Here is a 111,944-nt window from a genome sequence, read left to right as displayed (position 1 = left end):
GGCAGGCAGCAGCGATGAAGCTGCGGTTCGGGCTTGAGTTCCTCGCCGATTCCGCCATCCGCTTTTCGCAGAATTTCTGGAAATCGCGATCGGTCAGCTTCAGCTTGCGCTGGTAGTAATAGGCGTAGGTTTCCAAATTGACGAACTGGCGCTGTCCGGGCGCATGGTCCATCAGCGACGCCAGCCTGACGCGCTCGTCGCCGTCGAAATTGGCGAAGGCCGTGAGGCAGTCCGGCGCCGAAACCTCGCAGCGCAGATGGAGGAAATGGTCGGCCCTGAGCCGGTCCTGCTGTACGCTATCTTCGATCGCGTCGGCCAGCTTGCGTATGTCGGCGGCCGTCAGGTCGGCATCCTCGTCCATGCCGACACGCAAGGCGTCGAGCACGGTGGTGATGCCGGCCGTCGCCACCTGCGCGTCATGCGCCAGCACAGCTGCGATCGGGTTCCAGCGCACTTTCGGACGCGGCGCGTAATGGCCTTCGAGATGGTCGGTGTGGAGTTCGACCAGGCCAGGGATGATGAAGTCGCCGCCCATGTCCTCGCCGCTGCGGCCAGCGCCGGGATCAATGTCGGCGATCACGCCATCGCGCAGCACGATCGACCCTTCGACGATCTGGTCGGCCAGTACAATGCGGGCATTGTCAAGAACGGTCTCGGCGGTCATTTCAGGCAGTCCTCGGAGCATTTTGCAGCCCAATTGAAAATGAATTGGCGACGCACCATGGGGTTGAAGCAAATAGTCACTTAGGCAGTTCTTCTGGTCAGGCAGTTCTTCTGGCCGGGCGGCGCCCGAGCGCGTGATGCGACAGCACCATGAACGGCGCACCCGGTTCAGTTTCCACAAACAGCGTCAGCGCGTCCACCGCCACCGGCCGTTGCAGCACGCCCGCAAACAGGCTGTCGATTGCTAGGCGAAGACGAGGGCTTTCCTGTGACGAGACCCGGCCGGACAGCGTCATATGGAAGCGAAAGGTCTCGAAGACATAGGGGTAGCCCCACTGGCAGAGATTGCGGAACTCGTCGGGCTTCAGCGAATCGGGGCTGCGCCGTTCGATCTCGGCTTCCGTCAACGGCGCGCGAAAGCGGTCGAAGTCGCGCACCACATCATCGGCGAAGCGGTTGAGCGCCGCCAGCGGCGCTTCCGGCACCAGCGCGAAAAAGCCGTCGATCTGGCTGACGATCAGGCGCGGGATCGTCACCACGGGCGTCGCCTCGGCAAAATCGTCGAGCGCTGCGCGAAGCGAGGCTTCCGTCGCGTTGGAAGCCAGTCGGAAAGGCGCCTTCAGCGTCGCATGAAAGCCATAGCGGCGCGCCGAGGCGGTATGGAAGGCAACTTCTGCCGCCGACAGTTCGCCCACAGCCTCGACCGGCTTTGTGGCGGCGCCGAACGGGTCGCGGCCGAGCCAGTTGGCGGCGATCCGTGCCAGCGGTTCGTCCTGTCGGGGGGTGAAATAGATAGCGTAGCGCATCGAAAGTCCTCGTCAGCCCCGCTGCCATAGGCGATTTGCATGACGAAATGACGAAGCTGGTGATCGCTCCTGATAACAAAGTTGTCCAGGCGGGTCATTAGCCGACGATTTTTTCGCCTTGGACCAGCGGATGAAGGCGAAGCGAAACCTGTCAGGCCTTCATCAGCCATTCGTGCTCAGGCGCGTTGTGGAATTTCCACGTCCGCTTCGGTCCGGCCATCACGTTGAGATAATAGAGATCATAGCCGTGGCAGGCGGCGCAGGGGTGATAACCCCTGGGGACCAGCACGACGTCGCCGTCCTCGATCGCCATCGCCTCGTCGAGCGAACGAGCACCGCTCTCGTCCGCATCGGTGTAGACGCGCTGGAAAGCAAAGCCCTGCGGCGGGTTGAGGCGGTGGTAATAGGTTTCCTCGAGATAGGATTCAGCCGGCAGATTGTCCTGGTCGTGCTTGTGCGGCGGATAGCTCGATGTGTGGCCGCCGGGCGTGATGACCTCGACCACCAGCAAGGAATCGGCCGGCTTGCCCTCCGGCAGGATGTTGGTGACATAGCGCGTGTTGGTGCTTTTGCCGCGAACCTCCTGGCCGAGATCGTCGGGCCCGATGACACGGACCGGCAGACCGCCGCCCAGTCCTGGCGCCGAACAGACGGCAAGTTCGAGATCGGTATCGGCGCTCACCGACCACTCCGACCCCTGCGGCACATAGACCGACCACGGCTTGCCTTCGAAGGGCGACATGCGTTCGCCGAGTAGGCCGAGTTCTTTGCCGCCGGCCTTGGCCTTACCCTTGCCGGTGACGAACACCAGGCAAACCTCACGATCCGCGGTTTGCCCGGAAGCGCTCTCGCCGGGCCTCAGCCGATGCAGATCGAAGCCGACATAGGTCCAGCCGGCGTTTTGCGGCGTCACATGGGCGATGCGGCCGTGGCCCTTATTGGCTTTGATGAGCAGCTTCGACATGGTCATTCCTTCGGTTTGGCGTCTGCCGATGGCTTGTCCTCATCAGCCGGCTTGTAGAGATAGAAGAATTGCCAGACGGCATAGCCGGCGAAGCCAAGCGCGATCACGCCCCAGAACGGTGTGCCCGTAGCGAATTCGATCACCGACCAGACCAGGCAGACCGCGACAACGGCAACGCGCCGCCACAGCGGCCGGAAAAACGGGTGCTCGGAGTCTTTCATCGGATCAACACGTCTCCTCGCGAGCCTCAAACATTTGGAAAGCCCTGTGTCTCCACCGTGTAGCCGGCCGCCGTCATCACCCGCATCAATTCCTTGTAGCCGACCTGCGCCATCTTGAGCGGCGGGTTCTTCTTCGGATCCTGCTCGGCCTCGACCACGAACCAGCCTTCATAGCCATGGTCGGCGAGCCTCTGGACGATGGCGCCAAAGTCCAGCGAGCCATCTCCTGGCACGGTGAAGGCACCAAGCGCCACCGCATCGAGGAAGGATTGCCTGCTACGATCCAGCTTATTGATCACCTCCATGCGCACGTCTTTCACATGCACGTGGTTGATGCGCCGGTGGTGGTTATCAATAGCGCGCAGCACGTCGCCGCCGGCAAAGGCCAGGTGACCCGCGTCGAGCAGCAATGGAATGCCTTCTCCCGAATAGCGCATGAAGGCGTCGAGCTCTGGCTCGGTCTCGACCACCGCCGCCATATGATGGTGATAGGAGAGTGGCATGCCTTGCTCGGCACACCATTCGCCGAACTGCGTGAGCCGCTTCGCGTAGGCTTTCATCTCATCGTCCGAAAGCCTCGGCTTGGTGGCGAGTGGTTTGGAGCGGTCGCCCTGGATGGAGCGGCCGACTTCACCATAGACGATGCAAGGCGCATTCACCGCCTTGAACAGATCGATCATCGGCTGGATACGATCCTTGTTTTTCGCCATGTCTTCGTCGACCAGCGTTCCCGAAAACCAGCCACCGCAAAGCGTCACGTCGGCCTGCCTGAGGATCGGCAGCATGATTTTCGGATCGTTGGGAAAGCGGCGGCCCATTTCCATGCCGGTGAAACCAGCCGAACGCGATTGGCGCAAGCACTCCTCCAGCGACACATCATCGCTGAGTTCCGCAAGATCGTCGTTCCACCATGCAATAGGGGACATGCCCAGTTTGGCTTTCAAGTCGTCACTCCGATTTCTGACATTCGAGGCGTTGGCGGGCGCTAAAATCGCCGCCCGCTCAGCGCTTCCTCATATTTCTTGCGCGCCGCATTCACTTGCGGCCGTGCCGAGACTTCCGGCACTGCGACATCCCACCAGCTTCCACCGGCCTCGGTCGAAACCAGCGGGTCGGTGTCGATGACCAGCACGGTCGTTCGCGTATTCTTCTTCGCTTGCGCCAGCGCCGTTTCGAGCCCGGCGATCGACTGCACTTTTTCGGCAATCGCACCCATGCTCGCAGCATGCGCGGCGAAGTCGATCTCGGGCAAGGTCTCGTGACGAGCGTCCTTCAGCAGATTGTTGAAGTTGGCGCCGCCGGTCGCCATCTGCAGCCGGTTGATGCAGCCATAGCCGCGGTTGTCGAGCAGCACGATGGTCAGCTTGAGGCCGAGCATCACCGACGTCGCGATCTCGGAATTGAGCATCAGGTAGGAGCCGTCGCCGATCATCACCACGACCTCTTCGTCCGGCTTGGCCATTTTGACGCCAAGCCCGCCGGCGATTTCATAGCCCATGGTCGAGAAGCCGTATTCGGCGTGATAGGAGCCGGGCGCACCCGCCTGCCATAGCTTGTGCAATTCGCCGGGCAAGCCGCCGGCGGCATGGAGCAGTACCACGCCGGTGCCCATGGCACGCTGTACTGCGCCGATCACCTGCGCGTCGGACGGATAGGCGGCATTGGTCGACGCCGTCACCTTGCCGGCATCCGCTTGCCAGTCCTCCTTGCCCGTGATCGCATTGTCGGTCCAGCCTGATGGGGCCTTCCAGCCTTTCAGCGCGGCAGCCAATTCGGCGAGCCCTTCCGCCGCATCGGCGACCAGCGGCAGCGCCTGGTGCTTTCCGGCGTCAAAAGGTTGCACGTTGAGCCCGATGATGGTCCTGCCGGCATGCTTGAACAGCGCCCAGGAGCCGGTGGTGAAATCCTGCAGTCTGGTGCCGACGGCAAGCACGACGTCGGCCTCTTCGGCCAGCCTGTTGGCCGCCGAAGTGCCGGTGACGCCGACCGCGCCCATGTTCAAGGGATGATCGTCCGGAAGCGAGGATTTGCCGCCTTGCGTCTCACAAATCGGAATGCCGGCGCCTTGCACCAGCTTTGCCAGTTCCTCGGACGCCTGCGAATAGAGTACGCCACCGCCGGCAATCACCAATGGCTTCTTCGCGCTCGTCAGCGCCGCCACTGCAGCTGCTAGCTCTTGGCGGTCCGGCCGCAGCCGGCGCTGGGTCCAGAGCCGCTCGGCAAAGAAACTGTCGGGGTAGTCATAAGCCTCGGCCTGCACGTCCTGGCACAGCGCCAGCGTCACCGGGCCGCATTCGGCGGGGTCGGTCAGCACCTGCATGGCGCGGTTGAGCGCCGGCATGATCTGCTCCGGCCGGGTGATACGGTCGAAATAGCGCGACACCGGCCGAAGGCAGTCATTGACGGTCGCCGTGCCGTCGGAAAAATCCTCGGCCTGCTGCAGGACGGGATCGGGAATGCGATTGGCGAAGACGTCGCCGGGCAGAAACAGGATAGGCAACCTGTTTACATGCGCAAGTGCCGCAGCGGTCACCATGTTGAGCGCGCCGGGGCCGATCGAACTGGTCGCAGCCATGAAGCGGCGGCGGAAATTGGCCTTGGCGTAGGCGATCGCCGCGTGCGCCATTGCCTGCTCGTTATGGGCGCGGAAGGTCGGCAGCTCGTCGCGCACCTGGTAAAGCGCCTCGCCGACGCCGGCTACGTTGCCGTGGCCGAAGATCGCCCAGACGCCGCCGAAGATCGGCACTTTCTTCCCGTCCATCTCGGTCATCTGCCGGGCAAGAAAGCGGGTCAGCGCCTGCGCCATCGTCAGGCGGATTGTCTTGGTCATGTCGGTTCCTCCGCAGTCCTTATGCCGCGCCTTCTTATGCTGCTTTGCGGTCGCGCGCCGCAAGCCATGCCTCGGTCAGTCGCTCGAAGCGAGCTGCCATGTCGGCAACCGCTTCACCGTCCGACATCTTGCCGGCAAGCCATTGTTCGGCCGCGTTGATGAAGATGGTGCGGCCGACTGCAAAGCCCTTGACGATGGGCGCCTTGGCGGTGGCGGCGAAGGCCGCTTCCAGCTCGTCCTGCGGCGCTTCCAAACCGAGCAGCACAATCCCGCGGCACCACGGATCGTTCTTCAGGATCACCGCCTCGATCTTTGCCCACGCGCCGGCCGATGCCTGCGGTTCGAGCTTCCACCAATCGGGCTTGATGCCGAGTGCGTAGAGTTCCTCGAGCGCGCGCGGGATGGTCATGTCGTCGAGCTTGCCGTGCTTGCCGGCGATGATCTCGACCAGAAGTTCTCTGCCCACTTTCCGCGCGGCCTCGAACAAAGCGCGCAGCTTCTGCTGCTGTTCGCTCTTCAGCGCCGCGGGATCGTCGGGATGATAGAAGCACAGGCATTTGATGCAGTGGTCGACCGGCCATTCGGTCAGTTGTGAACCTATGTCTTGCGAGAACTCGAAGCGAAGCGGCCGCGAACCCGGCAACTCGACCGGCCGGCCGAGCCAGGCGAAGGAATGGTGGGCGAATTCGAACATCGCCTCGCGTCCGTATTTTTCGTCGAGCAGCATGCCGTAGCCGGCGCGGCCAGCTGCGACCTTGGCCGCGGCCTTGACCGTCAGCACCTTGAAAGCTGGGATTCGCGACGGATCGGCGCCGGCTTTTGCCGCGACATCCTCCAACTGGACGCGGTGGTCGCAGGCGAACGCCATCAGCGAGGGGATGTCGCGCCGGCGCGTGGTCGCCCAATGGATGTGGTTGATCGCCTCGTCCTTGCGCAGCGCCAGATGCTTGCTGCCGTTTTTCAGGAAGAACTGCAATTCCTCGAAAGTCGGGTATTCAGGTGCGCAGAGCAGCCGCGATACGGCAAATGCGCCGCAGGCATTGGCCCAGGTCGCCGCCGTCGCCAGGCTTTCCTCGCCGAGCCAGCCGCGCAGGAAGCCCGACATGAAGGCGTCGCCGGCGCCGAGCACGTTGTAGACCTCGATTGGAAACCCCTTGCCGACGATACCGTCCTCGAGGTCGTCGCTGATCGGCCCGTCATAGACAATGCAGCCCATGGCACCGCGTTTCAGCACGATGGTTGCCGCCGACAGCGAGCGGATGGTTTTCAGCGCACTCAGGCAATCGTCTGCGCCCGAGGCGATCATGATTTCCTCTTCGGTGCCGACGATGAGATCGCAATCGGGCAGCACCGTCTTCAGCTGCGCCGAGACGCGGTCGGATTTCACATAGCGCTCGAAGCCTTCGGCGTGGCCGGCGAGGCCCCACAGGTTAGGGCGGTAGTCGATGTCGAACACCACCTTGCCGCCCTTGGCTTTCATGACACGGATCGCCTTGCGCTGGGCGGCGTCGCTGTTGGGCCGTGAAAAATGCGTGCCGGTGACGACGACCGCGCGTGCCGAAGCGATAAACGCCTCATCGATATCGTCTTCCGAAAGCGCCATGTCGGCGCAATCGCTGCGATAGAAGATCATCGGCGAGACGCCCTCATCCTCGACCGACAGCAGCACCAGGGCGGTCAGCCGCTCCGGATCGGTCTTGAGGCCTTGGACCGAAACGCCCTCGCGGGTCAGCTGCTCGCGGATGAAGCGGCCCATCTGCTCATTGCCGACGCGGGTGAGCAGCGCCGAGCGCAGGCCGAGCCTGGCCGTACCGACCGCGATGTTGGCCGGACAGCCGCCGACCGACTTGGCAAAGGAAGTAATGTCCTCGAGGCGCGAGCCGATCTGCTGGCCATAGAGATCGACGGAAGCGCGGCCGATCGTGATGATGTCGAGCGGCGCATGTCTCGCTTCCACGGCTTCGCCCATTCGAACCTCCCATCGGCTTTGTTGTCTTGGGTAACACGCGCGAGCGGCAGCGTGGCGCCGGCAATATGAAATAATAATTCCAATCCATAGTCAATATGGAACGAGCATTCCCAAGGCCGAAAAGTGCTGTGCAAGGCTCGCGCGTTCAGAAACTTTGAAGTCAGACGAACGTCAAGTGTCTACCACTGAAACCAGCTGATTTACCAAGGAAGCGGCCCATCATCGTTGAAGTACCCGGCGGTCGGGCCATCGGCGTCCAGGGTCGCCAGGTGAATGACGATCTCGGCCGCCTGCTGCACCGTGCGGTGACCTTTATACCCGTTGAGATCGGTGGCGGTGTAGCCGGGCGCCGCGGCGTTGACCTTGATGCCTTGGGGCGCGAGCTCCCTGGCGAAGGCCACGGCGATGGCGTTCAAGGCTGTCTTGGAGCTGCCGTAGCCCATCAAATTGACGGCGTGGTTGGCGGTGGCGGGATCGAGCGCCCGGCCGATGGACCCGGTGGAGCTGCTCACCATCACGATCCGGGCAGCAGGCGCTGCCAGCAGCAACGGCAGGAATGCCTGGGTTACGCGGATCGGGCCGAAGACATTGACGTCGTAGGTGGCCTGGATGTCGGCGATCCGCTGCTGGCTCGGCGGCAAGTCGTAATTGATGGCGACGCCGGCGTTGTTCACCAGCACGTCGAGGCAGGAGCTGGCCTCGCTGACGGCTTTAGCTGCCGCCGCCACTGTCATCCTGCGTGACGTCCAGCTCAAGCCACTCTGCGTCGAGCCCTTCGGCACGCAAGGCTTGCACAGCCGCCATGCCGCGTTCGGCGTTCCTGGCGCCGAGCCAGACCTTGAAGCCCATCGTCGCCAGTCGCCGGGCGATTTCGCGGCCTATACCCTTGTTGGCGCCGGTCACCAGCGCGCTTTTCGATGTTCTCATATCAGCGTCTCCATGCTTCCTGTGGAAGACCCACAAATGGCGCGACGCAGCGGGTGCCGCGCGCCGGAAACTCTCCAGCTCTTGCCTAATCCTCTCACGCTGTTGCGCGGCCGGTACGAATGCGCGATGCTGGCGCAATGAGCGAGGCGCTGCAGGAGTTGATCGAGATCGCCGGCCGCCATGCGTACGGGCGGCGAACAAGAACGGCGCTTCCCCGTGTTTCGATCGGCCGCAGCGAAGTTGCCACGACGCCATCACCGGGCGTATGGGGATCGGGGATCTTATTCGTATTGCAGGGCGCAAAGACGGTTCTGATCGGCGACCGGGCTCTTCGTTACAATCCGGCCAGCTATTTCATCTACACTGTCGAGACGCCGACCATCAGCCAGATAGTCGAAGCGAGCGCGGCGCGTCCTTACCTGGCCATTGGCTTGACCCTTGACCTGCAGGCCGTCGCCGCGCTTCTCGTCGAGCACGCGCCGGCCCTCAGTGGCGACAGTTTCTCCACCTCTCCCGCTGATGACGATCTGCTCGACGCGTTGCGTCGAATGATGCGGCTGCTTGACCGGCCAGCGGAGATTGCCGTGCTCGCGACCATGATCGAGCGGGAGATGCTGTTTCGGCTCCTGCAAGGCCCCCAGGGCGGAAAACTTCGTGAACTTGCGCGCGCCGATAGCCATCTGTCCCGGATTGGCCGGGCGATCGCCTGGATCCGTTCGCATCCCCATCAGCCGGTCCGGGTCGGCGATCTGGCCGAGATCGCCCGTATGAGCAGTGCCGCATTTTATCGTCACTTCAAGGCGGCGACGGCCATGAGCCCAATCCAGTATCAAAAGCAAATCCGCTTGCTGGAAGCCCGCCATCTGCTGATTGCCCAGCCGGGCAACGTGGCGCGTGTCGCCTTCGCTGTCGGCTATGAGAGTGCTTCCCAGTTCAGCCGGGAGTATGCCCGCCAGTTTGGCTCGCCGCCTGCCCGCGACGCAGCGCGGCATTTGGCAGAAGGCGAAACGGCAATAGAGGTGATCTAAGGCTTGCGCTTCTTGCCAGTATCGCGCCGCTTCTCGCCGACCGCGACGGTCAGCGCCATAGCCAAAGCCATCGTCGCCGACAGCGAGCGGAAGCCGGCGAAATCGGCCTCGGCGACCTCGAACCAGACCCTGGCGAATTGGGCGAGCGGCGAAAAGGAGCTGTCGGTAATCGCCACGATCGGCACGCCTTGCTCCGAAATGACGCGCGCCTCCTCAATGGTGGCCGGGGCATAGGGCGAAAAGCTGATGGCGATCACGGCGTCCCTTGGAGAGGCAAAGCCGATCATCTCTGCATTGAGCCCGGCGGCCGATTCGATCAGCTGGTTGCGGATCTTGAGCTTGCCCAATGCATAGGCGATATAGGAGGCGACCGGGTAGGAGCGCCGCTTGGCCAGCACATAAATGGTTTCCGCCTTGGCCAGCACGGCGATCGCATCTTCGAAATGGTCTTCATTCAGCGTGCGCGAAATGTCGTTGAGCGAGGTGCTGGCCGCGGCGACAAAACCGTCGAAGATCGCGCGGTGGCCGGCGCCTTCCTCGGCCTTGGCGCGCAATGCCGCCAGCCTTTCATCATAGGATGAGTTGCGCTCGCGCAGGCGCTCCCGAAACACCAGCTGCAGGCTGGTGAAACCGTCAAAGCCAAGCTGCTGCGCAAAGCGGATCAGGGTCGAAGGCTGGACACCGGCGGAGGCGGCGATGCTGGCAGCGGTGCCGAAGGCTATATCGTCCGGGTTGTCGAGCGCATAGGCGGCGATCTGGGCGATACGTTTCGGCAGGCTCTGGCGCCGCTCCAGGATCGTCGCCCGCAGCGTCTCGAAATCGCGCGGCACCCGTTCGTCCATCGTCGCTCCGCCCAGGCTCATCGTCTGGTTCCCTCTGTGCCCCATCATAGCGGGCCTGTGCAAGAACACCATAAAAAATGAGACAAGCGTTCCATCTGCAAACAAAATGGACTAATTCATCCACACCAATTTTGCACACAGGGAGGCAAGCGGATGGTCGGGGTAGGTCTTATCGGCACGGGCTTCATGGGCAAGTGCCACGCCATTGCCTGGAACGCGGTCGGCACCGTCTTTCCCGATGTCGACAAGCCAAGGCTGGTCCATCTGGGCGAGGTCAACGAGGACCTTGCCAAACGCCGTGCCAGCGAATTCGGCTTCGCCAAGGCGTCCGGTGATTGGCGCGCCGTCGTCGACGATCCCGATGTCGATGTCGTTTCGCTGACCACGCCAAACCAGTTCCACCCGGAAATGGCCATCGCCATCCTCGAAGCCGGCAAGCATCTGTGGTGTGAAAAACCGATGGCGCCGAGTTTTGCGGAGGCGCAAGCGATGGCTGCGGCCGCGCAGAAATCCGGCAAGGTTGCGGCGCTGGGCTATAACTACATCCAGAACCCGGCGATCCGCCATATCGGCGCTCTGCTCGACGAGAAGATCATCGGCGAGGTCAACCATCTGCGTGTCGAGATGGACGAGGACTTCATGGCCGATCCGGAGGCGCTGTTCTTCTGGAAGCACGAGGCGGCGTCCGGTTACGGCGCGCTCGACGATTTCGCCGTGCATCCGCTGTCGCTCGTCGCCGTACTGTTCGGCCGCGTTGCCCGCGTCATGTGCGACATGGCCAGACCCTATGCCGACCGCCGCGTCGCCTCGGGCGGGCGCCGCGCGGTCGAGACCTATGACATCGCCAGCATCCTGATGCATCTCGAAAACGGCATCGCGGGCACGCTGCTGGTCAACCGTTCGGCCTGGGGCCGCAAAGGCCGGATCGCCATCCAGATTTTTGGTTCGAAGGGCTCAATCCTGTACGACCAGGAGCGGATGAATGAGTTCCAGCTCTATCTGACAGCCGACCGGCCGACCGAGCAAGGCTATCGCACCATCCTGGTGGCGCCGCACCATACGCCTTATGACGCCTTCCTGCCGGCGCCCGGCCACGGCCTCGGCTTCAACGACCTGAAGATCATCGAATGCCGGGAACTTTTGACGCGGCTTGCCGGCAAGCCGGCGCGGATCATCGACTTCGACGAAGGCCTGGAGATCGAGCGCACCGTGCACGCGATGGCGCGCTCGTTCGCGGAACAGCGCTGGATGGAGGTGCGGTAGTCTCCCGCTTGATAGGTTCTGGCATCCGCTTTTCGCGATGGTTGCTTCAATCGCCGGCAGCAGGGGCGTTCGTCTCCCAGCCGTTTACCCAGATCTGCCGCAACCGATCGCCTTCGCCCTTGAACCGTACCCCTGTTGCCCGGCAGTCCCTGATCCGGTCGCTGCGGAAATTGCGGATCGCCTGGCGCAACTCGCACCAGGCGACGATGTTGGCGGTTTCTGCGTAATAGATCAGGGCGATCGGGCGGATGAGGCGCTCGGAGGCGCGGCCAAGTTCGTCGCGATAGGATAGGTCCAGCTTCTCCTCGTCGCGGATGGCGCGCCGTACCAGCGCCAGATCGACCGCGCCGGCCGAAGGCGCGGCGAACCCCCATGCATGCAGCGCATTGGCATCGAATGTCTGGCGCAAAGGAGGCGGCACCGCGCCGGCGATCTTGTCGCTGACGCGTTTGGCCGCCTGCTTGAGCTCGGTGTCGCCCGTGCGCTCCAGCAGTGCGAGCGACAGAACGATCGCCTCCATTTCTTCGATCGAAAACATCAGCGGCGGCAGATCGAATCCGGGGCGCAGGACATAGCCGATGCCTCGCCCGCCCTCAATCGGCACGCGCATTGCCTGCAGCGCGGCAATGTCGCGATAGACGGAGCGCACCGTCACTTCCAGCCGCTCGGCCATCATGGCTGCCGTCACCAGTTGCCTGGCCAGCCGCACGATCTGGATGATCTCGAACAGACGCGACGCCTTGCGCATTTCCTCGCCCGCTTCGATCACAACTGACACTACATCGTCAGTTGAGCTGACCTATACCACTGCTTATCGAATTGAAAATCACACATTCCTCAGCGGCTTGACCGGTCGAGGCGACAGGCAACTGACATGGGTTATGCGGAAAATCTCTGGCTGTTCTTCCTCCTCCTGTTCGGCATCATCATCGTGCCCGGCATGGACATGCTTTTCGTGCTCGCCAATGCGCTGACCGGAGGCGGCAAGAGGGGGCTTGCCGCGACCGGCGGCATCATGCTGGGCGGCATGGCGCATACGCTGAACGGCGCTGTCGGCGTCGGTTTGCTGATGCACTTCGTGCCGATCCTCTACAATCCGCTGCTGATTGCCGGCGCTGCCTACATGGCCTTTATCGGCCTGACGCTGATGCGCAGCTCGATCAAGATCGGCCACGAGCGGCTAGCCGGCAGCCGCTCCACTTGGAAGGCGTTTCGCCAGGGGCTGGTGATCTGCCTGATCAATCCCAAAGCCTATCTCTTCGTCTTTGCGGTCTATCCGCAGTTTCTGAAGCCCGCTTACGGCCCGATCTGGATGCAGGCGTCCATCATGGGATTGATGACGATCGCCCTGCAGTTTGCCGTCTATGGTGCACTTGCCCTTACCGCCGGTCGCAGCCGCAATCTCCTGGTCGCCAATCCCCGGGCGACCGCATTTGCCGGCCGGACGGCCGGACTGCTTCTCGTTGCGGTTTCGGTACTAACCGCCTGGCAAGGTCTGAAGGCGGCGTGAAGTCCTGGCTTGAAATCAGGACCCCCGCCTTGTCCTCGCTGGCATCTTCGGCCTCGTCAGGCGGCTCCAGGACGGTCGGCGATCATGGCGCGGCGCACCGACCGGCGCCGCTCGACGGCGTCGGCAAGGCCGTGAAGCACCGTCTCGGTGGCTGCCCAGTCGATGCAGCCATCGGTGATGCTCTGGCCATAGACGAGCCGCTTGCCGGGCATGACGTCCTGCCGGCCGGCGACGAGATTGCTCTCGATCATGACGCCGATGATGCGCTCGTCGCCTGCCGCGACCTGGCCAGCCACGTCGGCCGCCACCCCTGGCTGGTTTTCCGGCTTCTTCGAGCTGTTGGCGTGGCTGACATCGATCATCAGCCGCGGCGCCACGCCGATCCGGCCGAGTTCCGCGCAGGCAGCAGCAATGCTGGCCGCGTCATAATTCGGCACAATACCGCCGCGCAGGATGACGTGGCAGTCCTCGTTGCCGGTGGTCGTCGCGATGGCGCTGCGCCCGCCCTTCGTCACCGCCATGAAATGATGCGGCTGGGCGGCGGATTTCACGGCTTCGGCGGCGATCCGCAAATTGCCGTCGGTGCCGTTCTTGAAGCCGACCGGGCAGGACAGGCCTGACGCCAGTTCGCGATGGATCTGGCTCTCGGTCGTGCGCGCGCCGATCGCTCCCCAGGCGACGAGGTCGGCAATATATTGCGGGGTGGCCATGTCGAGGAATTCGGTCGCCGCCGGCAGGCCGAGATTGTTCACGGCGGCGAGCACGTTGCGGGCCATCCTCAGGCCCTTGTCGATGTTGAAGCTGCCGTCGAGGTCGGGATCGTTGATCAGGCCCTTCCACCCGACCGTCGTGCGCGGCTTCTCGAAATACACGCGCATCACGATCTCCAGCCGGTCCGACAGGCTTTCACGCAGCGATGCCAAACGGCTGGCATAGTCTACGGCAGCGGCCGGATCGTGGATCGAACAGGGGCCGACGACGACCACCAGTCGGTCGTCGGTGCCGGTCAGCACGGCGTGGATGGCGTTGCGTGACGCGGCAACGGTGCGCGTTGCCGTCAGTGTGCGCGGTATTCCCGCATCACCTCGTCCGGCGTACTCAATTCCCTGATTTCTTTGACCCGAAGATCGTCTGTGGTGGTCAACACGGCTTTCTGCTCCTGATTGGGGAGACCTGCCGGCTGAGACAAAAAAGCCGCCAGATCTGGCGGCTGTTCGGATGTTGTTGCTGCAATCTTCAGATCGAGCGCAATCCTCCCGCCGCCAGCGAGCTCATAAAGTACCAATAGGTGGCGGTCAGGTTGATCATGACGGCTGATATAGTCGAAGCGGTTGCGTTTGTCACGTGCCTGGTGAGGAGGAGGTCTACTCCAGCCCATTCGCGATTGGCTGAAGCCCCCCGAACTTCGTCATCCCAGGGCGAAGCAGGAGCGGAGCTCCGTCGCGGAGACCCGAGGATGAGGAAGTGATGGGCGGCGTTCCGCTAGACTTGCCGGCGTTATTCCGGCGACGCCCCGGCGATATTCTGGTCGTAGTCGACAAGCGACCCGGTCATGACGCCGGACTGCGGGCTGATCATATAGCTGATCAACCGGGCAAGCTGCGCCGGCTTCACCAATTGGCCCATCGGCTGCGCGGCTTCGGCCTTCTCCAACCAGTCCTCCGGCGCGTCGTGCCATTTCTTCTGCACGATCGCCTCGCCTTCGGTGTCCATCCAGCCGGGCAGCACCGCATTGCAGCGGATGCGATTGCCGCGATAGGCGTTGGCGACATTCTTGGTGAGTGTCGCCAGCGCTCCCTTGCTCGACGAATAGGGCGCCAGGAACGACTGGCCGCAATGCGCCGACATCGACAACACGTTGACGATCGAGCCCGGTGCCTGGCGCGCCAGCAAATGCGCCACCACGCCCTGCATCAGGAAAAACGGGCCGCGCACATTGGTCTGGAATATCTGGTCGAAGAGATCCTCGGAGGTCTCGACCAGCGAGCCGCGAGCCGAGGTGGCAGCGGCGTTGACCAGCGCGTTGACGGTGCCGAAATGGCCAATCGCCGTTTCGACCGCACGCTTGCAGTCGGCCACCTTTGAAACGTCGGCGCTGATGAAGATGGCATCGACGCCTGCGCGCTTGAGAGCGGCGACAGCCTTGTCGCCCTTCCCTTGCGAGCGGCCGATCAGCGCCAGCGCCCGGCAGCCCTCATCGGCCAGCGCCTCGGCGACGGCGAAGCCGATGCCTTGTGCGCCGCCGGTAACGATGGCGCGTGTTTCGGGATTGCGACCGGCTGAACCGTTCATCGCCTTGCTCCTGTGCTTGATAGTCAGATTGTTTTATCGAGGCGGACGGTCTTGCCTTCCTTGGCCGATTTCAGCGCCGCATCTGCCAGCCTGAGCGCCACCAGCCCGTCCTTGCCGCTCGGCGCCGCCTTCGTGCCAGACGTCGCTGCCGCGATGAAGGCGGCGATCTCGTTGGCATAGGCGTCGAGATAACGGGTCATGAAGAAATCGTGCAGCGGCGGCCGTGTATAGCCTTTCTCATTGGCCAGTTCGATCGACACCGGCCGCTGGTTCTCGGCCGCAATCATGCCTTTCGAGCCATGCACTTCGATGCGCTGGTCGTAGCCATAGGTGGCGCGGCGCGAATTGGAGATGACGCATTGCTTGCCGGAGGCGGTTTCGAGGATGACGCTGACGCTGTCGAAGTCGCCGGCCTCGCCGATCTTCTTGTCGACCAGCACCGAAGCGTGCGCGCTGACCGCCACCGGCTCTTCGCCGAGAAGGAAGCGCGCCATGTCGAAATCATGAATAGTCATGTCGCGGAAGATGCCGCCCGAGCGGCCGATATAGTCGAGCGGCGGCGGGCCGGGATCGCGCGAGGTGATGGTCACCATTTCGACGGTGCCAATCGCACCGTCGTCGATAGCCTTGCGCACGGCGGCAAAATGCGGATCGAAGCGGCGGTTGAAGCCGACCATCAGGGTCGCGCCGGTCTTGTCGACGATGGCCAGGCATTGTTTCACCCTGCCGGCGTCGAGGTCGATCGGCTTTTCGCAGAAAATCGCTTTACCCGCTTTGGCGAAGCGTTCGATCAGATCGGCATGGGTATCGGTCGGCGTGCAGATGATGACCGCATCGATATCGCCGGCCTGTTCGATGGCATCGATGCTGCGCACTTCGGCGCCATAGGCAGCGGCCAGATCGGTCGCCGCCTTCTCGAAGGCGTCGGCAACTGCAACCAGCCTGGCGTCAGGATTGGAACCGACGGCGCGAGCATGGACCTTGCCGATACGGCCGGCACCGAGAAGAGCAAAGCGAAGAGGCATGAAGAATTTTCCTTTGAGGATGGTTCGGAAGGGAGGGCGTGTCAGCGCCTGTGGCTCGGCGTTGGCACTTAAGCCGCAAGTTCTGCCTGCCCGGTCTTGGCGCCGGTGATGTAGGAGACGATATCGTTGCCGTCGGTGTCCTGCTTGCGCAAATTGGCGACGATGCGGCCGCGCCGGAAAACGACGATGCGGTCGACCAGGTCGAACACCTGGCGCATGTTGTGAGAGATCAGGATCAGCGGCTCGCCATTCTCCTTCAGCGTGCGGATGATGTTTTCGACCTGCATCGTCTCCTGCACGCCGAGTGCCGCCGTCGGCTCATCCATGATGATGAGCTTGGAAGCAAAGGTCGCGGTTCTGGCAATTGCTACGCACTGGCGCTGGCCACCCGACATGTGGCGGATGGTGTTGGAAAGATTGGGGATCTTGACCGCTGTCCGGACCAAGGCTGCCTCGGTCGCCTTGCGCATGAACTTGCGATCGAGGATCGAGAAGGGCCCTAGATTGAACAGCACCCGCTCGCGGCCGAGGAACAGGTTCGACGGCACGTCGAGGTCGTCGGCCAGCGCCAGGTTCTGGAACACCGTCTCGATGCCCTCCTCGCGGGCTTCGATCGGCCCGGCGAAATTCACTTCCTTGCCGTCGAACCACATCCTGCCGCTGGTTCGCTGCTCGACGCCGGTGATCTGGCGCACGAAGGTCGATTTGCCGGCACCGTTGTCGCCCATGATGGCGACATGCTCGCCCTTGCGCAGCTCGAAGTTGGCACCCTCCAGCGCATGGACGCCGCCATAATACTTGGTCAGGTTTTCGGTCTTCAGGACGATGTCCGACATGATCAAGCCCTCATTGCCCGCAGGCGTTGGCGCCACTGGTCGAGAACGACTGCGCCGACGATGATCACGCCTTTGACCATCTCCTGATAATAGGCGTCGAGGCGCAGAAAGGTGAAGCCGGAGATGATGACGCCGAAGATCAGCGAGCCGATCACCGTCCCGATAATCGAACCGCGGCCGCCCGACAGCGACACGCCGCCGATAACCGCCATGGCGATTGCATCGAGCTCGTACATTACACCCATGCCGGCCTGGGCGGTGAGATTTTTCGAGCTCAGTACCACGGCGGCGAGCGCGGCCAGGACGCCGGCGATGACGTAGACGAGGATCTTGTGATTGGCGATGTTGATGCCGGACATGCGCGCGGCGTCCTCATTGGAGCCGATTGCATAGCAGTGCTTGCCATATTTGGTGTAGCTCAGGATCAGCTGGAACAGCACTGCGAGCGATAGGAAAATGATGACGGGCATCAGCCCCTTGCCGATGGCGGCGAAACTCTCGGTCGGAAACGAGATCGGCTGTCCCTTCGACCACCATTTGGCGATGCCGCGCGCGGTGACCATCATGCCGAGGGTGGCGATGAACGGCGGGATGCGCGTGTAGGCGATCAAAGCGCCGTTGACCAAGCCGGCCAGCAGGCCGCAGCCGATCGCGACCAGCACCGGCACGATCACCGGCAGGTCGGTCCAGCCTTGGGCGATGAACATCGCCTTGGGGTTCGGGTTGCCATTGACGGTCGCCACCTGGGCGAAGCTCATGGCTATCATCGCCGTGGCGCCGACGATCGAACCCGAGGAAAGGTCGATGCCGCCGGTAATGATCACCTGCGTCACGCCGATCGCAATGATCCCGACGATCGACACCTGCAGGATGATGATCTGCAGGCGCGCTTCGTTGAAGATCGCATCGATATTGTCGCGGGTATTGAACAGGAAGCTGTCGCCCAGGAAAACCCGGCCGATCAGCTCGAAAGCGCCGACCAGGATGACGAGCGCCAGGAAGACGTTGAATTCGGCCGGCCATGCGCGCCGCTTTGCATCATAGCTGAGCCCGCCGACGCCGTGAGATGTCTGTGCCAATCGTGCTTCCTCCGTCAGCCACGGTTCTCCTCTCGGCGCTGTTCAGGCCGAGAGGGAAAAAGCGGAGCGGCGCTGTCTTACTTTGGCGCGCCGCTCCGTATCGGACAGGTCCGCCTCAGTTCTTCTTCAGGAACTTGTCGATATTTGCCGGCGTGACCAGCTGGAACGGGATGTAGACCTTGTGCTCGACCTTCTCGCCCTTCGCCAGCTTGAGCGCTGCGTCAAGCGCGCCGGCACCCTGGCCGGCCGCGTCCTGGAACACTGTCGCATCGAGGTCGCCCGCCTGCATCGCCGCAAGCGCATCCTGGGTAGCGTCGACGCCGCCGACGACAACCGACTTCATGTCGATGTTGGCGGCCTTCATCGCCTGGATGGCGCCGATGGCGCTTTCGTCATTATTGGCGATGACGCCGTCGAACGGCTTGCCGGTCGACAGCCAGTTGGTCATCAGGTTCTGCGCTTCTTCGCGCTTCCAGTTCGACGTCTGCTTGTCGATGATCTTGATGAAGCTGCACTCCGGCGTGGCGATCACGTCGTCAATGTCCTTGGTGCGCTGCACCGCCGCCTGGTTCGACAGCTCGCCCATGATCACATAGACGTTGGCCTCTTTCTTGCCGGCCTCCTTGAACAGGCGGCAGACCTCCTTGGTCTCAAGCGTGCCGGAATCGGCTTCGTTCGAGGCGACGAAGGCCTGGTTGTCGGGCAGCGTGTCGACGTTGACCGGCTCGCGATTGACATAGACCAGTGGAATCTTGGCAGCGGCGGCTGCATCCGACATCGCCTGGGTGGCCGAGGTGTCGACCGGGTTGACGATGATGGCGTCAACGCCCGACGCGGCGAAGTTCTTGATCTGGTCGAGTTGCTTGGCGACGTCGTTCTGCGCATCCTCCACCTGCAGCTCGACGCCGTCCATGCCCTTGGCCTGCTCAATCATGCCGTTGCGCAGCACGGTGAGAAAATTGTCGTCGAACAATGCCATCGACACGCCGATCTTGGCAGCAAAGGCCGACGAACTCATCAGCGCCGCGAACGCGACGCCCAAAAGCAGTTTTTTCATTTTATTTCTCCTCCACATTGGTGTCCGGCTGCACCGATCTACCCGGAATCCCCGATCTCGCAGGGAATTCTCTCCCGATTGCCATTTTTAGTTCCGGAGGCATTTGCCTGAAACAGATCTTCCGGAACGAAAGAACCAAAATGCTCAGCTGGTGAAATATTTATTCCATTTCGCGTGGGCGTCAAGCGAGATTTCGCCATGAGGAATGGATTTTCGGCATTTCGGGCGCTTTTAGACCGATGCTCAGGCAAGTCAGGCCTGAAAGTGTTCTGATAGATTACATCATGTCTGCCGCCGATGACCGCGACGTCAGATGTTTTCCGGCAGATAAATGTCGAAGGGCAGAAAGGTCTGGCCCGGCGCATTCGCAGCGCCGGTCTCGATGGCATGCGCCATCAGCCCGACAAGCTCGCGGCAAAGCGCTGCCAGTGGCGTCGAGATCACCATCGTCAGGAAATTATCCGCCAGCGCCGCGCGCGAGTCCGGCGTGATCTCGTTGCAGACGACCGCCGGCATCTCAGCCGGCTTTGCCTCCCTCAGCGCCGAGATCGCGCCTTCCATGCCGCCACCGGCGACATAGCAGCCGGCGAGATCGGGGTGGCGGGCCAGAAGCTCGATCATTGCATCATGCGTGATCTGGTTCGCCTCCAGATTGACCAATGTCTCGAGTAGAGTGAATTCCGGCGCCTGCTCGCGAAAGAAGGAGCGAAAACCGATCTCGCGAAGTTCATGGCCGTGGAAGCGATGGCTGCCGACGAACAGGGCGACCTTGCCAGGTTTCTTCGCGGCCTTCGAGATCATCCAGGCAGCGGTGCGGCCGACCTTGCGATTGTCCAGGCCGACATAGCCCTCGCGAATACCGGACGCAAAGTCGGAAAGCAGGGAGAACACCGGTACGCCATTGGCTTTGAGAGCCTCGACGGCGACCGTCAGCGTCGGGTGATCAGGCCCGACCAGGGCGACGGCCCTGGATTTGGCGGCCAGCTTGCGCATCCGCTCGACGATCTCGTCCGGCGCCAGCGAAGCGGCGAAGTCGATGGTCGCCACGCCGCGAAAGCGCGGCGACTGCGACACCGCCAGTTCAAGCTCGCGGGCAAATTCACTGTAGAAGACGTCCTCCCGCCGCAACAGCAGGAACCCGAGCCGGTATTCGGGCAATTCATGGCGCATCCGCTGCTTGATCAATCCGGCTGCGTGATAGCCGATGCTGGTCGCGGCCTCATAGACGCGGCGCGCGGTTTCCTCGCGCACCGGCAAGCGGTTGTTCAGCACCCGGTCGAGGTGGCAACGCTGACCCCCGAAATGCGTGCCAGGTCGGTGATCGTCGGCCGTTTCGCCATCGCTGCCTCACTCTACTGTCAGGCTCCCTTTACACCATTCTGATGGAAAATGATAGAAACTATCTTTGTGATATTGAGCCTATCGGGGCTCGGCGTTATTTTGAACGCTGACAGAATATGATCGAGGCCTCCGCCATGGTGGATATTGGACTCCGAACCGGGAATACGAGCTCCGCAGCAGCGTCCCAACGCGACTACAGCCTGATCGGCCGCGACGCGAAGCTTGCCGTCGAGAGCGGGCTGGCGGCGGCCGAGTGGTATCACACCGACGTGCCGCGCAAGCAAATGAAGGAGCTGATGCAGCGCTCCGACGGCCCGGCGATCCGCGATACCATCATCTGGCTCGGCGCCATGATCCTCAGCGGCGCCGGCGCCGCCTGGTTCTGGGGCAGTTGGTGGTGCGTGCCGTTCTTCTTCGTCTATGGCGTCCTCTACGGCTCCTCCACCGATTCACGCTGGCACGAATGTGGCCACGGCACCGCTTTCAGGACGCAGTGGATGAACGACGCGGTCTATCAGGTCGCCTGCTTCATGATCATGCGCAACCCGGTGACCTGGCGCTGGAGCCATACGCGCCACCACACCGATACCATCATCGTCGGCCGCGATCCGGAGATCTCGGTCATGCGTCCGCCAGATCTGCTGCGCGTCGTGCTCAACTTCGTCGGTATTCTCGATGCCTGGCATGCGATGAGCGACATGCTGCGCAATGCGGCCGGTATCATCAGCCCGGCCGAAAGAACCTTCATTCCCGACCAGGAGCAGCCGAAGGCAATCCGCATTGCTCGCATCTGGACGACAATCTATGCCGCGACCATTGCGCTGGCGCTCTATACCGGCTCGTTCCTGCCACTGATGCTGGTCGGTCTGCCCAGGCTTTACGGTGCCTGGCACCATGTCATGGTCGGCCTGCTGCAGCATGGCGGCCTGGCTGAAAACGTCACCGATCACCGGCTCAACAGCCGCACCGTCTACATGAACCCGATAAGCCGCTTCATCTACTGGAACATGAACTACCACGTCGAGCATCACATGTTTCCCATGGTGCCCTATCACGCGCTGCCCAGGCTACACGAACTGATCAAGCACGATCTGCCGGCGCCGACACCGTCCATCCTGGCCGGCTACCGCGAGATGGTACCCGCCTTCCTGCGCCAGCTGCGCAATGAGGATTATTTCATCATGCGCGAACTGCCGCCGACGGCGAGGCCCTATCGCGAGGATTTCCACAACGATAACGCTGCCGCTGCGGTGGCTGCCGAATGACAAGCCCATGCCGATGCACCAAGAATCGGGGAAAGCGCAAATGAGCGACTGGGTCGAGGCTTGTGACGCGGGGGACATCGACGAAGAGGACGTGATGCGCTTCGACCATGGCGGTCGCACCTTTGCCATTTATCGCAGCCCCGACGACGAGTATTTCGCCACCGACGGGCTTTGCACGCATGAGAAGGTGCATCTGGCGGACGGGCTGGTGATGGACGATATCATCGAATGCCCGAAGCATAATGGCCGCTTCAATTACAAGACTGGGGCTGCCAGGGGCGCGCCGGTCTGCGTCGATCTAAGAACCTATCCGGTCAAAGTCGACGCCGGCAAAGTCCTTGTCCGGATCGGTTGATGATGACGAAGGGAATGGTCATCATTGGCGCCGGCGAATGCGGCGGGCGCGCCGCCCTTGCGCTGCGCGAGCTCGGCTTTAATAGACCGGTGACGCTGGTCGGCGACGAGCCGCATCTGCCCTATGAGCGGCCGCCGCTGTCGAAAGACGCGATGATCGCCGACGCGCCCCTGATCAAGGCGATCGCCAGTGAGGCGGTCCTGGCCGAAAGATCGATCAGGCATGTCCACTCGGTCCAGGCGGTGGCGATCGACCGCGCGGGGCATGTCGTGCGCCTCTCGGACGGTTCCGTCCTGACTTACGACAAGCTCCTGCTGGCGACCGGTTCGGTGCCGCGCAAACTGGCGATGCCGGGCCTTGGCGGGCGCTGCGTCTATCTGCGGACCTTCAACGACGCGCTGGCCATTCGCGCCCATCTCAGCGCCGGAAATCGCGTCGCCATCATTGGCGGCGGCTTTATCGGGCTTGAGCTTGCGGCGGCGGCACGCAGACTGGGTGCGGCGGTCACAGTCATCGAGGCGCAGCCGCGCATTCTGATGCGCGGCGTGCCGGCCGAGATCGCCGAGATCATCCATCAGGCGCATGAAGCCGAAGGCGTGAAAATCCTGTGCGGCGAGGGCATCGCCGCCATTGCCGATAATGGCGCCGAAGTGCACGTCGTGCTTGCCGGTGGACACGACATTGTCGCCGATCTTGCCGTGATTGGCATCGGCGCCGTGCCGGTGACCGGACTTGCCGCGGAGGCAGGGCTGACCATCGACAATGGCATCGCCGTCGACGCCGAGCTTCGCACCAGCGACCGGGATATCTTTGCCGCCGGCGATTGCTGTTCGTTTCCGCTCGCCATCTATGGCGGCCGGCGCGTGCGGCTCGAAGCCTGGCGCAATGCACAGGAGCAGGGCGCGCTCGCCGCTAGGAATATGCTTGGCGCCGGCGAGTCCCATGCGGCGGTGCCGTGGTTCTGGTCGGATCAGTACGGCCTGACCTTACAGATCGCCGGCCTGTCGGACGAAGGCCGCAGCATCGCGCGCCGCGACCTCGGCGACGGCGCCTTCATCCTGTTCCACCTCGCCGAGGACGGCAGGCTGGTTGCGGCAAGCGGCATCGGCCCCGGCAACGCGGTCGCCCGCGACATAAGGCTGGCCGAGATGCTGATTGCAAAGCAGGCAAAGCCGGCGCCGGAAGCGCTAGTCTCGCAGACCGTCAAGTTAAAGTCGCTGCTGGCGGCTTGAGCTGAGGCGCCGCCGTCGGACCTGGTGCCAGCAGTTGCTTTGCCCGTCAGCTATCCTCTTCGTCAAAAATGGCTTCGATATCGCGGGCGCCGTGCAAGATACGCTCGATGCGCACGGCATCGCCTTCAACAGTGTAGAAAATCATGTGCCTGCGGAAAGCAATCGACCGTAAGCCGGGCCAGAGGTCAGGGCGGGGAGCGCCGCCGCGTGGCGCATCGGCAACACGGCCACACCGTTCCCTGAGGGCTACGATGAAGCGCATGGCGGCGGCAGGGTTCTCGGCGTGAATATAATCGCCAATTTGCTCAATGTCTTGTGCGGCGGCAGGCGCGAATATGACCGCCATTTATTTGCGGCTTTTGCCGCTGTACTTGGCTTCCAGCCTGTCAAAAACTTCGTTAGCGGGAATACCGGGGCCGCTTTCGACACCGGCCCGGATGTCCTCGCGAAGCGCCGCAAGCTTGGCTTTCCGCTGCTCCTCGCGCTCCTCTAGCAATCGCAAACTATCACGCAGAACTTCGCTGGCGCTGGCATAGCGGCCGCTCGCGACCAGTTCGCGCACCAGCGTCTCATAGCGAGAGCCGATGTTGTAGCTTGATGGCATGGCCAATCCTTTCTCAACTTATCGGATGATATCAATTTATGATAAGTCGGCCAGCCAAAAATGTGCCAGTTGATATATCGTGCCCCCCGGGCCCGGACGAACTCGAGAGCGTCCTTTGCTCGCCTTAAAACAGCGCCCTCAGCTCCGGCAGCTTGTCGTTGACTAGCCAGCCGTAGTAATTTTCCTCAGGCAGCTTTTCCGGCTCGCCCGCAGCGCGGCGCTTGTCGTTCTCGGCCTTCAGCGCATAGGCGCGCTGTTCGGGATTGCCGACATTGTAGAGCGTCGACGTGATGCCGGGATTGCCTGAGATGTCGAAGCCGGCAATGCTTCTATAGGCGTCGATCGACTTCCTTATCGTCGCCGCGACATAAGGCAGCGTCAGGTCAGGGTCCATGATCGTCTTGTAGACCGCATTGGGGTCGCCGACGTCGAGCTGCGGCAGGCCGGAAACCTTGTGCACGAGGTCGCTCATCTGCAGTGCCGTCAGCGGATTGAGCTGGCCAAGGCCAAAAGTCTGGCCGGCATAATAAGGCTGGAAGAAGGTGGCGCCGAAGCGGTCGTTGGGAAAGCTCTCGCCGTTGACGGTTTTGCCGCGGAACGACCGGTTCCACACCTGTTCGCGGCACTCCCACAAATCGTAGCTGTCGGACTTCCCTGCACATTTGGCAAATTGCGGCCGTTGCACGAAATCGGTGATGTCCTCGCCATCGTAGGCAAAGGAGAGCTTGCTCGACAGATACGAGATCGCCTTGACGTAATAGGTCTGCAGCCGGTCATAGGCATCGACATTATAGGTATGCTCGCCGACGATGGCGCCGACGATATGCATTGGGTCGATGTCATAGGCCGCGGCTGCCTGCTTGATCTTGCCGCGCAGCTCGGCATCGTTCTGGAGCAGCGCAAAGACTTTTCGGTATTTCGCCTGGAACGTGGTGTTGGTCGCCTGGGTGCGCCGGCTCGATGCGCCCGGTATACCGGGCTGCTCGGTGTTGCGGTTGCCCGGCGGCACCATCGTTGCCGCTTGCGCGGCGAACATGGCTGCCGCCAGCGTCAGCCCCAAAATGACGAGGATCAGTTTTTTCATGCGCCGCCGCCCAAATAGTCGCCGGCAAACTAGGTAATGCTCCATCGGGAGTCGAGAGACGCCTGCACCCGACGGGACGAAAGCTTGCCGGATGCTTCCATTTGGCCACACCTCGGGAATGCTGGGCCAAATTGGGGAGGCCGGAGCAATTCCCGACCTCTTCGAGACTGAAGCATCTCCTACAGGATGAAACGCGACAAGTCCGTGTTTCTGGAGAGGTCGCCGACGTGCTTCTCGACATAGGCGGCATCGATGGTCACCGAGGTGCCGTTGCGGTCCGGCGCGTCATAGGAGATATCGTCCAGCACCCGCTCCATCACCGTCTGCAGCCGCCTGGCGCCGATGTTCTCGACGCTGGCGTTGAGGTCCACGGCGATGCCGGCCAACGAATCGATGGCGTCGTCGGTGAAGACCAGGTCGACGCCTTCGGTCTTCATCAGTGCGATATACTGCTTGATCAGGCTGGCTTCGGTCTCGGTGAGGATGCGGACGAAATCGTCCTTCTCCAGCGCCCGCAGCTCGACGCGGATCGGCAGGCGGCCCTGCAATTCCGGCAGCAGGTCGGAGGGCTTGGCGACATGGAACGCGCCCGAGGCGATGAACAGGATGTGGTCGGTCTTCACCGGTCCGTATTTGGTTGCAACCGTGGTGCCTTCGACCAGCGGCAGCAGGTCGCGCTGCACACCTTCACGCGAAACACCGGCACCGATGCCGCCTTCGCGCGAGGCGATCTTGTCGATCTCGTCGAGGAAGACGATGCCGTCGTTCTCGGTCGATTCGAGCGCCCTGCGCACCACTTCGTCCTGATCGAGCAGCTTGTCGGACTCGTCGCTGATCAACAGCCCGTAGGACTCCTTGACCGTCGTCTTGCGCAACTTGGTCTTCTTGCCGCCCATCGCTTTCGACAGCATGTCGTTGATGTTGAGCACGCCGATATTGGCGCCCGGCATGCCGGGGATCTCGAAACCGGGCATGCCGCCATTGCCGGTATCGGCCACTTCGATCTCGATCTCCTTGTCGTCGAGCTCGCCGTCGCGCAGCTTCTTGCGGAAACTGTCACGGGTGGCCGGGCTCGCCGTCTTGCCGACAAGCGCTTCGAGCACCCGTTCCTCGGCGTTGATGTGGGCACGCGCCTTGACATCCTCGCGCATCTTCTCGCGCACCAGCCCGATGGCGATCTCGACCAGATCGCGAATGATCTGCTCGACATCGCGGCCGACATAGCCGACCTCCGTAAACTTGGTGGCTTCGACCTTGACAAAAGGCGCACCGGCAAGGCGTGCCAGGCGGCGTGAAATCTCGGTCTTGCCGACACCGGTCGGGCCGATCATCAGGATGTTTTTCGGCATCACCTCTTCGCGCATCTGGCCTTCGAGCTGCTGGCGGCGCCAGCGATTGCGCAAGGCAATCGCCACGGCGCGCTTGGCGTCTTTCTGGCCGATGATGAAGCGGTCGAGTTCCGAAACGATTTCGCGGGGAGAGAAGGTGCTCATGTTCACTAAATTCCACTTTGCCACTGCCGAATGGACTCGAACGGATGCAGCAGCATGATCACGTTGAGTGTCAGATTGTCCCGGATGAGATAGCCGACACCGAATTCGAAGATGAGGGCGAGGGTTACGATCACCCATATAGGAAGCCTTCGCGCCATGACAAACCCCAGCACCATGGCCAGCGTGTCCGACACCGAATTGATGATGCTGTCGCCACAATAGTCGAGCGAGATCGTGCCGGCACGATAGCGATCGATGATGAAAGGGCTGTTCTCGAGCAGCTCCCAGCCGCCCTCTATAACCACCGCAAAGGCCAGCCTGAGCCCGATCGGCGAGCGCGGGAAAAGGAACCACGCCAGCGAATAGAACAGGAAGCCGTGAATGATGTGCGAGAAGCTGTACCAGTCGGAAATATGCTGGGAATTCTCGGAGCTCTGCACGATGCCGTGCCACAGCTTGACGTAGCCGCAGGTACAGATCGGCGTCCGCCCCATGCCGTAGAGAGCCCCGGCCTGGAAGATGACCAGGCCGAGAACCAGCAGAAGCCCCATTCGCCAGCTGTCTTCGTAGGCCGAAACGGTTTTGTCGCTGGAAACGCTCATGCTGCTATTGCCCCTCTTCTGCGTCACCCTGTTCGGCGTCACCCTGTCCGGCATCACCCTCTGGGGCATCAATCGCCATCAGCACGGCATCGCCATATTCCGACTTCCTGCGATCGATAGCCCTGAAACCGGCCTTTTCATAGGCACGGATAGCCCGTGCATTGGCGGGGTCCGGGTCGATGATCACGCGCGGCGTACCTTCCTCGAAAAGCTGCTCGACGAACTGCCGGACGATCGCCGCGCCGTGGCCGATCCCGACAAGCTCCGGCACGCCGATCGACAGATCGATGCCGAGCGTGCCGAACGGCTGGTCGCTATAGGGATGGCCGTCCTCCAGATGCGGATCGTAGCTCTGCAAATAGCCGATGGGCTTTCCGTCGAGCTCGACAATCAGCGGCTCGACCGAAATGCTGTCGATATGTTCGCGGATCTCCGCAATCTCGGTCTCTGGGTCGTTCCACCATTCGGCGACATGCGGCTCTGCAAGCCAGCCGGCGATCATCGGCAGGTCCCTCTCGGTCACCGGCCGAAAACTATAGCGGAGGCTCCGCTCAGGCGGCATCGAGAGTTTCGACGACGAAGCTGTTGTTGGTGTAGACGCAAATGTCTGACGCGATCTGCATCGCCTTGCGGGCGATCTCCTCGGCGTCCTTGTCGCTATCCATCAAGGCGCGTGCCGCTGCCAGCGCGTAATTGCCGCCCGAGCCGATGGCCATCACGCCAAATTCGGGCTCCAGCACGTCGCCGGTGCCGGTCAGCGCCAGCGACACCGACTTGTCGGCCACCAGCATCATCGCTTCCAGCCGCCGCAAATAGCGGTCGGTGCGCCAGTCCTTGGCGAGCTCGACGCAGGCGCGTGTCAGCTGGTCGGGATATTGTTCGAGCTTGGCTTCGAGCCGCTCGAGCAGCGTGAAGGCATCGGCAGTGGCGCCGGCAAAGCCGGCGATGACGTTGCCGCTTTTGCCGATGCGGCGCACCTTCTTGGCGTTGCCTTTCATGATGGTCTGGCCGAGGCTGACCTGGCCGTCGCCGGCGATCACCACCTTGCCGCCCTTGCGCACGGTGAGGATGGTCGTGGCATGCATGGTCAGTTCATTCGACATTTTCTGCTCCGATCAGCACCGATCCCATCGAGGCGATCGGCGCGTACGAGTGACTTGATCGGCCATATGTATGCATAGGCCCGACGATTGCAAACCGGCCATCCGCCGGGCCGGACTGTGCTTCGCAGCGGTAACTGGCAATCGCCGGATCATGCTGCTAGAAGGCTTTCGTTTTCAGGCATGTGAACGCCTGAATCGTGCAAAATCTGAGACAAGGATGAGGTTATGGCGCCCCGTTCCGCCGAGATAAGCCGCAAGACCAGGGAAACCGACATCTCCGTGTCGGTTCAGGTCGACGGCTCGGGCAAATCCGACATTTCGACGGGCGTCGGCTTCTTCGACCATATGCTGGACCAGTTGTCGCGCCATTCGCTGATCGACATGACCGTGAAGGCCAAGGGCGACCTGCACATAGACGACCACCACACGGTCGAGGATACGGGCATCGCGCTCGGCCAGGCGCTGGCCAAGGCATTGGGCGAGCGGCGCGGCATCATGCGCTACGCCTCGATCGACCTCGCCATGGACGAGACACTGACGCGGGCGGCAATCGATGTCTCCGGCCGGCCTTTTCTGGTCTGGAATGTTTCATTCTCGTCGCCGAAGATCGGTACCTTCGACACCGAGCTGGTGCGCGAATTCTTCCACGCGCTGGCGCAGAATGCCGGCATCACGCTGCATGTCACCAATCATTACGGCGCCAACAACCACCACATCGCCGAGACCTGCTTCAAGGCCGTGGCGCGTTCGCTGCGCTCGGCACTTGAGCGCGACCCGCGCCAGCCGGATGCGATTCCCTCCACCAAGGGATCCCTGAAAGGATAGCGTCATGGCCATCTATGTCGTGATGGAGCCGCCAGGCCGCAGCGAAAGCGTGGACACCACCTTTGTCCGTGACGGCTTTGCCTGGCTCGGCTTCCTGCTGCCGCCTCTGTGGCTGGCCTGGCACCGGCTGTGGGTCGAGGCGGCATTGGCGTTTGTCGCCATGGGCCTGCTCTCGATCCTGGGCGAAAGGGTGGGCCTCGAAACAACCGGCTCGCTTTTATCCCTGCTTGTCATGCTCTTTGTCGGACTGGAAGGGCAGGGCTTGCGGATCGCAGCCCTGCGCCGTCGCGGCTGGCATGAATGGGGCGTGATCGAAGCCGACAGGCTCGACGACGCCGACATCCGCTATGTGGTGGAAGCCGATGCGGATTCGAATGCACAAGCTCCTGCGCAGCGCATCGTCCCCGACGCAGCACATGCCCGGCCGGCGCAGATGGGCCTGGCGCTGGGGCTGAACCATATTCCGGGAAAGCCCTGAGATGAGGGTCGCGATCATCGACTACGGGTCGGGCAATCTGCGCTCGGCCACCAAGGCCTTCGAGCGTGCCGCGCATGAAGCCGGCATTGCCGCCGCGATCGAGCTCACCGCCGATGCCGAGCGGGTCAGGACCGCCGACCGCATCGTCCTGCCCGGCGTCGGCGCCTATGCCGATTGCGCCGCTGGACTGCGCGCGGTCGCCGGCATGTGGGAAGCGGTGGAGGAGGCGGCGATCGCCAAGGCTCGGCCGTTCCTCGGCATCTGCGTCGGCATGCAGCTGATGTCGGAGCGAGGCCTGGAGAAGACCGTCACAAAGGGCTTTGGCTGGATCGCCGGCGACGTCAAGGAGATCACGCCGGCCGATCCGACACTGAAGATTCCGCAGATCGGCTGGAACACGATTGACCTGAAGCGCAAGCATCCGCTGTTTTCCGGCATTGCGACGGGCGGCAAGGGACTGCACGCCTATTTCGTCCACTCCTACCATCTCGATGCACGGAAGGAGGATGAGGTGCTGGCGGTTGCCGACTATGGCGGCCCGGTAACGGCCGCTGTCGCCCGCGACAACCTAGCCGGAACGCAATTCCACCCCGAGAAGAGCCAGGCGCTGGGCCTGGCGCTGATCACCAATTTCCTAGGCTGGAGGCCCTGAATCATGAGCAAGAAGGGCTATTGGATGGCAATGGTCGATGTCCACGATCCCGAGATCTACAAGCAGTACATCGAGGCCAATGCCGCGGCTTTCGCGAAATACGGCGCGACGTTCCCGGTGCGCGCCGGGCGGTATACCAGCCCGGAAGGGCCGACAGGCAATCGCCACGTGCTGGTGGAATTCGAATCCTATGAAAAGGCGATGGAATGCTACGGCTCGCCTGAGTACCAGGAGGCCTTGAAGTACAGGCTCGCCGGCTCGGCCGGCCACTTTGTCATCGTCGAAGGCGCCTGAAGGTGATTCTGTTTCCGGCGATAGACCTCAAGGACGGCAAATGCGTGCGCCTCAAGCACGGCGACATGGCGACCGCGACGATCTACAATGAAGATCCGGCCGCTCAGGCGCGCGCCTTCGAAGAGCAGGGCTTCGAATGGCTGCACGTCGTCGACCTCAACGGCGCCTTCAAGGGCCAGAGCGTCAACAGCGCGGCGGTCGGCGCCATCCTCAAGGCGACGAGTAATCCGGTGCAGCTCGGCGGCGGCATCCGCACCTTGGCGCAGATCGAGGACTGGCTCGACCGTGGGCTGGCCCGCGTCATTCTTGGCACCGTGGCGGTGCGCGATCCGGATCTGGTCAGGCAGGCCTGCAAGGCATTCCCGGGCAAGATCGCCGTCGGCATCGACGCCAAGGGCGGCAAGGTCGCGGTCGAAGGCTGGGCCGAGGCCTCGAGCCTCGGCGTCCTCGAACTGGCGAGGAAATTCGAAGGCGCCGGCGTCGCCGCCATCATCTACACCGACATCGACCGCGACGGTGTGCTGACCGGCATCAACTGGGACGCCACCATCGATCTCGCCGAGGCGGTGTCGATCCCGGTCATCGCCTCGGGCGGGCTCGCCTCGATCGCCGACATCGTGCGCATGACCATGCCCGATGCGCAGAAGCTCGAAGGCGCGATCTCCGGCCGCGCGCTCTACGACGGCCGCATCGATCCGGCCGAGGCACTGGCGATCCTGCGCGGCAAGCCGATGGCAGGGGCGTCATCATGAAAGTCTCGATTATCCTCGCTCCTTACGACAGCGGGCACTATCACGAAGGGTGCGGCGAGGGGCCGGACGCCATCGTCGGCGGTGGGCTCGTCGAAGCCCTGACCGTGGCTGGCCATGACGTCGCCGTCGAAGATATCGGCAAGGTTGGAGACGAGCAGGGGCGCGAAATCGCAACCGGCTTTGCCGTCTGCAACGCCGTCGCGACCAAGGTTAGCCTCGCCCGCGATGGAGGACGCTTCCCCATTATCCTTGCTGGCAATTGCCTGACCGCCGCCGGTGCGGTCGCCGGTGAAGCCGCGGATTCGATAATCTGGATCGATCAGCATGGCGATCTCAACACGCCGGAGACGTCGGCCTACGGCTTTCTCGACGGCATGGCGCTGGCGGCGACGCTCGGGCTCTGCTGGCGTCCGATGGCGGCAGCGATTCCGGGGTTCCGGCCGATAGACCCGGCGCGCTGCATGCTGGTCGATGCCCGCGACCTCGATCCCGACGAAAAGCGCCTGCTGGAAACCTTGCCGATCGTGTGCAGCGAATGTGCCGGTGCACTCGATAGAGTCGGAAAGCTCACAGCGGCAGGGGCGGTTCGGGGACATCTGCATCTCGACCTGGATGTCCTCGATCCGGATGTGTTGCAGGTGAACCGCTACACGCATCCGGGCGGTCCGAGCCCGGAACAGCTACGGCAGCTTGCCTGCGGACTGGCCAGGTCCATCCCGATTGTCGGCGTGACGCTCTCGGCCTACGACCCGGCCTTTGATTCCCAGTCTGAGGTTCCGCCCGTCGTCGGCCTGTTGCTTGTCGATTTTCTTGCGGAGATCGGGAGGATCTGATGCTGAAAGCCCGCGTCATTCCCTGTCTCGACGTCAAGAACGGCCGCGTCGTCAAGGGTGTCAATTTCGTCGACCTGGTCGATGCCGGCGATCCCGTCGAAGCGGCAAAAGCCTATGACGCGGCCGGCGCCGACGAGCTCTGCTTTCTCGACATCACCGCCTCGTCGGAAAACCGCGAGACCATTTTCGATGTCATCGCCCGCACCGCAGAACAGTGTTTCATGCCGCTGACCGTTGGCGGTGGCGTCCGTCAGGTCGCCGACATCAGGAAGCTGCTTCTGGCCGGCGCCGACAAGGTGTCGATCAACACGGCGGCGGTGAAGACCCCCGATTTTGTCGCCGAGGCTGCCGACAAGTTCGGCAACCAGTGCATCGTCGTCGCCATCGATGCCAAGAAAGTGTCCGCTGCGGGCGAGGCCGATCGCTGGGAGATATTCACCCATGGCGGCCGCGAGAAGACCGGCATCGATGCCGTCGAGTTCGCTTGGCGAGTGGTCGATCTCGGCGCCGGCGAGATCCTGCTGACATCAATGGACCGCGACGGCACCAAGGCCGGCTACGACATAGCGCTTACCCGCGCGGTCGCCGACGCCATACGCGTGCCGGTCATCGCTTCCGGTGGCGTCGGCACGCTCGACCACCTAGTCGAAGGCATTCGCGACGGCCACGCCGGCGCGGTGCTGGCGGCGTCGATCTTCCATTTCGGCACCTACAGCATCGCCGAGGCCAAGCTGCATATGGCTCAGGCCGGACTGCCGATGCGGCTGGACTCGCCGGGTAATCGGTCCTAGAGCCTTTCCGGCTAAGAAGAGGCTGTAAATGCCGTCATGACTGAGTTCTCGCTCTCCGATCTGGAGAAGATCATTGGCGAACGCGCACGTTCCGGCGATCCGGATTCGTGGACGGCCAAGCTCTTTCAGCGCGGCATGAGCAAGGCAGCGCAGAAACTCGGCGAAGAGGCGGTCGAAACGGTGATCGCAGCCGTCAGCGCCGATAGGGCCGCGCTTGTTTCGGAAAGCGCCGATCTCATCTATCATTGGCTTGTCGTTCTCGGCATAGCGGACATTCCGCTGAGCGATGTGCTCAACGAGCTTGAACGCCGCACCGGGCGTTCGGGCATCGCCGAAAAGGCGTCTCGGCTGGACCGGGGCTGATCGCTGCGGAGGAACTCGATGGACCAGCTCGCTCCTACCGAGAAGTATTCACCCTATCGTTTCTTCTCGGCCGAGCAATGGTCGCGGTTCCGCGCCGATACGCCGATGACGCTGTCCGCAGACGAGATACATCGTCTGCGGTCGCTGAACGATCCGGTCGATCTCCACGAGGTCGAGCGCATCTACCTTTCGATGTCACGGCTGTTGTCGGCTCATGTCGAAGCCAGTCAACTCCTGTTCAGGCAACGCCAGGCCTTCTTCAACGCGCTGGATGTGGCCAAGACACCGTTCATCATCGGCATTGCCGGTTCCGTGGCGGTCGGCAAATCGACCACGGCGCGCGTGCTAAAGGAGCTGCTGGCGCGCTGGCCGTCGAGTCCCAAGGTCGATCTGGTCACTACCGACGGTTTCCTGCTGCCGAACGAAGTTCTGCGCCGCAACAATCTGATGGAGCGCAAGGGCTTTCCCGACAGCTACGACGTCGGCGCGCTGCTGCGCTTCCTGTCCGGCATTAAATCGGCGCAGCGCAACGTCCGCGCGCCGGTCTATTCGCACCTGACCTATGACGTCATTCCGGGCGAGTTCCAGACCATCGACCGGCCGGACATCCTGATTTTCGAAGGCATCAATGTCCTGCAGCCGGGCAAGCTGCCGAAGGACGGCAAGATCGTGCCTTTCCTGTCGGATTTCTTCGACTTCGCCATCTACATCGATGCCGACGAGGCGCTGATCCACCACTGGTATATTGCCCGCTTCATGCGGCTGCGCGAAACCGCCTTCCGCGACCCGGCCTCCTTCTTTCACCGCTATTCGCAGCTTTCCGAGGATGCGGCCCGCGCCATCGCCGAGGGTCTGTGGACCAACATCAATCTGAAGAATTTGCGCGAGAATATATTGCCGACCCGCGCCCGAGCCGATCTCATCCTGCGCAAGGGCGCCAACCATCTGGTCGAGGAAGTGGCGCTCAGGAAACTGTGAAATCCCGGGACATTCCTTAAAGTCATCTTAACCCAGTCTTTCTATTGTCGGGCCTGATCTGCGGGCTCGGCAAACAAATGAATGCGCCATTCCTAAACATTGATCGGCCGGCAGCTGACCGCATCGCACATCCGGGCAGCGGCGCCGCAACGATTGCCCTGATCGTGCCTGTCCACAATGAAGAAGGCGCAATTGCTCCATTCCTCAAGGCGGTGTGTGAAAGCACTGCTCCGCTGAAGGACAAAGGCGTTGCCCTCGAGATCATCTTCGTCAACGACGGCAGCAGCGATACGACGCTCGAAAAGCTGATCGAAGCCCAACAAACCGATCCACGCATCCACGTAATCGACCTTTCACGCAATTTCGGCAAGGAAGCTGCGATGACCGCGGGTCTCGACAGCTGCGATGCCGATGCAGCGATCCCGATGGATGTCGATATGCAGGATCCGCCGCATGTCATTCCGCTGCTTGTGGAAAAGTGGCGCGAGGGTTTCGAGGTCGTTCTGGCCAAGCGAGCCAACCGGTCGAGCGACAGTTTTCTCAAGCAGCGCTCCGCCTCGATGTTCTACCGCGTTCACAACTGGATCGCGCAGCAGAAGATCCCGCACGATGTCGGCGACTTCCGTTTGATCGACCGCCAGGTCATCCAGGCGTTGCGGTCTTTGCCCGAACGCCGTCGTTTCATGAAGGGCCTGTTCGCCTGGGTCGGGTTCCGCACCGCAAGCGTCGAATATGTCCGCGATCAGCGCATCGCCGGCCAGTCGAAATTCTCCGGCTGGAAGCTGTGGAACTTCGCGCTCGAAGGCATCACCAGCTTCTCCACCGCTCCGCTTGAAATCTGGACCTATGTCGGCGCGACGATTTCCGCGCTGTCGTTCCTCTACGGCGTGCTGATCGTCGCCAAGACAATGATCTTTGGCGTTGATGTGCCCGGCTACGCCTCGCTGCTGGTCAGTGTTCTTTTCCTTGGCGGCATCCAGTTACTCGGCATCGGCATCATCGGACAATACCTCGGCAGGGTCTACGCCGAGATCAAGCAGCGTCCGATCTACATCGTGCGCCGCAAATATGAGGGAATGAGCTGATGGAGATCGACGCCTACCGACAGATGGCCGCCACCGAAGACGAGCATTGGTGGTTCTGCGGGCGTCGCGCCATCACCGAGGCGGTCATTCGCAGCATCGGCCTGCCTGAAAACGGGCGCATCGTCGAGATCGGCGCCGGCACCGGCGGCAACATCCGGATGCTGGAGCAGTTCGGCGCCGTGACGGCAGTCGAGATGAGCGATCTCGCGCGCAGGATTGCCTGGGAAAAGACCGGCCGCGACTTCCTCGCCGGACATCTGCCGGACAACATTCCTGTCGCGCCGCAAAGCTGCGACCTCGTCTGCCTGTTCGACGTGCTGGAACATGTCGCTGAAGACGAGGCATCGCTTGCCGCGATCCGCCAAATGCTGAAACCGGGCGGCAGCGTCGTCCTTACCGTGCCCGCACACCAATGGTTGTGGAGCACGCATGATGTGGGGCTGCATCATATGCGGCGCTATTCACGCGATCTGCTGCGTCAACGAATCGAAAGGGCTGGTTTCGCGATCGATCGGCTGAGCTACACAAATGCCGCGCTCTTCCCGGTAGCGGCGCTGGCACGACTGGTGGACAGGTTGCGCAAGTCGGCCTTGCCAGCCGGCCATGCCACGCCGCCAAAACCACTGAATGCAGTGATGAAGGCAGTGTTTTCGGCGGAAGGCCGCATCATACCAAATGCAAGCCTGCCCTTCGGCGTTTCGCTGCTGGCGGTGTTCCGCAAGGACAGCGCCGTCGAAACCGGTCGCCTCGACGAGAAATTGGCAGCTTGACCGCGTCATGGGCACCGGCTCGTATCGTCGACTATCGCGCTTTGCGCTGATTGGCATTGCGTCGACGCTGATCTATGCCGTTTGCGCTTTTCTGCTGTCGCGTGGACAGGCAACGGCGGCCCTGCCGGCGGCGCTCACATCGTTTGCGGCCTACGCCGTCGCCGCGCTGTTCTCCTACACCGGGCACAAATATTTCACCTTTACCTCGGGCGGCAGCCACGCAATGGAATTGCCTCGCTTCCTCCTGCTCACTGCTTCCGGTCTCGCCGTCGCGATCGCCCTGCCGGGGCTTTTGACCCAGATGCTTGGCGTCCCGGCCGCAATCCCGATCCTGCTTACCTGCATTGCCGTGCCGGTCATCAACTATGTCGTCCTCGGGCGCTGGGTGTTTCGTGGTCTCTAGCGCGCGATCCCTCAGTGAACTGCTGCCCGGCGCCAACCGCTTCTCGCCCTTTGTGGGCGTAGCGGGTACTCCGCTGCTGCTGGCCAGCCTGGTCGTCACATACGCCGTCTGGCTATCCACCGTTGCAATTCCGACCAATGTCGACGTGTCGTGGCTTCTGGTCGTCTGCGACCGCCTGCTTGGCGGAGAGCGGCTCAACACCGACATCGCGGAGACCAACCCACCTTTCTCGATCTGGCTCTACATGCCGCTCATGCTCCTGGAAAAGCTCACCGGCATCCGTGCGGAATTCTGGCTGACGCTTGGAGTCGTTTGCCTGAGCCTGGCCAGTATTTTCATTTCCGTCCGCATTTTCGCGCGCGATGAACCGGTCTACCGGCAGCCCCATGCGCTCTGGACAGCAACGGCGGCCCTGTTTTTGATCCTGTGTTTCATGCCGGATCAATTCGGCCAACGTGAGCACTTCGCGTTGATTGCCATTTTGCCTTGGGTGGCGTTGCAATGCACACGTCAGCGGAACCTCGATTTCAGCGCAGGCTCGCGGCTGGAGCACATGGTCGCGGGCTTTGGCGCGGCGGTCGTGGTCATGGTCAAGCCGCCCTATTTTGTGCTGGCCTTCATGTTGCCGTCGCTCTGTCTTGCGCTTGAAAGGCGGTCGCTGAGACCGCTCGTCGTCGCAGAGAACCTGCTTGGCGCTGCGATTGTGGCCGCCTATGTCGCGTCCATCGCGCTCTTCGACCGCGCCTATCTAAGCGACGTCCTGCCCTTGATCAGGGAGGTCTATCTTCCGTTGAGGGCCTCTGCCGCCGATATGCTGGCAAACTGGCCGAAAGTGGTGCTGCTTCTGGCCGCCGCCACCGTGCTTGCGGCCGGCGGCCTGAGACAGACGAACTGGGACGTCAGGATTCCGCTCCTGACCGCCCTGGGGTTCATTCCGGCCTTCATCATTATGGGCAAGGGTTGGCCCAATCACGCGCTGCCGATGGTCGTTGTTGCAACACTTGCATTTGGCATCCAGCTGCTGCGGTTCGGCACATTCGGCAGTGCAGGCGTCGTTCGTAAGGCCGCCCTGATCTTCGGTTGCGTGCTGGTGCTGCAAATAGCGGTCAGGGCACAGTACGCGGCGCTGACGACGGACAACGGCCCGATCGGGCGCTCTGTCGCCGCGATCCGCTCAACGGTCGAAGCCCCGACCATCATGTCGATTGCCGACCAGATGCAGGTTGCCCATCCCCTCGCTAGGCTTGTCGGCGGCAGGTTCATATCACGCCATCCGAGCGCCTGGGTGGTCTCCAACGCGGACACGCTCGCCCTCGTCACCGGCGATCTCGAACGGAGACGGGAACTTGAAACCATCCGCGATCGGGTGATCGGCGAAAACGCCGCCGAGATATCAGCGAACAAACCCGACATCGTGCTGTCAGGCTCGCCCGCGTGGACTGCCCAGATGCTGCAGGACAAGCGGATCGCTGCCGCTTTGGCCGACTATCGTCTGCTGCACGCCGAGCCGGAAATCACTGTCTATCTTCGTTATACGGCGGCCGCGCCGCTCCAAACCGATTGAGGAGGCTTCCAGAAACCATGGCACGGCTGGATCCAATCGCTCCGCTCGACGACATATGGCTCGATCTCGAGAGCCTCGGTGCAACATCATGAGCGTCTCGAACGACATTGACGGCTTGAGCCGGTGGCGCGGCCGGGATATCGCAGCGTCGCTGCTTCCTAGCCGTAATGTCCTGGCCATTGCCGCCGTCACGGTCTTCTCGATCGTCTGGCAGCAACGTTGGGGAACTGTTACCGACACCAGCTGGCTGATCACGGTCTGCGAGCGCATGCTGTCCGGTGAGCGGCTTTACTCCCAAATCTACGAGACCAATCCTCCATTCAGCGTCTGGCTCTATCTGCCGCCAGTGGCTGCGGCCAGATTGCTGGGCACCGCCCCGGAAATCCTGGTTGAGGCCTGGACTTATCTTGCCGTGCTCATCGGACTTTCGCTCTCGGGTGTGATCGTCAAGCGCGCGGGTTTCACTGAAACTGCATCGCTGTTTGCACTGGGGCCGGCGTTTTGCGCAATGTTGGTGATCTTCCCCGGCAACGCCTTCAGCGAGCGGGAGCATATCGGCACGGCGCTTTTCATGCCGCTGCTTGCGCTTCATGCCTGGCGCGCGCGCAGAGACGCAGCTGCCCAACCAAGCATCGGGCTTGCCTTACTCGCCGGCCTGTCGGGCAGCATTCTGCTGCTGGTCAAGCCCTACTATGCGATCATGGTGTTGGCGCCGGCGTTGGTCGTTGCAGTGCGCCGGCGCAGTCTGAAACCGATCTTCGCCCCGGAACACTGGGTTATTGGCGCCATCTGCATTGTCTATCTCAGCACCGTCACGCTCATCCATCCGGAGTTCCTGCGCGACGTCTATCCCCTCTTGGCCGATGTTTATGGAAAGATCGGCATCTTTTGGCCGATTGTGACCGGCTACGGTTTCCCATGGTGTTTCCTTGTCTTCCTGATCTGGTGGCTGTGGCCTGCCGGACGGTTTCCAGAGCTGGCGGCGGTGGCGTTGGCGGCATCGATCGCCGGCATGTTTCCCCTGTTCTACCAAGCCAAAGGCTATTCTTATCATGCCTATCCCGCGATCTTTTGCGCCGTGGCGGCCATTTTCTGCCTGCTGGCGGTGCCCAGGATCGTGCAGCAGCCGTCGAAGCTGTTGGCGTTCGTGACGGCTCCTTCGCGAGCTTGGGCCCTGGCGGCGGTGGCAATCGCTTTCTTGCCGTACTGGAGCACCCAGAAACCAGGGCCGGCGCTGGTTGCCGCCATTCGCGCCGCCACCGATCGACCGACCGTGGCGTTGGTCAGTTCGGATATTTCCTCGGGACATCCCTTGAACCGTATGATCGATGGGCAATTCGTTTCGACCCACGTCAGCGATTGGCTTGGAGCGTTCGCACTTTCCCTGTCCCGGGAGGCAGCCCTCTCGGGTGACACCGCCGAAGCCATCCATTACCAAGCCATCATGGTACGCTACGTCGAAAGCAAACGCGAAGAGTTCGCGCGTCTGCGCCCGGATGTCGTCGTCTTCAAGAAAAACAACACAATGTGGACAAGCCAACTGATGGGGCGTTTTGGCTTTGACGCCATCCTGGCGCACTACCGCATTCTCGTCGAGGACGAGACCGAGCGCATCTATCTGCGCGACGATTATGTCCGCCCGGGCGATCGGCCACCCGAACAGCCTATTTCGGCATCGTCACCCGTCGCAGCGTCAGATTGATGCGGCCGCCAATCCTGAGCAATGCCGAGGTCGACGGGTAGATACGGTCGACGCCGTGAAAGCAGAGCCGGCCTTCGCCGCCAAGCACGACGACGTCGCCGCTCTTCAGCCTGAACGATTTGGTGGCGCCGTCGCGCGTCGTCTGACCGACCCGGAACAGGCAATCGTCGCCGAGCGACACCGAGACGACAGGCGCGGAGAAATCGCTCTCGTCGCGGTCCTGGTGAAGACCCATCTTGGCATCCTGCGAATAGAAATTGACCAGGCAGGCCTCCGGCGGGTGCGCATAGGCGGATACGTCCCGCCACAGTTCGAGCAGCATCTCCGGGATCGGCGGCCAAGGCCTTCCGGTCACCGGGTGGGTCGGCTGGTAGCGATAGCCGTGCTCCTTGTCGGTGACCCAGCCTAGCGGGCCGCAATTGGTCATGCGCACGCTCATCTCCTTGCCGGTACGCGGCATCGCCGGCACGAACAGCGGGGCCTCCTGCACGACCTGCCTGATATCTTCCACCAGCACTTCCTGCATGGCGCGCGACAGGTAGCAGGGCATATGGCGGACGCCTTTGGGCAGTACGAGCATCGCGTCGCTTGATCCGTTGGCCTGGAAAATCAGAATGCCACGGTCAAATGAAAACGGCGACCCGAAAGCCGCCTCCGACGGTGGCTGCGTGCTTTAACCGGCGATCTTCGATCCCAAGCCGCTTCGGCTGTCAGTCATCCTCGACCCGGCCGCGCATTTTCTTGATCGAGCCGCGCCCGGCCTTGCTCTTGAGCCGTCTTTCGACCGCGCCTTTGGACGGCCTGGTCTTCTTGCGCGGCGGTGGTGGTGGTTCGGCGGCCTTGGCGACCAGTGCCGTCAGCCGCGCCCGGGCGTCCGCCCGGTTCTGCTCTTGTGTGCGGAAGCGTCCGGCTTCGATGACGATGACGCCGTCCTTGGTGGCGCGCTGGCCGGCAAGCTTGATGGTCCGTTCGCGCACCCGCTCCGACAGGCCAGCCGCATTGGCGGCATCGAAGCGCAATTGCACTGCCGTCGCCACCTTGTTGACGTTCTGGCCGCCTGGCCCCGACGAACGGATGAAGTCCTCGTGCAGGTCGCCCGGATTAATCACCGCATCGTCGGTAATGATGATCTTGTCGTCGGCGTTCATGCCGCAGTCATGGCGCGGCAGGCGAAAAAAGAAAAGGCCCGATCGAAGCCGGGCCTCGAAGCATCACCAGGGGCGACGGCTATTCAGCCGCGACCTGCATGCGTGGTGCGGCGCCGAGCACGGTGGCGTCGACATGGGCTTCGAACTTTTCGAAATTGTCGACGAACATCCCGACCAGCCTTGCCGCCTGCCGGTCATAGGCGGGCTTGTCGATCCAGGTCGATCTCGGGTCGAGAATGGCGCGGTCGACGCCGGCAACCGTCACCGGTACGTCGAAACCGAAATTGGCGTCGGTGCGGAAGCCGGCCGCTTTCAGCGAGCCGTCGAGCGCCGCCGCAAGCAGCGCCCGCGTTGCCTTGATCGGCATTCGTTTGCCGGTGCCGTAGGCGCCGCCGGTCCAACCGGTGTTGACCAGCCAGCAATCGACACCGTGGCGGGCGATGAGCTCGCGCAGCAGATTGCCGTATTGCGACGGATGCCGCGGCATGAACGGTGCGCCGAAGCATGTCGAAAATGTCGCTTCGGGTTCGGTAACGCCCTTCTCGGTCCCCGCCACCTTGGCGGTATAGCCAGAGAGGAAATGGTACATGGCCTGCGCCGGGGTGAGCCGCGCGATCGGCGGCATCACACCGAATGCGTCGGCGGTCAGCATGATAATGTTCTTCGGGTGGCTGGCGCGCCCCGTCTTGCTGGCGTTCGGAATGAAATGGAGCGGGTAGGCGCAGCGTGTGTTTTCGGTCAGCCCTCCGTCGTCGAAATCCGGCACGCGGCCTGCGTCGAGCGCCACATTCTCCAGCACCGTGCCGAAGCGCTGGGTTGTGGCGAAGATCTCCGGCTCGGCTTCGGCCGAAAGCTTGATCGTCTTGGCATAGCAGCCGCCTTCGAAATTGAAGATGCCGTGCGGTCCCCAGCCATGCTCGTCGTCGCCGACCAGCGTGCGCGACGGGTCGGCCGACAAGGTCGTCTTGCCGGTCCCGGAAAGGCCGAAGAAAACGGCCGCGTCGCCGGCGGGCCCTTCGTTGGCCGAGCAATGCATCGGCATCACGCCTTTTGCCGGCAGCAGATAGTTGAGCACGGTGAACACCGACTTCTTCATCTCGCCGGCATATGAGGTACCGCCAATCAACACGATCATGCGCGAAAGATCGACGGCAATCACCGTTTCGCCGCGCGTGCCGTGGCGGGCGGGATCGGCACGGAACGACGGCAGGTCGATGATCGTCAAATCGGGCATGAAATGCTCGAGTTCGGCGGCGGCCGGCCGGATGAGCAGATTGCGGATGAACAAGGAGTGCCAGGCAAGCTCCGTGATCACCCTGGTCGGCAGCTTCAGCTCCTCGTCGGCGCCGCCGACCAGGTCCTGCACATAAAGGTCCTTTCCAGCCGCATGGGCGCGAAAATCGGCAAGCAGCGTATCGAACTGGATCGGCGAAATCGCTTTGTTGTTGTCCCACCATACATGCGGCGCGGTGCTTTCGTCGCGAACCACGAATTTGTCCCTGGGCGAGCGGCCGGTGTGCTGCCCGGTCTCGGCCGCAAGCGCGCCATGCGCGGTGAGTCGGGCCTCGCCACGGCGGATTGCCTCCTCGTAGAGCGCGGCCGCGCCGAAATTATAGCGCACCACGCCAGTGGTTCTCAGGCCGATCCGGTCGATTGCACATGCAGGATTGCGTTTGCCGGCTTCCGACATGGGTGTCCCTTCTTCGATTTACCGCGTCTTTACCGGCGAATTCCGGAACTCCCATTGCAGGAGCTAAAAACGTCAAAACCAGAAAAGGCGAATGATATCAAATCATTAATCGATTTAAATATTTTGAAAGTTGTTTAAATCGTTTATATGTGCAAAAACACTGATGGTTGCCCAAAGGATTGGCGATGTTCATTCGTCCAATCCATATCGAGGTACAATTGTGGCCGCCGGCATGCCGCGCGTGACAGCGGATACAGCCTATGCCACATTTTGTACCTAATTTGTCCTGCAAAAGCCCCTTCTCGACGAAAGAAGGGACAGCTCATGAGGGAGCCGCTTGAAATGGCAACAATCGCGCTTGTCGACGACGATCGCAACATTCTGACTTCGGTTTCGATCGCCCTCGAATCCGAGGGTTATCGAGTCGAAACCTACACGGATGGGGCGTCGGCGCTGGAGGGACTGGCGGCGCGCCCGCCGAACCTCGCCATCCTCGACATCAAGATGCCGCGCATGGACGGCATGGAGTTGCTGCGCCGGATGCGTCAGAAATCCGACCTGCCGGTAATCTTCCTGACCTCCAAGGACGACGAGATCGATGAACTGTTCGGCCTCAAGATGGGCGCCGACGACTTCATCCGCAAACCCTTCTCGCAGCGTCTTCTGGTCGAACGCGTCCGCGCCGTGCTGCGCCGCGCCAGCACCCGCGAGGCGGCGGCCAAGGCGCCCAACCAGCAGGCCCGGTCGCTTGAGCGCGGCCAGCTTGTCATGGACCAGGAGCGCCACACCTGCACCTGGAAGGGCGAGCCGGTGACGCTTACCGTCACCGAGTTCCTCATCCTGCACTCGCTGGCCCAGCGTCCAGGCGTCGTAAAAAGCCGTGATGCGCTGATGGATTCGGCTTATGATGAGCAGGTCTATGTCGATGACCGCACCATCGACAGTCACATCAAGCGGCTGCGCAAAAAGTTCAAGGCCGTCGATGATGACTTCGAAATGATCGAAACCCTTTACGGAGTCGGGTATCGGTTCCGCGAAGCATGAGTTAATGCATGTCGCCCAAAAGTGGTCCCGGTTTTTGGGACAACGACATGCATCGAAACGCTAATGCATGTCGCCCAAAAGTGGTCCCGGTTTTTGGGCAACGACATGCATCAAACTAAAGACTAAGCGGGAGCTGCTATTCGATGGCAGTGGAAGTAGAGCGAGTGAGACGGTCGGGCGCCGCCAGGCGCCCGCCGCGGATTCTGCCCGCCTTCGTGTCGAAAATTACGGTGCCGATGCGCCGGTTTCTCGGTCATCACATCTTTTCCAGCCTGACGCGGCGCATCCTCTTTCTCAACCTTGCCGGCTTGGCCGTCCTGGTTACCGGCATTCTCTATCTCAATACCTTTCGCGACGGGCTGATCGACGCCCGTGTCGAGAGCCTGATGACGCAAGGCGAGATCATCGCCGGCGCGATTGCCGCCTCGGCGACGGTCGAGACCGATTCGATCAGCATCGATCCGGAGAAGCTGCTCGAGTTGCAGGCCGGCGAAAGCCTCGGCCCGGGCTCCGATCAACTCGACAACCTCGATTTCCCCATCAATCCGGAGCGCGTGGCGCCGGTGCTCAGGCGGTTGATCTCGCCGACGCGCACACGCGCCCGCATTTACGACCGCGACGCCAACCTGCTGCTCGATTCCCGCCATCTCTATTCGCGCGGCCAGATCCTTCGGTACGACCTGCCGCCGGTCGAAGAGGAGCAGCCGGACCTTCTGGAGCGCATCCAGAAGTTCGTCTTTGATTTCTTTCGCAACAAGCAACTGCCTGTCTATCGCGAGCAGCCGGGTGGCAACGGCGCCGCGTTTCCGGAAGTGGTCAAGGCGCTTACCGGCAGTCCGTCGACGATCGTGCGGATCTCGGAGCAGGGCGAGCAGATCGTTTCAGTGGCGGTGCCGATCCAGCGCTTCCGTGCCGTTCTCGGTGTGCTGATGCTGTCGACCGAAGGCGGCGACATCGACAAGATCGTCGCGGCCGAGCGCAAGGCGATCCTGCGCGTGTTCGGCATCGCCGCCCTGGTTACCGCCATCCTGTCGATGCTGCTGGCCTCCACCATAGCCAACCCGCTGCGCCGGCTTTCCGCGGCGGCGGTCAGGGTTCGCCGCGGCGTCAAGAACCGCGAGGAAATCCCCGACTTCTCCGACCGCCAGGACGAGATCGGCAATCTGTCGATCGCCGTGCGCGACATGACCAATGCGCTCTACGCCCGCATCGAGGCGATCGAAAGTTTTGCCGCGGATGTCTCGCACGAGTTGAAGAACCCGCTCACCTCGCTGCGCAGCGCGGTGGAGACATTGCCGCTGGCCAGGAACGACAATTCGCGCAGCCGGCTGATGGATATCATCCAGCACGATGTGAGGCGGCTGGACCGCTTGATCACCGATATTTCCGATGCCTCCCGTCTCGACGCCGAACTGGCGCGGGAAGATGCGGGAACCGTCGACCTCAAGAAGTTCATCACCGATCTGGTCGCCGTCTCGCGCGAGGCCACGCGCAACAAGAAGGCGGTCGAGATCGAATTCAAGGTCGCCAAGCTGCCGCAGGGCGTGAAAGGCTACTTCGTCGTCGGCCATGATCTGAGGATCGGCCAGGTGATCACCAACCTGATCGAGAATGCCCGCTCGTTCGTCCCCGAAGAACGTGGCCACATCACCATATCGCTGGCGCGCGCAGGCAAGTTCAACATCGTTACCATCGACGACAACGGGCCCGGCATCCGGGCCGATAACATCGATCGCATTTTCGAGCGGTTCTACACCGACCGGCCGGCCGGCGAGGCGTTCGGCCAGAACTCGGGCCTTGGCCTGTCGATATCCAGGCAGATCGTCGAAGCGCATGGCGGCACGCTGAGCGCCGAGAACATCCCGGGCACCAAGCCTGGCGAGATCAAGGGCGCGCGCTTCGTGGTGACGCTGCCGGCCGAAGCATGATCCCGGATATCGCGGCGTTACGGTCGTCATCCTCGGGCTTGTCCCGAGGATCTGCCGCGCAACGAGACGATGACTATGGTGCGAACACAATTGAAAGACCGGCAGATCCTCGGGACAAGCCCGAGGATGACGGGGCTGGATCAGGATTTCCAAAATGCATAACCCGGTCCGGTCATGCAGGCTGAAAACATTCACGGCACGGCGCTGTTGATCGGCGAGCGCGGCGTCCTCATCACCGGACCGTCCGGCGCCGGCAAGACAACGCTGGCGCTGACACTCTTGGATCATTGCCGCGCGCGCGGGCTTTTTTCGCGGCTTATCGGCGACGACAGGCTGCTCGCCATGGCTCACACCGGGCGGCTGGTCTGTCGCGTACCGACGGCCATCGCCGGTCTCGCCGAAGTGCCTGGGTTCATGCCGCGCCCGCTGCCGTTCGAGCTGGGTGGCGTGATCGACCTGCATGTCCGGCTGGTGCCGAAGGCAGAAATGGCCCGTTTTCAGGAGGAAGTCAGCGAGCCGGTGGCAGGCTGTCCAGTGCTGCGCATCGATCTTGCCGGGCGCAATGTAGCGGCGGCCTTGCCGGCAGTGATGTCGCGCCTGTCGATTGCGCCTTTCCTGTGATCCGATTTCGATTTTTTGCTGCAATGCGTCAAATTGGCTTGGGCCGGCGCAATTTTGGGCTTGTCAACGGGCCTTGCGTCGACAAGATAGCGCTCCCGCCACCTGGAACGGTCGGCGAGCATAAAATGCGCCTGTGAAGCGGCGATGACGGGAGCCACCAAAGAATGATCGGACTCGTGCTTGTAACGCACGGTCAACTGGCCGCCGAGTTCCGCAATGCCGTGGAACATGTCGTTGGGCCACAAGACAATTTCGAGACCGTGGCGATCGGTGCCGACGACGATATGGAACAGCGCCGCCGCGACATTATCGACGCAGTCGGCCGCGTCGATACGGGATCGGGCGTCATCGTTTTGACCGACATGTTCGGCGGCACGCCCTCCAACCTCGCCATTTCCGTGATGGAATCCGGTCGTATCGAGGTCATTGCCGGCATGAACCTGCCGATGCTGATCAAGCTGTCCAGCGTTCGCAAAGGCGACAACATGACGGCCGCGCTGGATGAGGCGCAGGCTGCCGGCCGTAAATACATCAATGTCGCCAGTCAGCTCCTGAGCAGCAAATGAGTGCCCTGTTGCCGGAAAAGGACAAGATCGTTCGCGACTTTCCGATCGTCAACCAGCGCGGCCTGCACGCGCGCGCCTCGGCCAAGTTCGTTCAAATCGCCAGTGGCTTCAACGCCACGGTCCAGGTCGAGAAGGATGGCGTCAAGGTCGGCGGTACCTCGATTATGGGCCTGATGATGCTGGCGGCGAGCCCCGGTTATTCGATCCGCGTCACCGCTACCGGCCCGGAGGCCGAAGAGGTCATCGATGCGCTGGAGCAACTGGTTGCTTCCCGTTTTGGCGAGGAATGCTGACGTGCTGATCGCTGCTGAAGACATGCACGGATAAAGATTTCTTTATATCCCATTGTCGTCCGACTCCCGATCTGCTAGTCAGGCCGGCACCTCGCGCCCTCCGACACGCTTTCGGGGCGGGCGCGTCCCGCAATCAATTCGCATCGGAGCACTGCCATGACGGGTAGCAAGGACTATGTGGTCGCAGACATCGCGCTTGCCGGCTGGGGCCGCAAGGAGATCGAGATCGCCGAAACCGAAATGCCTGGCCTGATGGCCTGCCGCGAGGAATTCGGCGACAGGAAGCCGCTCAAGGGCGCGCGCATCACCGGCTCGCTGCACATGACCATCCAGACGGCGGTGCTGATCGAAACGCTTAAGGCGCTCGGCGCCGATATCCGCTGGGCTTCCTGCAACATCTTCTCGACCCAGGACCACGCTGCCGCGGCCATTGCCGAGGCCGGAATTCCGGTGTTTGCCGTCAAGGGAGAGACGCTGGAGGATTATTGGGTCTACACCGACAAGATCTTCCAGTGGGCCGATGGCAGCACCTCCAACATGATCCTCGACGACGGTGGCGATGCCACCATGTACATCCTGATCGGCGCCCGCGCCGAGGCCGGCGAGGATGTGCTGTCCAATCCGGGCAGCGAAGAGGAAGAGATCCTGTTTGCTCAGATCAAGAAGCGCATGCAGGCATCGCCCGGCTTCTTCACTAAGCAGAAGGAAGCGATCCGCGGCGTCACCGAAGAGACGACGACCGGCGTCAATCGGCTCTATCAGTTGCAGAAAAAAGGCCTGCTGCCGTTCCCGGCGATCAACGTCAATGATTCCGTCACCAAGTCGAAATTCGACAACAAATATGGCTGCAAGGAATCGCTGGTCGACGGCATTCGCCGCGGCACCGACACGATGATGGCCGGCAAGGTCGCGGTCGTCTGTGGCTATGGCGACGTCGGCAAGGGTTCGTCGGCTTCGCTCAAGGGCGCCGGCGCCCGCGTCAAGGTCACCGAGGTCGATCCGATCTGCGCGCTGCAGGCGGCGATGGATGGTTTCGAGGTGGTCACTCTCGAAGACGCCGCGCCGACGGCCGACATCGTCATCACCACCACCGGCAACAAGGACGTCGTTACCCTCGACCACATGCGCCTAATGAAGGACATGGTGATCGTCGGCAACATCGGTCACTTCGACAACGAGATCCAGGTGGCGTCGCTGCGCAACCTGAAATGGACCAACATCAAGCCGCAGGTGGATATGATCACCTTCCCGGACGGCAAGCGGATGATCCTTTTGTCGGAGGGCCGTCTGCTCAACCTGGGCAACGCCACTGGCCACCCGAGCTTCGTCATGTCGGCGTCCTTCACCAACCAGGTGTTGGCCCAGATCGAGCTGTACACCAAGCCCGGCCAGTACGAGAACCAGGTCTATGTCCTGCCGAAGCATCTCGACGAAAAGGTCGCGCGCCTGCATCTCGACAAGCTCGGTGCCCGCCTGACCGAACTGTCCGGCGAACAGGCCGCCTATATCGGCGTCACTCCGCAGGGACCGTTCAAGCCGGAACACTACCGCTATTAACCACGGCGAAACGTGCCACTAGATATTGAAGCCGGGTGATTGACTTTTCGCCCGGCTTTATTTTTGCGCTGATTGATTCTTCACGCCGATTCGCGCAAGCGCTATGGTGCTGATTCGCGGTCCGGGGACGAGGCCCGGGCGCACGCATCAGGGCGGTCTTGCATTCAGGCGGCGAAGAGGACCAAGACATGCCGGGGGATAACCCGCCTTGCGCGGGACAGGCCGTTTCCGGCGGCCATCACGATTCGATCACGGGCTCCGCTGCCAGAGGCGGCAGCCTTTTATGGCGTGCCGGCAGCCGTGTCGGGGTGCTGCTTGCTTCTTCCGCGCTGGTTGGTCCGCTGCTTGGCTTTACTGCACATGCCCAAACCCGCGTGGCGCAAAAGGCCGGGCTGTCGGTCAGCACGGTCGAGGTCATGCAACTCGCCATGTTCGTCGGCGTCATGGGGGCGGCCTTGCTGTCGGCCATCTTTCTGATCCGGGAAAGGGCGCGGACCTCGGCGGAAAATGCCGAGCTCAGGACCCGCATCGCCGACGTTAATGCAGCGCTGCAGCGCTCGGAGGCGCTGCTCCATTCCCGCGATCAGCGCGTGGTGGTATGGGCGGCCGAGAACAAGAAACCCGAGCTTGTCGGGACATTGCCGATCGAAAGCGGCGCGCCGGAGGACCGGGCCGCCTTCCTGGCTTTCGGCCGCTGGCTGATGCCGCGTTCGGCGGCCGCACTCGAACATGCCGTCGCGGCGCTGCGCGACAAGGCAAAGCCGTTCGATCTGGTCATCGAATCGCAGGCAGGCCAGCCGCTCGAGGTTCACGGCCGCAAGAGCGCGGCGCATGTGCTGGTTCGCTTCGTCTCGCTTTCGGAGACACAGCGAAGCCAGGCCAGGCTGAAGATCGAGAACCAGCGCTTAGCCGCCGACCATGAGACGCTGATCGGCCTTCTGGATGCGCTCAAGATGCCATCATGGCTGCGCACCGTCGACGGGCGGCTGAAATGGGTCAACCGGGCCTATGCCGAAGCGGTCGAGGTCGAGAATGCCGAAGCGGCGGTCCGCGATGGCAAGGAATTCCTCGGCGGCCAGGCGCGCGACACGATCGCTGCGCAACACAAGTCGCACCCCGTCTTCGAACAGACGCTTTCCACGGTCATCGAAGGCGACCGCCGTATGTTTGCCGTGACCGATTTTGCCGGGGCGGATGGTTCGGCTGGTCTTGCCTGCGACATCAGCGCTATCGAGGCCATTCGCGCCGAGTATGAGCGGACCGTGCAGAGCCACGCCGATACGCTCGATCAGCTCAACACCGCCGTGGCGATTTTCGATACCGACGAGAAATTGCGGTTTTTCAATCAGGCGTTCCAGAAACTATGGGGCCTCGACAGTGGCTTCCTGCACAGCGCGCCGGACAACGCCTTGCTGCTCGACCGCCTGCGCAGCGAAGGCAAGATCGCCGAGCAGCCCGAATGGCGGCGCTGGAAAGAGGGTTTGCTCGGCGCTTACCGCGCGGTTGAATCGCAGGAGCATTGGTGGCATCTGCCGGACGGCAAAACCATTCGCGTCGTCGCCAATCCGCAGCCCAAGGGCGGCGTCACCTGGGTGTTCGAGAACCTGACCGAGAAGATGGACCTTGAAAGCCGCTACCAGACCGCCGTGCGGGTCCAGGGCGAGACGCTCGACAACCTCGCCGAAGGCGTCGCTGTCTTCGGCCCCGACGGCAGGCTGAGATTGTCGAACCCGGCCTTTGCGGCATTGTGGGGGCTGGATGCCGATGCCTCAAAACCCAACGTTCATGTCTCGACGATCCGCGACCTGTGCGACCGCCGTGCCGTCGACAGTCCGTGGGGTGGGTTCGTTGCCGCCATCACCGGCTTCGACGACGAGCGCCGCGACCGCCACGGCCAGACCGAATTGAACAACGGCACCGTTTTGCGCTACGCCGTCATCCCTTTGCCCAACGGCCAGGTGATGATGACCTTCGTCGACGTTACCGACAGCGTCAATGTCGAACGGGCGCTGAAGGACAAGAATGAGGCGCTGCAAAAGTCCGACCAGATCAAGAACGAATTCGTGCAGCACGTCTCCTATGAGCTGCGCTCGCCGCTCACCAACATCATCGGCTTTACCGAGCTTCTTTCACTGCCGTCGACTGGTCCGCTGAACCAGAAGCAACGCGAATATATCGGGCATGTCGGCTCGTCCTCCTCGGTCCTGCTTACCATCGTCAACGACATCCTCGATCTGGCGACGGTGGATGCCGGCATCATGGAACTCGACATTTCCGAAGTTCACATCGATCGAACCATTACAGCTGCCGCCGAACTGGTCGCCGACCGGCTGGAGGAACATGCGATCAAGCTTAGGATCGACGCGGCGGCCGCGCCGAAAACCTTCCACGGCGACGAGATCCGTGTCCGCCAGATCCTCTACAATCTGCTCAGCAATGCCGCCAACTATGCGCCGGAGGCGAGCACCATAACGCTCGCCTGCCGCCAACTTGCCGACGGCGTGGAATTTTCCGTTCACGATGACGGTCCCGGCATGCCGCCGGACTTGCTCGACTCAGTGTTCCGGCGCTTCGAGCCGCGCACCAATGGCGGCCGCCGCCGCGGCGCCGGGCTCGGCTTGTCGATCGTCAAGAGCTTTGTCGAACTGCATGGCGGCAGCGTCCGCATCGAGACCGGCAGGGATAAGGGCACCACGGTTGTATGCGCCTTTCCCGACACGCCGTCCGGCATCCGCGCGGCGGCCGAGTAGCGCGTTCGATGGCGGTATTGGTGCTGGAACGTTTTCTCGCCGACGAGGCTGCGACGGCGGGGCTCGGCGAGGATCTCGCCATGTCGCTGCGCATTGGCGACGTGCTCGCTCTCAAGGGCGATCTCGGCGCCGGCAAATCGACCTTGGCACGGGCGCTGATCAGGGCACTGGCCGACGATGCCGGCCTCGACGTGCCGAGCCCGACCTTCACCCTGGTCCAAAGCTACGACGCGCGTGTGCCGGTCCATCATTTCGATCTCTACCGCCTGGGCACGGCATCCGAGCTGGACGAGCTGGGCTTCGACGAGGCGCTGACGCAAGGGGCTGCGCTGGTCGAATGGCCGGAGCGGGCAGAGGCATATTTGCCGAAAACCTCGGTGCTGGTCGAACTTCTCCAGCAGGGCCACGGCCGACTGGCGAGACTGTCGGGAGAGGGCGCCGCCTTCGAGCGCGCGGCGCGATCGCTGGCGATGCGCGATTTTCTCGGCCAGGCCGGTTGGGGCGAAGCGCAGCGGCGATATTTCATCGGTGATGCCTCGGCTCGCTCCTACGAGATCGTCACGCACGCCGGATTTCCGCCGCGCGTGCTGATGAACTCGCCAAGGCTGGTGCTCGGACCGCCAGTCCGCGACGGCAAACCCTATGCCGAGATCGCCCACACCGCGCAATCCGTGTCGGCTTTCGTCGCCATCGACCGGGCCTTGCGGGCCGGCGGCGTCAGCGTCCCGGAAATCCATGCGCAGGACCTCGACCAGGGTTTTCTCCTGCTGGAACATCTCGGTTCCCAAGGGTTTCTCGACAAGCGCGGCCAGCCGGTGGTCGCGCGTTATGCGGCGGCGGCCGAACTGCTTGCCATGATGCACGGCAAGATATGGCCGGTCCGCATGCAGGCCGGCCCCGGCGTCTTCCACGAGGTGCCGCCTTTCGACCGCGACGCCATGATGATCGAGGCCGAATTGCTGGTCGACTGGTATGTCCCGGCGATCTCAGGCGCTCCGCCGAGCGAGGCGCTGCGCGCCGGCTACCACAGCGAATGGAATGCGGTGCTCGATCGGCTGGAGGGGCGCGAATACACGCTGATGCTGCGCGACTTCCATTCGCCCAACCTGATCTGGCGCGGTGACCGTTCCGGTCACGACCGCCTCGGCGTCGTCGATGTCCAGGATGCGCTGATCGGGCCGTCCGCCTACGACGTCGCCTCGCTCGCTATGGACGCGCGCGTCACCATCTCACACGAAATCGAAAAGCACACGCTTGGCGCCTATATCGACGCGCGCCGCGCCGCCGGCGTATTCGACGAGGACGAATTCCGCGAAACCTATGCAATCATGGCCGCACAGCGCAATTCCAAGATCCTCGGCATCTTCGTGCGGCTCGAAAAACGCGACGGCAAGCCTTATTATCTGAAGCACCTGCCGCGCATCCGCGACTATCTTCGCCGGGCACTGGCGCATCCGGCGCTGGCCGGGCTACAGGATTTCTACATCGCCCACGGCTTGCTGGAGGAGCGGTCGATTTGACGGCTAAGGATTTGGGCCTGGAGGCATCGGACGAGGGACCGACGCCAACGACCGCCATGGTGCTCGCCGCCGGGCTCGGCAAGCGCATGCGGCCGATCACCGACACCATGCCGAAGCCGCTGGTCAAGATCGCCGGCAAGACATTGCTCGACTGGGGGCTGGACTGCCTGGCCGAAGCCGGCGTCGCCAACGCCGTCGTCAACGTCCATTACCTGCCGCAACAGATCGTGGACCATGCAGCCCGCCGCAGTGCGCCGAGAATCGTCATCTCGGATGAGAGTGGCGGCTTGCTCGACTCTGCCGGCGGTATCATCAAGGCATTGCCCAGCTTAGGGGCGCCCTTCTATGTGCTCAACGCGGACACCTTCTGGATCGACAGCGGCGTTTCCAATCTCAGGCGTCTTGCCCTTGCATGGGAGGGCGCGACAATGGACATTCTGCTGATGCTTGCGGATCTCCAGTCGGCAACCGGGCATAGCGGCGGCACCGATTTCCTGATCGCGCCGGATGGCGCCTTGCGGCGTTCGAAGGGTGATCCAGCCGGGCTGATCTATGCCGGCGCCGCAATCGTCCATCCGCGCATCTTCAAGGATGCGCCGGCCGGCCCGCTGTCGCTCAACGCCTATTTCGATGCGGCAATCGCCGCCGGCCGCCTGTTCGGCATGAAGATGCAGGGTCACTGGATCACTGTCGGCACACCTGACGCGATCCCGCGGGCGGAAGCAGCGGTCGCCGCCGCGCTTGCCGGCGCGCCCGCTGCTGTTGCTGAGGCACCCGGCGCTCTTACCGAGTCGAAATGAGCGGCTCCCGCCGCGTTTTCTCGATCCCTCCCGGAGCGCCGTTCCTGCCGACGCTGGCCGAGGCGCTGCTTGCGGGGCGCCTGGTTCCCGGCTTTGCCTACGATGGCGATCCGCTGGTGCTGGCCGATCTCACCATCTATGTGCCGACGCGCCGTGCGGCGCGGGCGCTTCGCGGCGTCTTCGTCGATGCTCTCTCGCGCTCCGGAAGCCGCTCGGCGATCCTGCCGGTCATCCGCCCGCTTGGTGAGTTCGATGAAGATGAAGCCGCCTTCGAGGCGGGAGCTTCGGCCGCCATTGACCTTGCGCCGCCGATCGCCGCGGTAGAGCGTCTTCTGCTGCTTGCGCCGCTGGTGCGGGCGTGGAAACGCCGCCTGCCGGCACATGTCGCGGCATTGTTCGACGAGGAGATCGTCATCCCGGCCTCTGCCGCCGACGCCATCTGGCTGGCGCGCGACCTTGCACGCCTGATGGACGAGATCGAGACCGAAGGCACGGATTGGACAAGGCTCGCCGACCTTGTCACCGGCAATCTTGCAGGCTGGTGGCAGGTGACGCTCGATTTCCTGACCATCGTGACCGAGAACTGGCCGAAGCTGCTCGAGGAACGCCATCGCTCCAATCCGGCCGCGCATCGCAATGCCCTGATAAGGCTGGAGGCGGCGCGGCTGAAGCGTAATCCGCCGGCCGGGCCGGTGATCGCCGCCGGTTCCACCGGGTCTATTCCCGCCACGGCCGAGTTGCTTGCCGTGATCGCCGGTCTGCCCAATGGTGCCGTTGTGGTGCCCGGGCTCGACCGGACACTGGACGACCCCTCCTTTGCCGCCATCAGTGCACTCGGTGCGCGCCCGGCCCTGCTTGGCCACCCGCAATACGGCCTGGCAAAGTTGATCGGCAAGATCGGCGTGCCGCGCACCGACGTCGAGGACCTTGCTGTTGCACCGCGGCCGCTTGCATTGCGCGCCGCACTTGTCGGCGAAGCGCTGCGCCCGGCGGAGACCACTGAGCTCTGGGCCGAGACGCGCGCCCGTTTCACCGCCGGCGATGTTGCCGAGGCCTTCGCCGGCGTGACGCTTCTCGAAGCCGCCAGCGAACGCGACGAAGCAGTGGCGATCGCCGTCGCGCTCAAACAGGCCGTCGAACGGCCCGGCCAGCGCGCCGCACTTGTCACCGGCGACCGTGCTCTGGCGCGGCGCGTCTCGGTCGAGCTGCTGCGCTTCGGCGTTGCCGCCGACGATTCCGGCGGCACGCCGCTCATCAACACGCCAGCCCCCAGCCTGCTCAGGCTGGCACTTCAGGCAGCCTTCCGCCCCGGCGACCCTGTCGCCCTGCTGTCGCTGCTCAAGCATCCGCTGCTTGGCCTCGGCCTGGAGCGGGCAAGCGTGCGCCATGCGGCCGAGATCGTCGAACTCGTGGGGCTGCGCGGCGGCACAGGGCGTCCGGACGTGGCGTCGCTGCCGCAGCTCTTCGACACCCGGCTCCTCGAATTCGACGGCGGCGGCAACCGCCGCCCGCCTTTCTGGCGATCGCGCCTCTCGGTCAGGCGCATCGAACAGGCGCGCGATCTGCTGATCCGGCTAACGGCTGCGCTGGCGCCGCTGGTTGCCTTTCGCGGCGAGGAAAATGCCGATCTTGCCACGCTTGTGCGCGCCAGTGTCGGCGTGCTCGAAAGCCTCGGACGCGCCGCCGACGGTAGCCTGAGCGAACTCTATGCCGGCGATGCCGGCGAAAAGCTCGCCGAGCTCTTGCGCGGGCTGGTCGCGGCCTCGGTGTCGTTCTCCTTCGCGGCGGACGAATGGCCTGACGTGATGGAGGCGCTGATCGCGCCCGAGACGGTCAAGCCGGCGCAGGGCACCGACAGGAACATCGCCATCTGGGGCGTGCTGGAAGCGCGGCTTCAGGACGTCGATACGCTGGTCGTCGGCGGGCTCAACGAAGGCGTGTGGCCGCGCAAACCGGAGAGCGACCGCTTCATGTCGCGGCTGATGAAGACCGGCATCGATCTTGAACCGCCGGAGCGGCGCATCGGCCTTACCGCTCATGATTTCCAGATGGCGATGGGTGCCAAAAAAGTGGTGCTGGCTCGCTCCGGCCGCTCCGGCGACGCACCGTCAGTGCCCTCGCGCTGGCTGCAGCGCATCCTTACCTTCGTCGGCGAGGATCATGCGGCGGCACTTCGCCGGCGCGGCGACGAACTGCTTGCCTGGGCGCGTGCGCTCGATGCCGGCGAAAAGCAGGACTTTGCGCCGCGGCCGCAGCCGAAACCGCCACTCGCCGCGCGGCCGCACCACTTCTCGGTCACCGAGATCGAAACGCTGCGTCGTGATCCCTACGCGGTCTATGCCAGAAGGATACTCGGCCTGATGCCGCTCGATCCGGTCATTCGCGATCCGGGCGCTGCCGAGCGCGGCACGCTGTTTCACGCTATTCTGCACCTCTTCTCAGCAAGGGTGGCCGACCCGCGCGCGCCGGAGGCGCTGGACGGGCTCATTGCCGCCGGCCGGTCCTGCTTTGCCGAGGCGGCCCTGCCCGCCGATGTCGAGGCGGTGTGGTGGCCGCGCTTTGAAAAGCTTGCCGCCGGGATCATCGAATGGGAGCGCGGGCGGGCCGCAGCCGTGGCACGGCGGCACGCCGAGGAACGCGCCGAAAAGACCGGTGTCGGCCGATCCGGCGTGACCCTGTCCGGCTATGCCGATCGCATAGATCTGCTGGCCGGCGGCATGGCCGACATGCTCGACTACAAGACCGGCTCGTCGCCATCCAAAGCACAGGCGCACACGCTGCTCGCGCCGCAACTGGCGCTGGAGGGCGCGCTGCTGCGTCGCGGCGCCTTTGCGGACCTTGGCGCGTGCGAGCCGTCGCAACTGGCCTTCGTGCGGCTGAAGCCCAATGGCGAGGTGTTCGAGGAATCGATCCTCGAATATAACCGCAAGCCGCGAACCGCCGCCGATCTCGCCGAAGAGGCGTGGGCACGGCTGGAAAGACTGCTGAACCACTACGCCGACCCGGCGACCGGCTATCTGTCGCGGGCGCTGCCGTTCCGCGAGGGCGAGACCGACGGCGACTATGACCATCTCGCCCGCGTGCTCGAATGGTCGGCCGGCGGCGACGCCGACGACGAGGGAGGGGAGGCATGAAAAAGGCCTACCCCATTCCAAGCGACACTGCCGCCAGTCAGGCAAGCGCCTCCGACCCGCGCAATTCCGCCTGGGTGTCGGCCAATGCCGGATCGGGCAAGACCCATGTACTCGCCCAGCGCGTCATCCGGCTTTTGCTGCGCGGCACCGATCCGTCCAAGATCCTGTGCCTGACCTATACGCGTGCCGCCGCCGCCAACATGTCGAACCGGGTGTTTTCGACCCTGTCGCAATGGACGGCCCTGGGCGATGCTGAGCTCTCGACACGGATAGAGGCGCTGGACGGCCGCCAGCCCGACCGCGAAACCATGCGCCGGGCGCGGCGGTTGTTTGCCGAGGCGCTGGAAACCCCGGGCGGGCTGAAGATCCAGACCATCCACGCCTTCTGCGAATCGGTGCTGCATCAGTTCCCGCTGGAAGCCAATATCCCGGCGCATTTCGAAATGCTCGATCCGCAAATGGAGGCTTCGCTGTTTGCCGCCGCCCGCCGCGACATGATTTCGGGTGGCGTTGCAGGCGATGCGGCATTGGCCGAAGCTTTTGCCACCGTGCTGGAGCGCGGTGGCGAACATGGGCTCGACGCACTGCTGGCCGAGATCGTGCGCAAGCGCGACGGTTTGCGCGCCTTCATCGCCGCGGCCGGCGGCGATGGTTTTCAGGCGCTGTTCGACGAGTTCCATTTCCGCGCCGGCCAGACCGCCGAAGGTATAGCCGCCTCGGTCTGGCCGCTGCCTGGCTTCCTGCCGGATTATCTCGTCACCTTTTCACGGGCGGCCGAGGCCGCCGATGCGCGCATCGTGCTGAACAATCTCTTGCCCTACGCCCGCCTTGCCTTTGCCGAGGAGGATCCGGTCCGCCGTCTGAATTGGCTCTCCAAGGCTTTCCTGAGGGCCGACGGCGAGCCTTATGATCCGGCAAAGACGTTCAAGAAGGCATTGCTCGACCGGCTGCCCGATCTTGCCGAACGTTATCTGGCGGCGGTCGACGCCATTCTCGAAATCTCCGACCGGCTGGCCTTGTTCAGGATGCTGGAAGGCACGCGTGCCGCGCTGACCATCGCCGACTGGCTGATCGCCCGCTACGAGCAATTGAAGCGCGCCCGCGGCTTCCTCGACTTCAACGACCTGATCACCCGCACCGTCAACCTTCTGGCGCGGCCCGATGCCGGCCCGTGGGTGCAATACAAGCTCGACCAGGGCATCGACCACATCCTCCTCGACGAGGCGCAGGACACCAGTCCCGACCAGTGGGAGGTGGTCAAGCGGCTGGCGGAGGAGTTCTTTGCCGGGCTCGGCGCACGCGACGCCGTCCACCGCACCATCTTTGCTGTCGGCGACGAAAAGCAGTCGATCTATTCCTTCCAGGGAGCCGCCCCGGATTCCTTTGCCGACAGCCGGCTTTTGTTTGCCGGCAAAGTTAGATCCGCCGCCGCCGCCTTCGCCGATCTCAAGCTGACCTGGTCGTTCCGGTCGACCGAAGATGTTCTTGCCGCGGTGGATCGTGTCTTTGCCGACCCGAACGTGCGGCGCGGCATCAGTCACGATCCCGATCCGCTCGACCACAAGGCGATCCGCAACGATGCGCCGGGTTATGTCGAGGTCTGGCCGTCGATCGGCGCCGACGTCGTCGACGAACCGGACGATTGGACGCAAGCGGTCGACCATGCTCACGCGCCGGCAGTCCGCGTCGCTGAAAACGTCGCAGCGACCATTGCCGGCTGGATCGGCGGCGGCGAGGTGATCGAAGGGCGTGGCAAGAAACTCCGGCCCGGCGACGTGCTGGTGCTGGTGCGCAAGCGCGACCGCTTCGTCCATGCGCTGACGCGGGCGCTGAAGCGCCGCGACATTCCGGTGGCCGGCGCCGACCGGCTCAGCCTGCCCGGCCACATCGCGGTGAAGGACCTGATCGCACTCGGCCATTTTCTCATCCAGCCCGAGGACGATCTGTCGCTGGCCGCCGTGCTGCGCAGCCCGATCTTCGATGTCTCGGAAGAGCAGCTTTTCGCGCTTGCTGCCGAGAGGCCGTCCGGCGTCTCGCTGATCGCCTCGCTGCGCCGGCATGCCGGCGAAAGCGAGACGTTGGACGCCGTCGTCAGCCGGCTCGACACATGGTCGAACGAGGCCGCATTCAAGCCGGTGTTCGAATTCTATGCCGCAGCTCTCGCCCGCGACGGCCTGCGCAAGAAGATGATCGCGCGGCTCGGTCCGGAGGCCGGCGACATCCTCGACGAATTCCTGAATTTCTGCCTGGCCGAGGAGCGAACCGGCCTGCCGGGACTGGAATCGTTCCTGTCGACGCTGGAAAACGCGGGCCCCGAGATCAAGCGCGAGATGGACCAGACCCGCGACGAGGTTCGCGTCATGACCGTGCATGCCGCCAAGGGCCTGGAAGCGCCGGTGGTATTCCTTGTCGATGGCGGCTCCGCGCCGTTCAGCGACCAGCACCTGCCGAGATTGATGCCGTTCGAAGGCTCGGGCGACTGCTGGCAGGGCAAGGGCTATCTCTGGCGCTCGGCCAGCGATGTCGCCAATGGATTTTCACGCGCCGCATCGGCCCGCGCTCGCGAACTCGCCGACGATGAATACCGCCGGCTGCTCTATGTCGGCATGACCCGCGCCGAGGATCGGCTGATCGTCTGCGGCTACCATGGCAAGCGGGCGCCGAATACCGGCACCTGGCATTCGATCGTCAGCCGAGCACTGGTCGGTGCCGCGGAGAGCGAAGAACGCCGGCATCCCGCCACTGGCGAGACCGTGCATCGTTTTCAGGTGACGAAGCTGCCGCCCATGCCACTGGCGTCAGTGGATGAGGCACGACAGGCGGAGCGCTTTGCACCATTGCCGGAAACCCTGTTCCGGCCTCTGCCACCCTTCGAGGAATTGCCGCGGCCGCTGTCGCCGTCCGGCGCCTCGGTGCTGATCGACGAGGCGCGGCAAGTGGTCGCCGACACGCGTTCGCCGGTGCTGGATACCGACGCCGAGCCCGGCTTTGGCGTGATACGCGGGCTGGCGCTGCACAAATTGCTGCAGATGCTGCCCGGCATCGCCGAGGAAAAACGCCGGGATGCCGCCGAACTCTATTTGGCAAGAGCCGGCGCGGAATGGCCCGACGACGAGCACGACAAGGCCTTGGCTGGCGTTTTCAGAATTCTTGCCGACGGCCGTTTCGCGCCGCTGTTTGCGCCAAACTCGCGCGCTGAAGTCGCCATCATGGGCAGCCTGGAGGTAAGGGGCAAACTGCGCTCGATTTCCGGCAAGATCGACCGACTGGCAGTAACGCCGGACAAGGTTTCGATCGTCGACTACAAGACTAATCGGCCAGCGCCAGCTGCGCTCGCTGAAGTGCCGCAAGCCTATATTCTGCAACTCGCACTTTATCGCGCGCTGCTTCAGCCGCTCTATCCGGGACGCGAGGTCTCGGCGGCGCTGCTGTTCACCGAGGCGCCGCGGCTGATCGAGCTGCCGGCGGCGGCCATGGACGATGCGCTTGCTAGACTCACGGGAGCGTGACACAACACTTGCTTGAACACGGACGCGATCACCACCACATTTGGTGCGACGAACAAATCGAAAGGATCTCAGCATGGCCACCGTCAAGGTCGACAAGAGCAATTTCCAGGCCGACGTGCTCAACGCCAAGGAGCCGGTCGTGGTCGATTTCTGGGCGGAATGGTGCGGCCCGTGCAAGATGATCGCCCCGGCGCTCGAGGACATTGCCATCGAACTCGGCAGCAAGATAAAGATCGCCAAGCTCAACATCGACGAGAATCCTGAGCTGGCCGCGCGGTTCGGCGTGCGCTCGATCCCGACGCTGATGATCTTCAAGGGCGGCGAAGTCGCCGACATGAAGGTCGGTGCTGCGCCGAAAACGGCATTGTCGCACTGGATCAACGGCAGCCTCGCCTGATCCGATCAAAATTTTGCGGAAAAGCCCGGCCTCGCGCCGGGCTTTCTTTTGCTGGCGTCATTGGTGGGCCGCTCTGGCACTCGCGGCTTGCCGCCCGGTATTCTTCTCTTCTGAACACAAAGGAGAAGCGATATGACCGGATCCGCCAAGGCCACCGTCTTCATCGACAATGAGCGCGTCATCGTCACCGAATACCGCTTCGCCCCGGGCGACAACACCGGCTGGCACCGCCATGGCCACGACTATGTGATCGTGCCGTTGACTGACGGCAAGGTGAAGCTCCTGACCAAGGATGGCGAATCCTTCGCCGAAATGAAGAAGGGCTCGCCGTATTTCCGCAATGAGGGCGTCGAACATGACGTCATCAGCGCAAACGATGGCGAATTCGCCTTCATCGAGGTCGAGCTGAAATAGTCCACCAACCATCGGCTGCGCCGCTACAACTGTCCGGCGCAGTGCGATCACCAATCCGCGATACGATCGCCGCCGACGAATTGGGCGCTTTTCTCAGTGTATTCGAACAGTTCTATCTTCACGCCGTTGGGGTCGCGGATCCAAGCCTGGTAGGTGTCATCGCATGCGCGTTTCTTGGAAGTGACATCAACCCCCTTTGACCTCAGATGGGCGATCGCGGCGTCGATGTTTTCCACTTCGAGGCAGAAGTGGTTGATCTGGTTCAAGTCGCCATAGCTGGCGTCGTCTTTCTGGAACACCTCGACATGGCTACGGCTGCCGCAATTGAGGTAGAAGCCGAAAATCTTCCCGTCGCGCAGGAAATTGAACTGGGTGTCCATGCCGAGGACGTCGCGATAGAAGCTTCGCGTCATCTCCAGGTCATTCGCGAAAATGCAAACGTGAGCGAGCTGCTTTACCTTGATCATGATTGGCTCCTCGCGGTGATCTGGTAAGTGTGTCCGGGTGAAGCACGCCTCAAACCGGCGGCGTGCCGTTTTCGGCCAATACCGCGCCGGCCAGGTAAAGCGATCCGCCAATCAGGATGCGTGGCGGTGGTCCGTCCCATGTGTCGCGCAGCAGCATCAGCGCATTGGCGACAGAACTGACCGGTTCGGCCGACAGGCCGGCCTCGATGGCGCGGGTCGCCAGCTCGTCGTTCGGCACGCCCGCGTCGCTCAGGCTCACCGGCACGGTGTAGACATGCCGCACCAGCCCTTTGAAGGCGCGGAAATAGCCGCTCTGGTCCTTGGTGTTGATCATGCCCGAGATCAGGAACAGCGGCCGCGGGTTCTTTTCCTCCTGCTCGGCCAGCGCCTCGGCGACGACCACGCCGGCGCCGGGATTATGGCCGCCGTCGAGCCAGATGTCGGCGCCCTTCGGCGCAAGTTCGCTCAGCCGGCCCTGAGGCAGCTTTTGCATGCGGCCCGGCCAGGCGACATTCGTCATCGCCTTCTCGGCGGCGCGGTGGCTGATCTCGAAGCCCGCCGCCTTGACCGCCGCAATCGCCGCCGCCGCATTGGCGAATTGATGGCGCCCCGGCAGGCGCGGCGGCGGCAGGTCCATCAACCCATCTTCGTCCTGATAGACCATGCGGCCGTTTTCCTCATAGGCAAGGAAATCCTGGCCATAGACGAAGGCGGGGCAGTCGAGCCGCTCGGCGGTTTCGATGAGCACCTGCTGCGCCGTCTCGCTTTCCTGCGCGCCGATGACGACCGGGCATCCGCGCTTGATGATGCCGGCCTTTTCGGCGGCAATCAGCTCGACGCGGTCACCGAGATAGGCTTCGTGGTCGAGCGACACCGGCATGATCACCGACACGGCCGGCTCGGCGATGACATTGGTGGCGTCGAAGCGGCCGCCAAGGCCGACCTCGAGGATGACGGCATCGGCCGGATGTTCGGAAAACAGCAGGAAGGTGACGGCGGTGAGGATTTCGAAGACGGTGATCTTCTGACCTTGATTGGCTTTGGCGACGCGGGCGATGGCTTCGGCGAAGACCTTGTCGTCCACCAGCCTGCCGCCGCCATCGGCGGCCAGCCGGTAGCGCTCGTGCCAGTTCACCAGATGTGGCGAGGTATGGACGTGGACGCGGTAGCCGGCGGCTTCGAGCAGCGCCCGTGAAAAGGCGGCACAGGAGCCCTTGCCGTTGGTGCCGGCGATGTGGATGACCGGCGGTAGCTGGTCCTGCGGATTGCCGAGGCGTTCGAGTAGCCGCGAAATGCGGTCGAGCGAAAGGTCGAAGCCCTTCGGGTGAAGCGCCATCAGGCTTTCGATTTCGCGGTCGGCGGCAAGCGTGGTCATGGCGAATCCTAGGCGCGCCACGGACGGCGCGCAATCGCAGTTCGTGGCGAATGCGTCAGGCGTGCGGCCGGGCTTCGGCCGGAATCACCGACGGCGGCAGGATCTCCGGCTCCTGCGGTTTTTGCTCTTCCGGCAGCTTGAGCACCATTCTCAGCAGCCGCGCAATCGTCTGGCGCATCTCCAGCCGTGACACCACCATGTCGACCATGCCGTGTTCCATCAGATATTCGGCGCGCTGGAAGCCGTCGGGCAGCTTTTCGCGGATGGTCTGCTCGATGACGCGCGGGCCGGCAAAGCCGATCAGGGCGCCGGGCTCGGCAATATGCACGTCACCCAGCATGGCGTAGGAGGCGGTGACGCCACCGGTCGTCGGGTTGGTCAGGACGACGATGTAGGGCAGGCCGGCTTCCTTCAGCCTGTCGACGCCGACCGTGGTCCGCGGCAATTGCATCAGCGACAGGATACCTTCCTGCATACGGGCGCCACCGGAGGCCGCAAACAGGATCAGCGGCCGCTTGCGCTGCAGGGCGACCTCGAAACCATGCACGATGGCATCGCCGGCAGCCATGCCGAGCGAGCCGCCCATGAAGGCAAAATCCTGCACCGTCACCACCACCGGCACGCCCTCGACCGTGCCCAGCGCATTGATGATAGCGTCTTCCATGCCGGTCTTGGCCTTGGCATCCTTCAGCCGGTCTACGTAGCGCTTCTCGTCGCGGAACTTGAGCGGATCCTGAACGACCTTGGGGTTTTCCAGCGTCTCGTATTTGCCGTCGTCGAGGAAGAATTTCAGCCGTTCCTTGGCCGATATCTTCATATGGTGGCCGGAGGACGGGATGACGAACTGGTTCTGCTCCAGATCCTTGTGGAACACCATTTCACCGGTCTCGGGATCCTTGATCCACAGGTTTTCCGGCATGTCGGTGCGGCGGCCGAGCATCGAATTGATCTTCGGACGGACGTAATTGGTGATCCAGTTCATTCGCTTCGGCTCCTGTCCTTACGAAGAGTTAGACCATGATCCCGAAAAGTGGAAACCGGTTTTCGGCAAAGGTCATGGCCAACCAGAAGATCAAGATTATTCGGCGGCAGCAAGGCGAGCCGCGCGAACCCCTTGCGAAAGCCCGCTGACCAGCGTGGCGACGGCCTCGGCCGGATCGGCGGTCTTTTCGCCCTTCGGCCCGAGCACGTTGGCGACGGCATTGACGATTGCGGTGCCGACAACGACGCCGTCGGCCGACGCGCCGATGGTGCGCGCCTGCTCGGCGGTCTTGACGCCGAAGCCGACGCAGACCGGCAGGTCGGTATGGCTCTTGATGCGCTTGACCGCTGCCGCCACCTTGCCGGTGTCGGCCAGTGCCGAACCGGTAATGCCGGTCATCGAGACGTAGTAGACGAATCCCGATGTGTTCTGCAGCACCTTGGGCAGGCGCTTGTCGTCGGTGGTCGGCGTCGCCAGCCGGATGAAATTGATGCCGGCCTTGAGTGCCGGGATACAAAGTTCCTCGTCCATCTCAGGCGGCAGGTCGACGACGATCAGCCCGTCTATTCCGCTGGCCAGCGCATCGCTCAGGAAGCGCTCGACGCCGTAGATGTAGATCGGATTGTAATAGCCCATCAAGACGATCGGCGTTTCATTGTCGCCGGCGCGGAATTCCGAGGCCATCTTCAGCGTCTTGACCAAAGTCTGGCCGCCCTTCAGCGCCCGCAGGCCGGCCGCCTGGATCGCCGGGCCGTCGGCCATTGGATCGGAAAACGGCATGCCGAGCTCGATGATGTCGCTGCCGGCGCCGGGCAGCGCCTTCATGATCGACAAGGACGTCTCATAGTCGGGGTCGCCGCCCATGAAATAGGTGACGAGTGCCGGGCGCCCCTCGGCCTTCAGCTTTGCCATGCGGCGGTCGATACGGGTGGCCATGATCAGATCTCCATGCCCAGCATATTGGCCACCGTATGCACGTCCTTGTCGCCGCGGCCGGACAGGTTGACGATGACGATCTGGTCCTTGTCCATATCAGGCACGATCTTCACCGCCTGTGCGATGGCATGGGCCGATTCAAGCGCAGGAATGATGCCCTCGACGCGTGTCGTCAACTGGAACGCCTCCAGCGCCTCGCTGTCGAGGATCGGCACATAGTCGACGCGGCCGGAATCGCGCAGCCACGAATGCTCCGGCCCGACGCCGGGATAGTCGAGGCCGGCCGAGATCGAGTGGCCGTCCATGATCTGGCCGTCGGCGTTCTGCAGGAGGTAGGTGCGGTTGCCATGCAGCACGCCGGGCGCGCCGGCACTCATCGAGGCGCAATGCTCGATGCCGTCGAGGCCGCGGCCGCCGGCTTCGACGCCGATGATGCGCACCTCACTGTCGTCGAGGAAGGGATGGAACAGGCCGATAGCGTTGGAACCGCCGCCGACACAAGCGATGATGGTGTCCGGCAGCCTGCCTTCCTGCTCGAGGATCTGGGCACGCGCCTCGGTGCCGATCACCGACTGGAAGTCGCGCACCAGCTCCGGATAGGGGTGCGGGCCGGCGGCGGTGCCGATCAGGTAGTAGGTATCCTCGACATTGGTCACCCAGTCGCGCAGCGCCTCGTTCATGGCGTCCTTCAGCGTGCCGTGGCCGGCGGTCACCGGCCGCACCTCGGCGCCCAGAAGTTTCATGCGAAAGACGTTGGGACTTTGCCGGGCGACATCGGTCGCGCCCATATAGACGATACAGGGAAGCCCGAAGCGCGCCGCCACCGTGGCGGAAGCGACGCCATGCTGGCCGGCACCGGTCTCGGCGATGATCCGCGTCTTGCCCATGCGCTTGGCGAGCAGGATCTGGCCGAGGCAGTTGTTGATCTTGTGCGAGCCGGTGTGGTTCAGGTCCTCGCGCTTGAAATAGACCTTTGCGCCGCCCCCGAGGCCCTTAGCCGCGGAAACCTCGCGAAGGTGCCTGGTCAGGCCTTCGGCGAAATAGAGCTTCGACGGCCGCCCGGCGTAATGCGTCGAGAGATCGGTCAGTTCGGCCTTGAAATCCGGGTCGTTCTTGACCTCGTTCCAGTGCCGCTCCAGCTCGAGGATCAGGGGCATCAGCGTTTCGGCAACGAAACGACCGCCAAAAATGCCGAACATGCCCTGCTCGTCGGGGCCGGTGCGGAAGGAATTCGGTATCGCCGGCTTATCCATCGCCGATCTCCTGGTCTGTGGTTTGAAGCGTGGTCAGGCGGCGCGGTTGTCGCGTGCTGCCCCGACGGTCCGGAAAAATTGTTCGATCAGCGCCGGTTCCTTGACGCCCGGGGCGCTCTCCACGCCCGAGGAAATATCAATTCCGGGCGGGTTCGCCAGCCGAAGGGCGTCGCCGATATTGCCGGCATTGAGCCCACCGGAAAGCATGTAATCGACGCCGGCGTCAAGGCCAGCCAGAACGCGCCAATCGAAGGCAAGGCCGTTGCCGCCCGGCAATTCCGAACCCTTAGGCGGCTTGGCGTCGAACAGGAAACGGTCGGCAATGCCGATGAAGGGTCTAACCCGCTCGAGATCGGCAGCCTCGCTGACCGGCAGCGCCTTCATCACCGGCAAGCCGTAGCGCACCTTCACTTCGGCCACCCGCCCGGGGGTTTCGGCGCCGTGAAGCTGCAGCATGTCGGGCTGCATCTTTTCGACGATCTCATCCAGGAACACGTCGCTGGCGTCGACCGTGACCGCAACCGCCTTGGCTCTGCCGCGCGCCGCTTCGCGCAGGCGGCCGGCTTCCGCCGGCTCGACATAGCGCGGGCTTTTGGCAAAGAAAATGAAGCCGACATGGCTGGCGCCGCCGGCCAATGCCGCAGCCAGAGCCTTGTCGGTCTTCAACCCGCATATCTTGATGTCGAGCGCCATGGCGCGGGATTGGCACGAAACAGCCAAAGAGTCGAGAAAAAGCATCCTGTTTGCCGCCGGCGCGGAACGCGCTACCTTGCTAATGTAAGAGCCGAATGCGCTACCTTGCTAATATAAGAGCGCGACGCGCTACTTGCTCAGGCACAAAGGCGGGAGAACAAAGACCATGCCGGAAAAGACCGTCGCGGAACTCAGGCACAAGCTGGCGCAGGCCCATGAGGTCATCGCTCATTTGATGGACAAGGCCGCTTTCAACGGCGCCGAGGCGCACCGGGCGCTGGCCTATTTCAGCAACGACACCTTCGAGCAGGATTTCCTGCCCTGGCCGCGCCATGTCGATGAGGGGTTGCGGCCGGAGGAGTTGAACGCGGCGAATGACGATTGATCGGACAACTACTCGAACGTGATCGCCTGCAGCGCGCCGCCATTGCGCTTGAGCCAGTCCTTGCAGCGCTCGGTGTCCGGGCAAAGCTGCTCGCATAATTTCCAGAATTTCGGGCCGTGGTTCATCTCCTTGAGATGCGCCACCTCATGCGCGACGAGGTAGTTTATCACCGGCCGCGGCGCCATCATGATGCGCCAGGAAAACGACAGATTGCCCTCCGACGTGCACGATCCCCAGCGGCTAGACGTATCCTTGAAGCGGATCGCCTTGGCGCGCTTGCCGACCGCAGCACTGTGCTTGGTCACCAGCGCTTCGATCTCGCGCTTGGCTTCGCGCTTGAGGAAATCGGCGATGCGGCGCGGCAGGTGCACGCGTTCGCCATGCACGATCATCAGCGGCCCGCGCTCGTCGCGCGATAGCGTGACCGTGCCGCGTTTCGACGGTTCATGGACGATGCGATGCGGCACGCCACGCACCGGTATCTTGATGCCGGGCCGCACCTGCGGCCGATTGGGCACCTTGGCCAGCCTTTGCTCCAGCCAGTCCTGATGGCGGTCGAGGAATTTTTCCACCTCGCCGCGGCGCAGTCCCGGCGGCACGGTGATGCGCAGGCCGCGGCCGCCGGAATCGATGCGCAGCGTCAGGCGCCGCGCCCGGTCGTTCTCGACGATCTTGAGCGGCAGCGTGCGGCCGGCAACGCAATGCTCGCGCTCCACGACGGGCGTGGGCTTGGGTTTCGTCGGAGTGCGAAAGAAGCCGAAGGACATCCCGGGACGATACGTGATTCGAGGGAAACGACTAGAACAAAAAAGAAACGGCGCCGCTGACGCGACGCCGTTGGACTATCTATCTGCGCACGGGACCTTACTCGTCGAGCAGGCCCGGCGTGGACTTGCCGCTGGGTTTGTTGTTCGTCGTCGATCCGGTCGTGGGCGACGTCGACTTGTTACGGTTGGCCATGAAGCGATCGAACTCTTCCTGGTCCTTGGCGCGGCGCAATTCGCGGGCATATTCGTCGAACTCGCTCAGCATCTCGTCGAGCTTGCGGCGTTCCTCGGCAAGCCGCTCGAGCTCCTTTTCGCGCCAATCGTCGAAAGCGACGTTGCCGGTGCGGGCGGAGCCATGACCCCAGCGCGCGGCCTTATCGGAACCGCGGCGGCAGCCGGCGAAGATGCCGTCGGTGGCGCGGTTGACGTCACGCTTGAAGCCGTCGAGCCTGTCGCCCCAGATGATGTAGGCGAGCATGGCTAAGCCGAGCGGCCAGAACACCATGAACCCGATCACCATCAACGCGATGGTCGCCGGCGTCCAGGCCGGACGGATCAATGCAGATGTGTTCATTTCTCCCAATCCTTCAGTTGGAGACAGCCAAATCCGGCTGCGTGGAATCGAAATGGGATGGAGAAAACGGCGATTCAAGACAGCAACCGCCAAAACCGGACAAGCGGCTGAAATGATTATCGCTTTTTGAGCTTTTCGAGGAAAAGCACGACCAATCCCGCAATCAGCCCCCAGAACGCCGCGCCGACGCCGAACAGCGTCAGCCCCGATGCGGTGACGGCGAAGGTGACGGTGGCGGCCATCCGCTCGTCCTCGTCTTTCAAGGCGATTGACAGCGCATTGGCGAGCGGTGCCATTAGCGCCAGGCCGGCGACCAGCGCGATCAGGCTCTGCGGCAATACGGCGAAGATCGCCACCAGCGATGCGCCGAACAGGGCAAAGACGAGATAGGCCAGCGCGTAGAACGGCCCGGTCTTCCAGCGCTCGGCCGGATCGGGATGCACATCAGGCCCGGTGCAGATCGCCGCGGAGATCGCCGCCAGATTGGTGGTCGAGGCGCCGAACGGCGCCGTCAGCAGCGAAAACAGGCCGGTGACGCCGATCAGCGGCCCGGGTTCGGGATGATAGCCGGCTGCCCTCAGCACGGCGAGGCCGGACAAGTTCTGCGAGGCCATGGTGACGAGGTAGAGCGGCAAGGCGAGGCCGATGATCGCGGTGGCGCTGAACTGCGGCATCACCAGCGTCAAGCTCGAAAGTTCCGGTGCCGGCAGACCGCCGACCCGGCCGGTGAGAAAGGCGGCGAGACCGCCGCCGATCAGCACCAGCAGCACCGACAGCGCCGGGTTGAACAGGCGGATGGCGAAGAACGCCGCAACCAGCGGCAGGATCAGCCAGGGGTCGAGGGGAACGGTTTTCACCGCATTGATGGCGAAGGTGACGACGATGCCGGCCAGCATTCCGGATGCGACCGAAGCCGGTATTCTGGCGATCAGCTTGGTCAACGGCCTGAACAGGCCTGTGGTGATCAGCAGGACCGCGGTGACGATGAAGGCGCCAACCGCCTCGCCCATCGAAAAGCCGGTCGATGCGGCGATCAGCGCGACGCCTGGCGTCGACCAGGCGGTGATGACCGGCATTTTCGTACGCCACGACAGCCACAGGCTCTCGATCGCCATCGCCAGGCAAAGCGCCGTCACCCAGCTTGCGGTCTCGACCTGCGTTGCGCCGACCGCCTTGGCCGCGGCAATGACGATGGCCAGCGTACCGCCGAAGCCGACGATCGCCGCCACCGAGGCGGACACCGGAATGGAAATGCGCATGTCTCTATCCCGCCTGCCGCACCATCGCGTCCACCGCCCGCACCAGCATGTCGAGATCCTGCGGCCGCGACAGGCGGTGATCGCCGTCGGGGATGAGCGACAACGTGACGTCGTCGGCCGGCAGCAGGCTGACCAGCTTCAGCGCATGGCTCGACGGCACGTCGGGATCGGCCAGCCCTTGCAGGATGTGGACCGGACAGTGCGTGTCGATCGGCCCGGTCATCACCCGGTTGTTGCGGCCGTCCTCGATCAGTGTGCGGGTGTAGATGTACGGTTCGACGGAATAGTCCGACGGCTCTTCGAAAAAGCCCTTTTTCCTGAGGTCGCGCTTCTGCGCCCCGGTCAGCACCGGCTCCACCAGTTCGAACGTGAAATCAGGCGCCGGCGCCAGCAGCACAAGGCCGGCGACGCTGTTCTCGCCCGCCCTGCACAACTCCTGCACCATGCGCAGCGCGATCCACGCGCCCATCGACGAGCCGACCAGGATTTGCCGGCGCTGGGTGAAGCGGCGGAAAACCGCCATGCTCTCGCCCAGCCATATCGAGATGGTGCCGTCGGCAAAGGCGCCACTCGATTCGCCGTGGCCGGAATAATCGTGGCGCAGGAAGGCGCGGCCTTCTTTGCGCGTCCATTCCGACAGGGTTTCGGCCTTGGTGCCCAGCATGTCGGATTTGTAGCCGCCAAGCCAGACGATGCCGGGCTCGGCACCTGCCGCATGCCTGACGGCGATGCTCGTCCCGTCGACGTCCAGAAAGATCGGGGTGGTGGTCATGGTGTATTCCCTCACGCCGGTCTTTTGGCACAGCAAGGCATTCAACGAAAAGTGCTCTGCGGTGTCTTTAGCTTGGTGCAACGGCGCTGATTTGCCTTCGCGTTCCCATTCGACACGGCGGTCGCTTGCTTAATGTATTGCGTATCGCGTTACAGAGCCCTATATGTCTTTGACCGTCCAGGAAGCCGCGCAATGTCCGCCCTGTCACCGAGAAAAGAGACGCCCGTATCGATGCGGTTCCGCAACGATGATCTTGCGATCAAAGATCGTGGCGCAGACCTCCTCGGCCTTTCGAGAACGGAATTCATGCGACGCGCCGCAATTCAGGAGGCGCAAACCGCCATCCTGAACGAAATCGTCATCCGGCTCTCCCCAGACGCTTTTCGGGACTTCGTGCAGGCGATCAGTGCGACGCCTGCTCCCATTCCACCCAAGGTCGCCGAGCGCCTGCGACGTAAATCTTTCGGGAGCAGCTGAATCGGGTGGCGCTGTCTGGTGTCGAACTCCTCTCGGAAAGACATCGCTTGGAAGGGTTCGAATGCGGCAAGCCCGCACTTGACCATTGGCTGGCGAATTTCGCCCATTCGAATCACACGCGTGGCTTTACTCGCGTCCTTGTGGTTCACGATGCTGGTCAGGTGATCGGCTACTATGGCTTGGCTCCGACTGTGATTGAGCCCAACACCGCTCCACGTGCCATCCGAACGGGGCGCCCGCCGGATCCAATTCCCTGTTTGCTAATCGGCCAGCTTGCCGTAGACCGCCGCCATGTCGGCCGGGGGATAGGCTCGGCGCTTGTGAAGGACGCCTTGCAACGGTGTATCGCCGGCGCGGCAATCGTCGCAGGCCGCGCCGTCATTGTTCGCGCCATTGATGGTGAGGCCGAGACATTCTGGCAAAGCTGGGGATTCATCCCGGCGCGCGACAACCCTTCGGTTCTGATGCGCTCGCTTGACGATATCCGTGCCTGGCTCTCCGGCTACTGACCATCATTCATGCGCAGCCGCGTTTGTTCGCCGCCTTGGTCTTGCTCTTCTCATCGAGCAGGTGATTTCCTGAGAATGCTGTGCTATTGACTCCGACCGCGCGCTCACCACATTGCGCGTTCGCAATTCTGAACTGAAGAACCCCTTAACGAAACGGCTCAAGGAGACCACGACCATTCGCAGACCTTTCAAAGCAGCGGCGCCCACCAAGGAAGGCCCGCGCTCCAACCGTGACATCCGGGTTCCCCGGGTCCAGCTAATCGACGCCGAAGGCCAGAACCGCGGCGATGTCTCCATCAACGACGCATTGCTGCTCGCCGAAGAGGCTGGGCTCGATCTGGTCGAGATATCGCCCAATGCAGTGCCGCCCGTCGTAAAGATCCTCGATCTCGGCAAGCTGAAATACGCCAACCAGAAGAAGGCGGCCGAAGCACGCAAGAACCAGAAGGTCATCGAGATCAAGGAGATCAAGATGCGCCCGAACATCGACAGCCACGACTACGAGACCAAGATGAAGGCCGTCCGGCGCTTTTTCGAGGAAGGCGACAAGGTCAAGCTGACGCTGCGCTTCCGCGGTCGCGAGATGGCGCATATGGAACTCGGCATGCAGCTTCTGAACAAGGTTCGCGAGGAAGTGGCGCCCATCGCCAAGGTCGAAGCCGAACCGAAGCTCGAAGGCCGCCAGATGATGATGGTGCTGGCGCCCCGCTAAAGCGCGTTGCGCTTTAGTTCTGTTTTGTGCATGTCGTTGTCCCAAAACCGCTGCGCACCCTCGGGTCAAGTCCGTGGGGAGGCTTTTTGGGCGACGTGCATAAAATCCGCCTGAATCATGTTGCAAGGCGTCCCGGCGATCGGCGGGGCGCCTGTTTCTTGGCCAGACGCTGCGATCGCCGGCGAGAGCAAAGACGCTCTGGTTCCCTCGACGATCGGATTCCCGACATGGTCAATGACGTCAAGCATTCGGAAGCCAAATACGGGCTGGGCAGCTACCAGCACACGCGCAGGATGGTGCTTGCCGTCGTCGTCGTCGTCCTGTTCGCGATGCTTTTGTTCGGGCAGTCGGTTTTTCCGCCCGATACGCCTGTGCATGAAACGATCGAAATGGTCGGCGTCGTGCTGATCTTTCTCGGCATCGTCGGACGCTTGTGGTCGACGCTCTATATTGGTGGACGCAAATCCTCCGAAGTGGTGACCGGCGGGCCATATTCGATCACCCGCAACCCGCTCTATGTCTTCTCTACTTTAGCTGCCGCCGGTGTCGGCGCACAGATCGGCTCCATCACCGCCACGATCGGCTTTGGAGCGCTCTGCGCGGGTGCCTTTTACATCGTTATCCTGCGCGAGGAGAAATTCCTCAAGGAGGTTCTCGGCGCGCCATACCAGGCCTACCTGGCGAAAGTGCCGCGCTTTTTCCCGAAGCTGGCGCTGTATCAGGAAGGCGACACCGGCGGCTTCAAGCCGCGCCTGCTGCGAACCACGCTGCTGGACGGTCTGGTCTTCCTGGTTGCCTTGCCGGCTTTCGAACTGATCGACGGCGCCCAGCAGTCCGGCATATTGCCGGTGCTGTTCCGTTTCCCCTGAGTCCGGTGTTGCTGAGTACAGTGTTGCTGAGCACGGGGTGTTGCGCGCTAGCCCGCTTTGACGTATAGGACCGCCGTTCCCAAAAAACCGCCCGGCAGGGCATGCCGTGGCGGTTTCATTTGCTTTTCGGGCTTTGGTCGGCCTGAAGCGAACAAAAAGCGCATTGGTGCGCATATAAACGGAGTAGCAAAATGCCCAAGATGAAGACCAAATCGGCCGCCAAGAAGCGGTTCAAGATCACAGGTACGGGTAAAGTTCTGTCGGCTGCGGCCGGCAAGCGTCACGGCATGATCAAGCGTTCCAACAAGTTCATTCGAAATGCCCGCGGCACGATGGTTCTGGCTGAACCGGATGGCAAGAAGGTCATCAAGAATTTTCTGCCGAACGGCCTCTAGGGCATTCGGTCTGGACAGCGTTTTAAGGAGATCATGACATGGCACGCGTAAAGAGAGGCGTCACCTCGCACGCCAAGCACAAGAAGGTCCTGAAAGCCGCCAAGGGTTTTTACGGCCGTCGCAAGAACACCATCCGCATCGCCAAGCAGGCGGTGGAAAAGTCGCTGCAGTACGCCTATCGCGACCGCAAGAACCGCAAGCGTTCGTTCCGCGCGCTGTGGATCCAGCGCATCAATGCGGCGACGCATGAGCATGGCCTGACCTATGGCCGTTTCATCGACGGTCTCAACAAGGCCGGCATCGAGATCGATCGCAAGATCCTGTCGGATATGGCCATCCACGAGCCGCAGGCATTCGCCGCACTCGTGGCCAAGGCCAAGGTCGCGCTCGAATATCTCAAGAATACCACGCCGAATGCTTTTGAAAGCGCTGTCGCTTAAGACCAGCGCTTCCCAAGCTATTCGACACTTGATTTGGGAAACCCGCGCTGGCAGGGCTGGCGCGGGTTTTTCTTTGCTTCCAATCGGATCTGGAACATGAGTGACATGGAAACTCTCGAAAATTCCCTGATGGCCGAGATCGCCTCGGCCGCCGACGAGCAGGCGATCGAGGCGGTGCGTGTCTCGGCCCTTGGCAAGAAGGGCTCGGTTTCCGAGATGCTGAAGACACTCGGCTCGATGAGCGCCGAGGAGCGCCAGGTCAAAGGCCCGGCAATCAACGGCCTCAAGAACCGCGTTACCGAGGCGCTTTCGGCGCGCCGTGCCGAGCTGAAAGATGTGGCGATCACGGCACGGCTTGCCGCCGAGAAGGTCGACGTCAGCTTGCCGGTCAGGCAATCGCCGGCCGAGCGCGGCCGCATCCATCCGATCAGCCAGGTTATCGACGAGATCGCGGCGATTTTCGGCGATCTCGGCTTTGCCATTGCCGAAGGTCCCGACATCGAGACCGACTATTACAATTTCACCTCGCTGAACTTCCCGGAAGGCCACCCGGCGCGCGAGATGCACGATACCTTCTTCTTCCAGCCGGACGCGCAGGGCGAACGCAAGCTTTTGCGCACCCACACCTCGCCGGTGCAGATCCGCACCATGGAGATGCAGAAGCCGCCGATCCGCATCGTTATTCCTGGCAAGACCTACCGGCAGGATTCCGATGCCACCCACTCACCGATGTTCCATCAGGTCGAGGGGTTGGTGATCGACAAATCGGCTAATGTCGCCAACATGAAGTGGGTGCTGGAGGAGTTCTGCAAGGCCTTCTTCGAGGTGCCGAGCGTCAAGATGCGCTTCCGGCCGTCCTTCTTCCCGTTCACGGAGCCCAGCCTCGAGGTCGACATCCAGTGCGACCGTTCGCGGCCCGGCGAGGTGCGCTTCGGCGAGGGCTCGGACTGGATGGAGATCCTCGGCTGCGGCATGGTCCACCCCAATGTGCTCCGTTACGGCGGCCTCGATCCCGACGAATACCAGGGCTTTGCCTGGGGCATGGGCATCGACCGCATTGCCATGCTGAAATACGGCATGCCGGATCTGCGCGCCTTCTTCGACGCGGATGTGCGCTGGCTGTCGCATTACGGATTTAGGCCGCTCGACATGCCGACGCTGTTCGGGGGCTTGAGCGCGTGACGAGCTGGCCGCAGCAAATCCGCGGGCAGCTCGCCTTCCTGCACATGTCCGACGCGCGGCCGCATAGCTTCAAGTGCAGCGTGCCCAGACCAGACGGAACACAGTCATGAAACTTACCCTCTCCTGGCTCAAGGATCATCTCGAGACCGACGCCTCGCTGGCGGAAATCGTCGAGCGTCTCACCTCGATCGGCCTCGAGGTCGAGCATGTCGACGACCGGGCGAGCCTGGCCCCCTTCGTCATCGCCAAGGTGCTGACGGCGGTCCAGCATCCCGACGCCGACCGGCTGCGCGTGCTGACCGTCGACACAGGCGACGGCAAGCCGCCTGTGCAGGTTGTGTGTGGAGCGCCGAACGCCCGCGCCGGCCTGATCGGCGCCTTTGCAGCACCGGGCACCTATATTCCCGGCATCGACGTGACGCTGACCGTCGGCAAGATCCGCGGCGTTGAAAGCCACGGCATGATGTGCTCCGAGCGCGAGCTCGAGCTGTCCGAAGAGCATGACGGCATCATCGACCTGCCGGCCGATGCGCCGGTCGGCACCAGTTTCGCCGCCTATGCCCATCTCGACGACCCGCTGATCGAGATCAATCTTACGCCGAACCGGCCGGATGCCACCAGTGTCCATGGCATCGCCCGCGATCTGGCGGCGAGCGGGCTCGGCACGCTGAAGAGCGCGCCGATAGAGCCGATCTCCGGCAAGGGCGAGACGCCGATAAAGGTGACGATCGAAGCGCCGGAGCTCTGTCCCGGCTTTGCGCTGCGCCTGGTGCGCGGCGTCAAGAACGGCCCGTCGCCGAAATGGCTGCAGCAACGGCTTCTCGCCATCGGCTTGAGGCCGATCAGCGCGCTCGTCGACATCACCAATTACGTCACCTTCGACCGCGGCCGGCCGCTGCATGTTTTTGACGCTGCGAAGGTCACCGGCAATCTCACCGTGCGCCGGGCGCGAGACGGCGAAAAGGTGCTGGCGCTCGACGGCCGCGAATACACGCTGACGCCGGAGATGTGCGTGATCGCCGACCAGGACGGCATCGAATCGATCGCCGGTATTATGGGCGGCGAGCATTCCGGCTGCGACGAGAACACCACCGACGTGCTGATCGAGTCGGCGCTTTGGGACCCGATCGCCACCGCCCGGACCGGCCGCACGCTCGGCATCATCACCGATGCACGCTATCGGTTCGAGCGCGGCGTCGACCCGGAAATGATGGTTCCCGGCCTGGAGCTGGCGACGAAGCTGGTGCTCGATTTCTGCGGTGGCACGCCGACGCAAACCGAAGTCGTCGGCTATACCGGCCATCGGCCGAAGATCGTCTCGTTCCCATTGTCGGAAGTGAAGCGGCTGACCGGTATCGAAGTGCCGCACTCGACGAGCCTCGACATTCTAGCCCGCCTCGGCTTCAAGCCGGAGGGCGCCGGCGATGTCGTCAATGTGGCAGTCCCGTCCTGGCGGCCGGATGTCGACGGCAAGGCCGACCTGGTCGAGGAGGTCATGCGCATCCACGGCGTCGACAATATCGCGCCGCAGCCGCTCGGCAGCCACGACGCGGTCAACGCCAAGATCCTGACCGTGCTGCAGATCCGCACCCGTGCCGCCAAGCGGGCACTTGCCGTGCGCGGCATGATGGAGGCCGTCACCTGGTCGTTCATTCCGGCAAAACACGCCGAATTGTTCGGCGGCGGCCAGCAGGCGCTGAAGCTTGCCAACCCGATCGCCGCCGACATGTCGGACATGCGGCCGTCGCTGCTGCCGGGGCTGATCGCGGCAGCGCAACGCAATGCCGACAAGGGCATCGGTGATGTCGCGCTGTTCGAAGTGTCGGGCACTTACGAGGGCGACGGCGCCGACCAGCAGCGACGTGTTGCCGCCGGCGTGCGGCGCGGCACCGCCAAGCTCGAGGGCTTCGGCCGCCATTGGGCCGGCAACGCCGGCGCCGTCGGCGTGTTCGATGCCAAGGCCGATGCGATCGCCGCACTCGAAGCCTGCGGCGCGCCCGTCGAGCGGCTGCAGATCGAGGCCGGCGGCCCGGCCTGGTATCATCCCGGCCGCTCCGGCACGATCAAGCTTGGGCCGAAGGTCGTGCTCGGCACCTTCGGCGAATTCCACCCGAAGACGCTGGAAGGGCTGGACGTCTCCGGCCCGCTCTGCGGCTTCGAAGTATTCATCGATGCGGTGCCCGAGCCGAAGGCCAAGCCGACTCGGACAAAGCCGAGACTGGATCTGTCCGCCTTCCAGGCGGTCAAGCGCGACTTCGCCTTCGTCGTCGACAAGGCGGTCGAAGCCGGCACACTCGTTCGCGCCGCCCTTGCCGCCGACCGAAAGCTGATTTCCGGCGTCTCGGTGTTCGACGTCTTCGAAGGTGCCGCACTTGGGGCGGCGAAGAAATCGATCGCCATCGAGGTGTCGATCCAGCCGGTCGAAAAGACGCTGACCGACGAGGATTTCGAGGCGCTGGCCAAGCACATCGTCGAGAATGTCGGCAAGCAGACCGGCGGTGTGCTGCGCGGCTGAGCTTGCGGACACATGGCGAATCGCCCTCCAAAGGGCGATGAACCATTTGCGCTATTCGGGGCTGCCCTTTGAGGAACAGCGTGCAGCCTTTCTCGATATCGTCTCAACCGATCCGCTGGTCGGCGAGACGCTGAAGCGGGCACGGGAGCTAGGCCTACCCGAGTGGCTGGTCGTGTCCGGCGCGCTCTACAACAGCGTCTGGAATTATCTGACCGGAAACCCGTCGGGGTACGGCATCCGGGATGTCGACCTGTTTTATTTCGATGAGAGCGATCTGTCATATGAAGCCGAGGACACAGTCATCCGCCGTGCGGCGGAGCATTTCGAAGGGCTGAAGCTGCCGGTCGAGGTGCGCAATCAGGCGCGGGTGCATCTGTGGTTTGAGGCGCGCTTTGGCGGTTCCTATCCCAGGCTGTCGTCGTCCGCCGAGGCGCTTTTCTATTTCGCGTCGAAAACCCATGCGGTCGGCGTTAGATTCGGCACAGATGGGCAACTCGCGCTCGTGGCGCCGTTCGGGCTCGACGACATCTTCTCGTTTCGCATTACCCCGAACCGGGCACTGGACAATCGGCAGACGCACGAGACGAAGGGCGCTCGCGCAAGGGAGAACTGGCCGGAGATCAGTGTCGTGCCTTGGTAGAATGTCGGCGCGAGGCACCCCCCTCTGCCCTGCCGGGCATCTCCCCCTCAAGGGGGGAGATCGGATGTCGCCTCTGCTTTCGCTAATCACCGGCGCCGGAAGGGCGGGCAGCGCGCTGGAACTGCCAATCTCCCCCCTTGAGGGGGAGATGTCCGGCAGGACAGAGGGGGGTGCCTCGCGTCGAGGTCTAGTCAAAAAGGGTGCCGAAACGCCCCGTTTCGACTACTGTGCCGTTCACCCGTTGACCAGCGCCAGCAGCTCCTCGGTATAGCGCTTGCCGACCACCTTCTCCGGCGACAGGGCGTCGCCAATAGATGCCACTTCGGCCTGGCTCAGCACGATATCGGCTGCCGCCGTATTCTGCTCCAGATGGCGGATTTTTCGCGCACCAGGGATCGGCACAATGAAGTCGCCCTGATGCAGCACCCAGGCGAGCGCCAGCTGCGCCGGCGTCACGCCCTTCTCGGCGGCCATCTTTTCCAGCACGGCGACGACCGCCGCATTGGCCGCCATGGCGTCGGCCTGGAAGCGCGGCAACCCGCGGCGCCAGTCGTCGGCGCCGAGAACATCGGGCTTGGCGATCGTGCCGGTGAGCAGGCCGCGGCCGAGCGGGCTATAGGGGACAAAGCCGATGCCGAGCTCGCGGCAGACGGCAAACACTTCTTCTTCCGGATCGCGGGTCCACAGCGAATACTCGCTCTGCACGGCGGCGATCGGATGCACGGCATGCGCCCGGCGGATGGTAGCCGCACTCGCCTCCGACAGGCCGAGCGCCCGCACCTTGCCCTCGCGCACCAGCTCGGCCATGGCGCCGACCGTATCCTCGATCGGCACGTTGGGGTCGACGCGGTGCTGGTAGTAGAGGTCGATCACTTCGGTATCCAGCCGCTTCAGCGACGCTTCGGCAACCGCCTTGACATGTTCGGGGCGGCTGTCGACGCCGGCCATGCGCTCCATGCCGCTGCCTTCTTCGAGGATCTTGAAGCCGAATTTGGTTGCGATCGTCACCTTGTCACGCACCGGCTTCAGCGCCTTGCCGACCAGGACCTCGTTCTCGTAGGGGCCATAGACTTCGGCCGTGTCGAAGAAATTGACGCCGATCTCGACGGCGTGGCGCAGCGTGGCGATCGCGTCTGCCTCCGGCTGGCCGCCATAGGCAAAGCTCATCCCCATGCAGCCGAGGCCGACCGGGTAGACGTCGAGTTCATTGCCAAGCTTGCGGGTTTGCATCACCTGTCTCCTTGTTGTGATGGTTGTGATGCCGCAGAGATAGCCTCTTGCGCTGCGTTCGATAATCGGCTCTCATCTGCACGGGCTGTTCCAAGAAATAGATCAATGAAGCGAACCCATCTTTCACAGCTCGCTGTGCTGGCAACTGTCGCCCAATGCGGCAGTTTTCGCGGTGCCGCCAAGGAGCTGGCAATCGCGCCATCCGCGGTCAGCCATGCCGTTTCCAGCCTCGAAGCCCGCCTCGGCGTCCGTCTTCTGGCGCGCAGCACGCGCAGCGTCGCCCCGACCGAGGAAGGCGCGCAGCTGCTCGAGCGTCTCAGGCCGGCGCTGTCGGAGATCGACCTGGCGCTGGAATCGGCGATCGAGGCGCGCGACCGGCCGGCCGGCAATCTGAGGCTCAACGTGCCGCGCACCGCGGCCCATCTGACGCTGACGCCTCGACTCGGCGCCTTTGCCGCGGCCTATCCGGACATCGTGCTGGAGATCGTCATCGAGGACCGCTTCACCGATGTCGTCGAAGGCGGCTTCGACGCCGGCGTGCGGCTGGGCGAGAGCCTGCAGCGCGACATGATCGCGGTGCGTATCGGGCCGAACCTCCGCGGCGCCGTGGTCGGCGCGCCATCCTATTTCGAGACCAGGCCCAGGCCGATCCATCCGCACGACCTTGCCGGCCACCGCTGCATCCGTTTCCGCTTCTCCAGCGGCATTCTCTACCGCTGGGAATTCGAGAAAAACGGCGAAGAGATCGAGATAGCGGTGCAAGGGCCGCTGATCCTCGACGAGGACCATCTGATTGCCAACGCCGCGGTTGACGGCGCCGGGCTCGCCTTCGTGTTCGAGGACTATGTCCGCGACGCGCTCGCCGCCGGGAAGCTCGTTCGCGTGCTGGAGGACTGGTGCCCGCCCTTCGACGGCTTCTTCGTCTATTACCCCAGCCGCCGCCAGATGCGGCCGGCACTCAGGGCCTTTGTCGATTTCTTCGGGATGAGTGCATAGGGGCACCGCCGGAACAGCGGCGGGCAATCTCTTCAGGCTGAATGCTCATCTCACGGCCGTTGGCGGCGCCGGCGCCGGCAATTATTCGTCTCCAAACACAAGTGGAACCGCCTTTCTGGCCTGGAAGAAACCAGACCTGGCATTCGTTCACCGACCATGTCTACACTGCCCAAAAACCAAACGGCCGGCTACGGCTGGACGGCGATCATCCTTCACTGGCTGATCGCGGCGCTCTTTATCGGCCAGTTCGTGCTCGGCTTCGTCATGGTGCGGCTGTCCAGCCAGCGCACCGCCTTCGAACTGATCCAGCTGCATAAATCCTTCGGCTTCCTGCTGCTTGGGCTGGTGATCCTGCGCATCGCCTGGCGCCTAGGCAGACCGGCCCCGCCGCTGCCGCGCTCGGTCGGGCCGTTCGAGCGCCGGATGGCACCGCTGGTCCATCTCGCGCTTTATGCGTTTCAGCTCGCTCTGCCGCTGTCCGGCTGGGCGCTGGTCTCGGTCTCGGTGCTGGAGATCCCGAGCGTGCCGTTCAATCTGTTCGTCATGCCCAATCTGCCGCTTGGCGAATCGGACACGGCAGAAAGCTTCTGGGCAGCGACGCACTGGTATCTCGCCTATGCCGGCATCGGACTTGTCGCTTTGCATCTCGCCGCAGCGCTGCGCCACCATTTCTGGCTGAGGGATACCGTGCTGAAGCGCATGATCACGGCTTCGTCAGATCGCGACACGGAATAGAGCGGACGGCTCATTCGTTGATGGGGCGAGGACGCAAGAAAGCGTTGCCTACCAAGAGGACCATTTCCATGTACGCGCGCATCTTCGGATTTGCGGCCGCCGCCGCTTGTTTTGCCATACCTGTCTTCGCCGCCGTTGCCCTTGGCGACGCGGCCGGCAGCTACACGATCAGCCCGGGGAGTTCCAGCATCCACTTCTCGATCGGCAAGCTCGGCGGCGGCGGGCTCGACGGCGCTTTCTCCCGCTTCAAGGGCAGTATCCTCATCGACAACAGCGATGTCGGCCGGTCCCAGGTCAATTTCACCATCTTTCCCGAAAGCGTCGGTACCGGCCAAAGCCGCATCGATGCCTTTCTCCGCTCGGACGCGGTTTTCGACGCGGCCAACAATCCGGAGATCCAGTTCCGCTCGACCAGCGTCAAACGCACCGGCGACACGTCGGCCCTTGTCACCGGCCGGCTGACGGCGCGCGGCAAGACCTTTCAGGAAAAGTTCACGGCCGAGCTTGGCGGCCTCAAGGCGGGCACGATAAAATTCCACGTCACCGGTAAGGTGCTGCGGTCGCGCTATGGCATGGATGTCGGCACACCGATCTATTCCAACGTCGTCGACTTCGACATGACGCTGACGGGTAGAAGGGGATAGTCTTTGCAGGACCTGGGTTCCTCGCCCCCGCAAAGCGGGGGAGAGGTGGCCCGGCGAAGCCGGGACGGAGAGGGGGACGACGGCCGCCAAGCCAGAATCCTGCAAGGGCAGGGCGCGGACTGATTATGATGCGAAGCCCATAACGGGCGCGTGAACAGCCAATTCGGCCGCCGCAAAGGCCCCTCTCCGTCTCGGGCTTCGCCCGAGCCACCTCTCCCCACTTCGTGGGGCGAGGAACTCAGGTTCCGCGAGGGCAGCGCCGGCATCCGACATGCCGCAGACGATCGCCCTGTTCGCCGCCATGCTCCCGCATTGGCTTTTCTCTTGAATTAGGGCAAACCTCCAGGCCTGCAATCGAGAGGAGAAAACTGATGTTCCGATGGGGTGTTTTGTCGACGGCCAAGATCGGCCGCGAGCAGCTTTTGCCGGCAATCGTCGAGGCGGAGAATGGCGTGCTGTCGGCTATCGCCAGCCGCGATCTGTCGAAAGCCCGGGCGCTCGGCGAACGCTTCGGTGCGCGCCACGCATTCGGCTCCTATGAGGAACTGCTCGCCTCCAGCGACATCGATGGCGTCTACATTCCGCTGCCGACCTCGCAGCATGTCGAATGGACGGCCAAGGCGATCGAGGCCGGCAAGCATGTTCTGGTCGAAAAGCCGCTGGCGCTCGATGCCAAGGACATTCCGCCGCTGATCAAGCTGCGCGATGCCAGGAAGGTGCTGGTCTGCGAAGCCTTCATGGTCGTCTACCATCCGCAATGGATCAAGGTGCGCGAGCTGATCGCCAACGGCGCCATCGGCCGGCTGCGCCATGTCCAGGGCGCGTTCTCCTATTACAATGTCGACCCCAACAACATGCGCAACAAGCTCGATCTCGGCGGCGGCGCGCTGCCCGACATCGGTGTCTACCCGACGGTGTCGACGCGCTTTTCGACAGGCAAGGAGCCGCTGCGCGTCCAGGCGACGATCGAGCGCGACAAGACATTCGGCACCGACATCTATTCCTCGATCCGAGCCGATTTCGGCGATTTCGAGCTGTCCTTCTACCTGTCGACGCAGATGGCGGCGCGGCAGGTGATGGTGTTCCACGGCGAGAAGGGCTTCATCGAAGTGTTCTCACCGTTCAACGCCGGGCTCTACGACCATCACCGCGTCGAGCTGCACAACCAGAACCACAGCGAGGCGCAGGTGTTCCGCTTTCCCGGCACGCAACAGTACCGGCTCGAGGTCGAGGCCTTCGCGCGGGCCGCGCAGGGCGGCCAGGACCGCGTCTTCACCCTGGAAGAATCGGTGCTCAACCAGAAGGTCATAGATGCCATCTTCCGCGCCGGCGAGAAGGAAGGCTGGGAGGCAGTCTAGGCGGCCATGATCCCAAAAAATCGGGACCGGTTTTTGGACGAGATCATGGCCAGATAGATGCCCGACGACGCGGACGTGATCATTGTCGGCGCCGGCCTTGCCGGTCTTGTCGCGGCGGCCGAACTGACTGAGGCCGGCAAGAAGACCATCATCGTCGAGCAGGAGCCGGAACAGTCACTTGGCGGTCAGGCGTTCTGGTCGCTCGGCGGTATCTTCCTCGTCGATTCGCCCGAACAGCGGCGCATGCGCATCCGCGATTCGTATGAGCTGGCGCTCGAGGACTGGCTGGGCACCGCAGCCTTCGACCGCACGGAAGATCTCTGGCCGCGCCGCTGGGGCGAGGCCTATGTTGGCTTCGCCGCCGGCGAGAAGCGCTCCTGGCTCATGCAGCGCGGCCTTAAATTCTTTCCGGTAGTCGGCTGGGCCGAACGCGGCGGCGGCAATGCCGTCGGCCACGGCAATTCGGTTCCGCGCTTCCATGTCACCTGGGGCACCGGCCCCGGCGTACTCGAGCCGTTCGTGCAGCGCGTGCGCGAGGCCGAGAAGCGCGGATTGATCCGCTTCAAATTCCGTCACCGGGTCAACGAATTGACCCGGACGGGCAGCGTCGTCGACGGCGTGCGCGGCGAGATATTGGTGGCGAGCGATGCCGAGCGCGGCCGCAAGAGTTCACGCGAGATCACCGGCGATTTCGAGCTGAAGGCGCAGGCCGTCATCGTCGCCTCCGGCGGCATCGGCGCCAATCACCAGCTGGTCCGGGAGAATTGGCCGCAGCGGCTGGGTGCGCCGCCGAAACGCATGATCACCGGCGTTCCCGATCATGTCGACGGCCGCATGCTGGCGATCGCCGAGGCTGCCGGCGGCAGGCTCATCAACCGCGACCGCATGTGGCACTATGTCGAGGGCGTCAGGAACTGGGCACCGATCTGGACCGATCATGCGATCCGCATCCTGCCCGGCCCGTCATCGCTGTGGCTCGACGCGCGCGGCAAGCGCCTGCCCGTGCCGCTCTATCCCGGTTTCGACACGCTGGCCACGCTCAGCCACATCATGAGCACCGGATACGACTATTCCTGGTTCATCCTGACCAAAAAGATCATCCAGAAGGAGTTCGCGCTGTCGGGTTCCGAACAGAACCCCGATTTGACCGGGAAGAGCTGGCGCCAGGTGCTCGGCCGCGCCACCAGCGGCGTGCCCGCGCCGGTCAGGGCGTTCATGGAGAAGGGTGAGGATTTCATCGTCGAGCCCGAGCTGCCGGCGCTGGTCGCCCGCATGAACGCATTGGCCGGCGGCGAGCCGCTGCTCGAACTGGGGCAGGTCGAGCGCGAAATCCGCGCCCGCGACCGGCAGCTCGACAATCCGTTCTCCAAGGACATGCAGATCACCGCGCTGCGCGGTGCGCGAGCCTATCTCGGCGACCGGCTGATCCGCACCGCAAGGCCGCACAAGCTGCTCGATCCCGCCAATGGCCCACTGATCGCGGTCCGGCTCAGCATCCTGACCCGCAAGACGCTCGGTGGGCTTGAGACTGACCTCGACAGCCGCGTGCTGGGCGCCGGCGGCCAACCGGTCGAGGGGCTGTACGCGGTGGGCGAGGCCGCCGGTTTCGGCGGCGGCGGCATGCACGGCTATGCAGCGCTCGAAGGCACGTTTCTCGGCGGCTGCATCTTTTCCGGCCGCAGCGCTGGACGGGCGGCGGCACGCGCGGTGGGGTGAAACAAGGTCGACCGCGACGCGCTTTAGGCGAAGGGCTGCAAATTGACGTCCTGAAGCTTGGAACCGGCAAGCAAAGCCTCGAGCACCTGCTTCTTGAGAGACAGGCACTGCGAACGGGCAAGTTTGACGATGCCGGAAATGTCGCCTGCCTCGCAGGCCAGGACCAGTTCCTTTTGCTGGGCGATGATCAACTGGGTGAAATCGCGCGACTTGAACCCGAGGTGGAGAACCCGCGCCGACTGGTCGAGTATCTGGTCCAGCAGATGCGCCAGCCGCAGATTTCCCGAGAGCTCCGCAAGGGCCAGACGAAAGGCACGATCGGCCGCAAGGAAGGCGACGTGGCTGCGTAGCGTCTCCGGTTTCAGCACCTTTTTCGCTGCCAGCCCGATGTCCTCGAGCCCGCGCTCGGTCATGTTCGATGCTGCCACCCTGAACACTTCCGGCTCGATCAAGCTGCGGACATCGAAGATCTCGTTGACGTCCCGCAGGCTGAGCGTCGCAACGACGTAGCCGCGGCGCGGCTCGCTCCTGACCAGCCCTTCCTGCATCAGGCGGGCCAGCGCGGCGCGGATGGTCGCCTTTTTGATCTGGTATCGATCGCCGATCTGTTTCTCGGTCAGCGCTTCACCGGGGCGCAGCACGCAGGCAATGATGTCGTTCCTCAGCTGCTCATATGCCTGTTCCCTGCGAAGGACGTCGGCGGCTGACAGTGCTGTCGCCTCGACCGTGGCCGGTCTTGCCGGTTCGGCGGTCAACTTCGTCGTTTTCATATTTTGTCCGTCTGGCTGTCCGGTTGACGCTGGCATCGGCATTCGCTAGCGTGAGCATCTCAGATTGATGATCTGAGCATCTCAGGGAGCATAACTGATATGCCTTTACCCGCCAACTCGCCTCTCTACGCCGTTGCCGATGATATCGTCAATGCCGCGAGGGGGCCAAATCCCCTCGAAGCGGTAAGGACGATCCTGGGCGACTACACCAACCGTTTTCACGCATCGGGAACACTCGCTCACGAAGAAGACGACGACGAGGTGCTTCTGCATGCGAGCCCGAACCTGACGATCTATCACATCACGCTGTCGCCCGGCCTGCAGTACCCGCCCCACAACCACCTGATGGATGCCTTGATCGGCATCTACAAGGGCAGCGAGACGAACTTCATCTATCCCGTTGCCGGCAGCGAACTCGATGTTCCCGAAAGGCAGGACATCGCAGCGCCTGCCGTGGTGCACATGGCGTCAAATACCGTGCATGCGGTTGCGAATACCGGCAGTGCGCGATCGGGTGCGCTGCATGTCTACCTCGGCGATCTCACACGAACCCACCGCCAGCTGTGGAGCCCGGACGGCAACCAGGCTGAGCCGTTTGACAACGACCGCTACCTGGCCGGCGCTCGGCCCATTCAGCAGTCCGGGCACGAATGAGCGCAGGGGCGACGCGGGCGGCGAAATTGGCCGTGATCAGCGAACCCGTCGGAATCGCGTCACACTTGTCACTCTCGCCAATCCGCTATCGCCCCTATCCTATCTCACGACCAAGCAAGACGTCGCGGCGATGCGGCGACAAACCAGCAAGGGAGATGCACAATGACGGCACATCAGAATGGCACAGGCGAGCAGACGACGCGGCTCGCGATGAAGACACCACCGGTCGTTTCGCCTCACGCATGGGAGGCCGCGCGCCAGCAGCTGCTCGTGAAGGAGAAGTCGGTGACCCGGGCTCGCGACGCACTGGCCGCCGAGCGCCGGCGGATGCCGTGGATGGCGGTGGAGAAGACCTATACGTTCGAAGGGCCTGACGGAAAGGTGAGCCTGCTCGACCTGTTCGAGGGCCGCCGTCAGCTGATCGTCTACCGCGCCTTCTTCGAGCCCGGCGTATTCGGCTGGCCCGACCACGCTTGCCGCGGCTGTTCGCTGGGGGCGGACCAGGTTGGCAACCTCGCCCATCTGAACGCCCGCGACACCACGCTTGCCTACGCCTCGCGCGCACCGCAGGCCGACATTGCGCGGCTGAAGGCGCGGATGGACTGGAAGATGCCCTGGTACACCATCACCGACAGCTTCGATGCCGACTTCGGCGTTGACGAATGGCACGGTCATAACGTGTTCATCCGCGACGGCGACCGCGTGTTCCGTACCTACTTCATCAACAACCGCGGCGACGAGGCGATGGGGACCGTGTGGAGCTATCTCGACCTGTCGCCGCTCGGCCGCCAGGAGGTTTGGGAGGATTCGCCCGAGGGCTATCCGCAAACGCCGACGTATAAGTGGTGGAACTGGCACGACAATTACGGCGCCGAAGCCGTCCCCGACAAAAAATGGGTCGAGGTGTCGGACGCCGGAGAGGCCGCGTTCCGGAACCGCACCGAATAGAACGTCTTTTGGGTCGCGGAAATGCGGCTAGGACAATTGGAGGAGCGGGATGCACGGTTCATTCGACCGCATCCCGCTCGCTATGTAGGACTACGGACATGAGCGAGATTCATGCAGGCGGAACCACCGGCGATGCGAGCCCGGCCGGCCATAGTGCAGCCGATTGGCTGTCCTTTGCGGCCGCGCCGACCTTCGCGACCATGGCGCTGCTGACGCTTCTCGGCGGAGCGCCGGATATGATGTGCTCGACCGGGCAAGAGGCGTCGCCGCTGGGCGGCATGGTCCCGATGTACCTGCTGATGACCGCCTTTCATCTGGGACCTTGGCTGAGGCGGGTTTCCGGGCGCCGACGTAGCCGCAAGTAGGGAGGGGATACCCTCACCAGATCCATTCGCCTTTCCCCAGAACCGTCACTGCATCGACAATCCGGGTAAAGCTTGAGCGGGCGCGGCCGGCCGTGTGCCTAGCGCGCAAATACCCATGCACCAGCCCCGGCTCCTCAAACCACCAGGCGCGCCCGCCTGCAGCAACGATGCGGTCGCGATAGGCTTCGCCGTCCGACGACAGCGGGTCGCATTCGGCGGTGATCACGACGGTAGGCGGCAGATTGGCAAAGTCGGCGTCGGCGAGCGGCGACAAGGTGAGATCGCCGGTGCGGTCCTCGCCACCGGTCCTGATGTCCTTGTAGAAAACGAGGTCGCGCACGTTAAGCATCGGCGCTTCCGCGTGGGTGACGTAGGAACCAGCGGAGCTGTCGCCGCCGAGGCCGGGATAGACCAGAATCTGGCCGATTGGCTTGCGCGCATGGCCGCGCGTCGCGTGGCTGACGGACGCGGCGAGATTACCGCCGGCACTGTCGCCGCACAGCAGGACAGGCCGTTCGTAAGTAGTCGACGCCCATTCGAAGGCGCCGATGGCATCGTCGAAGGCGGCCGGATGAAGGTGTTCCGGCGCCAGCCGGTAGTCGACCGAAACCACTTCGTAGCCGGTGCGGCCGCAAAGCTCGGCGCAGAGGTCGTCATGGCTGTCGAGCCCGCCGAGCATAAAACCGCCGCCATGGAAATAAAGCACCATCGCCGCCGTTTGCGGCGCCGGAGCGCGGTAGATGCGGATTGGAACCTGATGCCATGGCGTGGCAATGGCGGTGGTTTCCGCCGTGACGCCTTGGGGATAGCCGGCAAAGAACTCGCGGCACATCCGGTTATAAATCTTGCGCTGCTCGGCGATGGTGTAGTCGATCGTGTCGGGCGGATAATAGGAGTTGGTCCGCTCGATGAACGCCCAGGTCTCGGCGTCGATGAGGTTCTTGTAGTCGGTCATGGGCGCTGGACGGGCTGCCAAGGTTGAGCCTGGACACCCCCCTCTGTCCTGCCGGACATCTCCCCCGCAAGGGGGGAGATTGGCAGCTTTGCCGACGGCGTACGTCTTGCAACATCGGCGATTGGCGAAAGCGAGGGCGACATCCAATCTCCCCCCTTGCGGGGGAGATGCCCGGCAGGGCAGAGGGGGGTGGGACGGAACGCCATCATCTCCTCAGCGTCATCTCCCCTTCCACACCGGATCGCGCTTCTCGGCAAAGGCGCGAAAACCCTCGAGATTGTCCTCCGAGCCGTAGAGTGCGTCAACCGTTGGCAGTTGCCGGCGCGTCACCCGGTTCATGGCGTCCTGGAAGGTCAGCGATTCTGCGACCCGGGCCGTTTCCTTGATCGCGGCGAAGACCAGCGGCGGGCCGCTGGCGAGCAGCCGGGCGATCTCCCAGACGCGGTCCTCCAGCCTGTCCTTGGGCAGCACCTCGTTGACCAGGCCCCAGCGATGCGCCTCGGCGACGTCCATCCAGCGGCCGGTGAGCAAAAGGTCCATGGCGACATGATAGGGGATGCGCTTCGGCAGCTTGATCGTCGCCGCATCGGCCAGTGTGCCGGCACGGATTTCGGGCAGGGCGAAGGAGGAGTGATCCGACGCATAGATGAGGTCGCAGGACAGCGCCAGCTCGAAGCCGCCGCCGACAGCCATGCCGTTGACGCAGGCGATCACCGGCTTGTTGAGATCGCGCAGTTCCTGCAAGCCGCCGAACCCGCCGACACCATAATCGCCGTCGACCGCATCGCCGCCGGCCGCGGCTTTCAGATCCCATCCGGCGCAGAAGAACTTGTCGCCTGCGGTCTTGACGATGGCGACGCGCAGGTCGGGATCGTCGCGAAACGCCTTGAACGTCTCGCCCATCAGCCGCGACGTCTTCAGGTCGATGGCGTTGGCCTTGGGCCGGTCGAGCGTGACTTCGAGGATAGTGCCCTCGCGGCGGGTGGTGATGATTTCAGCCATTCTTCTTGTCTCCCAGCACCAGCAGCGCATCGGCGATCCAGGCGCCCTTGCCCTCGGTGCAGACGATCAGCGGATTGATGTCGAGCTCCTCGATCTCGCCGGCGTTTTGCTGCACGAAGCCGGCAATGCCTGACATCGCATCGATTGCCGCTGCGACATCGGCCTTCGGCCGGCCGCGATAACCGTCGAGCAGCGGGAACAGTTTCAGCCCGCGCAAAGCGGCCTCGATATCGTCGCGGGTCGCCGGCAGCATCAGCGTGACGCTGTCGCGCAACAGCTCGACCAGCACGCCGCCGGTGCCGAGCGTCATCACCGCGCCGAACATCGGGTCGCGGGTGAAGCCGACGAGCAGCTCGGCGACGCCGTCGCGCACCATGCGCTCGACATAAAGCCCGGTGCCGAGCGGGCCGAGATCATGTGCGGCGGTGCTGACAGATTCGGCATCCCTGAGGTTGAGCCGGACCGCGTCGAGCTCGGATTTGTGGATGACGCCAAGCGCCTTCAGCGCCACCGGGAAGCCGAGCGCCATCGAGGAGATGACAGCTTCGACCGCGTTGCCGGCGCGCTCGCCCTTCGGCACGGAGAGCCCGGCCTCGATGAGCCGCGCCTTTGCCTCGGCCTCGTCCGGCGTGACATGGTCGCCGGCCGGCGCGCCAGACGCCGAGGTGTCGATCGGCTGCGCCTGCGGCTCGCGCCACGCCCAGCCGATGAAGGCCGCCGCCTGGGCGGCGTCCATGGCCTCGGAAATGCCGAACAGCGGCACCATGCCCCGCGCCATCAGCCCGGCAGTATATTCCTCGGGCAAGTTCTCCGGCAGCGAGGAGACGATCGCGCCTTGCGCCTTGTTGGTCTTCAGTGCCGCTTCGAAGGCGCGCAGCGTCGCCCACCAGTCGGTGTCCGAACAGCGGTCGGGGCGCGGGAAATCGAGCACCAGCATGTTGAGGTCGAAGCCGCCCGACACCATGGCGGTAAAGGTGGCGGTCATCGCCGGCTCGTTGTTCCAGATGAAGGTGTGATAGTCGAGCGGGTTGGCCACCGCGACCAACGGCCCGAGCGTCGATTTGACATGCGCGCGGTGCTCGGCGGTGAGTGGCGGAAACATCACCCAGCGGCCTTCGGCGCTGTCGGCCATCACCGACGCCTCACCGCCCGAACAGCTCATCGACGACAGCCGGTAGCCGGGCAGGGGACCGGTGACGTGCAGCAGCTTCAGCGCCTCGATGAAGGCCGGAATGGAATCGACACGCGCGATGCCGAGCCGCTTCAGGAACGCGCCGGACGCTGCGTCTGAGCCGGCCAGCGACGCGGTATGCGAGACGGTCGCCTGCCGCGCCTGCTCGGAGCGGCCGACCTTCATGGCGATGACAGGCTTCTTCAGTTCGCGCGCCCGCGCCGCCAGCCGTTCGAAGCCGGCTACCGAATCGAAAGCCTCGATATGCAGGCCGAGCGCGGTGACGCGCTCGTCCTCGATCAGGCCGAGCGCCATTTCGGAGAGCCCGGTCTGCGCCTGGTTGCCGGCGGTCATCAGAAAGGCGATCGGCAGGCCGCGTTTCTGCATCGTCATGTTGATGGCGATGTTCGACGACTGGGTGATGATGGCAACGCCGCGACCGCCTTCTGGCAGCCTGATGCCGCCATGCTGGTCGGGCCACAAAAGCGCGCCGTCGGCATAGTTGATGAGCCCGTAGCAGTTCGGCCCGATGATTGGCATTTGGCCCGCCGCCGCGACCAGCTCGGCCTGCAGCCGTTCGCCGTCTTCGTCATAGGCCTCGGTTTCGAGGAAGCCGGCGGCAAAGCAGACCGCACCGCCGGCGCCGCGCTCGGCCAGTGCCTTGACCACCTCGATGGTCAAGTGCCGGTTGACGCCGACGAAAGCGGCATCCGGCGCACCGGGCAATTCGGCCACCGAGCGATAGGCCTTGCGGCCGGCGACCTCGGCCTTGCTCGGATGCACCGGCCAGATCTCGCCGGCAAAGCCCATCTTGATCGATTGCGCCACGACGGCGGCGGCCTGCGCACCACCGAAGACGGCGATTGTCCGCGGGCGCAAAAGGCGCTCAAGTTTGTGCATGAATACCCCCCTCTGCCCTGCCCTCTTTGGCAAAATTTGGCATCTCCCCCTCAAGGGGGGAGATTGGCAGCTTCGTCATAGGCTCAAGGCCTGCAACGGTGATAATTGGCCAAAACGAAAAAGCTGGCCGATCTCCCCCCTTGAGGGGGAGATGTCCGGCAGGACAGAGGGGGGCGCGACGGAACGCAAGCATGGTAATTCCTATCCGCCCACCGCCCGCAGCAGCGCCCGCGAGATGATGTGGCGCTGGATTTCCGACGTGCCTTCCCAAATGCGCTCGACACGCGCGTCGCGCCAGATACGCTCCAGCGGCAAATCGTCCATCAGCCCCATGCCGCCATGGATCTGGATCGCCTCGTCGGCGACGAAGGCAAGCATTTCGGTGGCCTTCAGCTTGGCCATGGCCATGTCCTGGTCGGTGACGGTGCCCTGATCGTACTTCCAGCCGGCTTCGAACACCATCAGGTCGGCGGCCTTCAGCTCGGTCGCCATGTCGGCGAGCTTGAACGACACACCCTGGAACTTGCCGATCGGCTGGCCGAACTGCTGGCGCTGCGCGGCGTATTCGATGGCGTGGCCAAGCGCCCGCTCGGCGCGGCCGAGGCAGGTGGCGCCGACCTGCAGGCGCGTTGCGCCGAGCCATGAATTGGCGACGTCGAAGCCCTTGTGGACCTCGCCCAGAATCTGACTGGCCGGCAGCCGGCAATCGTCGAATTCGAGGATGGCATTGGTGTAGCCGCGATGCGAGACGTTGCGGTAGCCGTCGCGCACGCTGAAACCCTTGGTGCCCTTGTCGACGAAGAAGGCGGTGATCTTCTTGCGTTTGCCACGCGAAGACTCTTCCTCCCCCGAGGCCATGAAGACGATGGCGAAATCGGCAATGTCGGCGTGGCTTATGAAATGCTTGGTGCCGTTCAGCACCCAGTCGTCGCCGTCTTGCACGGCGGTTGCCGTCATGCCGCGCAAATCGGAACCGGCGCCTGGCTCGGTCATTGCCAGGCAATCCCACTTCTCGCCGCGAATGCAGGGAAACAGATATTTTTCGCGCTGCTCCGGCGTGCCGGCAAGAAGGATGTTCGAAGGCCGCGCAACGCAAGTCCAATGCAGCGCGTAGTTGGCGCGGCCGAGCTCCTTCTCGTAAAGGAGCCAGGTCACCGTATCGAGCCCGGCGCCGCCGACATCGGCCGGCATGTTGGCGGCATAGAGGCCGGCTTCGATCGCCTTGGCCTTGATCTCCTCGATCAGCTCGCGGCGCAGCACGCCGGTACGCTCGACCTCGCGCTCATGCGGGTAAAGCTCGTTCTCGACGAATGCCCGCGTCGTCTCGACGATGAGCTTCTGCTCCTCCGAAAGACCAAAATCCATGGTCTCAGCCTTTCTTCCTTTTCTTCGGCTTTTCAGCCTTGGCCTTTTCGGCCGCCTTGGAGACAACGGACTTCTTCGCCGCAAGCTTGGCCAGCTGCCTGGTGTAGTCCTTATGCAGGGCGCCGGCACCCCAGCCTTTGCCTTTGTTCTGCTTCGACAGGGCCTCCATGATGGCGACCAGATTGTCGTCGCGGATCTTTTCGAGCTCGCGGATCGACAGACCGTGCGCCTGGTCGTCCGACTGGGTCGCGATCAGCTCGACCAGCTCGTCGTTGAACTCCGGCACGTCCATCAGCTTGGTCCACGGCCATTTCAGGCACGGGCCGAACTGCGCCATGAAGTGGCGCATGCCCGCCTCGCCGCCGGCAACGCGATAGACCTGGAACATGCCCATCTGCGCCCAGCGCAGGCCGAAGCCATAGCGCATGATGTCGTCAAGCTCCTCGACCGTGCAGATGCCGTCCTTGACCAGCCACAGCGCCTCTCGCCAGGCCGCTTCGAGCAGGCGGTCGCCGACGAAGGCTTCGATCTCCTTGCGGATCACCACCGGCTTCATGCCGATCGAGGCATACATCTCCTTGGCGACTTCGATCGCCTCGGGAAAGGTCTGTTCGCCGCCAACGATTTCGACCAGCGGCAGCAGATAGACGGGGTTGAACGGATGGCCGACGACCAACCGTTCCGGGTGCTTCTTCATCGCCACCTGCATGTCAGTCGGCTTGATGCCGGAGGTCGAGGAGCCGACAATGGCGTTGGCCGGCGCATAAAGGTCAATCTCGGCCAGCACGCGGTGCTTCAGGTCGAGCCGCTCCGGCACGCTTTCCTGGATGAAGTCGGCATCTGCCGCCGCCTCGGCGATGGTCTTGGCGAAGGTGAGCCTGCCCTCTTTCGGCAGGCCGCCGGGCAGCATCTGCTTGTAGGCGCGGCGTGCGCCCTTCATCACCTCGCCGACCTTGCGTGACGCCTCGGGGTCGGGATCGAAGATCGACACGTCGATGCCGTTGAGCAGCAGCCGCGCCACCCAGCCGGCGCCGATGACGCCGCCGCCGATGGCGGCCGCCTTGTTGATGATGCTCATGCGGAGGCTCCGGTTCTTGTGCTGGCTGTTGCGGGGTCGGTGAGGGCGACACGCTCGCCGGCACGGATCACGGACGCGTCATAGGCCTTGCGCGCGAACACTTCGAGCACGAAGGGCCGGAAGAAATCGATCGGCAATGTCTCATAATCCGGGTCGAAGCTCGACTGGTCCCAACGCTCGCAAAACTCGTCGCAATCGTCGAAATACATGTGCCCGGCGAAACGGTCGCGGGCGTGCGGATTACCGCCGAGGTGATGGGCGTAATAGAGACGCTGGAAATCGCCGTGCTTCTCCACCACCCAGGTGCATTGCTCGCGCACAAAAGGCTTCAGGATCGACGCCGCATACTCGTCGTGATTATAGGGTGCATAGATGTCGCCGATATCGTGCAGCAGCGCGCTGGCGATCCAGTCGGTGTCGGCGCCGTCGCGCCAGGCCCGTGTTGCCGCTTGCAGTGAATGGCCGAGCCGGGTGATCTTGTAGCCAGACAGCCCTTCGTCGAGCTGGACCAGCGCGTCGAGCAGCCGCTCGCCGGTCTTTGCCGCATAGTCGATCTCGTGCTCGGTGAGGAAGGCATAGTCCTCGCGGTCGCCGTCCTTCATGGCGGTGAATTTCACGGTCTTCATCGGCGGCTCCTCCCAACCGGCTACCGGCCTTTCAAAGCGGTGCGCGCTTCGTCAGGTTCAGCTTCTTGCGGACTTCGTCCGGGCCGATGACCCTGGCGCCCATATTCGACACGATGCTGACCGCCCGCTCGACTAGCTGAGCATTGGTCGCCAGCACGCCCTTGTCGAGCCAGAGATTATCCTCCAACCCGATGCGGACATTGCCGCCGGCTAGCACCGCGGCCGCGACATAGGCCATCTGGTTGCGGCCGATGGCAAAGGCCGACCAGTTCCAGGTTGGCGGCACATTGTTGACCATCGCCATGAAAGTGTTGAGGTCGTCCGGCGCTCCCCACGGCACGCCCATGCACAATTGCACCAGCGCGTCCGGCTTCAGCACTTCTTCCTCGACCAATTGCTTGGCGAACCACAGATGCCCGGTGTCGAAGGCCTCGATCTCCGGCTTGACGCCGAGCGCCGTCATCATGCCGCCCATGGCGCGCAGCATGCCGGGCGTGTTGGTCATGACATAGTCGGCCTCGGCGAAATTCATGGTGCCGCAGTCGAGCGTGCAGATTTCCGGCAGGCACTGGCGCACATGCTCCATGCGGTTGCTGGCACCGCCCATATCCGTGCCTTTTTCGTTCAGCGGCAGCGGCTTTTCCGGCGGGCCGAACACCATGTCGCCGCCCATGCCGGCGGTCAGGTTCAAAACGACATCGACGTCCGCCGCGCGGATGCGCTCGGTTACTTCGCGATAGAGATGCACGTCGCGCCTAGGCTTGCCGGTCTCGGGATCGCGCACATGGCAGTGGACGATCGCAGCCCCTGCCTTTGCTGCCTCGATGGCCGAATCGGCGATCTGCTTGGGCGAACGCGGCACATGCGGGCTGCGGTCCTGCGAACTGCCGGACCCGGTTACGGCACAGGTAATGAAGACCTCACGGTTCATCGCAAGCGGCATCGGACTCTCTCCCAATAGAACGTAGGGCAAGAATGCCTGACTTGCCGGAAACTGTTTTGCGTTTTACGAAGATCATGTGACGAAAAACGAAAAACCGACGATCTTTCGGGCTGAGCGTTTGCCGCTCAAGGTAACGCTGCTGGTATTCTCCGGCTCGTCGATCATGTGCGTCGCCTCCGCCGTCGATCCGTTGCGCGCCGCCAACCGTATTGCCGGTGAGACGCTGTTCGATTTCAAGCTGGTCTCGGTGACAGGCGAAGCGCCGGTCACCACATGCGGCCTGCCGGTGGCGGTCAGCGGCCGCTTCGATGCGGCTGACGCAACCGACATGCTGGTCGTCGTCGCCGGTTTCGGCACGCAAAACTACGCCACATCGGCCCTGCTGTCCGGACTGCGGCGGGCGGCGCGCACGGCACGTGCCTGCGGCGGCGTCGAGGCGGGTACGTGGCTGGTGGCGCGCGCGGGCTTGCTGGAAGGGCGCAGCGCCACCACCCACTGGGAGGACATGGAGGATTTCTCTTCGGCCTTTCCCGGCGTCGACGTGCGCCCCGACCGCTACGTCATCGATGGCCCGGTGTTCACCACAGGCGGCGCCTCGCCGACCTTCGACCTGATGCTGCATCTGATTCGCACGCGGCTCGGTATGGCCGTCGCGCTCGATGTCGCGAGCGTCTTCATCTACGACCAGGCGCGCGCCGCGACCGACGCGCAGCCGCTGGTCTCACTCGGCCGTCTTGACGGCTACGATCCCAGGCTGGCGCAAGCCATCCGGCTGATGGAAGCGCATGTCGACCAGCCGCTGACCATCACCGCGGTGGCAAAGCGCGCCGGGGTGACGGCACGGACGCTGGAAAGCATCTTTCGCAAGTCGATCGGCGAAACACCCGGCGCTTACTACCTCAGGCTGCGCCTCGGCGCCGCGCGCCGGCTGGTGGTCGATACGCGCATCGCCATGGCGGACATTGCCGGGCGAACGGGGTTTTCGTCCGCCGCGGCATTTTCCAGAGCGTTTTCAAGAGCGTTCGGCGAAGCGCCGGTCAGGCTGCGCCAGAGGTAGGGTGGATCAGGCAGCGTCCTGGCGGTCGCTGTTGCCGTCGATCTGCGAGCGCATCTGTCTCGCAAGATGGGTCTCGAAGCGGCTGGCGACCGCGCGATCCCATTCGTTTGCACTCAGCGCACCTTGCTTCGGGTGCGGCAGCGCCATCAGCCGGTCGATGATCGATCCGGCCTCGCCAGATGAGAGCAGGGCGTCGATTTCGCGTTCGTGCTGCATATCGTTTCGCCTCCTTCTTTCTGTTCCCGCCACGAACCACACTATAGGAGGTTCGTGACGGCTGTTTGAAGGCAAGAGCGAGGCGATTGATGGGCGATGCCGGGCAAAGTTTTGTCCGCCGCCGCGCATCTTGGGCACGATCGTTCCGGCAGGTCAGGCAGTGCTTCAGCCAAGCCGCATCGACAGTTCAACATCCTCGCCGAACGGCGTGGACATGTAGCCACTCCCGGTCGAGCGCACCCGCTCGAGGTATTCGGGGCAAAGATCGGCGTTGTCGGCAACGACGAAGGCGCCCGGCCTGAGGCGGCTTTCAACCAGACTCAAGATCTCGGGATAGAGCGCTTTGGCGCCGTCGAGCAGAAGCAGGTCGACCGTTTCGGGAAGATCGACGCTTAATGTTTGCAGCGCGTCACCTTCGCGGATTTCCACCATGTCAATGAGACCGCCTGCTGTCAGATTACGCCTCGCACGCGCCACCTTGGACGGCTCGAACTCGCTGGTGATCAGGCGGCCGCCGCCATTGTCCCGCAAGGCTGCGGCAAGGTGCAGGGTCGAAATGCCGAACGAGGTTCCAAATTCGACGATCGTCCGTGCGCCGCTGCCTCGTGCCAGCATGTAGAGCAGCGTGCCGGTCTCTCGCGAAACGGGAAGCCAGAGATCCTTTAGCCGCCCATAGAGCTCGACGTATTCGGTCTTGCTTCGAACCAGGCGCATCCGCTCCTCGGCGGAGAGTTCCGCCACTGCAGGGCTCGTTGCCGCAGCGGCTTCCTCGAACAGGCGGTCCAGCAGGGGTGCGAGCGGCTTTGTCGTCAGTGTGGTCATATCGGTCTCCAGTCAAAATTGAATGCGTCCTTGTGCGCCATTCAAAATACGACTAATCATTCGCATTCACTAATCGCATTGGCGCGCCTCTCAATGAGCGATCACCGAAGTCCGCGGATTTCCTCGCGAAAACAGCCCAAGCAGGCCCGCTCGGCAGAGCTCGTCGCTGCGATTTTGCAGGCTGCTGTTCAGGTTTTGGCGAAAGAAGGCGCGCAGCGCTTCACCACGGCGCGGGTGGCCGAGAAGGCCGGTGTCAGTGTCGGATCGCTGTATCAGTATTTTCCGAACAAGGCGGCGATCCTGTTCCGGCTCCAGAGCGATGAATGGCGGCAGACGACTGGTTTGCTGCGCGACATCCTCGAGGATATCAGGAAACCGCCGCTTGACCGGCTGCGCGGCCTGGTCCACGCCTTCCTCCGCTCGGAGTGTGACGAGGCCGCGGTGCGTGTGGCGCTCGACGACGCCGCACCGCTTTATCGGGACGCGCCTGAGGCGCAGGCGGCAAGGGCGTCCGGAGACCGCACCATCCAGCTCTTCATGCAGGAGGCGTTACCCAACGCCGCGCAAGCGACTCGCGAATTGGCCGGCGACCTGGTCATGACCACGCTCAGCACGGTGGGGAAGCAGTTCTCGGAGGCGCCCCGAACCCCCGCTGAGATTGAAGCCTACGCCGACGCCATGGCCGACATGTTCTGCGCCTACCTGAGAGGCCTCGATCACGACTAAGACCTTGTCGTCGGTCTCAGCCCCGCGGAAAGTGCTCTTTATCCCGCGGCCGCTGAACAATGCGGCCGCGAACCGGGTACGCCTCAGACGTACCGGTTGACGATATTTTCGAGCAGTTCCTGGCGGCCGGATCTGGGCTGCGGCTCGATCTTTTCCTTGACGACGCGCTCGGCGATTTCCTCCAGCGTGCGCTTGCCGGCAAGCATCGCCTTGGCCTCGGCCGAATCCCAGCCGGCATAGCGCTCGGCGAGCGGGGCGGACAACGCCTTGTCCTCGACCATGCGCGCCGCTGCCTTGAGGCCGCGAGCGCAGCAATCCATGCCGCCGATATGGCCGATCAGCAGATCCTGCGGATCGAGCGACTGGCGCCTGAGCTTGGCGTCGAAATTGGTGCCGCCGGTCTTGAAGCCGCCGGCCTGCAGCACCTGGTAGTAGGCGAGTGCCATCTCCGGCACATTGTTGGGGAACTGGTCGGTGTCCCAGCCCGACTGGTAGTCGTTGCGGTTCATGTCGATCGAGCCGAAGATTCCCAGCGCATTGGCCAGCGCCAGTTCATGCTCGAACGAATGGCCGGCCAGGATGGCATGGCCCTGCTCGATGTTGAGCTTGACCTCATTCTCCAGTCCGAAACGCTTGAGGAAGCCATAGACGGTGGCGACGTCGTAATCATACTGGTGCTTGGTCGGCTCCTGCGGCTTCGGCTCGATCAGGATGGTGCCTTCGAAGCCGATCCTGTGCTTGTAGTCGACGACCAGGTTGAGGAAGCGGCCGGCCTGTTCCTGCTCGCGGCCAAGGTCGGTGTTGAGCAGCGTTTCATAGCCCTCGCGGCCGCCCCACAGCACGTAGTTCTCGCCGTTCAGCCGCTTGGTGACGTCGATGCAGCGTTTCACCGTCGCCGCCGAATAGGCAAAGACGTCCGGATCGGGATTGGTGGCGGCGCCCGACATGAAGCGGCGGTTGGAAAACAGGTTGGCCGTGCCCCACAACAGCTTGACGCCGGTCTGTTTCATCTTTCCCGAGAAATAATCGGCGATCTCGTCGAGCCGCGCTGCACTTTCGGAAAAGTCCCGGCCCTCCGGCCGCACATCGGCGTCGTGGAAGCAGAAATAAGGCGCGCCCAGCAGCGAAAACATCTCGAAGGCGACGTCGGCCTTGAGCTTGGCCAGTTCCATCGTGTCGGTACCGCCGGCCTTGGGAAACCACGGCCGCTGAAACGTCTGGCCGCCGAACGGATCGCCGCCCGGCCAGGCAAAGGAATGCCAGTAGGCGACGGCAAAGCGCAGATGGTCTTCCAGCCGCTTGCCGGCGACAATCTCGTCGGGATTGTAGAACCGGTAAGCCAGCGGATTGGTTGAGTCCGGTCCCTCGTATTTGATCTGTTGGATGTCGCCGAAAAAACCGCTGCTCATGTTCTTTTCCTCTCGCATGGTTCGGCCTGATTACCTCAGGCGTAATTGGTTTCGCGCTGGCGCTGGGTGAAAAGGCTCATGTCAAAGCCACTCAACGAAGGAGACAGACCATGACCGACCTCAACACCATTGCTGAAAACTACATCGCCGCCTGGAACGAGAGCGACGCCGTGCGCAGGCAAGCCTTGCTCGAGGCGACCTTCACCGAGGATTTCGGCTATCGCGATCCGATCATGCAGGGCGACGGCCATGACGGCATCGCGGCGCTGATCGACGGCGTGCAGCAGCGCTTTGCCGGCTTCAGGTTCTCGCTGAAAGGCAAGCCGGACGGCTTTGCCGATACCATCCGCTTCTCCTGGAACCTCGGGCCGGATGGCAGCGAGTCCGTGATCGAAGGCACCGATATCGGCGTCATCGAAAATGGCCGGTTGAAAAGCATCACCGGCTTTCTCGACAAGGTGCCGGCACAGTGAGGCCTTCTCGGCGGGCCGCGGCGAGGGCGGGAATCCGCTCACGCTGTGGCGCTCCTGATCGCGGGATAAAGCGCCCGGTAGCGCTGATAAGCATCCTCATAGGCATCGCCGAGGGCGGCGACCGGCTCGACCGTGGTGTCTGTCGCCGGCGCCGTGCACACGGCGCGCGGATCGGCACCGGTCGCCGCGATCAGGCCAAGCCGGGCCGCACCGAAGGCGGCGCCGAAATCGCCGTCGGCTGGAATATCGACCGGCAGGCCAAGCGCTGTCGCGATGGCCTTCAGCCAGTAGCGCGAACGCGAGCCGCCGCCGATCGCCGTTACCCGGGTCAGCGTCGTGCCGGCTTTGGCCAGCGCGTCGAGGCTGTCGCGGAAGGCGAAGGCGACGCCTTCGAGCACGGCCTGGGTCAGCGCCACGCGGCCAGACTCGTGGGCAAGCCCGGTAAACGCGCCACGAATGGCCGAATCATTGTGCGGCGTCCGTTCCCCTGAGAGATAGGGCAAAAACGAGACGCCGGTCGGCGCCTGCAGCACATCGCCGAGTTCGGCGGTCAACTCGCCGGCGCTTTTTCCAGCGATCCCCGACAGCCAGTTGAGTGAATCGGTTGCCGACAGGATGACGCCCATCTGGTGCCAGGTGCCGGGCAGTGCGTGGCAGAATGTGTGCACCGCGCTTTCCGGATTGGGCAGATAGGAGGCATTGGCGGCAAAAAGCACGCCCGACGTGCCGAGCGAGACGAAAGCCTGGCCGGCGCCGACCGTGCCCATGCCGCAGGCCGAGGCCGCGTTGTCGCCGGCGCCGCCGGCGATCGGGATACCCGCCTGCAAGCCCCATTTCACAGCCAATTCGCTGCGCAAGGCACCGGCCTTGGCCGTGCCTTCGACCAATGACGGCATCTGCCTTTCGTCGAGCGACGTGGCGGCGAGCAGCTCGGCGGACCAGGCTCGTTTGCCGACATCGAGCCACGACGTGCCAGCCGAATCCGACATTTCCGAAATATGCTCGCCGGCGAGCCAGAGCCGCAAAAAATCCTTCGGCAGCAGGACCTTTGCCACCTTGGCGAAAACAGCCGGTTCGTTGTTCTTCACCCAGGCGAGCTTCGGCGCGGTGAAACCGGGAAAGACGATGTTGCCGGTCAGCTTGCGAAAGCGCGGGTCGGCATCGAGTGCGGCCGCCTCGGCGTGGCTGCGTGTGTCGTTCCACAGAATGCAGGGGCGCAGCACCTGGTCGGCGGCATCGAGCAGGGTGGCGCCATGCATATGGCCGGAAAGGCCGATGCCTTTGACCGCCGCGAGTTCCTTCGCATGCATGGATCTCAGCTCGCCGATCGCCGCTTCACAGGCGCGGATCCAGTCGGCGGGGTTCTGCTCGGACCAGCCGGGATGCGGCCGCGACACGTCGAGTGGCGCATGGCCGGAACCGACGATGCTCTGCCTTGCATCGATCAGCAGCGCCTTGACGCCCGACGTGCCGAGATCGAGGCCGAGATACATGTTTCCTCCCATGTCCGTCATGCCTGGCGGCGACGGTCTTCCTTGCTTCCCCGCCCAGTCCTGCGGCGAAGATATCCCGGCAATCGTGCCGCCGGAAACGCACCCCGGTCAACACGCGAAGATTTTTTCGACACTCGAAAAAATCTTGCCGGGGCAGTTTTTAAGGCAAGATGTGGCCTTGGTCAATTCGCCGCGAGAGCGGTTGCGCGCCGTGAAAACAGTGCCGACAACGGGCTGTCCGGCCGTGCCAGCGCGCGTTCCGCCGCAAGCGCCCTCGCCAGCGCGCCATCACCGGAACGCAAGGCCGCCTCGATCAGCGTCAGGTCGATGACGTCGCGTTGGGCGTGGCTGCCGCCGAAGCGATGGGCGATTGCCCGGATCGGCCGGATCAGGCGTATCGTCTCGGCATAATTGCCCTCGCCGAATGCCTTGATGGCGAGCGTCAGGGGATGGCCGACATCCCGGGTGAAAGCAGCGTTGTCGTCTTCACCCTGCATCGCCTCGCGCTGCGCCTCGAGCAAGCCGCGGGCCGGCGCGTCGAGGCCGGCGCCGACAAACGCCATCATCGCGTGGGCGTCGTTGAAGGCATAATGGCCGGCGCTGGCCTTGGGCAACCAGTTGGCGGCGAGCGCAGACCAGCGCTCGCCGACATCGACGCCGCCGAGATGCAGCCGCCACAGAATCGCCGAGGCATCGACCATGTTGAGCGCCAGCGTCGAGCGCTCGCCATAGATGGGCCCGTCGTAGAGCGCCAGCACCTCGTCGGTCTCGCCGAGATCATAATGGAACAGCGCCAGATGCCACCAATTGTGCACCTGCAGGAAGCTTTCCCGCGTCCACGCTTCGGGATTGGCGCGCATCCACAGAATGCCGTCCTTCTGCCGGCTCTGCATCTCCATAACATGGGCCACCGCATGCTGGGCCCAGCCGTCGCGCGGCTCGAGATCGACCGCCGTGCGGCCAAGCCTTTCGGCACGCGCGTAGTCGCCCATTTCCTCCAGCCCAAAGGCCTGCATGCCGAGTATGGCGTGGTAGCCCGGCATGCCGCTCTGCCAGGACGGCAGCGCGCGGCCGATGCGGTCGCGCAGCATGCGGGCATTGCCGGTGAAGAAGTCGATCTGGTGGCCGGTCAGCAGCGCCAGCGCATCGAGCGGGAACTCGATGGCGATATCCTCCAGCACGCGGGCGGCCTCGTGCCAGCGTCCCACCGCAAGGTGGCCAAGGGCGGCGACATGCGCCTGCTCGCGCGTCGTCGCGGCAAGCGGCAGCGCTGCCTCGTGACATGCCTTGGCCACCGCCGTCGCTTCGCGCTCTGTGGCGAGGCCAAAGAGATAACCCTTGAACACATGCGCCATGACGAAGCCGGGATCGTCGGCGATTGCCCGGTCAACCGTACCGACCGGATCGCCGATGAAGCACTGCAATTCGCGCACAGCCCGGCTGTAGGACGAGAGCCCGGCCTCCGTCGCGCCGGACAGTGTCAAGCCGAATGCATCGCTGACCGCCATTATCTCTCCTCAGTTGCCCGATCGCATCGCCACCGTCGCGATCCCGGCGCCGACCAGCAGCGTGCCGCCGGTGCGATTGAAGATGCGGATCGCCTTCGGGTTGCGCACAACGTTGCGCGCTCTTGCCGCGATCAGCGCGTAGCCGAAGGCGTTGGCGAAGGCGAGCGTCAGGAAGGTCGTCTCGAAAATCAGCATCTGTGTCCAGAAATCCGCGTGCCGGTCGAGGAACTGCGGCAGGAAGGCGACGAAGAAGGTGATGCTTTTCGGATTGAGCGCGGTAACCAGCCAGGCGTGCGCCATCATCTTGGCCGATGATACTGCATCGGTCCGCGGTTCGGCCCGGAGCGCGCCGCCGGCGCGAAACAGCTTGATGCCGAGATAGATCAGATAGCCGGCGCCGATCACCTTCAGCACCGTGAATACGGTGGCCGACGCCGCCAGCAGCGCGCCGATGCCCAGCATCGACAGTGTCATCGCGGTGAAGTCACCGAGCGCCACGCCGACTGCCATCGGCAGCGCGGTGCGCCAGCCCTGGCCGAGCGCATAGGACACCACCAGCAGGATGGTCGGGCCCGGGATGACCAGAAGGATTGCCGAGGCGGCGGCAAACGCGGCCCAGTTTTCGAAAGACATTTTCTCCTCCTTGAGCTCAAAGAAGAGGATAAATCCTTGGCCTCGCGAAGATGTAAAGGGGCAAGAATCGAAAAAGCCCCTCGTTAACGCCAGGCGGCCGGCCTTCACGCTTTTTCAACCATGATTGGTGAAAATGCCTGCTATCCGGCCGGACCGTGTTTCCCGCCGATAGCGTAGGGTTTGGGTAAATGCGTGAGTTGCCGCAAGGTCTGTCGCTGCCGCACACCGGCGACGCAATCGAAACCGAAATACAGCTTTCCCGCCGCACGGTGCTGTCCGGCGCCGGTGCGCTGGCGCTGCTCGGCGTCGCCGGCTGCAGCCAGACGCTGGATCTGCCGTCGCTCCAGCTCGACGACGTCACCACCGGCTCGATCCGGCCGGTCCGTCCGAGCATCAGCGTCGACAAGAACATCACCAGCCCCGACGTGATGTACGCTTCGCTCACCGACGGTGGCTTCAACGTGCCGGAAGTGCCCTATCTCAAGGTCAAGCCGGAGTTCCGCCGCCAGATCGTCGTCGATCCGACCGGCGAGCAACCCGGCACCATCGTCGTGCACTCGCAGGAGCGGCTGCTCTATCTGGTGCAGCCCGGCGGCGAGGCGATCCGTTACGGCGTCGGCATCGGCAAGGACGGATTCCGCTGGTCCGGTCGCGCCAACATCCAGTACGGCAAGGAATGGCCGGTCTGGACCCCACCGCCCGAGATGATCGCCCGCAGGCCGGAGCTGGTGAAATGGCAAGGCGGACAGCCGGGCGGCCTCGACAATCCGCTTGGCGCGCGTGCCCTCTACATCTATCAGAACGGCAGCGACACCGGTTATCGCATCCACGGCTCACCCGAATGGTGGAGCATCGGCCAGGCGATGTCGTCGGGCTGCGTGCGCCTGATCAACCAGGACATCATCGATCTCTACAGCCGCGTCTCCAAGAAAAACCCGGTCGTCGTCGTCTGAACGGCGGCTTCGCTTTCAGCGATCACTCTGCCGTTGCGCGATGCCGCAAGACAGGCGAATGTGCCTGCGATTTCATCGCCCGGGAGACGTAAGCAATGGCCGGAACTTTTGTCATCGCGCAAGGCGGCGGTCCGACCGCCGTCATCAACCAGACCGTGGTGGGCGCCACGCTCGAAATCCGCAAGCGGCATCCCGGCGCCAAGGTCCTTGGTTCCATCCACGGCGTGCGCGGCATTCGTGACGGCAATTACGTCGATCTTTCTGCCATTCCCGAGGACCGCCTGCGGCTGATCGCGGCGACACCGAGCGCCGCGCTTGGTTCGACGCGCGACAAGCCGGATGCCGCCTATTGCGACCTCATCCTCAACGGCTTGAAGAAAGCCGGCGCCGATGCCTTCATCTATATCGGCGGCAACGACACGTCGGGCACGCAGCAGATCCTGACCGACGCCGCCGGCGGCAAGATCGCCTTCGTGCACGCGCCGAAAACCATCGACAACGATCTCGAGGAGAACGATCACACGCCCGGCTTCATGTCGGCGGCCGAGTTCGTCGCTGGAGCATTCCTTTCGGTCGATCTCGATTTCCGCGCTCTGCCGGGCATCTATGTCGGCATCGTCATGGGGCGGCATGCCGGTTTCCTGACGGCCGCATCCGCGGCCTGGCAGCTCGACCAGGACAGCGGCCCGCATCTCGTCTACGTGCCGGAGCGGCCGTTCTCGGCGGCAGGTTTCATCGACGACGTGCGTGCCACGCTCGACCGCCACAAGCGCTGCATCGTTGCCGTCTCCGAAGGCGTCAGCACGGCCGACGGCAAGGCGCTGGTCGAAAGCCTGGTGCCGCCGGAAAGGCTGGAGCGCGACCAGCACGGCAACGTCAAGCTGTCGGGCAGCGACCTGCCGGCAGCCTTGGAGCGCGCGCTCGCCGAAGGATTGCCGGGCAAGCGGGCACGCGTCGATGCGCTCGGCTATATGCCGCGCGGCTATGTCGGCGCCATCAGCGCGGTCGACGCGCAGGAGGCCTTCGATGCCGGCGCCTTCGCGGTCACGGTGGCCGACGAGGGCGGCGGTTCGGTGGCACTGCAATATGACGGCAAGAAAACCGTGCTGAAGAAGGTGCCGCTGAAGAACGTCGCCGGCAAGACGCGCCACATGCCGGATGATTTCATGCTGCCCGATGTCAACCGGCTGTCCGACGCGGGCATGGCCTATCTGAAGCGGCTGGTCCCGCAAAAGTACAAGATCGGCAAGCCGTTCGTCTGATGCCGGCCTTGATCTGATGGACAGCTGGTTCAGCAAAACCATCGTCGACGCCAAGACGACGATGCTGACCGAGCCCTTCGTGCACGAATTCGTGCGCGCCAACATCTGGCATTTGCGCGGCCGCGATGTCGACCTGCTGGTCGACACCGGCATGGGGATCTGCCCGCTGGCGCCGCAGATCGATACGCCGGCCGGCAAGCAGCTGCTCGTCGTCGCCACGCATATCCATCTCGATCATGTCGGCTCGCTGCACGAGTTTCCGTTGCGGGCAGGGCCGCGCCACAGCGCCGCGCAGTTCGACAGCATGGATGAAGCGGTTACCTACGCCTACATGTTCCATGGTCTGGAAGGCGCCGTCTCCAGGCTGCCGGCGGAGGGCTGGAAAGCGGCCGATTACAGGATTCAGCCGGCGCCGCTGACTAGGACCCTGGACGAGGGCGATAGGATCGACCTCGGCGACCGGCAATTCCGCGTCCTGCATCTGCCCGGCCACTCTCCGGATTCGATCGCACTGTTCGACGAGGCAGACGGCCTGTTCTTCGCCGGCGACGCCATCTACGACGCCATGCTGATCGACGACCTGCCGGATTCTGATCGTGCCGCCTATCGCCGCACTATGCAGCGCCTGCTCGACCTGCCGATCCGGATCGGCCATGGCGGCCATGGACCGAGCTTCGACGGCAGGCGGATGCGCGAGATCGCCACCGCCTATCTCAGCCGGACCGACGGGAAAGGCGAATAGGAGGCCTCTGCTGAAGCGGCACAAACCTGAAGCGATTTGTCTTGCGCAGCTATTTTGTTCTTGCTTTGTGCCGGCAGCTATGCTACTAATTTGGGTATGGTGCTGATTCGCCCCAACGACCCGCCGCAAGGCGGGTTTTGTTTTCGGGTTTCGGCGCCAGCCCGGCAAGGCGGCTGCCAGCCGGAAATTAAATCTTCGTAATATTATCTGGAAACCATGATCGGCGCCCTAGATGCGGGGCTGTCGATCCGGTCGGCTGCCGTGACAGGCGAGACAGGCAAGGCCGACGACCGACACGCGATGAATCGTTCCGGTGACGGAACGTTACCGCGCTTCACCAATCTCTCGCCCGGACAACGGCCATGTCACCAATCCAGACCCTTCGCAGACATCGCGTCGCCGCTCTGCTGGGCGCCGCGCTGATCGTCAGCCCCTTCGCCTTGCCTCTCGCTCCGAGGCTGAATGATGTCCTGGCGGCAACAGTGACACCTCCCGTCACCGGCATGACGGCGCCGAGCGGCTCGTTCGCGCCGGTCGTGGCGGCCGACAAACCGGCGGTGGTGACCATCACGACGGCCATGAAAGCCCAACAGCCGAACACTATGAGCGACGCCTCTCCCTTTGGCGGAACCTCGCCTTTCGACGACTATTTCCGCCATTTCTTCGATGACCAGGGACAGCCCGCCCCCAAGACACCGCCGGAACAGGCGCCGCGCGCAGAGGCCCTCGGTTCAGGCTTCATCGTCGGCGCCGACGGCACCATCGTCACCAACAATCACGTCGTCGACGGCGCCCAGTCGATCAAGGTGACGCTCGACGACGGCACCGAGCTTCCCGCCAAATTGATCGGCCATGACGCCAAGAACGATCTTGCCGTGCTCAAGGTCAAGGCCGGCAAGCCCTTGCCGACCGTCAAATGGGGCGATTCCGACAAGCTCATGCCGGGCGACCAGGTGCTCGCTTTCGGCAATCCTTTCGGCCTTGGCACCACGGTCACGGCCGGCATCGTCTCGGCCCGCGGCCGCGACCTGCACAGCGGGCCGTTTGACGACTTCATCCAGATCGACGCGCCGATCAACCGGGGCAATTCCGGCGGCCCGCTGACGGATGTGAACGGCAATGTCGTCGGCATCAACACGGCGATCTTTTCGCCGAATGGCGGCAGCGTCGGCGTCGGCTTCGCCATCCCCTCGGACCAGGCACAAAAGGTCGTCGCCAAGCTGATGAAGGGCGGCTCCATCCAGTACGGCTATCTCGGCGTCCAGATCCAGCCGGTGACGCCTGACATGGCGAGCGCCATCGGCCTCGATCACCCCGGCGGCGTGCTGGTCGCGCAGGTCAGCGACGGATCGCCGGCCGCCAAGGCCGGCATCGAGACCGGTGACGTCATCACCAGTTTCGCCGGTCGCGACATAAAGGACCCAAGGGACCTGTCGCGCGCCGTCGCCGAAATTGCGCCCGGCACGAGGGAAACCCTCAATGTCTGGCGCAAGGGGCAAAGCCTGCAGATCTCCGTCGAGGTCGGACGCAACGAAGACGACATGACGACGGGGTCGGTGACCGGCGATCGGGGTCAGCCGTCGACCGGGCAGGGCCTTCGCGCACCGGCGCTCGGCCTCGGCCTGATGGATGTCACCCCGGATGTGCGGCAGGCAATGAACCTGGCCGGCAACCAGCACGGCGCGCTGGTCGAGCGCGTCGACCCGAACAAGGCGGCATCGGCTTCCGGCATCCAGCCCGGCGACATCATCGTCGCCGTCGACCAGCATCCGGTGAGGAGCGCCAGGCAGGCTAACCAGGCGATTGTGCAGGCCGCCAAATCCGGCAAGAAATCGGTGCTGCTGCTTGTCGAGCGTGGCGACGCCCAGATGTTTGTCGCCGTGCCCTTCGCCAGTGGCTGAAGCGGGCGCCGCGCTGCCAAGATCGATGTAGAGCATTGCCGCCAGGCCGAGCCAAGATTTCAGTTGCCCGCGCGCGCGTCTTCGAGAAAACTGACAAAGGTCGACTGGACCTTGCGCAAACGGATATTCTCGATGGTTACCCGAGGCTTCTCTTCCGGACGAAAGCCGCCGACGGATGCGGATGCACGTATCCCGCCGGGGCAATATCTCGAGCAAGGTTTCCCGGTCCTGTCGGCCGGCCCGACGCCGCATGTGCGCACCGAGGATTGGTCGTTCACGCTTAAGCAGGGGCCGCGGCCGATCAAGAAGTGGAACTGGGCCGAGTTCAACGCGCTGCCCTTGACCAAGATGACGCGCGACATCCATTGCGTCACCGCGTGGACCAAGTTCGACACGGCGTGGCAGGGCGTGCTGGTCGACGACATCCTTGCCGACGCCGGCATCGAGCCGCCCACCGCCTTCACGCTGGCGCTGGGTTTCGACGGCTATTCCACCAACGTGCCGACGAAGGATCTCACCGGCGGCAAGGCGATGGTGGCGCTGCTTTACGAGGGCAGGCCGATCACCCCCGACCATGGCGGCCCGGCACGGCTGCTCGTTCCGCATCTCTATTTCTGGAAATCGGCCAAATGGCTGAACGGGCTGCAGTTCACCGAGCGCGACGAGCCGGGTTTCTGGGAATTGCGAGGCTATCATATCTATGGCGACCCGTGGCGCGAGCAGCGCTACACGAACGATCCATGAGCGACGCACCGGCGGCGCAGTCGCCCTGGCAAACGGTCACCATCACCCGCATCCAAAAGCGCACGCCGCGCGTCACCAGCTTTTTCCTGCAGCCGTCGCGGCCTTTCGCCTACCATGCCGGGCAGCATGTCGATGTCAGGCTGACGGCGCCTGACGGCTATCAGGCGCGCCGCTCCTACTCCATAGCCTCCGCGCCGGAGACCGGCGAGACCATCGAACTGGCGATTGAAAAACTCGAGGACGGCGAGGTCTCGCCGTTCTTTCACGAGATCGCGGCGGTGGGCGACGAGGTCGAGTTGCGCGGGCCGCTCGGCGGCCATTTCGTCTGGTCCGACGGCGACGGCGGACCGCTCCTGCTCGTCGGCGGCGGGTCGGGCGTGGTGCCGCTGATGTCGATGGTCCGTCACCGGGCGATGCGGGGATCGCTGGTCGCGGCCGCCCTGGTGTTTTCGGCGCGGGTCTGGGACGAGGTGATCTTTCGCGACGAGTTGATCGACCTCGCCGAGCGCCGGGATGGCTTCGACCTGGTACTAACGCTGACGCGCGAGCCGGCCCGCCGTCCGGCGGATTATGCGCGGCGGATCGACGCCGCGATGATGGTGCAAGCCATGACCAGGCTGCCCGCGCCACCGAAACTCGCCTTTGTCTGCGGCTCGAACGCATTCGTGACGGCCGCCGCCGAGGCACTGATCGATGCCGGGGTGCCTGCGGCTCTCATCCGCACCGAACGCTACGGGGTCTGACCCGGTTCTGCTTTGCCCGGTCGCTGCCTTCGCCGGCCGGCATAAACGGGCCGAAAACCGGCAGAACGGCGAGGCCGCGTTTGGCGGAAATGGTTAACGATTCGACAAACAACCCCGGCTGCGACTTTTATCGGTTTAAAAAATCGAACCGAACGGTTCGTTTCTGTTGACAATGCGTGCAGGACGCTGTGAACGCTGCCTACCCAAGTCGCTTGCAGCCAGACCGAGGTTATGCGTTATCTGCTTGATTTCACATAGTAAAATTGTGGCAAAGGGAATCTCTGGCACAATTTCAAGGTGTAGAAGCGTGGTCCACACCAAACAACTTCGTGATTGGAAACTCACTATTGCCTTTCCCACATCGGGGCTGTCCGGACGACGCGAATTCCTCCCAAGACACGCCGCTAGACGGACGGAAACTAAGATACTGGAGTACTAAAATGAAAAAGATCGCTCTTGCCGCCGTCGCCGTTTTGGCCATCACCGGCAGCGCCTTCGCTGGCAGCGACAACTTTGGTTCCAAGGGTGCGAACCAGACTGCCGCTTCGGTCGACAGCTCGTATACGGCTTCCATTCAGAAGCCCGTTCATGCTGACCAGCAGCCTGTCCAGGGCGCCGACCGTAACCTCTTCGGCAACAACTAACAGCCGATCCCGGCATCAGGGCGGCGGGCATATCCGCCGCCCGGGATCTGAAAAAATTCAGGAGTATTAAAATGAAAAAGATCGTTCTTGCTGCCGCCGCCGTTTTGGCCATCACCGGCAGCGCTTTCGCGGCTAGCGACAATTATGGTTCGAACGGCGCGAACCAGCCTGCGCCTTCCGTCGATAGCTCGTACACGGCTTCCGTCAGGACGTCGGACGATACTGAAAAGCAGCCGGCCGTCCAGGGCGCCGACCGCAACCTTTTCGGCAACAACTAACAGCCGATCGCGGACCATGATCCCGTAAAGTGGAAGCCGGTTTTCGGCAAAAGATCATGGTCCAATAACAGGATAAGCGGCGGGTGAGCTCGCCGCTTCGATTGAAATCCAGGAGTATCAAAAATGAAAAAGATCGTTCTTGCTGCCGCCGCTCTCTTGATTGCCGCCGGCAGCGCTTATGCCCGCAACGATAATGTTGGCGGGACCGACATCAACAAGCAGGCGACCGTCAACGTCGACAAGACGCAGACGTATTCGGTGCGTGACAGCAACTCGCCGATCTACAAGCTGCTGAATTCGTCTGGCGATGTGCCCAAGTCGGCGCCGCCCGGCGCCCCCCCCCACCAAATAGGGCAAAAAAAAAAACCCAAAAGGGAATAAACCCACAGGCTATATATAAAAAAAGACGCGGCGCCCGCAAAGGATATTT

General features: G+C 63.3%; 112 protein-coding genes and 3 pseudogenes (1 of these 115 running past the window's edge). 63 read left to right on the top strand and 52 right to left on the bottom strand.

Annotated elements, in window-relative coordinates; genetic code table 11:
• The 8 genes and pseudogenes from NKJ46_RS07135 to NKJ46_RS07100 all read right to left on the bottom strand — a co-directional run.
• A protein-coding gene (locus NKJ46_RS07135) for an alpha-D-ribose 1-methylphosphonate 5-triphosphate diphosphatase (protein ID WP_352663547.1) crosses the window boundary here: on the bottom strand, positions 1–664 show its 5' portion. It extends 476 nt beyond the left edge of the window; 664 of the gene's 1,140 nt are visible here — the first part of the coding sequence; the start codon lies at positions 662–664; its stop codon lies off the left edge, out of view.
• A 97-nt stretch (positions 665–761) separates the two neighbouring features.
• Positions 762–1,469 carry a DUF1045 domain-containing protein gene (locus NKJ46_RS07130; protein WP_352663545.1) on the bottom strand — a complete coding sequence of 236 codons (708 nt, stop codon included), beginning with the start codon at positions 1,467–1,469 and terminating at the stop codon, positions 762–764.
• A 151-nt stretch (positions 1,470–1,620) separates the two neighbouring features.
• Positions 1,621–2,433, bottom strand: a complete 813-nt coding sequence (gene iolB, locus NKJ46_RS07125; RefSeq protein ID WP_352663543.1) for a 5-deoxy-glucuronate isomerase — start codon at positions 2,431–2,433, stop codon at positions 1,621–1,623.
• 2 nt (positions 2,434–2,435) lie between these two features.
• The gene (locus NKJ46_RS07120) at positions 2,436–2,654 is read right to left on the bottom strand and encodes a DUF3329 domain-containing protein (RefSeq protein ID WP_254815905.1); all 219 of its coding nucleotides are present in this window, start codon (positions 2,652–2,654) and stop codon (positions 2,436–2,438) included.
• Between the two features lie 26 nt (positions 2,655–2,680).
• Positions 2,681–3,598, bottom strand: a complete 918-nt coding sequence (gene iolE / locus NKJ46_RS07115; protein WP_352663541.1) for a myo-inosose-2 dehydratase — start codon at positions 3,596–3,598, stop codon at positions 2,681–2,683.
• Between the two features lie 41 nt (positions 3,599–3,639).
• A complete protein-coding gene (iolD, locus tag NKJ46_RS07110) occupies positions 3,640–5,484 on the bottom strand; it encodes a 3D-(3,5/4)-trihydroxycyclohexane-1,2-dione acylhydrolase (decyclizing) (protein ID WP_352663539.1) in 1,845 nt (614 codons plus the stop codon).
• A 34-nt stretch (positions 5,485–5,518) separates the two neighbouring features.
• A complete protein-coding gene (locus NKJ46_RS07105) occupies positions 5,519–7,453 on the bottom strand; it encodes a bifunctional 5-dehydro-2-deoxygluconokinase/5-dehydro-2-deoxyphosphogluconate aldolase (protein ID WP_352663537.1) in 1,935 nt (644 codons plus the stop codon).
• A 200-nt stretch (positions 7,454–7,653) separates the two neighbouring features.
• Positions 7,654–8,380, bottom strand: a pseudogene (locus tag NKJ46_RS07100) (SDR family NAD(P)-dependent oxidoreductase).
• A 137-nt stretch (positions 8,381–8,517) separates the two neighbouring features.
• Between NKJ46_RS07100 and NKJ46_RS07095 the strand changes: the two are divergent.
• On the top strand, positions 8,518–9,408 hold the full coding sequence (locus NKJ46_RS07095; protein WP_352663535.1) for an AraC family transcriptional regulator: 891 nt from the start codon (positions 8,518–8,520) through the stop codon (positions 9,406–9,408).
• On the opposite strand, the gene NKJ46_RS07090 is transcribed toward NKJ46_RS07095, so the two are convergent.
• Positions 9,405–10,250 (bottom strand): MurR/RpiR family transcriptional regulator, encoded by an 846-nt coding sequence (locus NKJ46_RS07090; protein ID WP_352663941.1) that lies wholly within the window; start codon positions 10,248–10,250, stop codon positions 9,405–9,407. The two genes, NKJ46_RS07095 and NKJ46_RS07090, sit on opposite strands and share 4 nt — an antisense overlap.
• A 153-nt stretch (positions 10,251–10,403) precedes the next feature.
• Between NKJ46_RS07090 and NKJ46_RS07085 the strand changes: the two genes are divergently transcribed.
• Positions 10,404–11,513, top strand: a complete 1,110-nt coding sequence (locus NKJ46_RS07085; RefSeq protein WP_352663533.1) for a Gfo/Idh/MocA family protein — start codon at positions 10,404–10,406, stop codon at positions 11,511–11,513.
• A gap of 46 nt (positions 11,514–11,559) precedes the next feature.
• Here the strand turns inward: NKJ46_RS07085 and NKJ46_RS07080 are convergent, their stop codons facing one another.
• The gene (locus NKJ46_RS07080; RefSeq protein WP_352663939.1) at positions 11,560–12,261 is read right to left on the bottom strand and encodes a helix-turn-helix transcriptional regulator; all 702 of its coding nucleotides are present in this window, start codon (positions 12,259–12,261) and stop codon (positions 11,560–11,562) included.
• Positions 12,262–12,387: 126 nt separating this feature from the next.
• Here NKJ46_RS07080 and NKJ46_RS07075 point away from each other — a divergent pair, with 126 nt between their 5' ends.
• A complete protein-coding gene (locus NKJ46_RS07075; RefSeq protein WP_352663531.1) occupies positions 12,388–13,023 on the top strand; it encodes a LysE family translocator in 636 nt (211 codons plus the stop codon).
• Positions 13,024–13,079: 56 nt separating this feature from the next.
• Here the strand turns inward: NKJ46_RS07075 and NKJ46_RS07070 are convergent.
• The 7 genes and pseudogenes from NKJ46_RS07070 to NKJ46_RS07040 all read right to left on the bottom strand — a co-directional run bounded on the left by NKJ46_RS07070 (position 13,080) and on the right by NKJ46_RS07040 (position 20,652).
• Positions 13,080–14,170 (bottom strand): annotated as a pseudogene (locus tag NKJ46_RS07070) (3-deoxy-7-phosphoheptulonate synthase).
• Between the two features lie 350 nt (positions 14,171–14,520).
• A complete protein-coding gene (locus NKJ46_RS07065; RefSeq protein WP_352663529.1) occupies positions 14,521–15,315 on the bottom strand; it encodes an SDR family oxidoreductase in 795 nt (264 codons plus the stop codon).
• 23 nt (positions 15,316–15,338) lie between these two features.
• Positions 15,339–16,340: an inositol 2-dehydrogenase gene (gene iolG, locus NKJ46_RS07060; protein WP_352663527.1), complete on the bottom strand. Its 1,002-nt coding sequence runs from the start codon at positions 16,338–16,340 to the stop codon at positions 15,339–15,341.
• Positions 16,341–16,408: 68 nt separating this feature from the next.
• On the bottom strand, positions 16,409–17,176 hold the full coding sequence (locus NKJ46_RS07055; protein WP_352663525.1) for an ATP-binding cassette domain-containing protein: 768 nt from the start codon (positions 17,174–17,176) through the stop codon (positions 16,409–16,411).
• A gap of 2 nt (positions 17,177–17,178) precedes the next feature.
• Positions 17,179–18,255, bottom strand: coding sequence for an ABC transporter permease (locus NKJ46_RS07050; protein WP_352663523.1), 1,077 nt, complete (start codon positions 18,253–18,255; stop codon positions 17,179–17,181).
• Between the two features lie 115 nt (positions 18,256–18,370).
• Complete coding sequence (locus NKJ46_RS07045) at positions 18,371–19,312, bottom strand: sugar ABC transporter substrate-binding protein (RefSeq protein WP_352490485.1); 942 nt, start codon at positions 19,310–19,312, stop codon at positions 18,371–18,373.
• 309 nt (positions 19,313–19,621) lie between these two features.
• A pseudogene (locus NKJ46_RS07040) lies at positions 19,622–20,652 on the bottom strand (LacI family DNA-binding transcriptional regulator).
• A 117-nt stretch (positions 20,653–20,769) separates the two neighbouring features.
• Between NKJ46_RS07040 and NKJ46_RS07035 the strand changes: the two are divergent.
• From NKJ46_RS07035 to NKJ46_RS07025, 3 genes are read left to right on the top strand one after another with little or no spacing between them, the layout of a single operon-like run.
• A complete protein-coding gene (locus NKJ46_RS07035) occupies positions 20,770–21,918 on the top strand; it encodes a fatty acid desaturase family protein (RefSeq protein ID WP_502903369.1) in 1,149 nt (382 codons plus the stop codon).
• A 40-nt stretch (positions 21,919–21,958) separates the two neighbouring features.
• The gene (locus NKJ46_RS07030) at positions 21,959–22,273 is read left to right on the top strand and encodes a MocE family 2Fe-2S type ferredoxin (RefSeq protein ID WP_352565657.1); all 315 of its coding nucleotides are present in this window, start codon (positions 21,959–21,961) and stop codon (positions 22,271–22,273) included.
• Between the two features lie 2 nt (positions 22,274–22,275).
• Positions 22,276–23,505 (top strand): NAD(P)/FAD-dependent oxidoreductase, encoded by a 1,230-nt coding sequence (locus NKJ46_RS07025; protein WP_352663935.1) that lies wholly within the window; start codon positions 22,276–22,278, stop codon positions 23,503–23,505.
• 46 nt (positions 23,506–23,551) lie between these two features.
• Here the strand turns inward: NKJ46_RS07025 and NKJ46_RS07020 are convergent, their stop codons facing one another.
• The 7 genes from NKJ46_RS07020 to hslV form a co-directional block, all read right to left on the bottom strand.
• Positions 23,552–23,851, bottom strand: a complete 300-nt coding sequence (locus NKJ46_RS07020; protein ID WP_352663520.1) for a type II toxin-antitoxin system RelE/ParE family toxin — start codon at positions 23,849–23,851, stop codon at positions 23,552–23,554.
• Positions 23,852–24,109 (bottom strand): type II toxin-antitoxin system ParD family antitoxin, encoded by a 258-nt coding sequence (locus tag NKJ46_RS07015; protein ID WP_352663518.1) that lies wholly within the window; start codon positions 24,107–24,109, stop codon positions 23,852–23,854.
• Positions 24,110–24,233: 124 nt separating this feature from the next.
• Complete coding sequence (locus NKJ46_RS07010; protein WP_352663516.1) at positions 24,234–25,193, bottom strand: DUF1402 family protein; 960 nt, start codon at positions 25,191–25,193, stop codon at positions 24,234–24,236.
• A 179-nt stretch (positions 25,194–25,372) separates the two neighbouring features.
• On the bottom strand, positions 25,373–26,686 hold the full coding sequence (gene hslU / locus NKJ46_RS07005; RefSeq protein ID WP_254815924.1) for an ATP-dependent protease ATPase subunit HslU: 1,314 nt from the start codon (positions 26,684–26,686) through the stop codon (positions 25,373–25,375).
• A 5-nt stretch (positions 26,687–26,691) separates the two neighbouring features.
• Positions 26,692–27,288: a DUF2585 domain-containing protein gene (locus NKJ46_RS07000; RefSeq protein ID WP_352663514.1), complete on the bottom strand. Its 597-nt coding sequence runs from the start codon at positions 27,286–27,288 to the stop codon at positions 26,692–26,694.
• Between the two features lie 4 nt (positions 27,289–27,292).
• Complete coding sequence (locus NKJ46_RS06995; protein WP_352663512.1) at positions 27,293–27,850, bottom strand: GNAT family N-acetyltransferase; 558 nt, start codon at positions 27,848–27,850, stop codon at positions 27,293–27,295.
• Positions 27,840–28,391 carry an ATP-dependent protease subunit HslV gene (gene hslV, locus NKJ46_RS06990; protein WP_352663510.1) on the bottom strand — a complete coding sequence of 184 codons (552 nt, stop codon included), beginning with the start codon at positions 28,389–28,391 and terminating at the stop codon, positions 27,840–27,842. The genes NKJ46_RS06995 and hslV overlap by 11 nt, the downstream gene beginning before the upstream one ends.
• A gap of 225 nt (positions 28,392–28,616) precedes the next feature.
• On the opposite strand from hslV, the gene hisB reads away from it, so the two are divergent.
• The 14 genes from hisB (at position 28,617) to NKJ46_RS06920 (ending at position 39,881) form a co-directional block, all read left to right on the top strand.
• The gene (gene hisB / locus NKJ46_RS06985) at positions 28,617–29,216 is read left to right on the top strand and encodes an imidazoleglycerol-phosphate dehydratase HisB (protein WP_352663508.1); all 600 of its coding nucleotides are present in this window, start codon (positions 28,617–28,619) and stop codon (positions 29,214–29,216) included.
• Positions 29,217–29,220: 4 nt separating this feature from the next.
• On the top strand, positions 29,221–29,694 hold the full coding sequence (locus NKJ46_RS06980) for a DUF2628 domain-containing protein (protein WP_352663506.1): 474 nt from the start codon (positions 29,221–29,223) through the stop codon (positions 29,692–29,694).
• Position 29,695: 1 nt separating this feature from the next.
• Positions 29,696–30,346: an imidazole glycerol phosphate synthase subunit HisH gene (hisH, locus tag NKJ46_RS06975; protein WP_352663504.1), complete on the top strand. Its 651-nt coding sequence runs from the start codon at positions 29,696–29,698 to the stop codon at positions 30,344–30,346.
• A gap of 3 nt (positions 30,347–30,349) precedes the next feature.
• Entirely contained in the window at positions 30,350–30,640 is a 291-nt protein-coding gene (locus NKJ46_RS06970; protein WP_352663502.1) for a DUF1330 domain-containing protein, read from the top strand.
• A gap of 2 nt (positions 30,641–30,642) precedes the next feature.
• Positions 30,643–31,392, top strand: coding sequence for a 1-(5-phosphoribosyl)-5-[(5-phosphoribosylamino)methylideneamino]imidazole-4-carboxamide isomerase (gene hisA / locus NKJ46_RS06965; RefSeq protein ID WP_352663500.1), 750 nt, complete (start codon positions 30,643–30,645; stop codon positions 31,390–31,392).
• Positions 31,389–32,225, top strand: a complete 837-nt coding sequence (locus NKJ46_RS06960) for an arginase family protein (protein ID WP_352663498.1) — start codon at positions 31,389–31,391, stop codon at positions 32,223–32,225. Before hisA ends, NKJ46_RS06960 begins: the two co-directional genes overlap by 4 nt.
• The gene (gene hisF / locus NKJ46_RS06955; protein ID WP_352663933.1) at positions 32,222–33,016 is read left to right on the top strand and encodes an imidazole glycerol phosphate synthase subunit HisF; all 795 of its coding nucleotides are present in this window, start codon (positions 32,222–32,224) and stop codon (positions 33,014–33,016) included. Before NKJ46_RS06960 ends, hisF begins: the two co-directional genes overlap by 4 nt.
• A 36-nt stretch (positions 33,017–33,052) precedes the next feature.
• Positions 33,053–33,379 carry a phosphoribosyl-ATP diphosphatase gene (locus NKJ46_RS06950; protein ID WP_352576337.1) on the top strand — a complete coding sequence of 109 codons (327 nt, stop codon included), beginning with the start codon at positions 33,053–33,055 and terminating at the stop codon, positions 33,377–33,379.
• An 18-nt stretch (positions 33,380–33,397) separates the two neighbouring features.
• Positions 33,398–34,357, top strand: coding sequence for a type I pantothenate kinase (gene coaA, locus NKJ46_RS06945; protein ID WP_352663496.1), 960 nt, complete (start codon positions 33,398–33,400; stop codon positions 34,355–34,357).
• 77 nt (positions 34,358–34,434) lie between these two features.
• A complete protein-coding gene (locus tag NKJ46_RS06940) occupies positions 34,435–35,442 on the top strand; it encodes a glycosyltransferase family 2 protein (RefSeq protein ID WP_352663494.1) in 1,008 nt (335 codons plus the stop codon).
• A complete protein-coding gene (locus tag NKJ46_RS06935) occupies positions 35,442–36,212 on the top strand; it encodes a class I SAM-dependent methyltransferase (protein WP_352663492.1) in 771 nt (256 codons plus the stop codon). Before NKJ46_RS06940 ends, NKJ46_RS06935 begins: the two co-directional genes overlap by 1 nt.
• Before the next feature lie 7 nt (positions 36,213–36,219).
• Positions 36,220–36,615 (top strand): GtrA family protein, encoded by a 396-nt coding sequence (locus tag NKJ46_RS06930; RefSeq protein ID WP_023677541.1) that lies wholly within the window; start codon positions 36,220–36,222, stop codon positions 36,613–36,615.
• Positions 36,605–38,179 (top strand): hypothetical protein, encoded by a 1,575-nt coding sequence (locus NKJ46_RS06925; protein WP_352663490.1) that lies wholly within the window; start codon positions 36,605–36,607, stop codon positions 38,177–38,179. Before NKJ46_RS06930 ends, NKJ46_RS06925 begins: the two co-directional genes overlap by 11 nt.
• An 88-nt stretch (positions 38,180–38,267) precedes the next feature.
• Positions 38,268–39,881 carry a hypothetical protein gene (locus tag NKJ46_RS06920; protein WP_352663488.1) on the top strand — a complete coding sequence of 538 codons (1,614 nt, stop codon included), beginning with the start codon at positions 38,268–38,270 and terminating at the stop codon, positions 39,879–39,881.
• Here NKJ46_RS06920 and NKJ46_RS06915 read toward each other — a convergent pair.
• The 3 genes from NKJ46_RS06915 to NKJ46_RS06905 all read right to left on the bottom strand — a co-directional run bounded on the left by NKJ46_RS06915 (position 39,844) and on the right by NKJ46_RS06905 (position 42,719).
• Positions 39,844–40,461 carry an alpha-ketoglutarate-dependent dioxygenase AlkB family protein gene (locus tag NKJ46_RS06915; protein ID WP_352663486.1) on the bottom strand — a complete coding sequence of 206 codons (618 nt, stop codon included), beginning with the start codon at positions 40,459–40,461 and terminating at the stop codon, positions 39,844–39,846. The two genes, NKJ46_RS06920 and NKJ46_RS06915, sit on opposite strands and share 38 nt — an antisense overlap.
• Positions 40,462–40,591: 130 nt before the next feature.
• Complete coding sequence (gene arfB, locus NKJ46_RS06910) at positions 40,592–41,029, bottom strand: alternative ribosome rescue aminoacyl-tRNA hydrolase ArfB (RefSeq protein WP_352663484.1); 438 nt, start codon at positions 41,027–41,029, stop codon at positions 40,592–40,594.
• Positions 41,030–41,108: 79 nt separating this feature from the next.
• On the bottom strand, positions 41,109–42,719 hold the full coding sequence (locus NKJ46_RS06905; RefSeq protein ID WP_352663482.1) for a phosphoenolpyruvate carboxykinase: 1,611 nt from the start codon (positions 42,717–42,719) through the stop codon (positions 41,109–41,111).
• Between the two features lie 342 nt (positions 42,720–43,061).
• Between NKJ46_RS06905 and NKJ46_RS06900 the strand changes: the two genes are divergently transcribed.
• From NKJ46_RS06900 to NKJ46_RS06840, 13 genes are all read left to right on the top strand, one after another.
• Positions 43,062–43,763: a response regulator transcription factor gene (locus NKJ46_RS06900; protein WP_023677547.1), complete on the top strand. Its 702-nt coding sequence runs from the start codon at positions 43,062–43,064 to the stop codon at positions 43,761–43,763.
• Positions 43,764–43,906: 143 nt separating this feature from the next.
• Positions 43,907–45,691 carry a sensor histidine kinase gene (locus tag NKJ46_RS06895; RefSeq protein ID WP_352663480.1) on the top strand — a complete coding sequence of 595 codons (1,785 nt, stop codon included), beginning with the start codon at positions 43,907–43,909 and terminating at the stop codon, positions 45,689–45,691.
• A gap of 174 nt (positions 45,692–45,865) precedes the next feature.
• The gene (locus NKJ46_RS06890) at positions 45,866–46,312 is read left to right on the top strand and encodes an HPr kinase/phosphorylase (protein ID WP_352663478.1); all 447 of its coding nucleotides are present in this window, start codon (positions 45,866–45,868) and stop codon (positions 46,310–46,312) included.
• 164 nt (positions 46,313–46,476) lie between these two features.
• A complete protein-coding gene (locus NKJ46_RS06885) occupies positions 46,477–46,878 on the top strand; it encodes a PTS sugar transporter subunit IIA (protein ID WP_254815942.1) in 402 nt (133 codons plus the stop codon).
• Complete coding sequence (locus NKJ46_RS06880; RefSeq protein WP_023677551.1) at positions 46,875–47,171, top strand: HPr family phosphocarrier protein; 297 nt, start codon at positions 46,875–46,877, stop codon at positions 47,169–47,171. The genes NKJ46_RS06885 and NKJ46_RS06880 overlap by 4 nt, the downstream gene beginning before the upstream one ends.
• Before the next feature lie 156 nt (positions 47,172–47,327).
• A complete protein-coding gene (ahcY, locus tag NKJ46_RS06875; RefSeq protein WP_352663476.1) occupies positions 47,328–48,728 on the top strand; it encodes an adenosylhomocysteinase in 1,401 nt (466 codons plus the stop codon).
• Between the two features lie 188 nt (positions 48,729–48,916).
• Entirely contained in the window at positions 48,917–51,478 is a 2,562-nt protein-coding gene (locus tag NKJ46_RS06870) for a sensor histidine kinase (RefSeq protein ID WP_352663474.1), read from the top strand.
• Positions 51,479–51,486: 8 nt separating this feature from the next.
• On the top strand, positions 51,487–52,998 hold the full coding sequence (tsaE, locus tag NKJ46_RS06865) for a tRNA (adenosine(37)-N6)-threonylcarbamoyltransferase complex ATPase subunit type 1 TsaE (protein WP_352663472.1): 1,512 nt from the start codon (positions 51,487–51,489) through the stop codon (positions 52,996–52,998).
• Between the two features lie 56 nt (positions 52,999–53,054).
• The gene (locus NKJ46_RS06860) at positions 53,055–53,798 is read left to right on the top strand and encodes a nucleotidyltransferase family protein (protein ID WP_352663931.1); all 744 of its coding nucleotides are present in this window, start codon (positions 53,055–53,057) and stop codon (positions 53,796–53,798) included.
• On the top strand, positions 53,795–56,932 hold the full coding sequence (gene addB / locus NKJ46_RS06855) for a double-strand break repair protein AddB (protein ID WP_352663470.1): 3,138 nt from the start codon (positions 53,795–53,797) through the stop codon (positions 56,930–56,932). The genes NKJ46_RS06860 and addB overlap by 4 nt, the downstream gene beginning before the upstream one ends.
• Positions 56,929–60,441 (top strand): double-strand break repair helicase AddA, encoded by a 3,513-nt coding sequence (gene addA, locus NKJ46_RS06850; protein ID WP_352663468.1) that lies wholly within the window; start codon positions 56,929–56,931, stop codon positions 60,439–60,441. Before addB ends, addA begins: the two co-directional genes overlap by 4 nt.
• A gap of 73 nt (positions 60,442–60,514) precedes the next feature.
• A complete protein-coding gene (gene trxA, locus NKJ46_RS06845) occupies positions 60,515–60,838 on the top strand; it encodes a thioredoxin (RefSeq protein WP_352663466.1) in 324 nt (107 codons plus the stop codon).
• Positions 60,839–60,970: 132 nt separating this feature from the next.
• On the top strand, positions 60,971–61,252 hold the full coding sequence (locus NKJ46_RS06840; RefSeq protein ID WP_254815949.1) for a cupin domain-containing protein: 282 nt from the start codon (positions 60,971–60,973) through the stop codon (positions 61,250–61,252).
• A gap of 47 nt (positions 61,253–61,299) precedes the next feature.
• Here NKJ46_RS06840 and NKJ46_RS06835 read toward each other — a convergent pair whose 3' ends face one another.
• From NKJ46_RS06835 to NKJ46_RS06810, 6 genes are all read right to left on the bottom strand, one after another.
• Positions 61,300–61,719 (bottom strand): VOC family protein, encoded by a 420-nt coding sequence (locus tag NKJ46_RS06835; RefSeq protein WP_352663464.1) that lies wholly within the window; start codon positions 61,717–61,719, stop codon positions 61,300–61,302.
• A gap of 49 nt (positions 61,720–61,768) precedes the next feature.
• Positions 61,769–63,094: a bifunctional folylpolyglutamate synthase/dihydrofolate synthase gene (locus NKJ46_RS06830; RefSeq protein WP_352663462.1), complete on the bottom strand. Its 1,326-nt coding sequence runs from the start codon at positions 63,092–63,094 to the stop codon at positions 61,769–61,771.
• A gap of 55 nt (positions 63,095–63,149) precedes the next feature.
• The gene (accD, locus tag NKJ46_RS06825) at positions 63,150–64,076 is read right to left on the bottom strand and encodes an acetyl-CoA carboxylase, carboxyltransferase subunit beta (protein ID WP_352663460.1); all 927 of its coding nucleotides are present in this window, start codon (positions 64,074–64,076) and stop codon (positions 63,150–63,152) included.
• A 96-nt stretch (positions 64,077–64,172) separates the two neighbouring features.
• Positions 64,173–65,012 carry a tryptophan synthase subunit alpha gene (trpA, locus tag NKJ46_RS06820; RefSeq protein WP_352663458.1) on the bottom strand — a complete coding sequence of 280 codons (840 nt, stop codon included), beginning with the start codon at positions 65,010–65,012 and terminating at the stop codon, positions 64,173–64,175.
• Positions 65,013–65,014: 2 nt separating this feature from the next.
• On the bottom strand, positions 65,015–66,265 hold the full coding sequence (trpB, locus tag NKJ46_RS06815; protein ID WP_352663456.1) for a tryptophan synthase subunit beta: 1,251 nt from the start codon (positions 66,263–66,265) through the stop codon (positions 65,015–65,017).
• Positions 66,266–66,298: 33 nt separating this feature from the next.
• A complete protein-coding gene (locus NKJ46_RS06810; RefSeq protein ID WP_352663929.1) occupies positions 66,299–66,958 on the bottom strand; it encodes a phosphoribosylanthranilate isomerase in 660 nt (219 codons plus the stop codon).
• A gap of 166 nt (positions 66,959–67,124) precedes the next feature.
• Here NKJ46_RS06810 and NKJ46_RS06805 point away from each other — a divergent pair, with 166 nt between their 5' ends.
• Positions 67,125–67,343: a hypothetical protein gene (locus NKJ46_RS06805; protein WP_352464644.1), complete on the top strand. Its 219-nt coding sequence runs from the start codon at positions 67,125–67,127 to the stop codon at positions 67,341–67,343.
• Between the two features lie 8 nt (positions 67,344–67,351).
• On the opposite strand, the gene NKJ46_RS06800 is transcribed toward NKJ46_RS06805, so the two are convergent.
• The 4 genes from NKJ46_RS06800 to NKJ46_RS06785 all read right to left on the bottom strand — a co-directional run bounded on the left by NKJ46_RS06800 (position 67,352) and on the right by NKJ46_RS06785 (position 70,715).
• Positions 67,352–68,110 (bottom strand): M48 family metallopeptidase, encoded by a 759-nt coding sequence (locus NKJ46_RS06800; RefSeq protein ID WP_352663454.1) that lies wholly within the window; start codon positions 68,108–68,110, stop codon positions 67,352–67,354.
• A gap of 97 nt (positions 68,111–68,207) precedes the next feature.
• Positions 68,208–68,684, bottom strand: coding sequence for a DUF2852 domain-containing protein (locus NKJ46_RS06795; RefSeq protein WP_352663452.1), 477 nt, complete (start codon positions 68,682–68,684; stop codon positions 68,208–68,210).
• A 116-nt stretch (positions 68,685–68,800) separates the two neighbouring features.
• Complete coding sequence (locus NKJ46_RS06790; protein ID WP_352663450.1) at positions 68,801–69,943, bottom strand: benzoate/H(+) symporter BenE family transporter; 1,143 nt, start codon at positions 69,941–69,943, stop codon at positions 68,801–68,803.
• 4 nt (positions 69,944–69,947) lie between these two features.
• Positions 69,948–70,715, bottom strand: a complete 768-nt coding sequence (locus tag NKJ46_RS06785) for an alpha/beta hydrolase (protein ID WP_352663448.1) — start codon at positions 70,713–70,715, stop codon at positions 69,948–69,950.
• Between the two features lie 192 nt (positions 70,716–70,907).
• Between NKJ46_RS06785 and NKJ46_RS06780 the strand changes: the two genes are divergently transcribed.
• The 9 genes from NKJ46_RS06780 (at position 70,908) to NKJ46_RS06740 (ending at position 78,454) form a co-directional block, all read left to right on the top strand.
• Positions 70,908–71,192 (top strand): type II toxin-antitoxin system TacA family antitoxin, encoded by a 285-nt coding sequence (locus tag NKJ46_RS06780; protein ID WP_352663446.1) that lies wholly within the window; start codon positions 70,908–70,910, stop codon positions 71,190–71,192.
• Positions 71,193–71,239: 47 nt separating this feature from the next.
• The gene (locus NKJ46_RS06775) at positions 71,240–71,701 is read left to right on the top strand and encodes a GNAT family N-acetyltransferase (RefSeq protein WP_502903368.1); all 462 of its coding nucleotides are present in this window, start codon (positions 71,240–71,242) and stop codon (positions 71,699–71,701) included.
• 175 nt (positions 71,702–71,876) lie between these two features.
• Positions 71,877–72,413, top strand: coding sequence for a translation initiation factor IF-3 (gene infC / locus NKJ46_RS06770; RefSeq protein ID WP_023677573.1), 537 nt, complete (start codon positions 71,877–71,879; stop codon positions 72,411–72,413).
• A gap of 227 nt (positions 72,414–72,640) precedes the next feature.
• Positions 72,641–73,282, top strand: a complete 642-nt coding sequence (locus NKJ46_RS06765) for a methyltransferase family protein (protein ID WP_352663442.1) — start codon at positions 72,641–72,643, stop codon at positions 73,280–73,282.
• A gap of 191 nt (positions 73,283–73,473) precedes the next feature.
• Positions 73,474–73,677, top strand: a complete 204-nt coding sequence (gene rpmI, locus NKJ46_RS06760) for a 50S ribosomal protein L35 (RefSeq protein ID WP_006201248.1) — start codon at positions 73,474–73,476, stop codon at positions 73,675–73,677.
• Between the two features lie 38 nt (positions 73,678–73,715).
• Positions 73,716–74,117 (top strand): 50S ribosomal protein L20, encoded by a 402-nt coding sequence (gene rplT / locus NKJ46_RS06755; protein WP_006201247.1) that lies wholly within the window; start codon positions 73,716–73,718, stop codon positions 74,115–74,117.
• 96 nt (positions 74,118–74,213) lie between these two features.
• Entirely contained in the window at positions 74,214–75,299 is a 1,086-nt protein-coding gene (gene pheS, locus NKJ46_RS06750; protein ID WP_352663440.1) for a phenylalanine--tRNA ligase subunit alpha, read from the top strand.
• Between the two features lie 106 nt (positions 75,300–75,405).
• A complete protein-coding gene (gene pheT / locus NKJ46_RS06745) occupies positions 75,406–77,814 on the top strand; it encodes a phenylalanine--tRNA ligase subunit beta (protein ID WP_352663438.1) in 2,409 nt (802 codons plus the stop codon).
• 37 nt (positions 77,815–77,851) lie between these two features.
• A complete protein-coding gene (locus tag NKJ46_RS06740; protein ID WP_352663436.1) occupies positions 77,852–78,454 on the top strand; it encodes a nucleotidyltransferase family protein in 603 nt (200 codons plus the stop codon).
• A 234-nt stretch (positions 78,455–78,688) separates the two neighbouring features.
• Here NKJ46_RS06740 and NKJ46_RS06735 read toward each other — a convergent pair whose 3' ends face one another.
• On the bottom strand, positions 78,689–79,684 hold the full coding sequence (locus NKJ46_RS06735; protein WP_352464624.1) for an aldo/keto reductase: 996 nt from the start codon (positions 79,682–79,684) through the stop codon (positions 78,689–78,691).
• A gap of 105 nt (positions 79,685–79,789) precedes the next feature.
• Between NKJ46_RS06735 and NKJ46_RS06730 the strand changes: the two genes are divergently transcribed.
• The 5 genes from NKJ46_RS06730 (at position 79,790) to NKJ46_RS06710 (ending at position 85,133) form a co-directional block, all read left to right on the top strand.
• Positions 79,790–80,680: a LysR family transcriptional regulator gene (locus tag NKJ46_RS06730; protein WP_352464622.1), complete on the top strand. Its 891-nt coding sequence runs from the start codon at positions 79,790–79,792 to the stop codon at positions 80,678–80,680.
• 156 nt (positions 80,681–80,836) lie between these two features.
• Entirely contained in the window at positions 80,837–81,415 is a 579-nt protein-coding gene (locus tag NKJ46_RS06725) for a cytochrome b (protein WP_352663434.1), read from the top strand.
• 68 nt (positions 81,416–81,483) lie between these two features.
• Positions 81,484–82,059, top strand: a complete 576-nt coding sequence (locus NKJ46_RS06720; protein WP_352464618.1) for a YceI family protein — start codon at positions 81,484–81,486, stop codon at positions 82,057–82,059.
• A 371-nt stretch (positions 82,060–82,430) separates the two neighbouring features.
• Positions 82,431–83,417: a Gfo/Idh/MocA family protein gene (locus NKJ46_RS06715; protein ID WP_352663431.1), complete on the top strand. Its 987-nt coding sequence runs from the start codon at positions 82,431–82,433 to the stop codon at positions 83,415–83,417.
• Between the two features lie 57 nt (positions 83,418–83,474).
• Positions 83,475–85,133 (top strand): FAD-binding dehydrogenase, encoded by a 1,659-nt coding sequence (locus NKJ46_RS06710; protein ID WP_352663429.1) that lies wholly within the window; start codon positions 83,475–83,477, stop codon positions 85,131–85,133.
• A 23-nt stretch (positions 85,134–85,156) separates the two neighbouring features.
• On the opposite strand, the gene NKJ46_RS06705 is transcribed toward NKJ46_RS06710, so the two are convergent.
• Entirely contained in the window at positions 85,157–85,903 is a 747-nt protein-coding gene (locus NKJ46_RS06705) for a GntR family transcriptional regulator (RefSeq protein WP_352663427.1), read from the bottom strand.
• Between the two features lie 99 nt (positions 85,904–86,002).
• Between NKJ46_RS06705 and NKJ46_RS06700 the strand changes: the two genes are divergently transcribed.
• The 3 genes from NKJ46_RS06700 (at position 86,003) to NKJ46_RS06690 (ending at position 87,870) form a co-directional block, all read left to right on the top strand.
• Positions 86,003–86,557 (top strand): autotransporter, encoded by a 555-nt coding sequence (locus tag NKJ46_RS06700; protein WP_352663425.1) that lies wholly within the window; start codon positions 86,003–86,005, stop codon positions 86,555–86,557.
• Between the two features lie 162 nt (positions 86,558–86,719).
• On the top strand, positions 86,720–87,505 hold the full coding sequence (locus tag NKJ46_RS06695) for a DUF899 domain-containing protein (RefSeq protein WP_352663423.1): 786 nt from the start codon (positions 86,720–86,722) through the stop codon (positions 87,503–87,505).
• A gap of 98 nt (positions 87,506–87,603) precedes the next feature.
• On the top strand, positions 87,604–87,870 hold the full coding sequence (locus NKJ46_RS06690) for a hypothetical protein (RefSeq protein WP_352663421.1): 267 nt from the start codon (positions 87,604–87,606) through the stop codon (positions 87,868–87,870).
• A gap of 13 nt (positions 87,871–87,883) precedes the next feature.
• Here the strand turns inward: NKJ46_RS06690 and NKJ46_RS06685 are convergent, their stop codons facing one another.
• The 7 genes from NKJ46_RS06685 to bcoG all read right to left on the bottom strand — a co-directional run bounded on the left by NKJ46_RS06685 (position 87,884) and on the right by bcoG (position 95,910).
• Complete coding sequence (locus tag NKJ46_RS06685) at positions 87,884–88,825, bottom strand: alpha/beta hydrolase (protein WP_352663419.1); 942 nt, start codon at positions 88,823–88,825, stop codon at positions 87,884–87,886.
• A 219-nt stretch (positions 88,826–89,044) separates the two neighbouring features.
• Positions 89,045–89,827, bottom strand: coding sequence for a carnitinyl-CoA dehydratase (locus NKJ46_RS06680; protein WP_352663417.1), 783 nt, complete (start codon positions 89,825–89,827; stop codon positions 89,045–89,047).
• A complete protein-coding gene (locus NKJ46_RS06675; protein WP_352663415.1) occupies positions 89,820–91,898 on the bottom strand; it encodes an acetate--CoA ligase family protein in 2,079 nt (692 codons plus the stop codon). The genes NKJ46_RS06680 and NKJ46_RS06675 overlap by 8 nt, the downstream gene beginning before the upstream one ends.
• Before the next feature lie 201 nt (positions 91,899–92,099).
• Complete coding sequence (locus NKJ46_RS06670; RefSeq protein WP_352663413.1) at positions 92,100–93,263, bottom strand: acyl-CoA dehydrogenase family protein; 1,164 nt, start codon at positions 93,261–93,263, stop codon at positions 92,100–92,102.
• Between the two features lie 4 nt (positions 93,264–93,267).
• Complete coding sequence (locus NKJ46_RS06665) at positions 93,268–94,341, bottom strand: 3-hydroxyacyl-CoA dehydrogenase NAD-binding domain-containing protein (protein ID WP_352663411.1); 1,074 nt, start codon at positions 94,339–94,341, stop codon at positions 93,268–93,270.
• A complete protein-coding gene (locus tag NKJ46_RS06660; RefSeq protein WP_352663409.1) occupies positions 94,338–94,967 on the bottom strand; it encodes an HD domain-containing protein in 630 nt (209 codons plus the stop codon). Before NKJ46_RS06660 ends, NKJ46_RS06665 begins: the two co-directional genes overlap by 4 nt.
• Before the next feature lie 31 nt (positions 94,968–94,998).
• Positions 94,999–95,910 (bottom strand): 3-dehydrocarnitine:acetyl-CoA trimethylamine transferase BcoG, encoded by a 912-nt coding sequence (gene bcoG / locus NKJ46_RS06655; RefSeq protein WP_352663407.1) that lies wholly within the window; start codon positions 95,908–95,910, stop codon positions 94,999–95,001.
• A 76-nt stretch (positions 95,911–95,986) separates the two neighbouring features.
• Between bcoG and NKJ46_RS06650 the strand changes: the two genes are divergently transcribed.
• On the top strand, positions 95,987–96,967 hold the full coding sequence (locus tag NKJ46_RS06650; protein WP_352663405.1) for a GlxA family transcriptional regulator: 981 nt from the start codon (positions 95,987–95,989) through the stop codon (positions 96,965–96,967).
• Positions 96,968–96,973: 6 nt separating this feature from the next.
• On the opposite strand, the gene NKJ46_RS06645 is transcribed toward NKJ46_RS06650, so the two are convergent.
• Positions 96,974–97,183, bottom strand: a complete 210-nt coding sequence (locus tag NKJ46_RS06645; protein ID WP_254815980.1) for a hypothetical protein — start codon at positions 97,181–97,183, stop codon at positions 96,974–96,976.
• A 165-nt stretch (positions 97,184–97,348) separates the two neighbouring features.
• Positions 97,349–98,005 (bottom strand): O-methyltransferase, encoded by a 657-nt coding sequence (locus NKJ46_RS06640; RefSeq protein ID WP_352663403.1) that lies wholly within the window; start codon positions 98,003–98,005, stop codon positions 97,349–97,351.
• 93 nt (positions 98,006–98,098) lie between these two features.
• On the opposite strand from NKJ46_RS06640, the gene NKJ46_RS06635 reads away from it, so the two are divergent.
• The gene (locus NKJ46_RS06635) at positions 98,099–98,731 is read left to right on the top strand and encodes a TetR/AcrR family transcriptional regulator (RefSeq protein WP_352663401.1); all 633 of its coding nucleotides are present in this window, start codon (positions 98,099–98,101) and stop codon (positions 98,729–98,731) included.
• 83 nt (positions 98,732–98,814) lie between these two features.
• Here NKJ46_RS06635 and xylA read toward each other — a convergent pair whose 3' ends face one another.
• Complete coding sequence (gene xylA, locus NKJ46_RS06630; protein ID WP_352663399.1) at positions 98,815–100,140, bottom strand: xylose isomerase; 1,326 nt, start codon at positions 100,138–100,140, stop codon at positions 98,815–98,817.
• A gap of 110 nt (positions 100,141–100,250) precedes the next feature.
• On the opposite strand from xylA, the gene NKJ46_RS06625 reads away from it, so the two are divergent.
• On the top strand, positions 100,251–100,613 hold the full coding sequence (locus NKJ46_RS06625; protein ID WP_352663397.1) for a nuclear transport factor 2 family protein: 363 nt from the start codon (positions 100,251–100,253) through the stop codon (positions 100,611–100,613).
• A gap of 38 nt (positions 100,614–100,651) precedes the next feature.
• On the opposite strand, the gene xylB is transcribed toward NKJ46_RS06625, so the two are convergent.
• From xylB to NKJ46_RS06610, 3 genes are all read right to left on the bottom strand, one after another.
• Positions 100,652–102,106, bottom strand: coding sequence for a xylulokinase (gene xylB / locus NKJ46_RS06620; RefSeq protein ID WP_352663927.1), 1,455 nt, complete (start codon positions 102,104–102,106; stop codon positions 100,652–100,654).
• A 182-nt stretch (positions 102,107–102,288) separates the two neighbouring features.
• Complete coding sequence (locus NKJ46_RS06615) at positions 102,289–103,614, bottom strand: tetratricopeptide repeat protein (protein ID WP_352663395.1); 1,326 nt, start codon at positions 103,612–103,614, stop codon at positions 102,289–102,291.
• 9 nt (positions 103,615–103,623) lie between these two features.
• On the bottom strand, positions 103,624–104,247 hold the full coding sequence (locus NKJ46_RS06610; protein WP_352663393.1) for a LysE family translocator: 624 nt from the start codon (positions 104,245–104,247) through the stop codon (positions 103,624–103,626).
• A gap of 188 nt (positions 104,248–104,435) precedes the next feature.
• Here NKJ46_RS06610 and NKJ46_RS06605 point away from each other — a divergent pair, with 188 nt between their 5' ends.
• The 9 genes from NKJ46_RS06605 (at position 104,436) to NKJ46_RS06565 (ending at position 111,895) form a co-directional block, all read left to right on the top strand.
• Positions 104,436–105,200 (top strand): L,D-transpeptidase, encoded by a 765-nt coding sequence (locus NKJ46_RS06605; protein WP_352663391.1) that lies wholly within the window; start codon positions 104,436–104,438, stop codon positions 105,198–105,200.
• Between the two features lie 95 nt (positions 105,201–105,295).
• The gene (locus NKJ46_RS06600; protein WP_352464595.1) at positions 105,296–106,462 is read left to right on the top strand and encodes a diphosphate--fructose-6-phosphate 1-phosphotransferase; all 1,167 of its coding nucleotides are present in this window, start codon (positions 105,296–105,298) and stop codon (positions 106,460–106,462) included.
• Positions 106,463–106,478: 16 nt separating this feature from the next.
• Entirely contained in the window at positions 106,479–107,204 is a 726-nt protein-coding gene (locus NKJ46_RS06595) for an MBL fold metallo-hydrolase (protein WP_352663389.1), read from the top strand.
• 362 nt (positions 107,205–107,566) lie between these two features.
• A complete protein-coding gene (locus NKJ46_RS06590) occupies positions 107,567–109,105 on the top strand; it encodes a DegQ family serine endoprotease (protein WP_352663386.1) in 1,539 nt (512 codons plus the stop codon).
• Between the two features lie 132 nt (positions 109,106–109,237).
• Complete coding sequence (locus NKJ46_RS06585) at positions 109,238–109,849, top strand: molybdopterin-dependent oxidoreductase (protein WP_352663384.1); 612 nt, start codon at positions 109,238–109,240, stop codon at positions 109,847–109,849.
• Positions 109,846–110,592, top strand: a complete 747-nt coding sequence (locus NKJ46_RS06580) for an FAD-binding oxidoreductase (RefSeq protein ID WP_352663382.1) — start codon at positions 109,846–109,848, stop codon at positions 110,590–110,592. The genes NKJ46_RS06585 and NKJ46_RS06580 overlap by 4 nt, the downstream gene beginning before the upstream one ends.
• Positions 110,593–111,032: 440 nt before the next feature.
• On the top strand, positions 111,033–111,236 hold the full coding sequence (locus NKJ46_RS06575; RefSeq protein ID WP_352663380.1) for a DUF680 domain-containing protein: 204 nt from the start codon (positions 111,033–111,035) through the stop codon (positions 111,234–111,236).
• 71 nt (positions 111,237–111,307) lie between these two features.
• The gene (locus NKJ46_RS06570) at positions 111,308–111,514 is read left to right on the top strand and encodes a DUF680 domain-containing protein (RefSeq protein ID WP_352663378.1); all 207 of its coding nucleotides are present in this window, start codon (positions 111,308–111,310) and stop codon (positions 111,512–111,514) included.
• A 123-nt stretch (positions 111,515–111,637) separates the two neighbouring features.
• The gene (locus NKJ46_RS06565; RefSeq protein ID WP_352663376.1) at positions 111,638–111,895 is read left to right on the top strand and encodes a DUF680 domain-containing protein; all 258 of its coding nucleotides are present in this window, start codon (positions 111,638–111,640) and stop codon (positions 111,893–111,895) included.
• Positions 111,896–111,944 lie beyond the last annotated feature (49 nt).

Origin of the sequence: Mesorhizobium sp. M0166, from assembly GCF_040322255.1 — a bacterium.
Classification (GTDB): domain Bacteria; phylum Pseudomonadota; class Alphaproteobacteria; order Rhizobiales; family Rhizobiaceae; genus Mesorhizobium.
The sequence above is the reverse complement of the archived record's forward strand: the minus strand, read 5'-3'. Positions and strand labels throughout refer to the sequence as shown.

Coding starts and splice junctions, on each gene's coding strand:
- NKJ46_RS07130 (WP_352663545.1), bottom strand. CDS start 1,469: ATGCGCTACGCTATCTATTTCACCCCCCGACAGGACGAACCGCTGGCA.
- iolB (WP_352663543.1), bottom strand. CDS start 2,433: ATGTCGAAGCTGCTCATCAAAGCCAATAAGGGCCACGGCCGCATCGCC.
- NKJ46_RS07120 (WP_254815905.1), bottom strand. CDS start 2,654: ATGAAAGACTCCGAGCACCCGTTTTTCCGGCCGCTGTGGCGGCGCGTT.
- iolD (WP_352663539.1), bottom strand. CDS start 5,484: ATGACCAAGACAATCCGCCTGACGATGGCGCAGGCGCTGACCCGCTTT.
- NKJ46_RS07105 (WP_352663537.1), bottom strand. CDS start 7,453: ATGGGCGAAGCCGTGGAAGCGAGACATGCGCCGCTCGACATCATCACG.
- NKJ46_RS07095 (WP_352663535.1), top strand. CDS start 8,518: ATGAGCGAGGCGCTGCAGGAGTTGATCGAGATCGCCGGCCGCCATGCG.
- NKJ46_RS07090 (WP_352663941.1), bottom strand. CDS start 10,250: ATGGACGAACGGGTGCCGCGCGATTTCGAGACGCTGCGGGCGACGATC.
- NKJ46_RS07085 (WP_352663533.1), top strand. CDS start 10,404: ATGGTCGGGGTAGGTCTTATCGGCACGGGCTTCATGGGCAAGTGCCAC.
- NKJ46_RS07080 (WP_352663939.1), bottom strand. CDS start 12,261: ATGCGCAAGGCGTCGCGTCTGTTCGAGATCATCCAGATCGTGCGGCTG.
- NKJ46_RS07075 (WP_352663531.1), top strand. CDS start 12,388: ATGGGTTATGCGGAAAATCTCTGGCTGTTCTTCCTCCTCCTGTTCGGC.
- NKJ46_RS07065 (WP_352663529.1), bottom strand. CDS start 15,315: ATGAACGGTTCAGCCGGTCGCAATCCCGAAACACGCGCCATCGTTACC.
- iolG (WP_352663527.1), bottom strand. CDS start 16,340: ATGCCTCTTCGCTTTGCTCTTCTCGGTGCCGGCCGTATCGGCAAGGTC.
- NKJ46_RS07055 (WP_352663525.1), bottom strand. CDS start 17,176: ATGTCGGACATCGTCCTGAAGACCGAAAACCTGACCAAGTATTATGGC.
- NKJ46_RS07045 (WP_352490485.1), bottom strand. CDS start 19,312: ATGAAAAAACTGCTTTTGGGCGTCGCGTTCGCGGCGCTGATGAGTTCG.
- NKJ46_RS07035 (WP_502903369.1), top strand. CDS start 20,770: ATGATCGAGGCCTCCGCCATGGTGGATATTGGACTCCGAACCGGGAAT.
- NKJ46_RS07030 (WP_352565657.1), top strand. CDS start 21,959: ATGAGCGACTGGGTCGAGGCTTGTGACGCGGGGGACATCGACGAAGAG.
- NKJ46_RS07025 (WP_352663935.1), top strand. CDS start 22,276: ATGACGAAGGGAATGGTCATCATTGGCGCCGGCGAATGCGGCGGGCGC.
- NKJ46_RS07020 (WP_352663520.1), bottom strand. CDS start 23,851: ATGGCGGTCATATTCGCGCCTGCCGCCGCACAAGACATTGAGCAAATT.
- NKJ46_RS07015 (WP_352663518.1), bottom strand. CDS start 24,109: ATGCCATCAAGCTACAACATCGGCTCTCGCTATGAGACGCTGGTGCGC.
- NKJ46_RS07010 (WP_352663516.1), bottom strand. CDS start 25,193: ATGAAAAAACTGATCCTCGTCATTTTGGGGCTGACGCTGGCGGCAGCC.
- hslU (WP_254815924.1), bottom strand. CDS start 26,686: ATGAGCACCTTCTCTCCCCGCGAAATCGTTTCGGAACTCGACCGCTTC.
- NKJ46_RS07000 (WP_352663514.1), bottom strand. CDS start 27,288: ATGAGCGTTTCCAGCGACAAAACCGTTTCGGCCTACGAAGACAGCTGG.
- NKJ46_RS06995 (WP_352663512.1), bottom strand. CDS start 27,850: ATGCCGCCTGAGCGGAGCCTCCGCTATAGTTTTCGGCCGGTGACCGAG.
- hslV (WP_352663510.1), bottom strand. CDS start 28,391: ATGTCGAATGAACTGACCATGCATGCCACGACCATCCTCACCGTGCGC.
- hisB (WP_352663508.1), top strand. CDS start 28,617: ATGGCGCCCCGTTCCGCCGAGATAAGCCGCAAGACCAGGGAAACCGAC.
- NKJ46_RS06980 (WP_352663506.1), top strand. CDS start 29,221: ATGGCCATCTATGTCGTGATGGAGCCGCCAGGCCGCAGCGAAAGCGTG.
- hisH (WP_352663504.1), top strand. CDS start 29,696: ATGAGGGTCGCGATCATCGACTACGGGTCGGGCAATCTGCGCTCGGCC.
- NKJ46_RS06970 (WP_352663502.1), top strand. CDS start 30,350: ATGAGCAAGAAGGGCTATTGGATGGCAATGGTCGATGTCCACGATCCC.
- NKJ46_RS06960 (WP_352663498.1), top strand. CDS start 31,389: ATGAAAGTCTCGATTATCCTCGCTCCTTACGACAGCGGGCACTATCAC.
- NKJ46_RS06950 (WP_352576337.1), top strand. CDS start 33,053: ATGACTGAGTTCTCGCTCTCCGATCTGGAGAAGATCATTGGCGAACGC.
- coaA (WP_352663496.1), top strand. CDS start 33,398: ATGGACCAGCTCGCTCCTACCGAGAAGTATTCACCCTATCGTTTCTTC.
- NKJ46_RS06940 (WP_352663494.1), top strand. CDS start 34,435: ATGAATGCGCCATTCCTAAACATTGATCGGCCGGCAGCTGACCGCATC.
- NKJ46_RS06935 (WP_352663492.1), top strand. CDS start 35,442: ATGGAGATCGACGCCTACCGACAGATGGCCGCCACCGAAGACGAGCAT.
- NKJ46_RS06930 (WP_023677541.1), top strand. CDS start 36,220: ATGGGCACCGGCTCGTATCGTCGACTATCGCGCTTTGCGCTGATTGGC.
- NKJ46_RS06920 (WP_352663488.1), top strand. CDS start 38,268: ATGAGCGTCTCGAACGACATTGACGGCTTGAGCCGGTGGCGCGGCCGG.
- NKJ46_RS06915 (WP_352663486.1), bottom strand. CDS start 40,461: ATGCTCGTACTGCCCAAAGGCGTCCGCCATATGCCCTGCTACCTGTCG.
- arfB (WP_352663484.1), bottom strand. CDS start 41,029: ATGAACGCCGACGACAAGATCATCATTACCGACGATGCGGTGATTAAT.
- NKJ46_RS06905 (WP_352663482.1), bottom strand. CDS start 42,719: ATGTCGGAAGCCGGCAAACGCAATCCTGCATGTGCAATCGACCGGATC.
- NKJ46_RS06900 (WP_023677547.1), top strand. CDS start 43,062: ATGGCAACAATCGCGCTTGTCGACGACGATCGCAACATTCTGACTTCG.
- NKJ46_RS06895 (WP_352663480.1), top strand. CDS start 43,907: ATGGCAGTGGAAGTAGAGCGAGTGAGACGGTCGGGCGCCGCCAGGCGC.
- NKJ46_RS06890 (WP_352663478.1), top strand. CDS start 45,866: ATGCAGGCTGAAAACATTCACGGCACGGCGCTGTTGATCGGCGAGCGC.
- NKJ46_RS06885 (WP_254815942.1), top strand. CDS start 46,477: ATGATCGGACTCGTGCTTGTAACGCACGGTCAACTGGCCGCCGAGTTC.
- NKJ46_RS06880 (WP_023677551.1), top strand. CDS start 46,875: ATGAGTGCCCTGTTGCCGGAAAAGGACAAGATCGTTCGCGACTTTCCG.
- ahcY (WP_352663476.1), top strand. CDS start 47,328: ATGACGGGTAGCAAGGACTATGTGGTCGCAGACATCGCGCTTGCCGGC.
- NKJ46_RS06870 (WP_352663474.1), top strand. CDS start 48,917: ATGCCGGGGGATAACCCGCCTTGCGCGGGACAGGCCGTTTCCGGCGGC.
- tsaE (WP_352663472.1), top strand. CDS start 51,487: ATGGCGGTATTGGTGCTGGAACGTTTTCTCGCCGACGAGGCTGCGACG.
- NKJ46_RS06860 (WP_352663931.1), top strand. CDS start 53,055: ATGGTGCTCGCCGCCGGGCTCGGCAAGCGCATGCGGCCGATCACCGAC.
- addB (WP_352663470.1), top strand. CDS start 53,795: ATGAGCGGCTCCCGCCGCGTTTTCTCGATCCCTCCCGGAGCGCCGTTC.
- addA (WP_352663468.1), top strand. CDS start 56,929: ATGAAAAAGGCCTACCCCATTCCAAGCGACACTGCCGCCAGTCAGGCA.
- trxA (WP_352663466.1), top strand. CDS start 60,515: ATGGCCACCGTCAAGGTCGACAAGAGCAATTTCCAGGCCGACGTGCTC.
- NKJ46_RS06840 (WP_254815949.1), top strand. CDS start 60,971: ATGACCGGATCCGCCAAGGCCACCGTCTTCATCGACAATGAGCGCGTC.
- NKJ46_RS06835 (WP_352663464.1), bottom strand. CDS start 61,719: ATGATCAAGGTAAAGCAGCTCGCTCACGTTTGCATTTTCGCGAATGAC.
- NKJ46_RS06830 (WP_352663462.1), bottom strand. CDS start 63,094: ATGACCACGCTTGCCGCCGACCGCGAAATCGAAAGCCTGATGGCGCTT.
- accD (WP_352663460.1), bottom strand. CDS start 64,076: ATGAACTGGATCACCAATTACGTCCGTCCGAAGATCAATTCGATGCTC.
- trpA (WP_352663458.1), bottom strand. CDS start 65,012: ATGGCCACCCGTATCGACCGCCGCATGGCAAAGCTGAAGGCCGAGGGG.
- trpB (WP_352663456.1), bottom strand. CDS start 66,265: ATGGATAAGCCGGCGATACCGAATTCCTTCCGCACCGGCCCCGACGAG.
- NKJ46_RS06810 (WP_352663929.1), bottom strand. CDS start 66,958: ATGGCGCTCGACATCAAGATATGCGGGTTGAAGACCGACAAGGCTCTG.
- NKJ46_RS06805 (WP_352464644.1), top strand. CDS start 67,125: ATGCCGGAAAAGACCGTCGCGGAACTCAGGCACAAGCTGGCGCAGGCC.
- NKJ46_RS06800 (WP_352663454.1), bottom strand. CDS start 68,110: ATGTCCTTCGGCTTCTTTCGCACTCCGACGAAACCCAAGCCCACGCCC.
- NKJ46_RS06795 (WP_352663452.1), bottom strand. CDS start 68,684: ATGAACACATCTGCATTGATCCGTCCGGCCTGGACGCCGGCGACCATC.
- NKJ46_RS06790 (WP_352663450.1), bottom strand. CDS start 69,943: ATGCGCATTTCCATTCCGGTGTCCGCCTCGGTGGCGGCGATCGTCGGC.
- NKJ46_RS06785 (WP_352663448.1), bottom strand. CDS start 70,715: ATGACCACCACCCCGATCTTTCTGGACGTCGACGGGACGAGCATCGCC.
- NKJ46_RS06780 (WP_352663446.1), top strand. CDS start 70,908: ATGTCCGCCCTGTCACCGAGAAAAGAGACGCCCGTATCGATGCGGTTC.
- NKJ46_RS06765 (WP_352663442.1), top strand. CDS start 72,641: ATGGTCAATGACGTCAAGCATTCGGAAGCCAAATACGGGCTGGGCAGC.
- rpmI (WP_006201248.1), top strand. CDS start 73,474: ATGCCCAAGATGAAGACCAAATCGGCCGCCAAGAAGCGGTTCAAGATC.
- rplT (WP_006201247.1), top strand. CDS start 73,716: ATGGCACGCGTAAAGAGAGGCGTCACCTCGCACGCCAAGCACAAGAAG.
- pheS (WP_352663440.1), top strand. CDS start 74,214: ATGAGTGACATGGAAACTCTCGAAAATTCCCTGATGGCCGAGATCGCC.
- pheT (WP_352663438.1), top strand. CDS start 75,406: ATGAAACTTACCCTCTCCTGGCTCAAGGATCATCTCGAGACCGACGCC.
- NKJ46_RS06740 (WP_352663436.1), top strand. CDS start 77,852: ATGAACCATTTGCGCTATTCGGGGCTGCCCTTTGAGGAACAGCGTGCA.
- NKJ46_RS06735 (WP_352464624.1), bottom strand. CDS start 79,684: ATGCAAACCCGCAAGCTTGGCAATGAACTCGACGTCTACCCGGTCGGC.
- NKJ46_RS06730 (WP_352464622.1), top strand. CDS start 79,790: ATGAAGCGAACCCATCTTTCACAGCTCGCTGTGCTGGCAACTGTCGCC.
- NKJ46_RS06725 (WP_352663434.1), top strand. CDS start 80,837: ATGTCTACACTGCCCAAAAACCAAACGGCCGGCTACGGCTGGACGGCG.
- NKJ46_RS06720 (WP_352464618.1), top strand. CDS start 81,484: ATGTACGCGCGCATCTTCGGATTTGCGGCCGCCGCCGCTTGTTTTGCC.
- NKJ46_RS06715 (WP_352663431.1), top strand. CDS start 82,431: ATGTTCCGATGGGGTGTTTTGTCGACGGCCAAGATCGGCCGCGAGCAG.
- NKJ46_RS06710 (WP_352663429.1), top strand. CDS start 83,475: ATGCCCGACGACGCGGACGTGATCATTGTCGGCGCCGGCCTTGCCGGT.
- NKJ46_RS06705 (WP_352663427.1), bottom strand. CDS start 85,903: ATGAAAACGACGAAGTTGACCGCCGAACCGGCAAGACCGGCCACGGTC.
- NKJ46_RS06700 (WP_352663425.1), top strand. CDS start 86,003: ATGCCTTTACCCGCCAACTCGCCTCTCTACGCCGTTGCCGATGATATC.
- NKJ46_RS06695 (WP_352663423.1), top strand. CDS start 86,720: ATGACGGCACATCAGAATGGCACAGGCGAGCAGACGACGCGGCTCGCG.
- NKJ46_RS06690 (WP_352663421.1), top strand. CDS start 87,604: ATGAGCGAGATTCATGCAGGCGGAACCACCGGCGATGCGAGCCCGGCC.
- NKJ46_RS06685 (WP_352663419.1), bottom strand. CDS start 88,825: ATGACCGACTACAAGAACCTCATCGACGCCGAGACCTGGGCGTTCATC.
- NKJ46_RS06680 (WP_352663417.1), bottom strand. CDS start 89,827: ATGGCTGAAATCATCACCACCCGCCGCGAGGGCACTATCCTCGAAGTC.
- NKJ46_RS06675 (WP_352663415.1), bottom strand. CDS start 91,898: ATGCACAAACTTGAGCGCCTTTTGCGCCCGCGGACAATCGCCGTCTTC.
- NKJ46_RS06670 (WP_352663413.1), bottom strand. CDS start 93,263: ATGGATTTTGGTCTTTCGGAGGAGCAGAAGCTCATCGTCGAGACGACG.
- NKJ46_RS06665 (WP_352663411.1), bottom strand. CDS start 94,341: ATGAGCATCATCAACAAGGCGGCCGCCATCGGCGGCGGCGTCATCGGC.
- NKJ46_RS06660 (WP_352663409.1), bottom strand. CDS start 94,967: ATGAAGACCGTGAAATTCACCGCCATGAAGGACGGCGACCGCGAGGAC.
- bcoG (WP_352663407.1), bottom strand. CDS start 95,910: ATGCCGCTTGCGATGAACCGTGAGGTCTTCATTACCTGTGCCGTAACC.
- NKJ46_RS06645 (WP_254815980.1), bottom strand. CDS start 97,183: ATGCAGCACGAACGCGAAATCGACGCCCTGCTCTCATCTGGCGAGGCC.
- NKJ46_RS06640 (WP_352663403.1), bottom strand. CDS start 98,005: ATGACCACACTGACGACAAAGCCGCTCGCACCCCTGCTGGACCGCCTG.
- NKJ46_RS06635 (WP_352663401.1), top strand. CDS start 98,099: ATGAGCGATCACCGAAGTCCGCGGATTTCCTCGCGAAAACAGCCCAAG.
- xylA (WP_352663399.1), bottom strand. CDS start 100,140: ATGAGCAGCGGTTTTTTCGGCGACATCCAACAGATCAAATACGAGGGA.
- NKJ46_RS06625 (WP_352663397.1), top strand. CDS start 100,251: ATGACCGACCTCAACACCATTGCTGAAAACTACATCGCCGCCTGGAAC.
- xylB (WP_352663927.1), bottom strand. CDS start 102,106: ATGTATCTCGGCCTCGATCTCGGCACGTCGGGCGTCAAGGCGCTGCTG.
- NKJ46_RS06615 (WP_352663395.1), bottom strand. CDS start 103,614: ATGGCGGTCAGCGATGCATTCGGCTTGACACTGTCCGGCGCGACGGAG.
- NKJ46_RS06610 (WP_352663393.1), bottom strand. CDS start 104,247: ATGTCTTTCGAAAACTGGGCCGCGTTTGCCGCCGCCTCGGCAATCCTT.
- NKJ46_RS06605 (WP_352663391.1), top strand. CDS start 104,436: ATGCGTGAGTTGCCGCAAGGTCTGTCGCTGCCGCACACCGGCGACGCA.
- NKJ46_RS06600 (WP_352464595.1), top strand. CDS start 105,296: ATGGCCGGAACTTTTGTCATCGCGCAAGGCGGCGGTCCGACCGCCGTC.
- NKJ46_RS06595 (WP_352663389.1), top strand. CDS start 106,479: ATGGACAGCTGGTTCAGCAAAACCATCGTCGACGCCAAGACGACGATG.
- NKJ46_RS06590 (WP_352663386.1), top strand. CDS start 107,567: ATGTCACCAATCCAGACCCTTCGCAGACATCGCGTCGCCGCTCTGCTG.
- NKJ46_RS06585 (WP_352663384.1), top strand. CDS start 109,238: ATGGTTACCCGAGGCTTCTCTTCCGGACGAAAGCCGCCGACGGATGCG.
- NKJ46_RS06580 (WP_352663382.1), top strand. CDS start 109,846: ATGAGCGACGCACCGGCGGCGCAGTCGCCCTGGCAAACGGTCACCATC.
- NKJ46_RS06575 (WP_352663380.1), top strand. CDS start 111,033: ATGAAAAAGATCGCTCTTGCCGCCGTCGCCGTTTTGGCCATCACCGGC.
- NKJ46_RS06570 (WP_352663378.1), top strand. CDS start 111,308: ATGAAAAAGATCGTTCTTGCTGCCGCCGCCGTTTTGGCCATCACCGGC.
- NKJ46_RS06565 (WP_352663376.1), top strand. CDS start 111,638: ATGAAAAAGATCGTTCTTGCTGCCGCCGCTCTCTTGATTGCCGCCGGC.